The sequence below is a fragment of the Deinococcus sp. NW-56 genome, assembly GCF_002953415.1.
In the GTDB taxonomy this organism is placed as follows: Bacteria; Deinococcota; Deinococci; order Deinococcales; family Deinococcaceae; genus Deinococcus.
On sequence record NZ_CP026516.1, the window covers coordinates 270,725 to 379,625 of the forward strand.

Genomic DNA, 108,901 nt, shown 5'->3' on the forward strand with positions numbered 1-108,901 from the left:
CGAACCGCTCTCCCGTCCGCCGCGCCCCTCAGGCGCCTCACATCTGAAAGAAGCCTGTCAGGTGGCGGGTGCCACCCTGGGGCCTATGCAAGGCAGTGCCAAGCTGGTGCCCGGCCCCCGCGGCACCCGAAGGGGGACATGAATGGAACGGATTGCTCCGCTCGCCAAGATTCTGGCGGAAGCGAACGGCATCGACTGGCAGCATCTCGACGGCAGCGGCGACGGCGGCCTGATCGTCGAGCAGGACATCCTGAATTACCTCACCCGCATCATGAGCGGGGAGGAGGAGCCGCCCGCCACGCCCGTCGACGCCCCCCCGCCCGAGTGGACGGGCACCGAACTGCCCCCCGGCGGCGGCCTGCTCGCTCCCGGCATGCCCAGCATGGACATGCTCAGCAGCGCGGGCGTGGACTCGGACCTCGCCGCGCTCGTGGGCCAGCCCGCACCCGTGCCCTCCATGCCTGCCCCCGAGGCGAGCCTGCCTGAGGTCAGCCTGGAAGACGAGGCGATGGAGTTCGAGCTGGAGGACGAGCCGGAGATCGTGGCCCCCGCGCCCGAGCCTGCCCCTTTCGCGGCGGCGAGCGAGCCCGTGGAGGTGCCCGTCACCCCCACCCTCCCCATGCCGAGCTTCAGCGAACCCGTGCCCAGCGAACCTGTCACCCCGGAACCCGCCGTTCCCGCTGCGGCGGCCGCCGCGACCGGCGGCGTCATGGGCGGTCTGGGCGGCTTGCTCTCGCGCCTGTACCAGAAGCCCGGCCAGGACGCGGCTCCCGCGTCCTCCGCGCAGCCCGAGCCCCAGCCGACGGCCCCCGCCTTCACGCCCGCGCCCGCCTCGCCCTTCTCCGCGCCCGTGGCCGAGCCGACCCCGGTGGTGCCCACCTTCACCCCGGCGCCCCAGCCCGAGCCCACCCCGGAGCCCGAGGTCATTCCCGCCCCCCTGCCGGAAGTGGCCGCTCCCGAGGTGGTCGAGGAGGTGGCCGCCGAGCCCGCCCCCATGCCCGCGGCGCCCGTGCAGCCCGAGCCGACTGAGGTCGAGCCCGTCGCGCAGCCCGCGCCCGCCGAGGTTCAGCCCGAGATTCAGTCCGTGGCCGCTCCCATCCCCGCCGCGCCCGTGCGCGAGGCGGTGTGGTTCGGTCCCTACCTGCGTCGGGACGGCAACGTGGCCCCCACCCTGGAGCTGTGCCGTCAGCTTGCCGGAGCGCTGGGGCAGGATGTGCCGCTCGCGCTGCTGGTCGCCCGTGCCGCGCAGCGCCACGCCGAGACGCTGGAACTGGGCACCGTCGGCGTCTACCGGGTGGGCGGCGAACAGGCCCGCCCCGTGCAGTCGGGCAGCCTGCGCGAGGCCCTCGCCGCGCTTGACGGTGATTTCGCCGGAACGCCCGACCTCCTCGTCACCGACGCCGGGGCGCTGGGGCTCGACGAACTGCACCTGCCGCATGCCCTGACCCTCAGCGTGGGCCGCGTGCAAGGGGGCCGCGCCGCCCTGACCCTCAACGGCCCGGTGGACCCCGCCCAGGGCGCCCGCTTCCTGGCGAGCGTGGCGGCGACCCTCGAAGAGCCGATCATCCTGGTGATCTGATAAGGATTCCGGCCCAGCAGTTATTCAAACTGTTCAACCCGAGCGGACTTGTAAAGCTGCGAACCAGAGCGAGCAGGAACAAAACGGTTACCGGAAAGGAGTTATCGAATCGGTGCTCTCCTGGTTCGGTGACGGATTGGACGGGAACCGTAGGACCCCCGCCCGCCTTCAGGAGAAGGCTTCAGCCCCGGCTGAGGCCTTTTCTGCTTGGCCGCCCAGGGCGGGGGTCCCGGCGGGGTACACTGGGGCACGGTGCCACGCGCCGTGCTTTTTTTGGCCTGAAGCTGGAAAGGAGCAAGTCTGAGCGCGTGGCTGGAGGCGGCAATGCCGGGAATCGCCATCATCGGGGCGCAGTGGGGAGACGAGGGCAAGGGCAAGATCACCGATTTTCTGGCGCCGGGCGCCCGCTACGTGGTGCGCTATCAGGGCGGCGCCAACGCGGGGCACACCGTCACGGCGAAGGGCCAGACCTTCAAGCTGAACCTGCTGCCCAGCGGGGTGCTGCACGAGGGTGTGGTCAGCGTGCTGGGCGACGGGATGGTCATTGACCCCGAGAAGTTCCTCGCCGAGCGCCAGAGCCTGCTCGCGGGCGGCCTCTCGCCCGAGCTGCGGATCAGCGACCGCGCCCACCTCGTGCTGCCGCACCACAAGTACGTGGACGGCCGCAAGGATTTCGTGGGGACCACCGGGCGCGGCATTGGCCCCGCCTACGCGGACCGGGCGCGGCGGGTGGGAGTGCGCTTCGGGGACCTCGCCGACGAGGGCACGCTCCGCGAGCGCATCGCCCGGCTGCTGGAGGCCAAGCCCAACTCCACCCGTGACGCGGGCTGGGCCACCGTGGAGGACGCGCTGGGCTACCTGCTCCCCATCCGCGACGCCCTGCTGCCCTTCGTCCACGACACCGGCTCGGACCTGCGCCGGGCGATCGCGGGCGGCGAGAACGTGCTGTTCGAGGGCGCCCAGGCCACCCTGCTCGACCTGAACTACGGCACCTACCCCTTTGTCACGAGCAGCCACCCCACCGTGGGCGGCATCCTGGTGGGGGCGGGGGTCAACCACCGGGCCATCGGGCAGGTGTACGGGGTTGCCAAGGCCTTCAACACCCGCGTGGGCCACGGCCCCTTTCCCACCGAGGTCTTCGGGGAGATGGAGCGGCGGCTGCGCGGCGACGGCTCGCAGCCCTGGGACGAGTTCGGCACCACGACCGGCCGCGCCCGCCGGGTGGGCTGGCTGGACCTCGAACTGCTGCGCTACGCCGCCGAGGTCAACGGCTTCGACGGCCTCGTGATCAACAAGATGGACATCCTCGCGGGGCTGGAGACGGTCAAGGTCTGCGTGGCCTACGGCCCTGGGGGCCAGCCCGTCTACCGCGAGCTGCCCGGCTGGGCCACCACCGAGGGGGCCACGAGCCGCGACACACTGCCGAAAGAGGCCCAGGCCTACCTCGACCTCATCGAGGAGACGGTGGGCGTGCCCGTCGTGATCTTCTCGTGCGGCCCGGCCCGCGAGCAGACCTACGGGGCCGTGAGCTGGGGCTGAGCGCCCGCCGCTTCTCCTACAGTCCCTCCCCTTCGGCCGGGCCTACACTCGGCGCATTCACTCGCGGCGCTCGCGCGGCGCGGAAGAAGGAGCGTCTCACCTTGACCATTCCACCCACCATCAGCGCCGCCGACGAGCGGCTGGAAGTGCCGGGCCTGCGGGACCTCACCCACGATTGGCTCTCGGCCATCGGCGAAGACCCGGAGCGCGAGGGCCTGCACAAGACCCCCCAGCGCGTCGCCAAAGCCTGGGCCTTCCTGACCGCCGGGTACGGCCGCACCCTGGCCGATGCCGCCGGGGACGCCGTGTTCGCCGCCGAGGGCAGCGAGATGGTGATCGTGAAGGACATCGAGTTCTATTCGATGTGCGAGCACCATATGCTGCCCTTTTACGGCCGGGCGCACGTCGCCTATATCCCCGACGGGCAGATTCTGGGCCTGAGCAAGGTCGCCCGCATCGTGGACCTGTATGCCCGGCGCCTGCAGGTGCAAGAACGCCTGACCACCCAGATCGCCGACGCGCTGGGGGAATTGCTCGCTCCGCGCGGTGTGGCGGTGCTGCTCGAGGGCGTGCACCTGTGCATGGCGATGCGCGGGGTGCAAAAGCAGAACTCCTCCACCACCACGAGCGCCATGCGGGGACTGTTCAAGGACGATGCCCGCACCCGTGCCGAATTCATGAGCGCGGTGCAGACCACCCTGCGGGGCCGCTGACCCCCCCTCTCGGGGGTACAGGGGACTCCAAAAAGAGGAAAATCTTACGTTCTGGCGCTGAAAAAGTGGCATTCGGGCGGGGGCTGGGGCAGAATGGCCCGGCGGGGCAGTGGAAGGCCAGCTTTCGCCGCCCGGCCCTTGCCTGAACCTCCGCCCGAATGCCCGGTGCCTCCCTGTCATGACGTCCCTGCTCCTCAACTTCTGCCTGCTGATCGCCTGCGCTTTTGCGGTCAGCCTGACCTACCGGGACTGGCCGGTGCGGCGCCGGGGCACCGAACACGTGCTGCGGCTGGGTCTGGCAGCAGCGGCGACCTGGCTGCTGGCCGTGTCCAGCATGGAAGTGGGGATCTTCCGGATCGACCTGCGGTACGTGCCGGTGGTGCTCGTTACCCTGAGCTACGGGCCGGGGCTGGGGGCGCTGGTTGCCGCGCCCATGCTGGTGTGGCGGCTGTTGTTCGACGGGGACGCCGGGGTGGCGCCGGCGGTCTGGCTGCATTTCCTGAGCGTGCTGGGGCTGGGGACCCTGCTGCGTCCCTGGGCGGGCAGGCTGCTGGGGGACCTGCGGGCGCGGGACCTGTGGCTGACCCCGCTGCCCTTTTTGGGGGTGGGCTGGGGTCTGCTGCTCTCGCCCGAGGGCCGCGAGCTGTTCTGGAGCGCCTACCCACTGCGGCTGCTGCTGAGCGCGGCGGGCCTGACGGCGGCCCTGTTCATCCTGCAGTCGCGGCTGCGGCTGCTGCGGCTGGCGCACACCCTGCGGACCCAGGCCCACACCGACCCCTTGACCGGACTCCCCAACCGCCGACAGTTCGACCGCGACCTCGCGGCGCTGGGCACCGGGGGGCACCTCGCCCTGCTGGACCTCGACCATTTCAAGGCGGTCAACGACCGTCACGGCCACAGCGGCGGGGACCGGGTGCTGAGGCAGGTGGGGGGACGGCTGCGGGATCCGGGGCCGGGCGGAGTGCGGGCCTACCGGGTGGGCGGCGAGGAGTTCGCCCTGCTGGCGGAGGCCCCGGACCAGGGGCGGCTGCTGGCCTGGGTGGCGGCCCTGCGTGGGGAACTGCGGCAGGGGAACCTGCCCTGGGGGGTGCTGACCCTCTCGGCGGGGCTGGCGACCCGGCGTCCCGCCGAGGCCGAGGGCGAGCTGCTGCGCCGCGCCGACGAGGCGCTCTACCTCGCCAAGACGAACGGCCGCGACCGGCTGGTGGTCTGGACCCCGCACCCGCCCCGGTCGGCCCAGGCGGGCGCCGAGTCCCCCGAGGCCCCGCTGCGGCTCCAGCCGCGCCACTCGGTGTGGCAGGGCCTGCGGACCACGGTGGCGCTGCTCGCGGGGCGCCGCACCCTCAGCGACGACGACTGGGGCCGGATGCTGAGCCTCGCCGTGACTGCCGTGGACGGAGCAGGCTGCGGCACCCTGGACATCCGCGAGGGCCGGGACTTCCGGGTGGTCGCCGTGCACGGCTATGACGCCGCCCTGGTGGGCCTGACCCTGAGCGAGGAGTCGCAGCAGCGCTGGTACGGCGGCTCCCTCGCCGCGTGGCGGGCCGGGGAAGCCCGCGTGGTCAGCGGCGAGGCGCTCGCGCAGGCCTACGCCGGGTCGGACGCCGAACTCGCCTCGCCCGCAGCCCGGCTGCTCAGCGAGGTGGGCCGCCGTCAGGAGGTGCAGGCCAGCCTGTGCCTCCCGGTGGTGCTGGAGGGCGAGGTCGTCGCGCACCTGAACCTCGACGCGCTCGCGCCGCAGGGAGAGTTCGGGCCGCAGGCGGCCGAGGACGCGGGCCTCTTCGTCCAGCAGATCGCCGCGCTGCTGCACCTGCAGGAGCGCTGGAACGAGCTGACCCGGCTGGTCGAGCTGCATTCCTCGCTGGGGGCAGCTCCCGGGGGCACCTCGCTGGAAGACCACCTGACCTGCGCGGCGCAGGACCTCCTGCGGGCCAAGCACGCCCTGCTGCTGCGCCACGACGCCCCCACCGACACCCTGCGCTCGACGGGCGCCGAACGACACGAGCCGCCGCTGGGGCCGGTCGTGCTGGCCCGTGGAGAGGGCCTGGCCTGGGCCGCGCTCGCGGGCCGCCGGGTGCTGCGGGTGCCTGACGTGCAGCAGGATTCGCGGGTCTACCGCCGCGAGCAACTCGGCCGGGGCGCGATGATGTCGGTCCCGCTGCTGAGCAGCCACGACGAGCCGCTGGGTGCCCTGGTCCTGACCCGCGAGTCCGAGCGACCCTTCGGGGAGGCCGACGAACACCTCGCCCTGCTGCTGGGCAGCCTGGCCGCCCGGATGCTGGAGCGCGACGCGCACCTCGGGGACCTGCGGGCCACCCTGGACGCGGCCCTGGAAACCCTGGGGGTAGCGGTCGAGTTGCGCGACTTCGAGACCCAGGGCCACACCGAGCGGGTCACCCACCTCGCCCTGACCTTTGGGGCCGCGCTGGGACTGTCTCCGGAGCGCCTGCTGGGGCTGCGGCAGGGCGCGGCCCTGCACGACATCGGCAAGCTGGGCGTGCCCGACGCGGTGCTGCTCAAGCCCGGCCGCCTGACTCCCGAAGAACGCCTGCTGATCGAGACCCACGCCCCGCGCGGGGCCGAACTCGCGGCCCGCATCCCCTTTCTGCACCCCGAGGCGCACGGGGTGGTCCGCTCGCACCACGAGCGCTGGGACGGCACGGGTTACCCGGATGGTCTGTGCGGTGAAGGCGTGCCGCTGCTCGCCCGCATCTTCGCCCTGTGCGACGTGTACGACGCGTTGACCAGCGACCGCCCCTACCGCGCGGCCCTGCCCCCGGAGGAGGCCCTCGCCATCCTGGAAGCTGGGCGCGGCACCCAGTTCGATCCGGCGCTCACGGACCGCTTCGTGGCCTTGCAACGGGCCGGGCGGTTCGGGCCGCCCTGGACCGCGCCCCTGCACGCCCCCCGCCACGAGGCGCCCCCACCCCCCCGCCTCCCGCAGCGGCCTGCGGCGGGCGAGGACTGAACAAGACAGCGGCGGCCTCCGGCAAAGGGGCCGCCGCGTTCGTCGCAGAAGCTCAGTTCCGGCTCTCGGCTCCCGGCTCTCCGGTCAGCCGCAGGGCGGCGGCGTACAGCATCCGCGCTCCCGTCACCAGGCTGTCCTCGTCAATCGTGAAGCGGGGGTGGTGGTGCGGCCAGCGGCTGTCGGCCTCGTCGCTGCCCGAGCCGACGTTGAAATACGCGCCGGGCGCCTTTTCCAGGTAGGCGCTGAAATCCTCGCCGCCCATCGTGGGCTGGGCGTCCTGGTAGTGCTCGGGGCCGACCGTCTCCAGCGCGATCTCCTTGAGCTGCGCGGCCACCCAGTCGGTGTTGATCAGCGGGCGGTAGCCGAACTCGTACTTGAAGTCGTAATCCGCGCCGTGGGCCGCCGTGATGCCCTTGACGACGCGCTCGATGAGTTGCGGCGCCCGCTGCCGCAGTTCGGGGTCGAAGGTCCGCACCGTGCCCATCAGGGTCGCGGTGTCGGGGATGACGTTGTGGGTGGTGCCGCTCTGGAAGTAGGTGACCGACACGACGAGCGCGTCGAGCGCGGCCACATGGCGGCTCACCACATGCTGGAGGTTGGTCACGACCTGTGCCCCCACCGCGATGGGGTCCACCGTCTGCTCGGGGTGCGCCCCGTGCCCACCCTTGCCCTTGACCGTGATGTGGACGGTGTCAGGCGCGGCCATAAAGGCCCCCGGCTTGACCACGACCAGCCCCGCCGGAAGCTGGGAGTTGAGGTGCAGGCCCGTCACCACGTCCACGCCGTTCATCAGGTCCGTCTCCATAACGAGTTCCTCGGCCCCGCCCGGCCCAATCTCCTCGGCGTGCTGGAAGATCATGCGGACCTCGCCGGGCACCTCCCCCGGATGCTCGGAGAGCAGCCGCGCCACGCCCAGCAGGATCGCCGTGTGGCCGTCGTGTCCGCAGGCGTGCATCGCGCCGGGGCGCTGCGAACGGAACTCGAAGGTGTTCTCCTCCTCGATGGGCAGCGCGTCGATATCGGCCCGGAGCAGCAGCGTGCGCCCCGGCTGGCCGCCTTTCAGCACCGCCAGCACGCTCGTCGCAGTGGGACGGGTCACGGTCAGGCCGGGCATCTGGCGCAACTCGGCCTCGATGTAGTTGGCGGTGTCGTGCTCGTGAAAGCCGACTTCGGGATTCATGTGCAGGTGCCGCCGCCACGCGACGAGTTGATCCCGCAGGCTCATCACCGGGTCCTGGATTGTGGTCATGCCCCAGTCTAGGGCGCTGGGGCGCGGAGCGGTCCCCCCGGTCTGGACGGGCCGGAGGGTGAATGCCCCTGAGCGGCCCCTCAGCAACTTTTGTGCCCCCCATGCCGTAATAGGAGGCATGAAAGCACGCCGCTCCTCCAGCAAACTCGGCAAGCTCATGGTCTACGCGCCCCTGATTCTGCAGGTCGTCTCGGCGATGCGGCGTCAGCGAATGGCGAGCCGGGGCAAGTACACCAAGCTCCGCAAGCGTGACCGCGCCCTCGACTTCATCCTCGGCCAGGCGGAGCGCAAGCTCGGCGGTAAGGCGACCAAGCGGCGCGGCTGGTTCTGAGCCCCACCAGAAGCAAGCGCCCCCGTCGCATGGACTGGGGCGCTTCTTTCTGGTCTGTCACGCCGCCATCTGACGGCACAGCGTCTCGCAGCGGCGGCAGGCTTCGGCGCACACCCGGCAGTGCTCGTGGTGCCCGGCGTGGCGCTCGCATTCCTCGGCGCAGCGGGCGCAGGCTTCGGCGCACATCCGGCAGGCGTCGGGGTGCAGGTCGCTCGCCCGCATCAGCAGCCGGGCCGTCAGGGCGCAGGCGTCGGCGCAGTCGCGGTCACGGCGGATGCACTCGGCCATCATCGTCACGTCCGCCTCGTCCAGGCACGCCTCGGCGCACATCTCGCAGGCCCGCAGGCAGGCGAGGCACGCGTCGAGGCATTCCTGCATCTGTTGCACGTTCAGGGACTGGGTCATGGTGAAGCCCTCCTGCCCCTACCGTACCCGCCCGTCTGAGCAGGACGTGGGAGAAGCCTTCAGGCCGGGCGCAGGGCCTCGGCCAGCCGGGTCAGCACCTCCTCGCCGCGCTCGTAGCCGGGGCGCACGAAGACCATCGCCATGTTGTCCCAGTCCTGCACCGCCGCGATCTCCTGCCCGCCGTCCTCCAGCTTGAGGTGCGGGTAGGCGCCGTACTCCACGAAGCAGCCGAACTCGGCGGCCACGTCCTCCAGCGCCTGCGTGTTCGCCTCGTCCCAGCGAATCAGGTAGGGCAGCAGGAAGGCGGGCTTGCCGCAGCTTCCCCCCAGGCCGACCAGCGGCATCCCCGCCACCTGCGGCACCTCGTCGCGCAGCCGGGCGCGGTCCAGAAAGGCGGCCCGGTCGCGCACCTGCGCCGGGGAGGTCTTGAGACTGGCCACGTAAGGCCCCACGTTCAGCTTCGCCATGAGGAGCAGGCTAGCCGAACGTGGGGCGGAGGAGTGGGTCAGGCCGTGACGGGTTTCAGGTCGGGTGTGCCCTGGGGCGGCGTGGGGGACAGCGGAGGCCGGAAGCCCCTCAGCCTCAGCGCGTTGGTGAGCACGAAGACGCTGCTCAGGCCCATCGCGGCGGCAGCCAGCACGGGCGAGAGGGTCACGCCCCAAGCGGACAGCACGCCCGCCGCCACCGGAATCAGCAGCACGTTGTACGCAAAGGCCCAGAAGAGGTTCACCCGGATATTCCGCAGCGTGGCCCGCGACAGCGCGACCGCGTTGGGCACCCCGCGCAGGTCGCCCGACATCAGGATCACGTCGGCCGTCTCGACCGCCACGTCCGTCCCGGTGCCGATGGCGACGCCCACATCGGCCCGCGCGAGGGCGGGGGCATCGTTGATGCCGTCGCCGACGAAGGCGACAGCGCGGCCTCCGGTTTGCAGTTCCGCCACCGCGTCCGCCTTGCCCTCGGGCAGTACTTCCGCCAGCACGCGGGTCACGCCGACCTCGCGGGCGACGGCCCCCGCGGTGGCGCGGGTGTCCCCGGTGATCATGGCGACCTCGGCTCCCTGCGCCTGCATGGTGCGGATGGCCTCGGCGCTGCCCTCGCGCACCGGGTCGGCCACGCCGATCAGCCCGGCGAGGGTGCCGTCCACCGCGACGAAGACGGGGGTACGGCCCCGCGCGGCCAGCGTTTGCGCCTGCGCTTCCAGGTTGCCCAGCGAGAGGCCCAGCCGCGCCATATACCGCGCCGCGCCGACCTCCACCCGGCGGCCCTCCACGGTGGCCCGCAGGCCGTAGCCGGGGACCGCCTCGAAGTCGCTGGCGGTGGGGACGCTCAGGCCCCGGTCCCGCGCCGCCCGTTCAATCGCCCGCGCCAGCGGATGCTCGGAGGACGTCTCGGCGGCGGCGGTGAGGGCGAGCAGGTCGTTTCCACTGACCACTGACCACTGACCACTCACCACCTCCGTGACCTCCGGCGCTCCCCGCGTCACCGTCCCCGTCTTGTCCACCGCGACCACCCCGGCGCGGCCCAGGCCCTCCAGCGCGGCCCCGGTGCGGAACAGCACGCCCATCTGCGCGGCCTTGCCGCTGCCCACCATGATGGAGACGGGGGTGGCAAGGCCCATCGCGCAGGGGCAGGCGATGATCAGCACGGCGACCGTATGCACCAGCGCGTTCGCCAGCGCTCCTTCCCCCCCGATCAGCATCCAGGCCAGGAAGGTCAGGGCGGCGATCACCAGCACGACCGGGACGAAAATGGCGACCACCTTATCCGCGAGGCCCTGGATGGGCGGGCGGCTTGCCTGCGCCCCCTCCACCAGCCGGATGATGCGCGAGAGGGCGGTGTCGGCGCCCACCCCGGTCGCCCGGAAGGTCAAGGCCCCGTTGCCGTTCACGGTGCCGCCCGTGACCTTTGCGCCGGGCATTTTCTCGACGGGCACGGGTTCGCCGGTCAGCATGGACTCGTCCACGTAGGAGCGGCCGTCCACGACCTCGCCGTCCACCGGCAGCCGCTCGCCCGAGCGCACCAGCACGAGGTCGCCCACCCGCACGTCGTCGGCCGCGACTTCCAGCACCTCGCCGCCCCGCTGCACCCGCGCCGTGTTGGGCTGCAACGCGAGCAAGGTCCGCATTGCCTCGCTGCTTCTGCCCTTGGCGATGGCCTCGAACAGTTTGCCCAGCAGAATCAGGGTGATCACCACCGCCGAGGCCTCGTAGTAGACGTGGGCGCTGCCGGGGGGGAAGAGGCCAGGGGCCAGCGTCACGAGGAGCGAGTATCCGAAGGCGGCGGTCGTGCCCAGCATGACCAGCGTGTTCATGTCGGGCGAGCGGTGCCGCAGCGAGGCCCAGCCCGTGCGGTAGAAGCGCAGGCCGGGGCCGAACTGCACGGGGGCGGCGAGTGCGAGCATGATCCAGTTCAGCGTCCGCTCGCCCACCGCTCCCAGCAACCAGTGGTGCAGCGGCGCGTACAGCATGGGCACCATTGCGATCAGAAAGAGCGGGATGCTGAAGGCCGCCGCGAAGGTCACGTCCCGCCGCAGCGCCGTGATCTCGGCGGCCTTGCGCTCGCGGTCGGCGTCCAGCCGCGACTGGGCCTGGGACGCCTCGTCGGGCACGTCGTACCCCGCCCCGCGCACCGCGTCCCGCAGGGCGGCGGGGGTCGTCGCGGCGGGCAGGTAGGTCACGGTGGCCCGCTCGGTGGCGAGGTTGACCGAGGCGTTCAGCACACCCTCCGCCCTGCCCAGCGCCCGCTCCACCCGGCCCACGCAGGCCGCGCAGGTCATCCCCTCCACCGGGAAGGAGAGTTCGGCGGTGCGGGCCTCGTAGCCGGTGTCCTGCACCTTCTGGATCAGCGCCGCTGGGTTCGTCCGGGCAGGGTCGAACGTCACGGTGGCCCGCTCGGTGGCGAGGTTCACGACCGCCTCCTCCACGCCGTCCACCTTCTTCAGGCCGCGTTCGACTCGCCCCACGCACGCGGCGCAGGTCATCCCGCCGATGTCGAGGTCGAGGGTCTTGGTGTTCATGGGTTAAGCCTATACCCTCCGGGGGGGGATGACAAGCGGTTAGATTCTGCTCGACAGCTACCAAGCCTGAGACGGTGTGCTTTTCGGGCAGACAACGAGCGGCAAATCCTTGACACCCTCCCCCCCTGGGTTTATCCTGGTCCCATGACCACTGAACTGACCATTTCCGGAATGAGCTGCGGGCACTGCGTCAAGGCCGTCGAGACGGCGCTGAAGGGCGTCCCCGGTGTGCAAGGCGTGCAGGTGGACCTGCCCACGGGCAAGGCGACCGTACAGGGCGAGGCCGAGCAGGGGGCTTTGATCGCTGCCGTGAAGGAAGAGGGTTACAACGCCAGCGTCGCGGGCTGAGGCCGTGGTTCCGGCGCCGCAGGGCGAGGGGGAAGGGCTGGGCACCGCCGCCCACTGCCACCCCGAGAACAAGCTCTGCATGCCTGAAGACGCCCGGCGCCGCGCGGCCCGCCGCCTGAGCATCGCGCGGGGGCATCTGGACTCCATCGTGCGGATGCTGGACGAGCCGGACGCGTACTGCGTGGACGTGCTGCGGCAGATCAAGGCGGTGCAGGGAGCGCTTTCCGGCGCGGGCGAGGTCGTCCTGCGCGGCCACCTCGAAGCCCACGTCGCCACCGCCCACGAGCGCGGCGACACGCTGGAGATGGTCGAAGAATTGATGGAGGCGCTGAAGTACCGGTAGCGGCCAGCTTCCAGCCCTCAGCGGTCAGCCCCTCGCGGCTGGCCGTTTCTGCTGTCGCAACCGGCCCGGCAGCGCGTGGAGGTCACGCAGACTGGCGGCGGGGAGAAAGGCGTCCAGCAGTGGAAGGGCCGCCGCCACCGCCCGCTGCACGGGCTGGTAACCGGGGACAGAGGCCAGCGGCGAGAGCCACACCAGCAGGCCCGCTCGGGCACGCAGGTCGCGCAGGGCACGGGTCAGCGTGTCCGGCTCGCCCGTATCCAGCCCGTCGCTGAGAATCAGCACCACCGTGTCGCGGGTCACCCGCCCCCGTTCCTCCCGCGCCAGCCGTAGCAGATTTTCCCCGATGCGGGTGCCGCCGCCCCACGCCCCGCCAAGGTCGGGGAGGGTCAGGGTGGTTCCCGGCACCGCCCGGCGTAGGTGGGGGGTCAGGCGCGTGAGGTCGGTGGAAAAGGCGTAGACCTCCACCCGCCGCGAGCGCAGGTGCAGCGCATGGGCAAAACGCAGCAGCCGCGCGGCGTGTTCGCCCATGCTGCGGCTGCCGTCGAGCACCAGCAGGAAGCGGGGGGCACGCCGGGGCCGCCCCAGCCAGCGTAGCCGGGCCGGATCGCCCGCCGTCCGCGCTGCCGAGCGCAGGGTATGCCGGGCGTCAAGCCGCGTTCCCTGGGGCCGGGGCACCCGCCTTCGCCCGCGTCCGAGTTCCACCGCCCGCACCAGCGCACCCGCTGCCCGCAGCATCCCTGCGAGATCGTCCTCCGGGGTTGTGACGCCTCCCCCCGCGCCCGCGTTCGGACTGCGGCGGGCGTGCAGCAGCGGGGCGGGAGTGTCCGGCTCGCCCTTTGCCTCGCGTTCCGGGTCGGGACGGGTGGGGGTGGGCGCGGCGTCGTCTTCGGCGGTGGCAGCTCGGCCCGCCTTAGTGGGCTTGGGCGGCCCCTCATCTCCCGGCTGGCTCGCCGGAGCCGGGGGTGGAGGCGGCAGCGGGGCCTCCGTCTGGGGCAGCAGGGGCGGGAGGTGCGGCGGTTCGGGGGCCTCGCCCCTCCGGAAGAAGGTGTCGAAGGCCGCGTCGAACACGCGCCCCTCCTCCCGGCTGGCGGTCAGCACGGCCCGCAGGGCGTCGCGCACCTCGCGCCGACGCCCTAGATGGACGACCTCCAACGCCGCAAGCGCCGCCGCCGTCTCACCCGGTCCCAGCCGGAAGCCGTGGGCCGAGCGTAGGTGGGCACACAGGGCCGCCACGCGCGAGGGGAGGTCGGCGGTCACGGCCGAGCGAGCTTCTCCAGCACCGGGCGGGCCAGGAGTTGGTCCTCGCGCAGTTTCAACACGGCGCCCAGGGTCAGCTCCAGCGCCTCCGCATCAAGCCAGTCGCGGTGCAAGGCCACGAGCGCCGCCGCCCAGTCCAGCGTCTCGGCCACGCCGGGGGGCTTGCCCAGCGGCAGCTCGCGCAGGGCATGGACGGCCTTTGTTACCTGTCCCGCCAGCGCCTCGTCGATGCCCGGCAGCCGCGCCCGCACGATCTCCAGCTCCTCGGTGCGGCTGGGATAGTCCACCCACAAGTACAGGCACCGCCGCCGCAGCGCGTCGCTGAGCTCGCGGGCGCGGTTGCTCGTCAGCAGGACGTGGGGGCGGGCGGTCGCCGCCAGGGTGCCCAGTTCCGGCACCGTGACCTGCCACTCGGCGAGGAGTTCGAGTAGGAAGGCTTCAAAGGCGTCGTCTGCCCGGTCCACCTCGTCGATCAGGAGGACCGGGGGGATGGGCTGCCGAATCGCTTCGAGCAACGGCCGCTGCATCAGGAACTCGGGGCCGTAGAGGTCGGCGTCCGTCACGGGCCGCCCCCCTGCCTCCGCCGCCCGCAGGTGCAGCAGTTGGCGGGCATAGTTCCACTCGTAGAGGGCCGATTGCGCGTCCAGGCCCTCGTAACACTGGAGCCGGATCAGGCGGGTGCCCAGCGCCGCTGCGAGGGTCTTGGCCGCCTCCGTCTTGCCGACGCCCGCTGGCCCTTCCAGCAGCAGCGGTTTGCCCAGCGCCACCACCAGCCGCAGGGCCGTCGCCAGCGCGTCGCCCGCCACGTACCCCCGCTCGCGGAAGGCGGCGCGGAGGTCGGGCAGCTCGCGGGGCGCGGTCACGCCAGGGTTCCGGCGCTCGCGCCGACCTGGGCGCTCATGTTCTGGAAGGTCTTCTCGATCAGCTTCTGCGCCTGTGCGTCCAGCACCCGACCCCCCACGGTTGCCACCGGGCCGCGCATGGTCGCGTCGCCGGTCCAGTCCAGCGTGGTCGTGCCGTCCCCGTTGTCGCGGATGTCGGCCCCCGCCGTCAGGTCCACCACGCTGCCCAGGCCGCCGCCCTGCACCTTCACGTTGACGCGGTTGGCGGCCTCATCAGGCAAGACCTCGATCTTGAACTTGAACTTGCCGCGCACCATGCCCACGCCCACCTGCACAGTCGCGTCCATGTGGGTCTGGTCGTGCACCACGACTTCCTGCACGTCGGGCAGGCAGCGGGCCACCCGTTCGGGGTCCTGCACGAAGGCCCAGACCGCCGCCGGGGGCGCTTGCACGTGTTCCTGGCCGCTGTAGCTCAGTTTCATGGGGTCACCTCGGGGAAAGGAGCGGATTTTGGGTTCCCCCATTGTGCCCCAGGGCAGGCAGAATGGGGTCATGCGAAAGGCGGGGTGGCTGGTTGGCGGACTGGTGTTCGCGCTGTGGGGGCTGACCGGACGGGACGTGCCGCTGGCGGCGGACCTGCGCCCGGCCGAGGGGCAGGCGCGGGCGGCGGCGGTAGAGGACGTGGGGCCGGTGGCCGGGGTCAGGCTGGTGCGCGTGGCGCGGCGGGGGGACGACGCCCTGTTCGCGTACCGGATGTGGACGCTGGAGGGGCCGCAGGAGCGCTTCACGCTGGGGACCGTGCGGGAGGGGGGGTTGCAGGTGCAGTTCGGTGGAACGTGGGCGGGGCTGGCGGAGGAGGAGCCGGAGATGTGGCGGGTGGTTCAGGAGGTGGTAGGAGGGGTGTAGGGGCCAGGTGCCTTGATTCGGTTTTCCCCCACCCCCAGCCCCTCCCCCCAGAGGGGGCAGGGGAGCAGCGCTGCGCTGGGCAAAGGTCGTCCCCCCATGTTCCGGCCTTGCTTGCCCCGTCCCCGTGTCCCCCTCCACGCCATCCTTTGCCTAACTGGCGGCCTCGGCGCTGACGCGCCGAACGGCTCGTCTGCCTGGAACTTGAGCCCGCGAGGTGGGGACGTTGAGGACGGCGGACACAGGGAAAAGACGGCTTTTGCCAGAGCAGAGCGGTGTCCACTCCTCCCCCCTTGTGGGGGAGGGCCTTGCGCAGCAAGGGGAGGGGGGTGGCCAGCGCAGCTTGCCCTCCTGCCACACCCCAGCGCTCCCACTCCCCACCGACTACACTCCCCCCATGCCCCCCACTCCCTCCGCGCCGCCCGTCTGGGGCGTTCTCCTCGCCGCCGGACGGGGGAGCCGGATGGGGCGGCCCAAACCGCTGGTGCCCCTGGGTGGGCGTCCCTTGATCGCGCACGCGGCGGCAGCGCTCGCGGCGGGAGGCTATGACGGCTTGCTCGCGGTGGTGCCCCCAGGCGGGGTGGGGGAGGGGGTGCGGGCGGCGCTGGCGGAGTGGCCCTTCGCGGTCGTGGTCAATCCACAGCCGGAGCGGGGGCTGTCGTCCTCCTTCCGGGTGGCGCTGGGGGCGCTCCCGCCGGGGGTGGGGGCGGCAGCCTTCGCGTTGGCGGATATGCCGCTGGTGACGGCAGACACGCACCGGGCGCTCGTCTCGGCGTTTCGGGCGACCGGAGCGCCCCTCGTGCTCACCCGCTATGGGGAGGGTTCGGAGGCCGTCCACGCCCCACCCCACCTCCTGGGCGCCGACCTCTGGCCGGGGGTCCTCGCCCTCCCCGACGCCGACCACGGCCCCCGCGCGGTGCTACGGGCACACGGGGCACACGCGGTGTATGTGGACGTGCCCGCCGATCAACTTCTCGACGTGGACACACCGGAGGCCCTGGCCCAGGCCGAGGCCCGGTTCAGTCCTCCCCCGCGTCCCCCACGCTGAGCAAACGGGCCAGCTCCGGAAACAGCTCGCGCACCCGCTCCTGGGCTTTGTTACGGGCCACTTCCTCCCGCGCGATCAACCGGGCACGTTCGTAGCGAAGCAGGTCAGGGTCGCCGTGCAGCAACTCCAGCACGACCTCGGCGTCCTGAAAGCGGCCCAGGGCTTCGAGGGTGTCGGTCAGGACCGGGGGCACCTCGCCCAGCAGCGCGAGGGTGTAGCGGTAGCGCTTGAGGCGTTTGCGCCAGTCGTGCCACTGCTCGGCGTCGTGGGTGGCGAGCACCGCTTCCCCGGCGGCCAGCAGCCGCTTGCCGTCCTTGCGGATCAGGCGGCGGGCGCGGTCTTTCCAGCCGCGTTTCAGCTTGAAGGCAGGAGGTGGGTCCGGCCACTCGGTCGCCGCCAGCCGCGCGGCGCGGCGTTCGGCCCAGGTGCGGTCGAAGTAGGCGAGGGTGTCGCCCGGCACGTCCAGTTCGGTCAGCGCCTGACGCAGATGGTCCCCGGCCACGTCGTGGTCGCGCAGTGGAGCGGCGGCGCGGCGCAGGTCGCGCCAGGCCCGCTCGGTCTTCCCCCCGGCGTCGGCCACGCGCAGTTCGGCCTGGGCGCGGCGGGTGAGCTTGCGGGCGCGGTGGACGGCCTCGGGGTCCCCGGCCGTCAGGGCGTCCCACAGCGGGCGCAGCCGTCCGGCGGCCTCGCTGCGGCGGCTCACCGGGTCCCCCAGGGGGCGGGCAAACGCAGGCGTCGGTTCATGGGTGACCTCCAGTCCGGGCGGCGAGCCTCACGGGGAGCGCCTCCCCGAAGGTGGGATAGCGGCGGGCGGCGGCGGGGTCGCCCCGGCCTTCCAGCACGGTGACGGGGGGCGGGGCCGCCACGTCCTCCGGCCCCCGCACGGTCAGCAGCGCGACCCGGCCCGTCTCGTAGGCGCCCAGGTCGAGGTAGACGTGCCGCGCCAGCCGGGTGGGCGCCCGCACCGGGGTGTGCCCGTGGACGCTGTAGGTGACTCCCGGCGGCAGCGGAAACGGCCCCTCGAAGGGCCGCAGCCACAGCGCCGCCGACTCGGGGCTGGGGTACTGGCGGTGGGGGACGGGCGGGCTGGCGTGGGCGACGAGCACGCTGGGTTCGGTGGGGACCGCGCGGTGGACCTCCCCGTCCCCGGTCACGTACACCACCCGCGTCAGGGCGTCGAGGTACTCGGCCAGCCCGGTCGGAAAGGTCTCCAGCGTCAGCGCCCCCACCTCGCGGCGCACGCTCTCGCCGCCGTTGCCCATCCACCAGCGAAAGCCCTCCAGCGCCCGGCGGTAGTCGGCGGGGTCCTGCGAGGTCAAGTAGGCGCGGTACCACTGCAAGCCCTCCTGCGCCATGCGCTCGTGGTTGCCCATCAGGAGGGTGGCCCGCCCCGCCCGCGCGAGGTCCAGCAGAGCTTCGGCGCACCCCAGGCTCTCCGGCCCCCGGTCAATCGCGTCCCCCAGGCTCAGGAAATGGACCTGTGGCCCCCACTTGCGCTCCGCGTACTCCAGCGCCCCCTCCAGCAGGTCCAGCCGCCCGTGCAGGTCGGGCAGGATGACGACGGGGCGGGTCATCTCAGCGGTCCCCCGGCTCGTCGGCTCCCGGCTCATCCGCGAAGTCGAGGAGGGTCTGCTTGGAGCGTTCGCGCAACTCACGTGCTCCGGTGGGGTCAGGGGTAAAGGTGAGGTGCCCGGCCTCCCCGCCCACCCGGTACGCCGCGCCGTCGGCCACGCGGGGCAGCCACTCGGCGGGAAGGGCGTAGGTGCGGCCCCGGCTGTCTTCCACCTCGGCGAGGCCCGCGTCCTCGTCGAGCACGTCCACCACCAGCAGGTCGGCCCAGGGTCCAGTCATGGGGCGAGTGTAGAGCAGTTCTCAGGGATTCCGCCGTCGGGAAAAACACTCCCCAAGACTTCATTCGCCGCCTTGCTGCTCGGCCGTCTCTGGCTGCTTGGCCCCGCAGACGGCGCGTTGCAGGCAAAGCGGTCCTGGTGTCCTCTCCATCTTTTGACGGGTGCCCCTCTCACCCCCCGCCGGTAGCCTGAAGCCCATGAAGGCCCCTGACTCGCCCCCCGACCCCGGCCGCCGCCGCTTCCTGCGCGGGCTGTTGGGGGGCACGCTGGCGCTGGGGACCCTGGGGGGCGTGGGCGTGGCGCAGGCCTACGACTTCGGCACTGTGCGAGAGGAAGGCGCGTTGCCGGGGTTGGCCTCGCCGCTGCGGGTGGCCTTTCTGACCGACCTGCACTACGGCCTCTACATCTTCGAGCGGCAGATTCGCGCCTGGGTGGACACGGCGAACGCGGCCCGGCCCGACCTCGTGCTGCTGGGAGGGGACTTCTTGGACGTGCGCTCGGACGTCGACCCCGCCCCGTTGCTGGCCGAACTCGCGCGGCTGCGGGCGCCGCTGGGCGCCCACGCGGTGTGGGGCAACCACGACTACGGCTCCTTCGGGGCCTACGACCGGGGGGTGCTGGGACAGGGCATCCCAGGCTGGGCCGATCGCCGCGAGCAGGTGGCGGCGGCGTTTGCGGCGGCAGGCATCACGGTCCTGCGAAACGAAGGACGGGCCGTGCGCGATGACCTCTGGATCGGCGGCGTGGACGACCTGTGGCGCGGCGAGCCGGACGTGGCGGCGGCCCTGGCCGGAGCGGGGGAGGGGCAGGCCAGCGTGCTCCTCAGCCACAACCCCGACCTGCTGCCCGACCTGCCCCAGCGCGTCGGCCTGGTCCTGTCGGGCCACACCCACGGCGGCCAGATTCGGCTGCCGGTGGTGGGCGCTCCGGTCGTCCCCAGCCGTTACGGTCAGCGGTATGCGATGGGCTGGGTGCAGGGTGCCCACGGCACGCCGGGCTACGTCAGCCGGGGCCTGGGGGTCAGCGGGCTGCCGCTGCGGAACCTCTGCCCGCCGGAAGTCACGCTGCTCACGCTGCGGCCCGAATAAAGGATCACTCCCGGCCCCAGCCCACGACCAGCCTGACGTTCAGCTCCTCCAGCACCGTGTAGGGCGAGGTCCACGAGACGTGCGAGAGCAGGAAGTCCAGCACGGTGAATCCCAGTTCTGGCACGAACAGCACCCACAGCCCGACCGCCAGCGGCCGCAACGGCAGGGTTCGCAGCCGGGGCCACTGCCACCGCGCCAGGGCGGCCAGGACCAGGAAATAGACAGCCCAGTCCAGCAGCAGCGGCCCCAGGAACCAGTGCCACGCCGCGCTGCTGTAGGGATAGTCCATCTGGTGGGCCAGCGGAAACCCGTACTGGGTGAACACCACCTCCGGGCCGTCGTACCCACCCACAAAGACCCGGCGCTCCCAGGCTACTGTCACACCGTGCAACAGCAGCCACGAGAGCGGCAGCAGAACCGTCCAGCCCAGCCGTGCGAACGTCAAGGCATGGCCCCTGACGGCTGTCCGCTCAGGGCAGCGGGAAGCCCCCCATCCAGCCGTGAACCTCCGCCTTCACGTCCTCGCCCTTCAGCGCCCGGTCGATCAGGTCAGCGACCCTGGGCATGTCGGCTTCGGTCATGCCGCGCGTGGTCACCGCAGGCGTGCCGATGCGGATGCCGCCGCCATGCAGGATCTTTTCGGTGTCGTAGGGCAGGGTGGACTTGGAGATGGTGATGTGGTTGGCGTCGAGCCGCTTAGTCGCCTTGGTGCCGTTCAGCCCCTGGGGCCGCAGGTCCAGCAGGAAGAGGTGGTTGTCGGTGCCGCCCGACACGACCCGGTAGCCCCTGTCCACGAAGGCCTGCGCCAGCGCCTGCGCGTTCTTGATGACCTGCGCGGCGTATTCGCGGAACTCGGGCTGCAGCGCCTCGCCGAACGCGACCGCCTTGGCCGCGATCACGTGCTCCAGCGGGCCACCCTGGTAGCCGGGAAAGACGGCCCGGTCGATCTTGGCGCCCAGTTCCGGGTCGTTCGACAGGATGATCCCGCCACGCGGTCCCCGCAGCGTCTTGTGGGTCGTGGAGGCCACCACATGCGCGTGTGGCAGCGGATTGGGGTGCAGCCCCGCCGCGACCAGCCCGGCGATGTGCGCGATGTCCGCGAACAGGATCGCCCCCACCTCGTCGGCCACCGCACGGAAGGCCGCGAAGTCGATGGTGCGGCTGTAGGCGCTGGCCCCCGCGATGATCATCTTGGGCCGGTGCTCGTGGGCGAGGCGGCGCACTTCCTCCATGTCGATGCGCTCGGTCTCGGGGTTCACCTTGTAGCCGACGATCTGGTAGCGCAGCCCCGAGAAGTTCACCGGGTTGCCGTGCGTGAGGTGCCCCCCGTGCGAGAGGTCCATCCCCAGCACCACGTCGCCAGGCTGAATCAGCGCGTTGTACACCGCGAGGTTGGCGCTGCTGCCCGAGTGCGGCTGCACGTTGGCCCACGCCGCGCCGAACAACTCCTTCACCCGCTCGATGGCGAGCAGTTCGACCTGGTCCACGACCTCGCAGCCGCCGTACCAGCGCTTGCCGGGATAGCCTTCGGCGTACTTGTTCGTCAGGACGCTGCCCTGGGCGGCCCGCACCGCCGCCGAGGTGAAGTTCTCGGAGGCGATGAGTTCCAGCCCGTGCCGCTGGCGCTCGGCCTCCTGGTTGATCAGGTCGAAGAGGGCCGGGTCGTGCGCGGCCACGTCGGCGGCGGCCCCCGGCGTGGGGGCGGCGGTTTCGGCGGTGGTCATGCGGGTACGGTAACACCCCCTCCCCTGAGGAACGCGGGCGGTGTCTGTGCAGGGCAGACACGGGTCGGGGTCTTACAGGTCGCCCGCCAGCCAGCGCACCACGTTCTTTCCCAGCGCCGCGTTGCTGAGATTCGGCCAGTTGTTGTAGCTGCCCGTGCTGCCGTCCGAGTAGGTGTTGTCTCCGAAGGTGCTGCTGTCGCCCCACATCGCCACCCGGCCCGCACCCACCGTGTTCACCGCGAGGTAGGTCTTGCCGCCCGTGCCCATCAGCGCGGTGCCCCGCAGCACGTCCACGCTGGTGCCCACGTACACGCCTGCGCTGCCCACGCCGTTCAGGATGGGGTGGGTGGTCAGCGGGGTCGCGGTGTACACCGGGTCGCTGAAGCTGGAGTTGAAGGAGGCCCCCAGCCCGAACAGGCCGTCGCTGTCCAGGCTGGCCTGGTACGCGGCGCTCACGCTGCTCGGCGTGCTGCCGTCCCAGCCGTTGAAGACCTCGGGGCTGTCCCAGCCGTTGTTGTTGCGGTCGCTGACCCGGTGATCGGTGATCAGGAAGACCCCGCCCCCGTTCTGCACGAAAGTCTGGATGGCCGCCCGCTCCGCATCGCTGAAGGGCGCTTGCGGCTCGGGAATGACCAGCACGGACGCCCCCGAGAGCGTGGTCGAGGTGATCGCCGTGCCCGTCACGCTGCTCACCGCATACCCCAGCCCCCGCAGCGCCGCCGCGTAGTCGCTGTAGGCGCCGTCGATGCGCCAGTCGGCGTTTCCGGCGTCTTCCGCCTTCGTCAGGTCGAACAGCACCTTCTTGCCGGTCGTCCCGCCGCCGCTGCCTCCACCGTTCCCCGCGCCGGGGGTAGAGACCTGCACCCGGAAATCCACGCTGTTGGCATTCGTGTCCGAGCCGTCGGGCACCCGTGCCAGGGCGCTGCCCGCCCCGGTCGTGGGTGCGGGGCTGCCCTCGCCCCGGCCCGAGGTCGGCGTGCCGTAGGCCACCGCGTCAATTACGGTCCCCGACTTCAGCAGTCGCAGGCTGCCGCTGCCATTGTTCAGGTCCGCGCCCACGTTCACGACCGAGCGGTTCGGCACGGTGCTGTCCTGCGCGACCACGAAGTAGCCGCTCGCCGGGATGGTCCCCGACAGCGTGATGGTGCGGTACGCGGTGCCCGCCCTATCAAAAGCCGTCAGCGTGTAGCCGCTCAGGCTCTTGCCTGCCGGACCCTTCAGCTCGATGAAGGTGCCCGCGTCGGTACCGGGGGCGTCGTAGTACAGCTCGTTGAGGACGGGCTCGCCCGCCGCTGCTTGTGGCGTGAGGGCCGAGGCCGGGGCGGAAGTGTTCTGTACAGAGCCGCAGGCAAAGAGGCCGAGCGAGAGACTGAGGAGGGCCGCCAGGGAAAGCCGGGAAGTCACGGCGCCCACCATGCCGCGCGAGGTGTGATGGGGCCGGGAGGCGGGCCGCCGCCTTGACCCCCCACCCCCCGCCCGCTACCCTGACCCCATGACGCCCCGCGCCGGTACACCTTCGCCGTTTACCGCTCGCGGGGCCGCGTTCGTCTGAAGCCAGACTGAGTGCGCCGTCCCGCCCCGTTTTTACGGCGGCGGGTTTTTTCTTGCCCACAGGAGACCCCATGAGAGAAGAAGCCTTACAAGCCATTCAAGACGCCCCCGACCTCCCCGCCCTGCAAGCGGTCAAGACCCGCTATGTGGGCAAGAACGGCCTGATCACCAAGGAACTCGGCAGCCTGGGCAAGCTGCCCCCGGAGGAGCGCAAGGCCCGCGGCGCCGAGATCAACGCCCTGCGCCAGTCCATCGAGGCGTCTCTCACGGAGCGGGAAGCCGTGCTCAAGCGCGAGGCGCTGGACGCCCGCCTCGCCTCCGAAGCCATCGACGTGACCCTGCCCGGCCTTCCCCTCCCGGCGGGCGGGCTGCACCCCATCAACCGCGTCTTCGAGGACCTGACGGCCATCTACGAGCGGATGGGGTATGCCGTGATCGAGGGGCCGGAGGTCGAAGACGAGCATCACAACTTCGAGGCGCTCAACGTGCCGTGGTACCACCCCGCCCGCGACCTTCAGGACACCTTCTGGCTGGAGGACGGACGGTTGCTGCGCACCCACACCTCGCCCATGCAGGTGCGCTACATGGTCGAGCACGAGCCGCCCCTGAGGATCGTCGTGCGCGGCAAGGTCTACCGCTACGAGGCCACCGACGCCACCCACGAGGCGATGTTTCACCAGCTCGAGGGCCTCGTCGTGGGCGACGGCATCTCGATGGCCGACCTCAAGGGCACGATTGCCGAGATGGCGCGGGGCCTGTACGGGCCGGGCGCGAAGGTGCGCTTTCAGCCCTCCTATTACCCCTTCGTGGAGCCGGGCGCCGACTTCGCCGTGTGGTGGGAGAACCCGCGCGGCGAGAGCAAGTGGCTGGAGCTCGGCGGCTGCGGCATGGTCCACCCCAGCGTCTTCAAGGCGGTGGACGACCTGCGCGAGGCGGCGGGCAAGGAGCGCGTGTACGAGGGCAAGACCGGTTTCGCCTTTGGGCTGGGGCCGGAGCGCATCGCCATGCTGAAGTACGGGATTCCCGATATCCGCTACTTCTACGCGAATGACCCGCGCGTGCTGGGGCAGTTCCGGGGGGAGCTGGGGTGAGAGCCAGAGCCGTCGGCATCCTCTTCAACCCCCACGGCGAAGTCCTCCTGATGCGCCGCCGCAAGGCAGGCCGCGTCTACGCCACCCTTCCCGGTGGCGGCATTGAGGGGGGCGAGACGCCCGCCGAAGCCTGCGCCCGCGAGATGCTGGAGGAAGTCAACCTCGTCGTGGAACCCCTGCGCGAAGTCCTGACGTTAGAAAACCTCGGCAACCGCGAGCACTACTTCCTGACCCGCCTCCTGTCCGGCGAGATGCGCCTGGGGGACGGTCCCGAAGGCGTGCGCCACAGCGACGAGAACTGGTATTCGCCCGAATGGGTGGGGCTGGAGCGGCTGGACGAGGTGAATCTGGTACCGGAGGGTGTTCGGGGGCTGGTGCGGGAGATGGGGGAGAAGAGGTGAGTGGGGGCGCCCGGCTGATTCACCCCCTCCCAGCCTCCCCCCTCAAGGGGGAGGAGTTAAAGACTCTTCCTCGCTTCCAAGACCTGCTGGATTCGTTCCAGCACGCCCGCCAGATTCGTTCTGACCTCGTTATTCCAGAAGCGCAGCGTTTCGAAACCGTGTGCCGCCATGTCTGCGTCTCGTTCCCGGTCGGTCTCGCTGTTCAGGTGTTGGCTGCCGTCCAGTTCAAGGACGAGGCGGCGCTCGTAGCACACGAAATCGGCCACATAGCGCCCCATCGGTTCCTGCCGCCGAAAGCTGACGCCCAGCGCCTTGCCGCGCAGGTGCCGCCACAGCAGCGCTTCTTCGGGCGTCATGCGCCGCCTCAGCGTCCGCGCCACTTCGGTAGACGGACTCGTCCTTTCTCCCCTGTGCGCCACACCGCAGGCTAACGCCCTCACATCTTTTCTCCCTCCCCCTTCAGGGGGGAGGGCCGGGGAGGGGGTGCCTACGCCCAAGCTTCCCCCTCCCCCCGAGGTCCCCCATGAAACTGCCCTACTCCTGGCTCAAGGAACTTGTCCCCGCCCTCCCGCCCGTCTCCGACCTCGAACCCCTCCTCGCCTCGCTGGGCCTGCCGCTGGAGGGGGTGGAGGAGGTGCCTGCCCCAGCCGAGGGGGTCGTGCTCGCCACCGTCACGCAGGCTGAGCCTCTGCCGGGCACCGCGCTGACCCGACTCGCGCTCGACGTGGGGCCGCACGGGGCGCGGGAAATCGCTTCGGGGGCGCCCAACGCGGTGGGTCTTCCCGCCGGAACGATGGTCGCCCTGGTGACCCCCGGCACCCGCCTGGGCGACGTGGAGTACGGCGTGCGCCCGATGCAGGGCGTGGAGTCGTGGGGCATGGCCGCGAGCGCGAAGGAACTTGGGGTCGGGGAGAGCAGCGCCGGACTGCTGCTGTTCCCGGCTGGCACGGCCGCCCCCGGCACGCCCCTGCATGAACTGTGGGCCGCCGACCAAGTGCTCGACGTGGAGGTCACTCCCAACCGCGCCGACGTATTGAGTGCCCTGGGGCTCGCCCGCGACCTCGCCGCGTACCTGGGGACCGAGCTGGTGGAGCCGGAGGCCGGACCCGCCCCCAGCGGGGAGGGCGAGATTCGCGTCGTCCTCCCCCCGCGTGGGGTGACGCTGGAGCGCGACCCGTCGGGCAAGATTCGGTTCGGCTGCGACCACTTCGCGGCCCGGACGGTGAACGGCGTGCAGAACGGCCCCGCGCCCCTGTGGATGCAGCGCCGCCTGACGCTCGCGGGGATGCGCTCCATCGACCTGATCGTGGACACCAGCAACTACGTGATGCTGGAACTCGGCCAGCCCACCGCCCTCTACGACCGCCGCGACGTGCAGGGCGGCCAGATCATCGTCTCCTTCGGGCTGCGGCAGGGCGAGACCGTGCGCGACCTGCTGGGGGGCGAGCACACCGTCGGCCCCGAAGACCTCCTGATCCGCGACGGGCGCGAGGTGGGCATTCCCAGCGTGGCGGAGGCCTTTGCCACGGCGGGCCAGCCGAAAGCGGGTCAGGGCGTCCTGGGCATCGCGGGCATCATGGGCGGCGACCACGGGCACGTGCGGGCGGACACGGCGGACGTGGTCATCGAGTCCGCGCACTTTGACCCCGTGCTGCTGCGCCGCACGAGCACCCGCCTGGGCCTCAAGACCGACGCCGTCTACCGCTACGAGCGCGGGGTAGACCCCCTGCTCGCGCCCCGCGCCGCCGACCGGGTGGCGGGATTGCTCGCGGCGTGCGGGGGCGGTCAGGTCCACCCCGGCGCGACCGTGGTGGGGGAACCCGAACTCCCGGCCCCCATTGAGGCGACGGGCGAGCAGATTCGCGCCCTGCTGGGCATGGACATCCCGACCGGGGAGATGGAGGCCATCCTGACCCGCCTGGGCTGCCGCGTTACGCGCGACGGCGACCGTCTGACCGTTACCCCTCCCTCGTGGCGGGTGGACATGGCCCTGTGGCAGGACCTCGCGGAGGAGGTGGCGCGGCTGCACGGCTACGCGGGGCTGCCCGAGACGCTCCCCACCCTGCGCGTCCACGAGAGCAACCTCGGGGCGGGCGACGAGAGTGCGGGCCGGACAGAGTTGCGTCGTACCCTCGCTGGGCTGGGCTTTCAGGAGGTCGTGACCTACACCTTCACCAGCGACGAGGAGGCCGGGAAGGCCCGCAGCGAGCGCCCCGGCGTGCGGCTGCGTAACCCCCTGACCGCCGACCGCACCGGGATGCGGACCGCCCTCTACCCCAGCCTGCTGCGGGCGGCGGGGATGCACCCCAAGGGCGAGCGCGTGCTCCTGTTCGAGATCGGGCGCGTCTTCCCGGCGTCGGGCGAGACGGAGCGCCTGGGCCTGCTGATGCGCGGCCCGCTCGCCCCGGCGACCCACCAGCCCGGCGTGGCGGGGTCGTTCGCGGCGTTCAAGGGGCTGGTGGAAGCCTTCGCCGCCGGACAGGGTGCAGCGCTGGAGGTGCGGCAGGTGCGCGGCGAGGCGGTGCCGTCCGCCCTGCACCCCGGTATCGCGGGTGAAGTCGTGTGGAACGGCCAAAGCGTGGGCTGGCTGGGCGCCCTACATCCGGAAGTCGCGCAGGAGTTCGGGCTGAAGGGAGACACCTTCGTGCTGGAGGTGGCCCTGCCGCTGCCGGGCCGGGCCTGGGGTTTCCGCGATCCCAGCCGCGCCCCCGCCGCGTGGCGCGACCTCGCCGTGATCGCCCCGCGCGAGGTGAGCTACGGCGAGGTGGCGGCCCTGCTGCGCGGAGAGGCGGGCGAGTTGCTGGAGAGCGTGCAGCCCTTCGACGTGTACGAGGGCGAGCAGGTGGGCGAGGGCAACCGCAGCGTGGCCGTGCGCCTCGTCTTCCGGGGCGAGCGGACCCTCACCGACGCCGAGGTGGACCCCGTGATGGACCGCCTGATGGACGCGGTGCGGGCGCAGGGCTGGAGCATCCGCGAGAAGTAAGCCGGGACTATAAGGGGGCTGGGGCGAGAGGCTCCAGCCCCTCCTCTTTACGCCCGCCGCCGCCGGAACACCGCGCCCGCCCCCATCTCCGCCGTCATTCGGACCAGGGCGAGCAGCGGGGCCTCCTCCGCGTTCACTTCCTCCCCACGGGCCAGCCGCCGCATCGCGTCTTCGTACCAGGCGATTTCCATATAGCCGCTGTGGTCCAGCGGGCGAATGCCCGTCTTCAGAGGCCGGACTCCGCTGCTCGCATCCTCGCCGCGCAGTACCCGTGCGCTGAAGGTATGGTCGAGCACCAGCGGGCGGCCCAGGCCCACCATGTCGGCGGCCCCGTCCTCCAGCGCCTGCCGGATGGTGGCGGCGTCGCGGAAGCCCCCGGTCACGCAGACCGGCACGCCCGCCACCGCCCGCGCCCGGCGCGAGAAGTCGGCGAAGAAGCCGCCGCGCTCGCCCCGGCCGAGCATCATCATCGGTTTCTCGTAGGTGCCGCCCGACAGCTCGATCAGGTCGCAGCCCCGCGCCCCCAGCGCCCGCACCACCGCCAGGCTCTCCTCCTCCGAGAAACCGCCCCGCACGAAGTCGGAGGAATTGAGCTTGACGCCCACCGGAAAGCGCGGCCCCACCGCCTCTCTGACCGCGTCGTAGGTCTCCAGCAGGAAGCGCATCCGGTTCTCCAGGCTCCCGCCGTATTCGTCGGTGCGGACGTTGTGCCGGGGCGAGAGGAACTGCGAGAACAGGTAGCCGTGCGCCGCGTGAAGCTGCACGCCGCCGAAGCCCGCCCGCTGTGCGAGCAGTGCGGAGCGGGCAAAACGGGCCGTCAGTCCGTGAATCTCGGGGACGGTCAGCTCGCGCGGTGTGGCGAAGGCGCGGGCCATTCCGCCCTCAAAGGGCAGGGCGCTGGGGGCCACCGTGCCGCCCGCGTTCAGGCCTCGCGGGGCCTGCTTGCCGGGGTGGTTGAGCTGCATCCACAGCGCGGCCCCGTCCCGCGACCCCTGCACCGCCCAGCGGTGAAAGTCGGCGAGGTGCCGCTCGTCTTCCAGCACCACGTTGCCGGGTTCCCCCAGGGCGCGGGCGTCCACCATCACGTTTCCGGTGAGCAGCAGGCCGGTGCCGCCCCGCGCCCACCGCGCGTACAGGGCGGGCAGTTCGGGCCGGGGCGCGTGGTCGCGGGTGCCCAGCGCCTCGCTCATGGCGCCTTTGAGCAGCCGGTTATTCACCGTCACGCCGCAGGGCAGGGTCAGGGGATCGGTCACCGCAGTCATGGCACGAGGCTAGCGCGGCCCCGCCACGTCTCCACCGCCCGCCGGGTGTAGAGGCCCAGCAGGTCGGCCCCGTCCACCTCGCCAGCCGCCCACCACCGTGCCCCCGTGATCTCGCCTTCCGGCAGGGTGAGTTTCCCCGTGACGCCCTGTGCCCGGTACAGTACGCCCACGCTGTCCCAGGGGCCGGAGGCGTCCTCGTAGCGGAACTCCGGCCCTTGCAGGAGCGCGGTGGGCGTCAGCCGCTCGGCCCACAGGCCCGTTTCCTCATGCAGTTCCCGGCGGGCACAGGCCTCGAAGCTCTCGCCAGGGTGCAGTTTGCCGCCCGGCAGCACCCACTGCCCGGTGCGGGCGTGCCGGAGTAGGAGGAGGCGTCCCTGATTGTCATCGACCAGCACGCTCGCGCCGGGGGCGAAGAGGGGGCGGGGGCCGACCGCCGCCCGCAACCGCGCCAGGTGGTCGTCGTGGGATGGGGTTGCCGGAAAGGGGAGAAGCGGCAGAGCAGGCAGGCCCGCCCGGAGACGCAAAACATTCATATTGACGCGGTTGATGTTGCTGCTCAGCGGCGGCAGGTCATTCAGTCCGAACCAGCGCAGTTCCAGCGTCTCGCCGCTGTCGTCCGGTGCGGCGTGCGCGAGGGCCGCCGCAGGCAGGCTGCCGTGCGTCCGCATTCCGACCAGATAAATCTCGTGGCCGTTGGGGTAACGGTGATAGAACTCCGGGCCGCTCACCAGCCCTTCTGCCAGCGGCAGGGGCGCGAGGTCCGGGCAACTCAGCCCCGTTTCCTCCAGCAGCTCCCGGTGCGCGGCCTCCAGAAAGCTCTCGCCGGGTTCCAGTCCGCCGCCGACCACGCCCCACAGCCCGTCGTCTCCCCGGCGTTGCAGCAGGATGCGGCCCGTTTCGTCCTGAATCAGCACGCTCACGCCGACCGAGATCAGCGGCGCACTTCCCCACACGGCGCGCAATTCTCCCAGGTAGGACATGCCCCGCACCCTAGCGCTCCCCGCCGCGTAGCGTGGGCGCATGTCCGACGCCCGCGACCCTTTTCCAGATAGGCCCACTCCCGACTGGCCCACTCCCGACTGGCACTACGAGACGACCGCCGTGCAGAGCGCCATCCCGCGCGGACTGGGCGAGACGGTCGGGATTCCCATTCACCAGGCGGCCGCTTTCCAGTTCGCCACGCTGGAAGAAGCGCAGGGCGAGTTCGCCCAGGGCACCGGCCTGAGCTACGCCCGGCTCCAGAATCCCACCGTGCGGGCGCTGGAGGAGCGGATCACGGCGCTGGAGGGGGGCGCCGCGACCGTCGCCCTCGCCAGCGGGCAGGCGGCGACCCTCACCGCCATCCTGAGCGTGTGCCGCGCCGGGGACCATGTGGTGTCCACCGCCAGCCTGTTCGGCGGCACGGCGGGCCTGCTGAACAACGTGCTGCCGCTGATGGGCATTTCGGCCACCCTGACCGCGAACACGCCGGAGGCCATCGCGGCGGCGATGGGGCCGGGCACCCGGCTGGTCTGGGCCGAGACCATCGGCAACCCCGCCGGGGACGTGCCGGACCTCGCGGCGCTGGCGGAGATCGCGCACGGGCAGGGGGCGCTGCTGGGCGTGGACAACACCTGGGGCGGCGTGGGGTTGCTGTGCCGTCCGCTGGAGCACGGCGCCGATCTCGTGACCCACTCGCTGACCAAATGGGCGGGCGGGCACGGCAGCGTGATGGGCGGCAGCGTGACCGTGGGCACCCGCCACGACCTGACCCGTCACCCGATCTACGCGGAGGGCGGCGAGGCCAGCTTGCTGAACACGCGGGGTCAGGCCGCCCTGGGGTGGCGTGCCCGCTGGTTGGGAGCCCACCAGCTCGGGATGACCCTTTCGCCCCACAGCGCCTTTCTGATCGCGCAGGGCTTGGAGACCCTCTCGCTGCGGCTGCGGCACGAGTCGAGCACGGCGCTCGCGCTGGCCGGGTGGCTTCAGGAGCGCCCGCAGGTCGGCCGCGTGAGTTACCCCGGTCTGCCCGGCAGCCCGCACCACACGCTGGCCCGGCGGTATCTGCGCGGCGGCTTCGGCGCCGTGCTGACCTTTGAGGTGCCCGACCCCGCCGCCTTCCTCGCGCGGCTGCGGGTGATCCGCATCGCGCCCAACCTGGGGGACACCCGCACCCTGATCGTCCACCCCTGGACGACCACCCACAGCCGCCTCCCCGAGGCCGCCCGCACCGCCGCCGGGGTCACGCCGCGCACCCTGCGCCTCAGCGTGGGCCTGGAGGCGCTGGAGGACTTGCAGGCCGACCTGGCCGGGGCACTGGGTTAGAGCAGTTGCCAACCAGAGGGCGGCTTCTCGGCCGAGCAGAGCGAGTGACCGCCGTGGGCAGCGGCCGACGTGGAGCCCAGCGGTGTGCTTGTGCTTTCCTCCCCAGGGCAGAACGGAACACCGCTGTCACAACCAGGGCTTTTTCCCCACCACGTACTCCCGGTAAAAGTCCTCGTCCGACTTGGTGAGGTACAGGATGCCCTCAATCAGCCCCAGCAACCCCACCGCCCCGCTGATCAACCCGGCGATGGGCAGGGTCACCACCACGCCGACGATGAACAGCAGCAGCCCCAGCAGCAGCGCCACGATCCACACGCCGATATTGACTCCCAGCATGATCAGCCCCGGCGTGGTGATTCCCAAGTACAGCTTGTGGACCCCGAAGGCTCCCAGCACGATGCCCAGCAGTCCGGCGATCAACCGCCGGGTGGCGATGTCGCCCGGAACCGGGCCGGAAGTGTGCGGCGCGGGCGACCCCATCGCCCAGGGGTCGGGCTGACGCGGGGCAGGGGCGTGCGTGACCGGCTCGCTGGAGAGAGGCGGCGTGGACGGCATGGAGGGGGTCCTGGCCGTCCCGCCCGTCGCCCGCGCGATCCAGTCGTCGGCCGAGTCGAGCAGAGTGGGCCGCGCGGAGTCGTGGGCCGGGGGCGTCAGGGGCTGGGCCTGCGGGCGCGGCGCCCCCGGCCTGTGCTCCGGGATTCGCAGGTCGTCGGGGCCGGAGAGTGGGGTGGGCACGGGCTCCACGCTCGCCACCGTCACCTGCGGAGCTGGGTCGGGCGCGGCAGGTGACGGCATGGGCGGGGCGCTCAGCACCTCGTCCACCCAGGAGGGCACCTCCCGGCGCGGGGATTGCGGGTCGTCCGGGCGGAGGGCGGGGTCGCGGTCGTCTCGCGTCATGCCCCCAGTACGCCATCCGGGGGGCCGGGGTTGCGTCCCCCAAACGGTGCAGGGTCAGCCCTGGCCCCGTGTGCTACATCTGCCCCATGACCCCCACTGCCCCGACCCTGCGCGATCAGGCGACCCAGCAGGCCGAACTGCTGGAGCGCTGGCTGGCCGACCTCTCCGCGCTCACGCTGAACGCCCCGCCCGAGCGGGTCGCGGTCGTGTGCGTGGACCTGATCGAGGGTTTTACCCGTCAGGGACCCCTCGCCAGCCCCCGGGTGGCGGCGATCATTCCGCGCGTGACCGGGCTGATCCGCTCGCTGCTGGACGCCGGAGTCCCGGCCGGAAATGTCGTGCTGGTGCAGGACTCGCATCCCGGAGATGCCCGCGAGTTCGCCGCCTACCCGCCGCACTGCGTCGTGGGTACCCCCCAGGCCGAGGCGGTGGCCGAGTTGCAGGCGTTCCCCGAGTTCGGCCGCTTCCGGCACTTCCAGAAGAACAGCATCGCCAGCCACACCAGCCCCGAGTTCCGGGCGTGGCTGGAGGAGCGGGGCGCCGAGTTCGACGCCGTGATCGCCGTGGGCGACGTGACCGACCTGTGCCTGTACACGCTCGCCCTGCACCTCGTGACGGACGGAATGGCGCGTCAGCTGGGCCGCACCGTCGTCGTGCCCGAACCCTGCGCCCAGACCTGGGACGCGCCCGGTCACCCCGGCGACCTCTACCACGCCCTCTTTCTGCACCAACTGGAGCGCAACGGGGTGCGGGTCGTCAGCGGGGTCCGGCTGGGCTGAGCGCCTGTTCGAGGAGGGCATGGGTGTCCTCGAAATAGGCTTCGGGGTGGGCGAGGGCGTCGCGTGGAGAGGTCCACTCCTTGGCCCCAGTCGCTCCAGTCCACTCGAACCCGAACACGTGCGCGATCACCCGGCCCCGTGGGCTGCGGCCCGGCGCGTCGTACACGGTGGCCGGGGTAGGGGAGAGGGTCAGCGCCGGGTCGTCCGGGGTGACCCCCAGCGCCCCCGCCGCTGCCCGCCGCGCCGCCGCCGCGAGCGTCTCGCTCGGCAGAACCTCCGACCCCGGCAGGGCCAGCAGGCCGCGTCCGGGCCGCTCGTCCCGCCGCGTGAGCAGCACGCGCCCCGCCGGGTCCCGCACGGCCGCGAGCGCCTCCACCCGCAGGGGCGGCCACGTCCCGGCCTCCGCCTGCGCCGCCCGCAGCCACGCGGCGTCGGCCTCCAGCTCCGCGAACTCGGGGGTCCCCCGGAATGCCTCCAGCCAGGCGTGGACGGCGGGGGGGACCATCCCGGCCACCGATTCCAGCTCGCCCGCGAAGTAGGCCCGGCGCACGTCGGTCGCGCTCAGCGGGCTGACGACAGCGGTGGGCAGGAAGGGCCAGTCCGGAAAGGAACGCAGGTAGTAGCTGCTGTCGTCCTTGAGGTGGCCGATCAGCGCCACGTCGCCGTCCTCTCCGGTATGGGCCGCGACCCCAGCCCGCACCGCTGCCAGCCAGCGGTCCTCGTCGTAGGGGTGGTCGGGCACGGCGGCGAAGCGCACCCGCGCAGGGTCCACGCCCGCCTCCCGCAGCATCGCGCCGATCACCTCCTGCCGCTCCCCGGCCGTCCAGGGGTTCTTGAGGGTGCGCGGCGCGTGGGCGCTGCCGATCACCACGACCAGCGTCCCGACGTTCTCCAGCGCCTCCACCATCACCCGCAGGTGGGCGGTGTGGGGGGGCTGAAAGCGGCCGATATAGACGCCGAAGCGGTGGGACGGGGCAGGCGCGGTCATGCCCTCACGTTGGCAGACCCGGCATATGAGAAGCGTGAGGAGTCCCCGCAGGCATGGGGCGACAGGTGCGCCGGACCTGTTACATGATTCCCTTATATTGGACCCATGCGCGCCGACGCGCCCCTTCCCCTGCGCTCCGGTCTGCTGACGGACGTGGGGCGCCAGCGCCGTACCAACCAGGACGCCGCGCTGGCGCTCGACCTTCCGCGTGGGGGGCTGTATGCCGTTGCGGACGGCATGGGCGGGCACGCGGCGGGGGAGCTGGCGGCCAACCTCGCCCTCGACAGCCTCAGCCAGCATTACCTGGAGGGTCGGGGAACGCCGCCCGAGCGCCTCGCGGGGGCGGTGCAGGCGGCCAACCTCGCGGTGCTGCGGCACGCGGTGGGCGAGTACGCGGGCATGGGGACCACCCTGCTCGCGCTCCTCGTGGACCGGGGGGCCGCCCTGATCGCCCACGTGGGCGACTCGCGGGCCTACCTGCTGCGGGACGGCGAACTGCACCGCCTCACCGAGGACCACTCCTGGGTGGCCGAGCAGGTGCGGCTGGGCCACCTCTCGGAGGAAGAAGCCCGGCACCACCAGTGGCGCAGCGTGGTGAGCAACGCGCTGGGCGGCGAGGAACGGGTGCGGTTGGAGCTGTTCGGGCTGCCCCTGCACGCCGGGGACCGCCTGCTGCTGTGCAGCGACGGCCTCAGCGGGGTGGTGGCCGAATCCTCGTTGCTGGAGTTGCTGCTGCCCGCCCAGCCTCCCGAGCGGGTGGCCCGCACCCTGATCGACGCGGCCAACGACGGGGGCGGCCCCGACAACATCACGGCGGTGGTGGTGGACGTCCTGCGCACGGGCGGCCTGCCCCGCTATCCCCTCCCCGAGCGCCAGGAGGGCGGCCCCCTGTACGTGGACGCCCTGCTGAGCGCCCAGCGCGGCAGCAGTCCGCTGACCTACCTGCTGCTGATCCTGGTGTATTTCACCCTGCTCGGCGTTCTCCTGATTCCCGAGCAGCGCCCGCTGATCGCCCTGCTCGGCGCCCTGCTGCTGGGGGGGGTGGCTTACGCCCAGCGCCGTGCCCGCGTGCGGCCCTCGCGGCGTCCGGCCCTCTCGGCGGCGTCGTTGCGCGCCCGCGTTCACCCCCGCCCCGAGTCGCGCGAACCCGCAGGCTGAGGGCCAGGGGAGGTCAGCCCAGGCGGGCCGGTACAGTAGACCCATGAAAGACATCGTGGAGACGGCCGCCGCCCCCGCCGCCATCGGCCCCTACAGCCAGGCGACCACCTTCGGCAACCTCGTGATCACCAGCGGGCAGATTCCGCTGACGCCGGACGGCACGCTCGTCGAGGGCGGCATCGAGGCCCAGACCCGGCAGGTGCTCGACAACCTCGTGGCCGTGCTCACGGCCGCCGGGACCGACCTCGGGCGGGTGGTCAAGACCACCGTCTTCCTGGCCGACATGAACGAGTTCGCGGCCATGAACGCCGTCTACGCCGAGTATTTCCAGGCCCCCTACCCCGCCCGCAGCACCGTGCAGGTTGCCCGTCTGCCCCGCGACGTGCGGGTGGAGATCGAGGTGATCGCCGAGCGGCACTGAGGGGAGCCGGAGCGGGCGGGAAGGGGAGACGGCGGTGGACCGTTCCCTTCCCGCTCTCCTTTCGTGACGCCTCTCTCGACGCCCCCGGCCCGGGCGTGACATCCTGCGGGACGTGGTTGTCCTGCCTGTCCGCTTCGAACGCAGCCCACGCCTGCACGCCATGCTCAGCGAGGCGCCGCACGCGGTGGGCACGCGCGTCGTGGTGCAGGGCAAACGTGGCCCGGAGGTCGCCACCGTGCGCGGCGAGGCCGGGACCCCCGACCCCCAGGCCCGCTACGGCAGCGTGCTGCGGGCCGCGACTCCAGAGGACCTCGTTCGCTGGGACGAGCTGCACCGCCAGGGCGAGGACCTCAAGTGGTTGCTGCGGGCACGCGCCCGCGAGCGCGGCCTCCCGGTCAAGATCGTGGCGGTCGAGTTCACCCTCGACGAGAGCCTCGTGACGGTGAGCTACAGCGCCGAGGACCGGATCGAACTCGGCGGCCTGATCGGGGACCTGCGGGGGCACACCCGCGCCCGCGTGAATTTCGCGGCGGTCGGGCCGCGCGAGCAGGCCCAGATGATCGGCACGCTGGGAGCCTGCGGCCGGGGCAACTGCTCCAGCACCCACCTGCAGGAGTTCGCGCCCGTCAGCATCCGCATGGCGCGGGACCAGCAACTGCCCCTCAACCCGGAAAAGCTCTCGGGGCCGTGCGGACGCCTGCTGTGCTGCCTGCAGTTCGAGCACGGGATGTACCTCGACCTGTTGCGTGACCTGCCGCGCAAGAACGCCCGCGTGTGCCACACCGAGAGCGGTGCGTGCGGCAAGGTCACCAAGCTGCACCCGCTCGCGGGGACGGTGGACGTGCACACCGATCAGGGCCTGCTCGCCGGGGTGCCCGCCCAGGCCCTCACCCGCGTGACCGACCCCGCCGGGGGCAAGGGCCGCCGACCCGAGGTGGACGCGGCCGACGCTTGACCCCCCCGGGCTTCCCCAAAGCCTCTTGCCGCGCCTCTCATCTGCCCGCGCCGCCCGGCCCGGCAAACTGCCAGGTATGCGACACCTGATTTTCCCGACCGTGGCCCAGGCCGACGCTTTCGTGCAGGACCTGCTGAGCCAGGGCGTGATTCAGCCCGAGATGGGCCAGACGTCCTTCCAGCGCCGCTCCTCCATGGGCAGCATGGACACCACGACCACCCAGACCAGCGCGGCGACCGCCACGACCACCGAGTACGTGGACGGCGGCGGTGACGGCGCCGACATGGCGGGCGGCGCCCTGAAGGGCACGGCCCTCGGTGCCGTGGCGGGCGTGGCCGCGGGCGCCGTGGTCGCCGCGACGGGGGGCCTCGCCGCCGTGCCTGTGCTGCTGGGGATGGGGGCGCTGGGGTCGGGCCTCGGCGCGGCCGCTGGCACCGCCGACGCCGCCGTTCACGGTGACGGGATGGAAACCCGTGTCGCCCGCAACTACGACGACCGCTACGACTTCGAGGACACCCACTACGACGAGATGCACAGCACCGTCGAGGCTGGGGGCCGCGCCATCGCCATCGAGGACAGCGTGCCCATGGACGTGGTGGAAGCGGCGATGGCCCGCCACGGCGGCCGCTTCGTGAACCGCTGAGCCAAGTCAGTACAAGTCAGTAGAGGCCGGGAACTCCTGCGGGGGCTCCCGGTTTTCTTTGGCAAGGGAACGGCGCTCACGCTGCGGAACTCACGGCTCGGGGCTGACGCGCACCGGGGTGAGCCAGTCGGCCCGCACCTCCGTTCTCTGTGCATACAGCAGGTGGGGTTCACCCTTCAGTCTCAGGTTGAGCGGCGCCGCCAGCGTGTTCTCGGCGATCCGCGCTTCTGCCCGGCGAAGGCGCCAGGGATCATGGTGGACCTGGCCCCGGTAGAGGCGCCCGCGCCGGTCCGCGCTGTACAGCGCGAGGCGGTGGGTCAGCCAGTCTTCCAGGGTGCCTCCAGCCGCCTGAAACACCGGGCCGACCGGCCGAAAAGCCGCCGCGAAGTGGCCCTCCGGCGCGCGGCGATGGGTTCTCATGCTGGCGTAGCGCGTGATCTCACCGCGCCGGTCTACCCACATCCGGGCGTCAAAATACGGGAGGTGAAAGAGGCGGCGTGCCAGCCGCACTGCGAGCGGCTGGGCCGCGTCCAGCGAATAGAACCACACGCCGGGCACCCCCTGCGCCGTCACGTAGGTGCGCAGATTCAACTCGGGAAAGGCGCTGACCCGCGGCATGTCCGGGCTGAAGCGGGGAGCCACTCCGGCCATCCGGAAGGGCACGATCCCCACCCAGGCCTGGCCCTGCCAGAGGTCGAGCTGGAGGCCCGGCGGAAGGCTGGGGGCCAGGGCCTCCGGGGGGACCGGCCAGTGCAGGAAACACAGGTCCAGCCAGGTCATCCGCAGGACCCAGCGACGCTGTGCTGGAGGACGGGCAGCGGGGGAAACCATGCCGCTATTTATGCACGCCGCTCCCGCTCCGCGCAGGGGGACAGCCGGGCGCCCCAGGCGTACCCCATCGGCGCGTCTCCAGTCCCGAAAGGGCCAGGCAGACCACAAGAAAAACTCCCCCACGCGGAGGGAGTTCTATGCTGGTCGAGGCGGCGAGATTTGAACTCACGACCCCTACCACCCCAAGGTAGTGCGCTACCAGGCTGCGCTACGCCTCGACGGCCAGCCACAGAACTATAGACGCCGTGCCGGGGATCGTCAAGCGGGCGGGGGCGGGCGCTATCCTGCCCGGCGTGACACAACTTTCCTTTGACGAGAAGCTGCGCAATTACGCGCGGCTGGCGGTGCGGGTGGGTCTGGGCGTGCGGGAAGGCCAGCGGGTGCTGGTGCAGGCCCCGGTGGACACCGCCCCGCTGGCCCGGCTGCTGGTGCGCGAGGCCTACGCGGCGGGCGCGTCCTTTGCGGACGTGCGCTGGGACGACGACGACGTGCAACTTGCCCGCTTCTCGCTGGCGCCGGAGGGCAGCTTCGAGCAGATCAGCCGCTGGCGCGTGGACGCCGAGCTGGAAACCGCCGAGGCAGGTGGCGCGGTGATCGCCATTCGCGCGACCAACCCCGGCCTGCTGGCGAACGTGGACCCCAGCCGCGTCACCACGCACCAGCGCACGCTGGCCGCCTACCGCAAGCCCTACTCGCTTCAGGTCATGACCAACCGCCTGAACTGGAACCTGATCTCGGCGCCAGTCCCCGAGTGGGCCGAGCTGATGTTCCCCGGCGTGTCCCGCGAGGAAGCCGTGCAAAAGCAGTGGGACGCGATCTTCGCCGCCACCCGCGCCGACCAGCCCGACGCGCTGGAGCAGTGGGAAGCCCACCTCTCCGATCTCCAGCGCCGCCGCGAACTGCTGACCGAGCGGCAGTACCACGCCCTGCACTTCCGGGGCGGCGAGACCGACCTCACCGTGGGGCTGGCCGAGAACCACGTGTGGGGCGGCGGCGCGGCGCAGACGCCTGCGGGCATCACCTTCACCGCGAACATCCCCACCGAGGAAGTCTGGACCGCCCCCCACCGCGAGCGGGTGGACGGCGTGGTCGTGAGCACCAAGCCGCTCTCGTACAACGGCGTGCTGATCGACGGCATCCGCATCCGCTTCGAGGGCGGGCGGGTGGTGGAGGCGACCGCCGCGAGCGGGCAGGACACCCTGCGCCAGATGATCGAGACCGACGAGGGCAGCCACCGCCTCGGCGAAGTCGCGCTGGTGCCGCACTCCAGCCCGATCAGCCGCTCGGGGCTGTTCTTCTACAACACCCTCTACGACGAGAACGCGGCCTCGCACATCGCCATCGGCAGCGCCTACCGCTTCAACGTCAGGGGCGGCGTGGAGATGACCACCGAGGAGTTCGCGGCGAAGGGCGGTAACGACTCCCTCACCCACGTGGACTGGATGATCGGCTCGGGAGAGATCGACGTGGACGGCGTCACGAAGGACGGCGCCCGCGAGGCGGTCATGCGGGCGGGCGAGTTCGTGATCTGAACCCTGAGTTCAAACAGGGAAGGTGGGCGACGTTCCGCACGTCGCCCACCTTCCCTTGTTCCCGTGTGGACGGGCTAGCCGTCCCGATGGGCCAGCCACAGCACCAGCGCCTCCGCCGTCGCCGGGTTCGTCGCCAGCGGCACGTCATGCACGTCGCACAGGCGCAGCAGGGCGGACACGTCGGGTTCGTGCGGTTGGGCGGTCAGGGGATCGCGGAAGAAGAAGACGGCGAGCACGCGGTCCTCCGCGATTCGCGCCCCGATCTGCTGGTCGCCGCCCTTGGGACCGGACAGGACGCGTTCGACCGCCAGCCCGGTCTTGCTCGCCAGGATGCCCCCGGTCGTGCCCGTGGCGACGAGGGGAAAACGCCCCAGCACGTCGCGGTGAGACAGGGCGAACAGGGCGAGTTCGAGTTTCTGGCGGTCGTGCGCGATCAGGGCCACCTCGCGCCGCCCGCCAGTCTGGGGCGCCGTCACAGGCCCTCCAGCCGGGCGGCCAGCGCCGCGCCGATCACGCCCGCGTCGGTGCCGAGCTGGGCGCGGCGCAGGGTGACGGGGGCGAAGGGGCCTGCGTACTCGTCGGCGGCGGCCTGAATCCCGGCGAAGAAGAAGTCGCCCACCTTCGCCACCCCGCCCCCGATCACGAAGACCTCCGGGTCGAGGAACTTCTGAAGGTCGGCCAGCGCGACGCCGATGTGCCGCAGCGCCTGCGCGACGACCCGCCCCGCCGCCGGGTGCCCGCTCTGGGCGAGGGCAAAGGCCTCGGCGGTAGACACCTCGCGGTTCAGCGCGTAGCTCGCGTCGCGGGCGATGGCGGTGCCGCTCGCGACGGCTTCCAGCGCCCCGTCCAACCCTGCGCCGCTGACCGGGCCGCCCGGCATCACGGTGACGTGCCCGAGTTCCCCCGCGATCCCGTGGTGCCCGCGCCACACCCGGCCCCCCAGCACGATGCCCGAGCCGATGCCGGTGCTGACCGTCACGTACACGCTGCTGGCCGTGCCCCGCGCCGCCCCGAGGTGCGCCTCGGCGAGCGCGGCAGCCTTGGCGTCGTTTTCCAGCACCACCCGCACCCCCAACCGGTCTTCCAGCCCCTGCACCAGCGGCACGTCGGTAAAGCCGTAGATGTTGGGCGCGAACTTGACGCGGGTGCGGCCCTCGGCGAGGGGACCGGGCACGCCTACCCCGACACGGGTGGCCTGCGGATACTGGGCTTGCAGCGCCCGCACCTGCGCGGCGACCGCGTCCAGCACGGCCTCCCAGCCGGTTTCCGGGGTGGGCTGGACATGGCGGCCATGCAACTCGTCGCCGATCAGGACGCCCGTGGCGATCTTGGTGCCACCGACATCCACGCCGATGGAGGGAGGGAAGAGGGGGGAATCGGGAGTGGTCAAGGGAGAGTCCTCCTGGGGAACTGAGGAAACGGGAGCGCTTCCAGCGGTGGGAAGAGGGGAGGTCAGTCCTCCGCCTGCAGCAGGGCGAGGGCCTCCTCAAGCTGCACCTCGGGCACGTAGAGGCCCACGTCGCCCATATAACCGCCGGTCTCGATCTCGATCACCGGGGTCGCCATCGCCCACTGGAAGGGGGTGCGGATCACGGTAACCACGCCGCCCTCGGCCAGGGTGCGCCGCCAGCCTTCGGCGAGCAACCGGGGGAGGGTGTCGAGCCGTACCCAGAGGTCGCCCTGATAGCGCACCCGGTCCTCGTAGTGGGGGCGGCTCATCGGGCGAGCAGGCCGGAGAGGCTCTGGCGCAGCGCTTCTGGCAGCGGTTCAGGGCGCAGGCCGTCCCCCACCCGGACCTGCACCGTGCGGGCGTAGGCGCAGGGCTGGCCGTCGGCGCAGAGGCGGGAAACCACCGTCCAGCTCGTGCCGCCGATGCGCTCGACCAGGGACTCCACCGTGACCTCCTGGCCCCAGCGCACCTCGTGGCGGTAGTCGAGTTCCAGCCGGACGATCACCGAGCGGTCGTCGCGGTCGGGCACGCCGAGGTCGCGCATGAGGAGCACCCGCGACGTTTCGAGGTACTGCACGTACACGGCGTTGTTGAGGTGTCCCATCGCGTCGATGTCGCCGTAGCGCATCTGGATGCCCGCCCGGTGCGCCCTGGCCCAGTCGAGGGACGCCAGGGCCTCCCAGGGGGCCGGGGGGCGCGGACGGGGGGTGGTGTCGGTGCTTGCGCCGCTCATGGGCGCATTAGAACATCTGGCCGCAAGTTCGGGCGCCTCCCCCTTGCCTCCCGCGTGCCCGACGCTATCTTCTGAACCATGTCTGTTCCGGAACCGCTCCCTCCCCGCGAACGGCGGGGCTGGCGGTCCCGGTGGCGTCAGCTTCAGCGGCTGCCCCTGGCCCTGGTGTTTGCCAGCGTGCTTGCGGCGCTGGGCATCGTGCAACTGAGTTTTCAACTCGGCAACCTGGTCTACCGCACCGTGACCTGGAGTGCCGAGACGCAGGAGACCCGCCAGCGTATCCGTGCCCTGGAGCGCGACGTGCGCGTGCTGCGCGAGGCCGAGGCCGCCGCCCTGGACCCGGCCTATCTGGAGGTCTTGGCCCGCTGCCAGGGCTTCGTGGGCGAAACCGAGGACCTCGTGGTGGCCGAGAACGCCCCCGACGAGCCGGGCGAGGTCTGCGACACGCTGCGCCTGCCCTAGCCGCCCTCCCACCCGCGCTGTAAGAAAGGCCCAAGGTCCGCTCGGGAGCCGGGGGGCGTATCCTGCGGGCACTATGTCACTCGTCGTGCTGGTCACCCTCCCGCCGGAGCGGGCGCCCGAACTGGCCCGAACCCTCGTGGCCGAGCGGTTGGCGGGGTGCGTCAACGTGATGCCGGGCGTGCAGAGCGTCTACCGCTGGGAGGGCGAGGTCGCCGAGGACCGCGAAACCCTGCTGCTGATCAAGACGACCGGCGAACGCTATCCCGAACTCGAAGTTCGCATCCGCGCCATGCACCCCTACGAGGTGCCCGAGATCGTGGCCCTGCCCTGGGATCGCGCCCTGCCCGAATTTCAGACCTGGTTGCTGGACGCGACCTCGGCGGGCGGGCGCTAGGGCACGTCAGGGCCGGGTGCTCGGCGCCGCGGCAAGCGCTTCCACCGTCTTCAGCGCTGCGTCCACTGTTTCCCGAATCAGCGCGGGGTCGGCGAGCACGTCGCCGGGCTGGTGGTAGTTGGCATCCAGCCCCCGGTGGAAAAAGAGAGTGGGCACCCCCGCCCCCGCGAAGGGGACATGGTCGCTGCCGCCCGTGTCCCCCACCCGGCCCACGGCGCCCGCCGACCGCCGCACGGCCTCCACCAGCCCCTCCTCGCCGCTGACGGTCAGGGGCGTGACGTTGACGCCCACCATGTCGAAGTTAAACATGGCCCGCAGGTTCCGCACGACTTCCGGATTCGCCTTGACGTAGGCGCGTGAGCCGTGCAGCCCATCTTCCTCGCCGTCGAACAGGACGAAGGCGCTGCGGTTCGCCAGCGGCGTCCCGGCCACCCGTCCCGCGAGGTCCAGCACCGCCAGCGTGCCCGAGAGGTTGTCGTTCGCGCCCGGTGCCCCCGGCACCGAGTCCATGTGCCCGCCAAAGAGGAAGTCGGGCCGAGTGACGCCCGATTTGAACGCCACCACATTCACCCCGGTCACGTCCCCCTCGCGCACCCGGACGCGCAGGGTGGCCCGCTCGCCCGCCCGCAGGCCCGCACCCGCCTCGCGCGTGACGGTCAGCACCGGCAGGGCGACCCGCTCCCCCAGGGTGCCGCGCACCTCGCCGGGCTGGTTGTTGACGACGATCAGCCCCAGCGCTCCCGCCGCCAGCGCATTGCGGGCCTTCTGCGCGAAAGGGAGCGTGCCCCGGTCCACGACGGCGATTCGGCCCCGCACATTCGCCGCCGCGAACTCCTCGGGCGTGCCCACGCCGGAGACGCGGGCGACCGGGGCCGTCACCTCCCCGCCCACCGACCCCTGAAGCGCGAGGCCCGCCAGCGTGCGCCCGCCCACCTCGACCCCCGAGCCGAGGTCGTCGAAGCGGGGGTAAGTGAAGGTCTCGCGCCGGACTTCGTAGCCCAGCGCCCGGAGCTGCCCCTCCAGATAGCTGCGGGCCTGGGCATTGGCCTCACTGCCTGTCACGCGCGGGCCGAACTTGAGAACGGCGGCGAGGTGGGTCTCCACACTCGCCCCGGCAGCGGACGGCAGCAGCAGCGCTCCCAGCAGGGCCACGCGGTGAATTGTCGGCATGCCTCAGCAGAGCACGGGGCGGGGTGGGGATAGGTCACCAGAGGCACAGTGGGTCAGGGGGCCATCCCCACAGCAAAACCCCCCGCGCGGGGCGGGGGAGGTTTCTTGGCGGGCCTTGTAGGACTTGAACCCACGACCTACGGTTTTGGAGACCGCCGCTCTACCAACTGAGCTAAAGACCCGTGCCTTCCGCGCCGCCGGGCGCGTGAGCCTGGGCAGGATAGCAGAGGCCCGCGCGGGCCTGCAAGGGCCGGGAGCTAGAGCACCCCACCCCCCAGGAAGAGTCGCAGGGCCGCTAGCGCGATCACGACCACGTTCAGGGTAGTCGCGCCCCGGTCACGGGCCAGCACCCCGAGAATCAGGCCCAGCACGGCGGGGGGCAGCACCACCAGCCAGTTGAGCCAGCCGAAGAGGGGCAGCAGGCCCAGCAGAAGGCCCAGCGCCGCCAGGATGCCCAGAATCAGCGAAAAGGTTCTCATGGCTCAGGGTACGCGGTGGGCGCGTTGCGGGTTGCCCCCGAGGTGTCCCCGTGCCCCAGACGGCCCCTGGTGGCCGGGTGTAGGCTGCCCCGCGTGAAAAGAACTTCCGGTGAGTCGAAGACGAACCCGAGCGAAGCGAGCAGAAGAAGAGACGGGGGTGCGGCGATGGACAGGCATCCGGTGCCCTCCCGGATGCCTGGGAATCAGAGCAGCCCCGTATGACTCCCGCCCCGGCCCCCCCCCTGCCGGAGGGTGCCCCGGCCCGCGCTCCCCTGGTGCTCGCGGCGCTGGAGGCCCTCTACCCGGACGCCCGCACCGAACTTGAGTTCCGCAACCCCTTCGAACTCCTCGTCGCCACGGTGCTCTCGGCCCAGGCGACCGACGTGAGTGTGAATGCCGCGACCCCGGCCCTCTTCGCCCGCTACCCGGACGCCTTCGCCCTGAGCCAGGCCACCCCGGAGGAGATCGAGCCATACATCCGCTCCATCGGCCTGTACCGGAATAAAGCCAGGAACCTCGCCGCCCTCGCCCGGCTGCTTGTGGAGCGGCATGGGGGGGAGGTGCCCAACGATTTTGACGCGGTCGTCGCTCTTCCCGGCGCGGGCCGCAAGACGGCCAATGTCGTGCTGAGCAATGCCTACGGCTATCCGGCCATCGCGGTGGACACCCACGTGGGCCGCCTCGCCCGGCGGCTGGGGCTGAGCGTGCAGACCAATCCCGACAAGGTGGAGGCCGACCTGGGGCGCCTCTTTCCGCGTGACCGCTGGGTGTTCCTGCACCACGCGCTGATCCTGCACGGGCGGCGGGTGTGTCTGGCCCGCAGGCCGCTGTGCCCGGAGTGCGTGATGGCGGGGTTTTGCCCGAAGGTGGGCGTGGAGCAGACCGGGGTGCACGAATGACCTGGAAGTTCTCCCGTCAGGTCTGGCTCTACCTCGCTTCCGCCTTCACCTTCGGGCTGGCGCAGGCGTTCGCGGCCCTCTTCCTGAACTTCTACCTGCGGGCGCTGGGGCTGGGGGCCGAGTGGCAGGGGCTGGTCAACGCGCTGCCCGCGCTGACGCTGGCGTCCCTCAGCCTCCCGGCGGTGGCGCTCGCGCGGCGCATCTCCAACGCGCGGACAATTCAGCTCGGAAGCATCTTCAGCGTGGCCGGGGCGCTCATTCTCGCCACGGCGGGAGGGCCGCTGGGGGCGATCGCGGGGGCGCTCGTGCAGGGGGCGGGCGGCGCGATGCTGATGGTCGCCGGGTCGCCCTTCATGGCGAACAACAGCGACGAGAAATCGCGGGTGACCCTTTTCAGTGTCCAGAGTGCGCTGATGACCGGGGCGGGGTTCCTGGGCAACCTCTTCGGTGGGCGGGTGCCGGAGGTGTACGCGGCGGCTACCGCGACCGAGCCGGATGGGCTGGGGGCGCTGCGGGCGGCGCTGCTGGTGTCGGCGGGCTTTCAGCTCGCGGGACTCTTTCCGGTCCTGTTCCTGCGGCCCAGCGGCAAGAAGGCCCCGGAGGGCCGCTCCTTCGCCATCCGCGACAAGCTCACGATGGGGCGGCTGGTCGCGCCCAACGTGCTGGTGGGGCTGGGGGCGGGGGCGACCATTCCCTTCCTGAACGTCTATATCGAGGGCAAGTTCGAGGTGGACTATGCCAGCCTGGGCAACCTGTTCGCGTGGACCAGCCTGGCGACGGCCGCCACCGTGCTGCTGCAACCCTTGCTGGTGCGGCGGCTGGGGCAGCTCACGGCGGTGCTGGTGGTGCAAGCGGCCAGCCTGCCCTTCCTGGCAGTCCTGGGCTACGCGCCGCAACTCTGGATGGTCGCCGTCGCCCTCTTTACCCGTGGGGCGCTGATGAACGCCGCCGGACCCGTCTACTCGGCCTACGCGATGACGGCCCTGCCCGACGAGGACCGCCCGATGTATTCCGCCGTCAACCTGATCGCCTGGGACCTGGGCTGGGCGGTGAGCAGCATCCTGAGTGGGGTGGTGCGGGGGGCGCTGCCCTTCGGCGTGGCCTTTAACCTGCTGTTCGCCTGGACGCTGCTGATGTACGCGTCCAGCGTGCTGGCGATCTACCTGGGCCTCTACCGCCCGGCGCGGCGGGGCGGGCACCCGGCGGCGCGGTCGGCACCGGCAGGGGTAGACTGACCGGGATGAGCGATACCGGAAGTCTGCAAAGCCTGCTGCGCGTACAGGAACTTGACCTCGAACTCGACCGCCTGCGGGGCGAGGAGGCCAGCATTCCGGACGCCCTGCGCGAGGCCCGGCAGGAGCAGGAGCGCCTGAACAACGCCCTGGAGGACACCGAGATCACCCTGGAAGGCGTCGAGAAGCAGCTCCGCGCCCTCGAGCAGGACCTCGCCGGAACCCGCGAGCAGGCGGCCCGCGCCCGCGAGGAGCAGGAGAAAAACGCCTTCGACGCCCGCGCCCAGTCGCAGTACGGCAGCCGCATTCAGATGCTCGAAGAGCGGGCCGAGGAGATGGCCGAAGACCTCGCGCCCTTGCGTGAGCGCCAGCGCGAGCTGACCGAAAAGGCGGCGGCCCTGCGCGGCGAGCACCGCGCCCTGCGCCCCACCCTCGAAGCGCTGGAGAAGGAGGACGAGGCCCGCGTGCAGGGCCTGCGCGACCAGGGCGAGGGCGCCCGCCAGGAACGCGCCGGACTGGTCGGCGCCCTCGACTCGCGCACCGTCAAGGAATACGACCTGATTCGCAAGGCCAAAAAGGGCCTGGGCCTCGTCGAGATTCGCGGGGGCCGCTGCACGGGCTGCAACGTGATGCTCCCCGTCAATGTGCAGCAGAAGGCCGCGCAGGGCAAGCTGCCCCCGGTCAAGTGCCCCTCCTGCGGGCGCTTTCTGGTGCGCACGGGCTGAATCTCCGGCGGTTGATACGGCCCCTGACCTCACCCGGTCTGGGGCTGCATCTTGTACCCCATTCGGGGTGTAAGTACAAGGCGTTGTATGAGGCGGAGCCGAATGGTAGAGTCAGGCACCGTAGAGGAACCCCCCGCAGCGGGTCCCCGCCCGTCCGTTTCCGCACCGCCCCCGCCGGGTGGTGAGGGTTTTTGTTGCCGCCTCGCCTCAAGGAGCCGCCATGACCACCACGCCCGACCCTGCCCTGCGCCACTTCGACGACAACGCCCAGCACATCGCCAAGCGGCAGTACCTCCAGCCCGGCGACGGCGATATCGCGGGGATGTTCCGCCGCATCGCGACCTGGGTGGCGGGCGCGGAAGCCGGGGAGGTGCGGGAGCACTGGGCGCAGCGGTACTACGACCTGATGGCCGAGAAGAAGTTCTGCCCCGGCGGACGCGTGCTGGCGGGGGCCGGGACGCAGCACGGCAACGTGCTGAACTGCCTTCAGGCAGACACGCTGGTCGAAACCCGCGAGGGGCAGCGGCGTATTGCGGACCTCAGCGGACCCGCCGAGGTGTTGTCGCAAGGTGGGGTGTACCGTACGGCGGTCTTCCGCAGCTACGGGCGGCAGGAACTCTACCGGGTGCTGTTCGAGAACGGTGAAACGGTCGAGGCGACTGCGGGGCACGAGTGGCCGGTGGGCAAACGCAGCCAGTCCGGCCGTTACCGCAAGGTGACGACCCTGGACCTGCCCGGTCAGTGGGTCCCCGTCCTGCCCACCGGCCGCCGCCCGGTGCGGGACGACGATTTCGAGGCCGGGGTGCGCCACGGCGTTACCTACGGGGACGGATCGAAAAATACCAACGGGCATACTCACCACGTTCAACTTTTCGGGGCCAAGCGCCAACTTGCCCAGCACTTTGGGGAGTTCCGGGTTCACGATGCCGTGTACGCGGGCCGCGAGGTCACGGTCGCGCAGGGGATGCGCGGCGACCTCAAGGCCCTGCCCGACGAACTGAGCAGCGACGCGTACTGGTACGGCTTCTTTTGCGGCCTGCTCGCCACCGACGGGGGGGTAGACGACCGGGGGTCGGCGGCCATCTATCAGTCGGATGCAGATGAACTGGCCCGACTCTCCCGGCAACTCGTCCGCTTCGGAGTCAAGGCGGCCAGCCTGCGTCTCTTCCGCCACGCGGACGGTGGCTACGGCGGGAAACCCAGCTACGCCCTGCGCCTGCTTAAGCAGACCCTGCGCCCCGAAGATTTCCTGCGGGAAGACCAGCGCGAACGTTTCGAGCGCTCCTCGCTGGGTCAGGCCGCGCCCCGCAACGCCAGCCTGCGAGTCGTGGGCATCGAACCCACCGGCCGCACCGAGGAAGTCTTCTGCTGCGAAGAGCCGCAGACGCGAACCTTCGTCATTCAGGGTGGCCTGCTGACGGGGAACTGCTTCGTGCAGGGCGCGACCGAGCATGCCCCCGAGAGCTTTGACGGCGTGATGGAAGTCGCCCGCAAGCTCGCGCTGGTCACCAAGGTGGGCGGCGGCAACGGCGTGAACCTCGACGTGTACGCGCCGCGCTCGGCGCAGAGCCGCCCCGACGCGGGTGTACGCGGGTGGGTCTACATGGCGGCGACCCATCCCGACGTGACCGACTTCGTGGAAGGGCTGATGCGCCCGCCCACCCAGCCCGACGGGGACAAGGCCCCGGTCGCGGTCCGCAACTGGACGCGGGTGGTCTACGGCGAGGCGGTCCCCACCGACCTCGTGGCGCTGGCCCGGCAGAACGGGGTGCAGATCGTGCGGGCGCTGCCGGAGGGCGTGCAAGCTGTCGCGGACGACATGGGCGGCATCATCGACGCGGCGCGGGCGGTCGCGGAGACGGCGCGGGTGGGCGTCGAGCCGCGCATCGACCTCTCGCCCATGCGCCCGGAAGGGGCTCCCATCCGGGGGTCCGGCGGCACCAGCTCCGGCCCGGTGTCCTTCCTGCTGGAAATTTTCGACAACTTCCTGGAATGGGCCAACCGGGGCGGCGAGACGAGCGGGCCGGTGAACACGCTGCGCTTTGTCTACTCGCCGGTGCTGCGGGTGGTGAGGCAGGGCGGCACGAGGCGCGGCGCGGGCATGGCGACCATCGCCATCGAGCATCCCGACGTGCTGGACTTCCTGACCGCCAAGGACCTCGACCGCGAGGCGGCGGAAGGCGACATCTCCACCTTCAACATCTCCATCCTGATCACCGAGAAGTTCTGGCAGGCGCTGGAGCGCGACGCCCTGTGGCATGTGGACGTGCAGGAGGTGCCCGGCAAGTATTACCTCGCCCCCCAGGACGGGCTGTACGACGGCCGCCTGCCCGCGCTGCCCGACCGCGCCGAGGACGGTGCGCGGGGCGTGCCCCTCTACCGCACTGCCCCCCAGGGCCGCTACAACCCCGCCGACAAGCGCCCCGGTGTCCCGGCGAAGTGGCTGTGGGACCAGATCGCCGAGCATGCCTGGAGCACGGGCGAGCCGGGCCTGATCTTCGTGGACCGGGTGAACGAGCACTCGGCGCTGAAGAACCTGGGCAAGCGGTACGAGATTCGGAGCACGAATCCTTGCGTGACGGGAGACACGCTGGTCGCGGTGGCGGATGGGCGGGGGGCGATCAGCTTCCGGGAATTGACGGAGGCCGGGCTGGATGTGCCGGTCTACGCCAAGGACGACCGGGGCAACGTGGCCGTGCGCTGGATGCGAAACCCGCGCGTGACGGGCTACGCCCAACCCATCTATGAGGTTGCCTTCGACGACGGACTGAAGGTCCGGGTCACGGGCAACCACAAGTTCAACCTGACGGACGGGACCTTCCGCGAGGCGCTGGAGTTGCAGCCGGGCGATTCGGTGGCCTCCATGACGCGCTTCCATGCCAAGTTCGACGAAGTGCTGCCGCACATGACGAAAACCCGCAGTCAGGATTACGTGTGGCTCACCAGCGGGAAGGGGCAGCCCAGGGGTGAACACCGCCTGATCGCCGCTTTCTCCCTTGGCCGAGCTCTCAAGACAGGCGAGGTCGTGCATCACCGCGACTACGACGCGCAGAATAACCGTCCCAGCAATTTGGAAGTGATGACCGTGGAGGCGCACGACGACCTGCACCGTGCCGACATGCTGGGCGACAACAACCCGATGCGCGAGCGGTGGTGGGGCCAGCTCACGGACGCTGAAAAGGACGCCTACCGCAGCCGTATGAGCGCCTCCACCTCGGGTGAGCGCAATGGCCGTCACTCCGGTCTGTCCCATGCCGAGCTGGAAGAGGCGGCACGCGAACTGGCTCACACGCTGGGCCGGGGCTTCACCAACCGCGAGTGGCAGACCCATGCCAGGGAGCGCGGCCTCCCCCAGAGCTTCTCGGAGCATCGGGAGACGGAACTGGGAAGCGTGAATGCTCTCTCCGAGCGGATCGCCACTGAACTCGGCCTGCCCCCCCTGCCGCGTGGCGTGGGCCAGTCTCGACAGGCTGTTCATAATTTCGACCTGTACCAGTCCGCTCTGGCCTCCGGTTACGTGGCCGTGCGGCACGAGGGCAACTTCTATCCCATCGTCACCCGCGCCTGCGAGGACTGCGGCACCCACTACGAGCAGCCCTGGAGTCGCCGCGAGGTGAGCTACTGCCGTCCCTGCGGCCTGAAGCGGGCTTCTGCCGCAGGCCGCGAGGGAGCACGGGCCGCGACGCGGCGCATCAGCGAGCACACCAGCGAGCGTCAGGTGCGGGCTTTCAACGACCTCAAATTCCGTCTGGGCCGCCGTCCTCTTAAAGCGGAGTGGGAAGCCCACTGCCGTGAGGCGGGCGTTCCTGTCCGGCTGCATCCCGGCGGCCTGCCGACCTACGCGGCCCTCACCGAGCGGGCCAGCATGGCGAACCACCGCGTCGTTTCGGTCGAGTATGTCGGCGTCGAGGATGTCTACAACGGCACGGTGGACGAGTTCCACAATTACTACATCGGGCACCACTCGATGTCTGCTGATGGCGAAAAGCCTCGCTTTAGTTATGTAAATACCAGACAATGTGGTGAGATCCCACTCACAATTGGGGAACCGTGTGATTTGGGCGCGATCAACCTCGCGGCCTACGTGAAGGGCAGCGCCTTTGATTACCCGACCTTCCGCGCCGATGTACGGACCTGCGTGCGCTTCCTCGACGACGTGCTGGACGTGAATGTCTTCGCGCTGGAGGACAACCGGGTCGCCTCGCAGGACCTGCGGCGCCTGGGCCTGGGCGTGATGGGCCTCGCGGACGCGCTGATCAAGCTGGGGCTGCGCTACGACTCGGAAGCCGGGCGGCAGGCCATCCACGACATCATGACCGCCCTGCGCGAGGAAGCCGTGGCCGAGAGCGAGCGGCTGGGCAAGGAGCGCGGCCACTACCCCGTCTACACCCGCAGCCCCCGCAAGATTCCCCACGCGGCGCGGCGCAACGTGGCGGTGTTGACCGTTGCACCAACGGGCACGACCTCCATGTTGATGGGCGTCTCCAGCGGCATTGAGCCGGTCTTCTCGCCCTTCATCTGGCGCAAGATCGGCAGCGAGTACCGGGCGCTGCTGCACCCCCTCTTCATGGAGCTGCTGAACCAGTACCCGCCCGCCAGCAACATGGAGGCGGACGGAGGCGGCTGGAACTGGGACCGCGTGACCGAGGCCGTCTCGGAAAACCACGGCTCGGTGGTGGGGCTGGCGTTTATCCCCGAGGCGCTGCAACAGGTCTTCGTGTGTGCCCACGACATCAGCCCGGTGGACCACGTGCGGATGCAGGGTACCGTGCAGCGGGCCTTTGACGAGGGCGGGCAGCATGCGGCCAACAGCCTCTCCAAGACGATCAACCTGCCCAACTCGGCCACCGTCGCCGACGTGCAGACCGCCTACGCCGAGGCGTATAAGACGGGCTGCAAGGGCATCACCGTGTACCGCGACGGCTCGCGGCAGTTCCAGGTGCTGTCCACCAGCAAGAAGAAGGAGAAGAAGGTGGAGGAGACCGTGACCGCCGAAGCCGTGGCCGAGGTGATGGGGGAGAGTCCCCAGCCCGCCCCGGTGGCCGCTCAGCCCGAAGCCGCCTCCGTGTCTGCGGCGCCCGCTGCCGCTGCCCTGACCCCCCGGCCCGCCGCTGCCGCTCCGGCTCCCGTCTACGAGCGTCCCACCCGTCTGAGCGGGATCACCGACATGGTCAAACTCACCGATCCCACCAGCGGGCACCGCCGCTCCTTCCTCGTCACGGTCAACCACCTCAACGGCAAGCCCGTGGAGGTCATGGTGATCTCGGGCCGCGCGGGGGACGAGGCGAACGCCGACAGTGAGGCGCTGGGCCGCGTCGTCTCCATCGCCCTGCAACACGGCGTGCCCGCGCAGGCGATCATCAAGACGCTGCGGGGCATCAACGGCGGGCTGTACGGCTCCTACAACGGCCGCCTCGTGGGGTCCAAGGCCGACCTGATCGCCGTCGCGCTCGACACCTTCGCCAAGGACATGGACGCCGCCAGCCTGCCGCCCCTCGCCGGGGGCAGCGTGGACGCGCCCGCCGCCGCGCCTGCGGCTCCCAGTGGCGTCAGCGTGGAAGGCATGGGCCGCGAGCGCTGCCCGGTGTGCGAGGAGAAGGCCGTGATCCGGGAAGAAGGGTGCCTGAAGTGCCAGGCGTGCGGCTACAGCAAGTGCGGGTGAACTGAATCCAAGCGAGAGGAGAGACGGGCACGCAATGGCCCGACTCTCCTCTTTGCTCCATCACAACCCCGGAATCGGCACTGCCACCGGGCGGATCGGCTGCCCCTGGCGCTCGGCGGTGTTCAGCAGGGTATTCACCTGACGGTTGAGTCCCTGAATGCCCGCCTCGTTGAAGCGGCCTCGCTTCAGGTCGTTGCCGACGGCGGTCAGCGACTTGTTAAAGCCCGGCAGCAGCGAGCCGATGCGCCGCAGGAAGGGGTCTTGCGTGTTGCGTGTCATTTTGACCGCCGTGTTGACCTGATAGGCGGCGAAGGCTAAGGCCACGCCCGCCTTGACGATGTTGGCCCGCTGGCCGGGGGCACCCGTCTGGAACTTGTACTCGCGGTAGGGCCGCCAGACCCAGGTGTTGAAGGCGTAGTAGGCCGCGCCGAGGTGAAAGACGAACTTGGCCTTTTCCCAGGCGGTGGCCTCGGCCTGCTGGGCGGGACCGGCCACGAGGAGGGCGCTGGCGAGGACGAGGGCGGAACGTTGGGCACGCATGGGGGGAGTCTGGCGGGGGCACGGCGCGGCAGGATGAAGCCGGGATTCACGCACCCTGGACCTGCGGCGGGGCACCATGCCGCCATGACCCAGCCCGCCCCCCTGACCCCCGAGGGCCTCGCCCGGTTGCGGCACCAACTGACCCAGGAAACGGAGCGGCTGGAGGAAGCCCGCCGCGTCGTGCGCGAGCAGATGGAAGCCAACGATCAGGAAAACCAGGGCCTGCCCGAAGCCCAGCAGCGGCTCCTGGCGGTGCAGGCTCGCGTGGACGAGCTGAAAGACCTGATCGCGCGGGCGGTGGTGATCGGGCCAGGGGCCGGGGAGGAAGGCGGCATTCGCCTCGGCTCAGTGGTCACGCTGCTGGAACTGGATGCAGGCCGCCGTCTGACCCTTCAACTCGTCAGCCCGCCCGAAGCGTCCGCCGTGCCCGGCGAGCGCCCCCGCGTCAGCAGTGAGAGTCCAGTGGGCCGTGCCCTGCTGGGTCGTCAGGTGGGGGACGAGGTCACGGTGAACCTCGGCCGCCGCACCGTGCGCTACCGGGTGGAGGAGGTGGGGGACTGAAGGTGGCTCAGCGGCTCATCTTCAGGATGCGCCCGCTGCCGTACTCGGCCACGTACAGCTCGCCCGCCTCGTCCTCCCCGAAGGTGGAGGGATTGTCCACGCGCCCCAGCGTGGTTTTCGTCCAGCGGTTCCCGGTGGTCCGGGCCGCCCACACGGTGCCGCTTCCAAAGTCCCCGAAGACGTACTGGCCCTTCAGCGTGGGAATAGCACTGCCCCGGTAGACGTACCCGCCCGTGATGCTCTGGCCCTCATTGCGCCCGTAGACCAGCACAGGCTCGGTCAGCCCCTGGGTGCGGCAGCCCGTGGACGGCTCAAAGCAGCGGTTGCCCTCGCGCACCTTCCACCCATAGTTCTCGCCGCCCCTGCTGCTGCGGGGCTGGCGGTTAAGCTCCTCCAGCGCGTTCTGCCCTACGTCCGCAATGATCAGGTCGCCGCCCTGCCGATCGAAGGAGAAGCGCCAGGGGTTCCGCAGTCCATACGCCCAGATGTACGGATTGACCCCGCTGCGGTTCACGAAGGGGTTTCCGGCGGCGGGCCGGGCCGCGTCCCCGCTCACGTCGAAGCGCAGAATCTTGCCCAGCGGCGTGCTCAGCTTCTGGCCGTTGTTCTGGGGATCGCCGCCCGAGCCGCCGTCGCCCAGCCCCAGGTACAGGAAGCCGTCTGGCCCGAAGGCGAGCTGCCCGCCGTTGTGGTTGGCGTAGGGCTGCTCGGCGGTAAAGAGGGTCCGCGCACTCTGCGGGTCACCGCGGCTGAAGTCGGTGGTCGCCGTGTACCGCGCCAGCACCGTGTCCCCGTTGCGGTCGGTGTAGTGGACGTAGAAGCGGCGGTTCTGCTTGTACCGGGGGTCGAAGGCCAGCCCCAGCAGCCCCCGCTCGCCCCCCGCACGGGTCAGCCCGCTCACGTCGAGAAAGGGTTGCGCCTGGAGCTGCCCGTTGCGAAGCACCCGCACCTGTCCCCCCTGAAGGGTCACGTACAGCCGCCCCGACCCGTCCCCCGCGTGGGTGATGGTCGTGACCTGCGGCAGCCCGCTGGCGAATGGAACGAAGCGCACCTGCGGCGCTTGGGCCGTGGCGCACGAGGCGAGCAGGGCCGCGCCGAGGATCAGCGCCGCGCGAACGGTGGGGTGCGACATGGGTCAGTGTGCCGGGCGAGCGTGCCCTCAGTCTGTAAGCAGAAGAAGAGGGGACGGTACCCGCAGGCCCGCCCCCTCTGCATATGGAGAGTTGGAAGCTGACCGCTTCCCTCAGAACCCGCTGACGTTCAGCCGCCCGCCCGTGAAGGCCTTGCCATTCAGGCTGGGAGTGGCGATCACGCTGCCCAGGAGGGCCTGGCGAATCTGCGCGGCGGTCGCGCCGGGGTGGGTGCTGGCGTACAGGGCCGCGCCGCCCGTGACGTGCGGGGTCGCCATGGAGGTGCCGTTGTAGCTCGCGTAGCTGTTGTAGGGCACGCTGCTGCTGATCGCCACGCCGGGAGCGCCGAGGTCCACCTGCGTCTTCCCGTACTGGCTGAACGAGGCCAGCGCCCCTGCCTTGTCAATGGCAGCCACCGCGATGACCGCGTCGTAGCCCGCGTCCTTGGTCGTGTCGTAGTTGCTGGGGTAGGAGGCGGTCGCGTCGTTGTCGGTGCCCGAGTTGCCCGCCGCCGCGATAAAGAGGATGTTCGCCTTCGCCCCGCGCACGATGGCCTCGTACAGCGCCTGGCTGTAGCCGCCGCCGCCCCAGGAGTTGTTCGTCGCCACGATGTTCAGCCCGTGCCGGGTCTTGAGGTCGGTGAAGTAGTCCACCGCCTTGATCGCGTCGGCGCTGCTGCCGCCCCGGCGCCCCAGGAACTTGCCGCTGATCATGGTGACGTTGTGGTTCACGCCCACCACGCCGCCGTCGCTCGCCGTGCCGCCGATGGTCCCGGCGACGTGGGTGCCGTGGGCATCCAGGCTGCCGCGCGTGCCGCCGTCGTACACGGTGTTGTCCGCGTTGGCGAAGTCCCAGCCGCGCGAGTCGTCGATGTACCCGTTGCCGTCGTTGTCGCGCCCGTCCACCGGGTCAAAGGGGTTGAGCCACGCGTTGCCCCGCAGGTCGGGGTGGTCGAACTGGTAGCCCTCGTCGATGATGCCCACGTACACGCTGTCGCTGCCCACGCTGCCGCGTGCCCAGGCCTCGGCCGCCTGCGACCCGTACCCGTTGGCGGGCGTGCTGGCGTCCCCGTACATGCCCCAGAGGGTGCCGTTCGTGAACTGCGCGTCGTTGGTGGTCGCCTGATGCTGGTAGATCCAGTTCGGCTCCGCGAAGCGCACCGCCCCGCTCGCCTGAAGCTGCGCGACCTTGCCGGGCACGCTCTGGCCGTCGGTCACGCGGGTGCGCAGCAGCGCCGCCCCGTCCACCACTGCGAGCTGCTCGAGCGACTGCACGCCCAGCCGGGCCTCCAGCGCGGTCAGGCCCTGTGCTCCCAGCCCGCCCGCAAGCTGCACGATCACCTCACCGGGCACGTACTCGCCCGCTGCCGTCACCGGAGCCGGGGTCTGTGGGGCCGAGGCTTCGGGCGTGGGCGCCGTGGCACTGGGGGTGCTTCCGCAGGAGGCGAGCAGGATGCCGAGGGTGAGCAGGCCGAACAGGGGGGTACGCGTCATGGAGCCTCCGGGGCAGGTGGGGGAGGGCGAGGGGCCGGGTTGTGGAATGCCCGGCAGTGTAGAGGCCCACCTGTGCGCGAGGCGTGATGGGGCCTGCCCCAAGCGAATACCCCCGGCGGTCGGGCCGGGGGCGTGGGGGCAGGGGCGCTCAGTCGTCGTCGTTCTCGTCGTCGCTGTCGCCGTCCTGCTGGGAGACGCTGGCCCCGTCTCCATCGGTGTTCTCGTCCTCGCCGCCGGGCGCACACGCCGCGAGGCTGAAGACGAGCAGGCCGCCGAGCAGCAGTCGCAGAAAGAGGCTCATGCCCCCAGCGTACGGAGCGGGGAGGCGCCGCAGGTGTGAGGTTCTTGGGGCTACGCTGGGGCATGACGCCCACTCTCAAAGCCCTGCCCCCCACCCTGGAGAAGTACCGCGCCCCCGGCCCCGAGCGGCTGAAGCTCTACGCGGCCCTGTTCGTGATGTTGGTGCTGAGCGCCGTGCTGGGGCGCCGCCGTCCCGGTGACCTGGGGACCATGGACACCCTGCGCCGAAGCCCCTTTGCCCGCGTGATGTTCATGGACATCGGCGTCCTGAGCACCCTGGGGGCGCTGTACCTCGTGCTGAACGGCAGGGCGGCGGTGCGGGTGCCCGCCGCCGTCGCCTCGCTCTTTGTCGGCAGTTTCGCCCTGCTGCCCGCCCTGGCCTGGGAGGACTGGCAGGCGATGGAGGGGGGCGAGGCAGCCCAGGACCGCTGATACGGTTGCCGCCTACTCCGTTGTCCAATCGGGACAGCGCTGGCCGTGTGGCCCGTGACCGCTCGGCACCTGCGCTGACCGGCCACAGAAAGTGGACCGGAGGCTCGCCCCGGTCCACTCTTTTCTGCCCTTACGCCTCGGCTTCCTCGCCCTTCTTGCCCTTCTTGTACGGCCCCTTTTCCTTCCACTTCAGGCGCACCGGAATCCCGGCGAGTTGCAGGTCCTCGCGGATGCGGTTTTGCAGGAAGCCCTCGTAGGCGCGGGTCACGAAGTCGGCGCGGTTGCAGAAGATGGCGAAGGTGGGGGGTGCGGTTTCCACCTGCGTCATGAAGTACATCTTGAGCTTCTTGCCGCCGAAGTTGGGCACCGCCTGCCGCATCTGCCAGACCTCCAGCCAGCGGTTGAGTTCGGCCGTCGGGATGCGGCTTTGCCACTTCTCATAGAGCTTCATGGCCTCGGCGAGCATGTCGTGGATGCCGTAGTCGTTGATCGCGGAGGTGTACACGCGCGGCGCGTAGGAGATGTGGTGGAGCTTCTGATTCAGCTCCTTCTCGGTGCGCTTCAGCTCCTCGTCGGGCACGAGGTCCCACTTGTTCACGACCACGATCACGGGCTTGCCGCTGTCGTAGGCGAGGTTGGCGAGCTTGAGTTCGTGGTCGCCGAGGTCGGTCGCGTTCACGACCAGCCAGATCAGGTCGCTGCGCTCAATCGCGGCCTGCGAGCGCTGAATCGCGTAGTCCTCGATAGCGGTGTCGGGCTTCTTGCGGATGCCCGCCGTATCCACCAGCACGAAGCGCTGTCCGCCGTAGTCCCACTCCACGTCCAGCGAGTCGCGGGTGGTGCCCGGCTGATCGGCCACGATGGCCCGGTCGGTGTGCGTGATCGCGTTCAGCAGGCTGGACTTGCCCACGTTGGGCCGCCCGATCAGCGAGATGCGGATGGGCGCGATTTCCGGCACGTCCTCGTCGTCGGCGGGGAGGTGCGTCATCACGCGGTCCATCAGGTCGTCGAGGCCACGGGCGTGCTCCGCGCTGATGGCGACCGGATCGCCGAAGCCCAGGCCCCACAGTTCGGCAAGGTAGACCTCGTGCTTGGGGCTGTCGATCTTGTTGGCGACCACGATCACGGGCTTACCGAGCCGCCGCAGCCACTCCGCGACCTCGTAGTCGGCGGCCGAGAGGCCCTCGCGTGGGTCAAGGACGAAGATGACGGCCTGGGCACCTTCCATGGCCCATTCCGCCTTCTCGCGGATGGCCTGTTCCCACTCGTCCCCGCTCCACAGCCCGCCTGTGTCAATCAGCGTGATGCGGTGGTTGTGGTAGAGCATCAGCCCTTCCTTGGCGTCGCGGGTCACGCCGGGAAAGTCCGCGACGACGGCTTCACGCCGCCCGATCAGGCGGTTGAACAGGCTGGATTTGCCGACGTTGGGTCGGCCCACGATGGCGACTTTATGCATGTGGACGCTCCTTTCGGTGTCGCACGCTCCCAGGCGTCAGAGGGAGGGTGCGCCGTGCCCGCCGCCCGCGCTGGGGCGAACAGGGCCATAGGTGAAAAAGTGTAGCAGGGGGAGGTGAGGGGCGGATGGCGCGGGACCCTTCTGCTCCCGCAGTTCAACCCCTCCGCCCCTGCGGGGCACCTCCCCTTGAAAGGGAGGCTGTCGCGGGCATCGTCCCTCCAGTTTCGTGCGCTTTGGAGGCTCCCTTTGAGGGGAGCTGGCCGCGAAGCGGACTGAGGGGTTGAACGCTCAAGCACAAGCCAAAATCCCCTCCCACACGGCCTCCGCCCGCACCCCCCGGTTTCCCTTGACGAATCCTGCATACCGCGCTATCTTATTTGCATCACCGCCCGAAGAGGCGGCTTTTTTGTTGCCTGCTCAGTCCGACCCCACCGCGTCCCGCTCCGGGTACACCGCGTCCTCCCCGGTATATTGCCCGGCCTGGAGCCGCCACAGCTCGGCGTACTCGCCGCCCTGTGCGAGCAGCTCGGCGTGGGTGCCGTCCTCAATCAACCTCCCCGCCTTCATCACCAGGATGCGGTCGGCCATCAGCACGCTGCCGAGGCGGTGGGTGATCAGCAGGGTGGTGCGGCCCCGCGCGAGGGCGGCGAAGGCGGCAAAGACCTCGCTCTCGCTGCGGGGGTCCAGCGCCGCCGTCGGCTCATCGAGGATCAGCACGCGGGCGTCCCGGTACAGAGCGCGGGCGGTCGCCAGCTTCTGCCACTGGCCGCCCGAGAGGTCCACCCCACCGAACGCCTGCCCGATGCGGGTGTTCAGGCCGTCCGGGAGCCGGGGCAGGATGCCGCTCAGCCCGCTCGCGTCGGCCGTCAGCGTCAGTTTCTCCCCGTCCTCGGGCCGCCCCAGCAGCACGTTGTCGCGCACCGTCCACTCGAAGCGGGCGAAGTCCTGAAAGACCGCCGCGACCTGCGAGCGCCACGCGGTGAGGTCCACGCCCCGCAGGTCCACCTCCTCGCCTGGGGCGCCCAGCAGCACCCGGCCCGAGGTGGGGTCGTAGAAGCGCAGCAGCAGCTTGACCAGCGTGGTCTTGCCCGCCCCGTTCTCGCCCACGATGGCGACGACCTGCCCTTCGGGGATATGCAGGGTGACGTGTTCCAGCACGGGCGGAAGGTCGCGGTAGCCGAAGGTCACATCGTCCAGCCGCAGGTCCAGCCGGGCGGGGAGGGGTCGGGGCTGAGGGGGCGGGGCCACGCCGGGTTTGGCGTCCAGAAAGGCGTAATACTTCTGGAACCACCGGAGGTGCTCGGTCCCCATCCCGAGGTACTCGGTCACGCTGCCCAGGCTGTCGCGCACCCCGGCGAGCGCCCCAATTACCAACACGACCGTACCCGCCGTGAGTTGCCCCGCCCCCGCCTGCGCCACCGCGTAGGCGAAGAGTCCCGCCGTGATCGCCAGCGCGAGCACCTGCGCGGGGAGAAGTCCCAGCACCTGCTTGTTGCGCATCCCGCGCATCACCCGCTGGTAGGCGAGCGCCCCGTCCACGTAGCGCCCGGTCAGGTAGGGCATCAGGTCGTAGAGGCGCACCTCCTTGGCGTACTCGTGCCGCAGGGCGACGCGCTGGTCGTAGGCGAGTTCGCGGGCCTCCTGGGTGCGTTGAATGGCAAGGCTCCAGCCCATCTCGCGCAGGCGAATCTGGGTGCGGGCCAGCGGAATCATCCCGACCACGACGACGAGCGGCACCCACCACCCCACCGTGAGCAGCGCCCCCGCCACGCCCATCACGCCCACGACCGCTTGCAGCAGCCCCAGCAACGTCGCCGTGAGGTTCAGCGGCCGGAAGCGGGCGCCCGTCTGGAGGGTCTCCACGTCGTCGTGAAAGCGGGGGTCTTCCACCACGTCCAAGCCGGGCAGCGCCTGCATCTTGCGCATGAGTTGCGTGACCGTCTGCACCGTGAAGTGGTCGGTGGCGTACCCCTGCAACACGGCCCGCCCCACCGCCGTGAGCTGCCCGACCAGCGCCGTAGCTGCCCACGCCACGGCGAGCAGGGTGAGGTTGGCTTCGCCCCCACCCGCCACCGCCGTGATGCCGTCCACCGTCCACTTGCTCAGAAAGACGGTGGCGGCGGGCAGCAGCCCCTGGAGCACCACCATCAGCGCCATCAGCGACACGATCAGCGGCGCACTCCGCACCAGCGAGGGCACCGCCCGGCGAAGCACGGTCAGCAGTTCGGAGGTGGGGATGGGTCCGGTCGCCGGGGGTTTTCGCACCCGCCGAGTGTAGGCAGCCCCGACGGGGGAAACCGTGGCCGGATGGACTCGTTCCCGAGCGTGGGCCGTGCCACAATAGAGGCACAAAGGAAGGCGCCGCCCCGTGGAAGTGGGGCGGCGCTCCTGCTGTGAACCTCAGTTCAGGGTCTTGATGTACGCGTGCAGGTCCACGATCTGCGCGTCGCTGATCTGCTGCTCGGAGTAGCGGGGCATGGTGGGCGCGAGTTCGCGCTCGGGGGTCTTGCCCTCGCGCAGGGTGGTGGTGAACTGCGCCAGCGTCCAGCTCTTGGGGCCGTCGGCCGTGACCAGGCTGGGGCCGAAACCGCCCTGCCCGTTCGCGCCGTGGCAGCCCGCGCAGTTGCTGGCAAAGATGGTCTGCCCGGCTCCCACGTCGCCCGCCGAGTCGGTCTGCTCGCCGGTGATCGCTTCCTCGGCGGTGTTGCCCTCGCCGGTGTTCTGGGCCGTGGAGGACCCGATCTCGCCCGTGGCGCGGGCCTCGTCGGACTCGGCGGTGCCCAATGGCGCGACGGTGGCCCCGGCCCCGGTCTGGTCGGTGGTGGAGACAGCGTCGGTATTGGCCTCGTTGGTGCTCGTCTCCCCGGCGGCGGTGTCGGCCTCGGCCTGCGCCCCCTGCTCGGTGCTCGTCACGCTTTCCTCGGCCTCGTCGCCGCTGTTCGTTCCCATCCCAGCGCTCTCGCCGTCCTGCCCCTCGGCGGCCGCCCCTTCACCTTCGCCGGTGCTGCCTGCGCTGTTCGCCTGACCCTCGCCCGTGCCCTCGGACGACGCCACGTCCTCGGACTCGGAGCCGGTCGCGTCCGCGCTCGTCTGGTTCTCACCCTGCGCGATGATGGTGCCTTCTGGCCCCGCTTCGGCCTCGCCCTGTGCCTGTCCCAGCCGGGGAGCCACGATCAGGAGCGCCACCCCCAAGATCAGGCCGAGCGTCACGCCCAGCACCCAGGACAGGACGTCGCCTGCCACCCATCTCTGCCGCCTCGTTCGCTTCATGCCCTCCAGAATACGCCGGGGCCAGCGGGACGTTGTGCTCCGGGGACTGCAATCGGGCGGGGTTAAAGCAGGGGTTCAGGCGCCGCGTCCCGCCCGTCTTCCGGCGGCCACCACTGCCACCGGGCGAGGTCGCAGCGGCCCGAGGCGTCAAACGTCACGCCCTCGGCCTCCAGCAGCCGCTCCTGCACGTCCCCGAAGCCGAGCTTGTGGGTGCTGACCTTGCCCTGAGCATTGATGACCCGCTGCCAGGGAAGGTCGGTCTCACCGCTCTGTGCCCTTCCCGCAAGGCTGCCCAGCACGAAGCCCGCGAGCCGGGCGCCGCCGGGGCCAGGCCGTCCGGCGAGAAGGGCGAGCTGGCCGTAGGTCATCACGCGGCCGGGGGGGATACGGGCGACAAGGGCGAGGACCTGTTCGCGGAACGTGGCGTCGGGGGAGGGTGGCATGAGGACAGGGTACGGCGGGGGAGGGTGGGCCGGGAATCTTGATTCGGCTTGCCCCTCCCCCCAACCCCCTCTGCTCCGCAGCTCTGCGAGTCCCCAGAGGGAAGGGGGCGCGGCGCTGGGCAAAGGTCGTCCCTCCATCGCCGGGCGTTGCTCAACTCGCCCCCGTGTCTCCCTCCACGCCATCCTCCGTTCAACGCAAGGCCTCGGCGCTCCCGCGCCGAACGGCTCGTCTGCCTGGAACTTGGGCTTGCGAGGTGGGGACGTTGAGCTCGGCTGACACAGAAAAAACGGCTCTCGCAGCAGCAGAATTCGCCCCCTCTCCCCTTGCGGGTGACTCGTAGAGCCGCGAAGCGGAGGGGCGCTGCGAAGCAACGGGGTGAGGGGGCCACGGGGCAACCGCCCCCCTTCACCAACCCTCACCCGATCAGCATTCCCGCCAGCGTGCCGCTCAGCAGGTTCGCCAGCGTACCCGCCGCGACCGCCCGTAGCCCAAGCTGGGCGATGTCACCGCGCCGACTCGGGGCGAGGCTGCCCAGGCCCCCCCGCAGGATGGCGAGGCTGGAGAGGTTGGCAAAGCCGCACAGGGCGAAGGTGATGATGGCTTCGACCTTGGGAGAGAAGGCCCCTTCCTTGAGGGCGTCTGCGAACTCCACGAAGGCCACGAACTCGTTCGTCACGAGCTTCTGCCCGATAAAGCTGCCCGCCGTGGCTGCCTCGCCCCAGGGCACGCCCATCACGAAGGCGAGGGGCGCGAAGAGGTAGCCCAGCAGGAGCTGCACGCTGAGGTCGGGAAAGCCGAACACGCCACCCAGGGCGCCCAGCAGGGTATTCAGTAGCGCGATCAGGCCAATAAAGGCGATCAGCATTGCGCCCACGTTCAGCGCGAGCCCTAGCCCCGCCGAAGCCCCCCGCGCTGCCGCGTCAATGGCGTTGACCGGACGGCCTTCGGGGTCTTCAGGCACCTCGCCCTTGTAGTTCTGGGGGGTGTCCTTTTCCGGCAGCATCAGTTTCGCCATCAGCAGGCCAGCGGGGGCGGCCATGAAGGAGGCGGCGATCAGGTAGTCGAGCCGCACCCCCAGCAGTGAATAACCCACCAGCACGCTGCCCGCCACGCTGGCGAGGCCACCCACCATGACCGCGAACAGCTCCGAGCGGGTCATGCGCTCGATATAGGGCCGCACCACCAGCGGCGCCTCGGTCTGCCCCACGAAGATGTTCGCCGTGGCCGACAGGCTCTCGCCCCGGCTGGTGCCCAGCAGCTTGCTCAGACCCCCGCCCAGCACCCGCACAACCGCCTGCATCACGCCGATGTGGTAGAGCACCGCAATCAGTGCACTGAAAAACACGATCACCGGCAGTACCCCGAAGGCGAAGATGAACCCCGCCCCCTCCAGCGTTCCGTTGGTGAGGTTGCCGAAGACGAAGTTGATGCCCTCCTGCGCGTTGCCCACGACCGCCTGCACGCCCGCGGAGACCGCGTCCAGCCCCTGCCGTCCCAACGGCCAGCGCAGGACGATCAGCGCAAAGGCGATCTGGAGGGCCAGCGCCCCCAGCACGGTGCGCCAGTTCACCCGGCGGCGGTCGGTGCTCAGCAGCAGCGCCAGCCCCAGCAGCACGGCCATTCCGCCCAGTCCCCAGAGAATGTCGGTCATGGGGCCAGCGTAGGGGGCGGCGGTGAGGCAGGCGTTGTCCGGGGTGCGGGGCGTCCCTTCATGCCCGCTTCAGGGCTGCGCGGCCAGTCCCGACGGCTCTCCCGGCCGTGGCCCGAAGCTTAGCGGCGCGTGCCCCGGCTCGGCGAGCGCCGCGAACTCGGCCAATCCCAGGCGGTCGGGCGCCTCAAGGTGATACCGGAAGTTCCACAGGTAGTGCTGCACCACCCGCTCCGGCAGCCCCAGCTTGAGGGCGTGCCGCGCCGACACCTCCGCGAGGTGCCCCAGCCCGTACCGCCGCGCCTCGCGCATGGCCTGGAGGAGGGCGGGGGGCGGCGGATTCTCCTTGCGGTAGGCCCACACCGCGAAGACGAAGGGATGCCCGGTGAGCGCGAACCACTCCTGCGCGAGGTCGGTTACGGTCACGCCCCGCGCCGTATTCGGCAGCGCGGTCATGCTGCGCTCGGGCGTGAGCGGCCCGGCCACCCCGTACCACTCCCGCAGGGCGCTATCCCCGATGCGGAGCACCCCGTCGTACCCGGAGGCCAGCAGTTCCTCGGCTTCGCCCTCCGCCCGCTCCAGGGCAGGCGAGAGGCCGCGCTCGCGCAGCAGCACTTCCAGCAGCGCCACGCTCATGGCACTTTGCGCGGTCAGGGCGATGCGCCGCACGTGCTCCAGCGGCCGGGTGTGAAAGAGGTTGACCGAGTACACCGCGCCCAGCACCGCCACGCTGAAGTCGGGCAGGGCTTCGAGCCGGTCGGCATTCCGAATGAACTCCACCGCGCTGATGTTGGCGATATCCACCCGGCCCGAGAGCAGCGCCGCGTTCATCTCGGTGGGCACGCCAGTGATCGCCGTGACGCCCGGCGGCAGCCTCAGCGGATCGAGGATGGGGGCCACGTTGGTGTAGTGAATCCAGCCCGCGCGGTAGGTCATTGACCTGCTCCTGAAATCACCACGTCGGCTGCGCTGCGGGGGTTGTGGTGCCGGTGATACCAGTCTTCTGCCGCCTCCCAACGCTGCACCCACGCTAAGTCATCCCAGCTTCGCTCGCTCAACCGAACCCTGCGCAATTCTTCCGGAAGATCCACGTACACTTTCAGGTCGTACAGGTGGCGTAACTCAGGATGGAGCGTGTAGACGCCTTCCACGATGAGCCAACCTTCAGCACAAAGACTGACCTGACGGGGTGGGTCATCTGTCCAGGAATAGGGGAGAAATGAAGTGCTGCTCCCATTTCTCAGGGTCGCCAGCTCTGCCCGCAACCTTTGCCACTCGAAATACTGCTCGTAGCCCTGCTCAGGCGTGAGCGCAGCCCGCTGATCCTCGGGCATGATCCTGTAGAAGTCGTCGCCGTGGAGAACCTGAGCACCCAACGACCGGGCGAGACGGTGCGTCAGCGTCGTCTTCCCGCTGCCGCTTCGGCCCTCCAGTGCCACGACAAAGATGTCTTGATGCCAGGGCGCCCCCTGAAGGTGATGCACGAGGGCCTCGAAGCACATTGTCTCCACTTTCTTCACGGCACCACCTGCACGCCCACCGCCCGCCACTCGCCCGCCCGCCGGGCATACAACCGAAAAAAGCTCTGCACGCGCCCGCCGTTCGCATACAGCGTCCCGCGCGTGAAGGCCGTGTCGCCGTGAACCCGCGCTGCGTGGCGCTCGAACATCAGCGTGGCAGGCGGGTTGCGGCGCATGCCCTCCAGCAGTTCGGCCTTGAACACCGCGCGTCCATCGGGGAAAAAACCCACCCAGTCGTCAGCCAGCACCGACGCCATCGCGGCCGGATCGCGGCGGTGGTAGGCGGCGTTCCAGGCGTCGTCCAGCTTCAGCACGGCGTCGAGGTCCCCTGTCTCTGGACCGCTCACCTAGTCGGCGGCTTCCAGCCCGGCGCGGGGGAAGGTCTGAAGCTCGTGGTAATACGCGTCGCGCAGCACGGGCAGGCGTCCGGCATCCTGAATCATCTTCACCATGCCCGCCTGCGAGAGCGCCATCGGGGAGGTCGCGCCCGCCGCGTGCGCGATGTGCTCCTCCTGAATGGTGCCGTCGATGTCGGAGACGCCCCAGTCGAGCGAAACTTGCGTCAGCTCCGAGCCGATCATCACCCAGTAGCCCTTGATGTGCGGGAAGTTGTCGAGGTAGATGCGGGCCACCGCGAGGTTGCGCAGGTCGTCCAGCCCGGTCGTGAAGTCCGTCTTGCCCAGGTTCTGCGCCAGTGTGTTGCCCAGCGGCTGGAAGGCCAGTGGGATGAAAGCGTGGAAACCGCCCGTCTCGTCCTGCAACTCCCGCAGGCGGTGCATGTGGTCCAGCCGCTCCTCCAGCGTCTCGATGTGGCCGTAGAGCATGGTCGCGTTCGTCCGCATTCCCAGCGAATGCGCTTCCCGGTGAATCTGGAGCCACCTCTCGGCCTTCACCTTGTTCTTGGCGACCTGACGCCGCACCCGGTCGGCGAAAATCTCCGCCCGGCCCCCCGGCATCGCCGCGAGGGCCGCCGCCTGAAGCTCGCGCAGCACCTCCAGCGTGGGCTTCTTGCTGATCTTCGACAGGTGCTCGATCTCGGCGGCCGTGAACGCCTTGACCTGAAGGTCGGGGAAGTTCTGGCGGAGCTGCCGCACCATCTCGGGGTAGTAGTCCCACTTGTGGTTCGGGTGGTGCCCGCTGCTCATATGCAGTTCGGTGATGCCGGGGAGGTAACGGCGGCGAACCTGCTCGGCCACCTCCTCCGGGGAGTAGTCCCAGGCCCGCTCCTCGCCCTTGCGGGCGGCGAAGGCGCAGAAGGTGCAGCCCACGTAGCAGATGTTGGTGAACTCCAGCCGCATGGAATGCACGAAATAGACCTTGTCGCCGTGCAGCCGCTCCTTGTGCAGGTTCGCCAGCCGCATCAGCGCGTTGAGGTCACGGGTGTGGTAGAGCCGCAGCCCCTCGTCGAAGCTCAGGCGCTCGCCCGCTTCTACCTTTTCCACGATGGGGGCGAGGCTCTGGTCGCGCAGCCACTTCATGAGTAGAGTTTACGCCGGGGTGGGCGAGGGAAGTGTCCCTGGGACGGGAATCAGCGGGAGCGGCGGGCGGGGGCGGCGCCGAAACCGGGATAAAAGTCTGCGAGTTGGCGATAGAGGTCGCTCCCCTCGCCGTCCGCGTCCAGCAGGTACAGGCGTAGGGTGTTCGGCTCGTCCGGCTCGTGCTGGTGCAGGCGCACCCAGCCTGCTTCCAGCCGGGCCACGTACTCGGCCAGAAAATCCTCCAGCGAGTCGGCCAGCACGGTTTTGACCCGCACGTCGCGCCCGAAGGTGATGACCTGCCCCAGCGTTCCCGTCGGGCGAGGGTCAAGGTCAACGCCCACCGAGTTGCCGCCGCCGTCCGTCAGGAAGGGCAGCCAGCCGGAATTGATGTATTGCGCCCGCACCGCCCCGACCGGGCGGGAGCTGTGGCCCGCCGTCTCCTGAAACTCGGCCTCCAACCCGCGCCAGGCGTCCCACTCCATCTGCAGCATGACCGGGGACAGGAAGGTCAGGCCCAGCACGTGCCCCCAGTCGGCGTGCGTGGCGTAGAGGGTACGGAGCGCAGACGGCAGCTTGCGGCCCAGGACCCGCTCGGTTACGGCCAGTTCCGCGTCCGTCGCGCCAGGCGTCAGGGCGGCGTGCATCGCCGGGGCATGTGCAGCCAGCCACGCCTCCAGCCGGGCGAGGGTCGCGGGGAGGTCGGCGCTCATGCGGCCATGCTACCCCAGCAAGAAGGGCAGAGGCTCACCCGGCTCTCTGCCCTCTGCTCCCGGCCCTCTGCGACGTCAGCCCCCGCCCACCGCCAGCCCTGCCACCCGCACGGCGGGAGCGCTGACCCCGTACATGGTGTCTTCGAGTTCGCTGCCCACAGCCTCGATGCCCGCGAGCAGGTCGAGGATGTTGCCCGCCACCGTGAAGACCTCCAGTGGGTGCGCGACCTCGCCGCCCTCCAGCCAGAAGCCCTCGGCCTGGAGGGAAAAGTCCCCGGTGATGGGGTTCGCACCCGCGTGCCCGCCCGCCACGCCGGTCAGGCGCACCCCGGTCAGGCCGGAGGCAAGGGCCGCCGCGTCTGCCCCGCCGGGCGACAGGATCAGGTTGCTGGGGGCCACGCCCACGGTGCCCTGCAAGCCCTGCCGCGCCGCGTGCCCGGTGCTCTGCGCTCCCGCGCGGGCGGCAGTCTGCGCGTTGTGCAGGAAGGCGGTCAGCCGCCCGGCCTCGATCAAGGTGAGGGGCGCACTCGGGCAGCCCTCCGCGTCGAAGGCCCGCGAGTTCAGGCCGCGCGGTAGGGTGGCGTCGTCCACCAGCGTGACGAGGGGCGAGGCGACCTGTTCGCCCAGGCGCCCAGCGAGCGGACTCTTGCCTTCCTCCACCATCTTGCCGCTGAACATGCCGGAATACAGCATCAGCAACTGCGCGAGGCAGTCCCCGGTGATCAGGGCCGGAAAGGTGCCGCTGGGAGCAGGCTGGGCGCCCAGCAGCTCGGTCGCCTTCTCCACCGCCGAGATCGCCGTGCGGGTGGGGTCGAGTTCGGTGAACTCGCGGGTAAACTGCCAGTCGCGGCCCATCTTGTTCTGGCCATTCTCGCTGACGAGCGGCGCGATCATGTGCATGGCGTAGAGCTGACGGTCCTCGCGCGTAAGCCCCTCGGTGTTGGCGACCGTGCCGTACACGTCCCCGTCCTGATAGCCGCCGTAGGGCACGCTGGTCATGCGGGGATCGGCCTCCCGCGCCGCGCGTTCCAGGTCCAGCGCCACGCCCACCTTCTGCTCCACCGTGACCCCGCTGAGGCCCTCGCCGTACAGGTCGAGCGCGGGGGGCGGCGGCCAGTTCTGGAGGCCCGCGCCCGGCTCCGGGGCGACGAGTTCGGCGTTCTCGATCGCCATATCGAGCGCCCGGTCCAGCGCGGGCCGCGACAGGTTCTCGCTGAACGAGTGCCCCCACGCGCCGCGCACCACCGCCCGCAGCGCGACCCCCTGCCGCGCCGAGAGCTTGAACTCGCTCACGTCGCCGTCAAAGGCCCGGATGCTCGTCGCGTTCGTGCGCTGCCCGTAGACCTCCAGCGTCACGCCGCGCTCGCGGGCACGCTCCAGCAGGTAGGCGCGGGCGTCGGGCAGAGAGAGTTGCTGTTCGCCCGTTGCGGTCATGCGCGGCCTCCCACCGTGATCTCCGAGATCAGGATGTGCGGCTGCCCCACGTCGGTGGGCAGCGAGCCGGAGATGCTGCCGCACATGCCCTGCCCCAGCGCGAGGTCGCCCGCCACGCCCACGATGTTGCGGAGGTCCTGCGCCCCGTTCCCGACGAGAGACGCGCCCTTGAGCGGCTCCGCGATCTCGCCGTCCCGGATCATGTACGCCTCGTTCACCGCGAAGTTGTAGTCCCCGGTGCCGGGGGTCACGCTGCCGCCCCCCATCCGCCGGGCGTAGATGCCGTGCGAGACCTGCCGGATCAGGCTCTCGGGCGTCTCCTGACCGTTGTCGATAAAGGTCGAGCGCATGCGGCTGGCCGGGGCGAATGTGTAGTTCTGCCGCCGCCCGCTGCCCGTGCGGGCGTAGCCGGTCTTCATGCTCCCCACCCGGTCCACCATGAAGGACTTCAGGACGCCGTTCTCGATCAGGACCGTGCGCTCGCCCTTCATGCCCTCGTCGTCCACGGTGACCATGCCCCACGAGCCGGGGATGGTGCCGTCGTCGATGGCGGACACCGACTCGTGGGCGATCTTCTCGCCCAGCTTGTCCGCGAAGACGCTGGCATTTTTCTCCACCGCCGTCGTCTCCAGGATGTGCCCGCAGGCCTCATGGAAGATCACGCCGCCGAACTCGTTGCCGATCACCACGGGCAGCTTTCCGGCCGGGGCGTACCCGGCCCGCAGCATGGCGTTGGCGATGCGGGCGGCCTCGGCACCGATGGATTCGGGGGCCACCTCGTCGAAGAATTCCAGGCCCTGTCCGGCGCCGGGGCCGTAGAACCCGGTCTGACGCAGGGTGCCGTCCTGGGCGATGGCGGTCACGCTCAGGCGGGACCAGACGCGCTCGTCTTCAGCCCACAGCCCCTCCGAGTTGGCGACGAGGACGCGCTGCACCCGGTCGAGGTAGTTCACGTCCACCGTCTTTACGTCGCCCACACCCGCCGCGCCGCCGTGTGCCCGGCGCATCAGCGCGAGCTTGTCGCGGCCCGCCGCCTGGAGGGGATGCTGCCGCGCGACGTACAGCGGCTGGGCGTCCACCCGCCGGAAGTCCATGCCGCCCGCGCCTGAGCGGTCCGTCTCGCCCGCCGCGCCGCGTGCCCGCGCCACCTGGTCCGCGAGGTCGCGCAGGCCCGCCGGGGTCACGTCGTTGGTGTAGGCGTACACCACCCGCGTGCCGTACAGCAGCCGCAGCCCGGCGCCGAACAGGTTGCCGCCGCCCGCGTCCTTCACCTCCCCCTGGTGCAGGCGCAGGTTGGTGTTCACGCTGTCTTCCACAAAGAGTTCCGAGAAGTCCGCCCCACCCGCGCGGGCGAGGGTCAGCACTTCGGCGACAAGGGCCTGATCGAGCATGGAGTCTCCTGGGGCCGTCCGCGTGGGGAGGGCCGGTATGGGGGGATTGGGGTTGCGCCCCCACTATGCCGCGCCCGGCGTTGAGGAGACGGAGGGTTAGGCCATTTCTGCTAGCCGCGCCCGCACCCCTGGCCACTCCGCCCGCACCACCGAATACATCACCGTGTCACGCATCGTCCCGTCCGGCCGCCGCATATGCGACCGCAGCACGCCCTCGCGCACAGCCCCAAGCCGCTCAATAGCCCGCTGGGAGCGGACATTGAGAATGTCGGTCTTGAGCTGCACGCGCTCCATCCCCATCTGCTCGAAGGCGTGCGCGAGCAGCAGCCGTTTCATCCGGCGGTTGACGCCCGTGCCGTGCCAGCGGGGGTGCAGCCAGGTCCAGCCGATCTCCAGACCTGCGTGCGCGGCGCGGATGTCCCCGTAGCGGGTGCTGCCCGCCACTTCGTCGCCCACCTCCACCACGAAGGGCAGGGCGTCGGGGGCCTCCAGCGCCGCCGTGTAATAGGCCGTGCTGGACGGCGGCGACCCCATCAGCCGCAGTTCCCCCGCGCAAGACTCGGCCAGGGCACACAGGCTGGGAATGTCCCCTCCCGTCAGGGGCCGCAAGGTCAGGTCGCCGTCTCGCAGCGTCACGTCGTGGTGCATGGGGGCAGTGTGACAGGGGAGAGGCCCGCCCGGACCGAGTGCGCTCTGGGCAGAAGTGGCCCGCCGCGCTACGCTGGGGGCGTGAACGACGGGCCGGAACGCTGGACGGTGGACGCCATTGAGGACAGTCCACGGGGACGCCTCGCGCGGGTGGAACGGGCGGATGGCCTGACCTTCGACGTGCCCCTGCACGCGCTGCCCGAGGGCGTGCGCGAGGGCGACCTGCTGGCGGTGGTGGAAGGGCCGGACGGCGTGACCCTGCACCTGTTGTCCGACGAGACCGCCGCCCGCCGCCGCGCCGCCCAGCGCCGTCTCGACGCCCGGAACGCCGAGGGTGGGGAAGAGGAGATCAGCCTGTGAGCGCCCGACCGACTCCGAAGGCCAAAGCGCCTGCTTCCCGCAAGCCTGCGGCCAAGGCCAAGAAAGCCCCCGCCCGCAAGTCCGCTCCAAAAGGCGCGAAAGGCAAACGCCGGGGCGGGCCGGGACCGTCCGACCTGCTGGGGCTGTTCGTGCTGCTGCTCACGGCGGGACTGGCCGCTTGCGCGGGCAAGGAAGTGCTGAGGGGCGGCAGCGGGGACCAGAAGACCGACCCCCAGGCCCCTACCGGGCAGATGGTGATTCGCTTCCTCGACGTGGGGCAGGGGGACGCGGTGCTGGTCCGCAGTCCCGAGGGCAAGACCATGCTCTATGACGGGGGCCGCAGCGCCGAGCGGATGCGGACGCACCTGGACACCTATGGGGTGGACGAGATTGACCTGATGGTCGCCAGCCACGCCGACGCCGACCACATCGCGGGCCTGGTTCCGGCGGCGCAGCGGGCCAAGCCGACCCTCTTTATCAACAACGGATTGGCCGGAACCACCCAGACCTGGGAACGGCTGGTGAACGCACTGGAGGAGGCCGGGACCACCTTCCAGAAGGCCAACAAGCAGGTGGTCAACCTGGGCAGCGTGAAGGTCCGGGTGATCGCCCCGCCCCCCGGCATGGGTGACGACCAGAACGAGAACAGCGTGGGCGTGCGGATCGAGTTCGGGGACTTCCGCGCCCTCCTCACCGGCGACAGCGAGAAACCCGAGACCGAGGCGTGGCTGGAACAGGACCGCCCCGAGATCAGGGGTCCCTTCCAGGTGTACAAGAGCATTCACCACGGCGCCGCCAACGGCGACCACGCCGCCTGGCTCGCCACGGTTAGACCGGAGAACGTGGTCATCGGCGTGGGCGAGAACAACTACGGGCACCCCACGGGGACGGCCCTGAGCCTTTACCGCGAGACCGGCGCCCGCGTCTACCGCACCGACCGTCAGGGCACGGTGACCTTCACGGCAAACGCGGACGGCACCTACACGGCGACGACCGACCGTTGATTTAGCCTGCGGTTTCCTCGTCTAGCACGGTCAGCCGCACGCCCACCGACTCCCCCAGGGCGCGGCAGTAGGGGCACAGCGCCTTCGCCTCCTGCACCATCCGCTCGGCCTGCTCGCGGTCCAGACCCGGCAGCAGGATGCGCAGTTCCACGTCAAGGTGGTAGCTGGGGTCCGCGTCGTCCTCGCGGCGCAGGCCGACCACCCCGGTCACCTGCGAGGTCCCGAAGGTGATCCCGTCGCGCCGGGCGATCATGCCGATGGCACTCTGAAAGGACGCGGCGTAGGCGGCGGCGAACAGTTGCTCGGGGTTGGTGCCCACGCCGCCGTCGCCGCCGAGTTCCTGTGGCACGCTGAACTTCACGCCGAGGTGATGGTCGGGCGTCTCGATGTACCCATTGCGCCCGCCGTGCGCGGTCGCCTCGCTGCGCGTCAGGACTTTGCCGCCTGGTTGCTCGCCTTGCTGGGTCATGCCGCCCACGCTAGGCGGCGGGCACCCGCGCGGACGGTAGGCAGGCTGACCGTGTGAAGGGACGGTGGGGAAGGCCCGCCCCGATGCCCTACACTTCGTCCCGATGTCAGGCCCCTCCTCTCCCCGCAGCCTGCCGCAGCCGGGGCACCTCTACGACGTGGCCGTGATCGGCGCGGGCCTCGCGGGCACCGAACTCGCGTGGTGGCTGGCCCGCGCCGGGCAGGACGTGCTCCTCGTCACCCAGGCCCTCGACCACCTCGGCAACCTGTATGGCCCGACCACCCACGGCGCGGACTTCCCGCCCGGCAGCCTGTTCGCCGGTGTCGCCGCCCACATGGCCCCCGACACCGACGGCTGGACCTTCCACCGCCTCCTCAAGGCCGAGGTGGAGGCCACTCCCGGCATTCATCTCCTGCAAAGCACCGTCACCGGGCTGGAGGAGGAAGGCGGACGGCTCACCCTCGCTACCTGGGAAGGCCCCGCCCTGCACGCCCGCCGGGGGGTGCTCGCGGTCGGCGCCTTTCTGAAGGGCCGCCTCTTGATCGGCGACACGATGGAGGAGGCCGGGCGTCTTTCCGAGGTCGCTTACGACTTCCTGGCCGATGACCTCGCCCGCTCGGGCGTGTGGATGATCGGCAGCGAGCAGGAGGCCGCCGGGGTGGACGGGGCGCCGCCCTACACGGTGCGCTTCCTGACCCCCGCGCCGGGCGAGCTGGAGGGGTTCCGCGTGACCCGCTTTGACCACCTCTATGCCCTGGGCCGCTGCACGCCGGGCGAGCACACCTACCGCAGCGTGCTGGAGGACGCCGCCCGCCTCGCTGGGGAACTGCTGGGGGAGGGCGAGGCATGATCTATAACTTCTCGGACTTTCATTTCCCCGACCGCCCCGCCCGGCTGTACCCGGACACGCCGGAGCGCCCCTGGATTCTGGAGGTCGGCTTCGGGGATGGCCGCTTCTGGCCGCACTTCGCCGCGAGCTTCCCCGAGGCCCCCAATTACCTCGGCGTGGAAATCAGCGGCACGTCGCTGCTCAAGGCCGAGCGGCGGCTGCGGGCGGCGGGGCTGTCCAATGCCGTGCTGACCCGCCTGCCCGCCACCCCCCTGATCCGCGAGGTGGTGCCGCCGGGAGCGCTGGACGCCATCGTGGTGAACTTTCCTGACCCCTGGCCCAAGGCGGGCCACGAGGAGCACCGCCTGCTGCGGGCACCCTTCTTTCGGCTGGCCGCGAGCCGCCTGAAACCCGGCGGGGCCGTGCTGTTCACCACCGACCACGAGGAATATTTCGAGTTCGCCTGCCGAGAGGCCGAGGCGAGCGGCGTGATGGCCGTTCACCTCACCGAGCCTCCGCCCCCCGCCGCGCTGGAAACCAAATACGCCCGCAAGTGGCGCGACCTCGGCTTGGACCCCCGGCACGCCCGCTTCGTGCCGACGGCTTCAGCCTCCACCCTGGCGGACGAGTTCCCCGTCACCGCCGCCCGCTTTCCCGACTCCGAGGATGCCCCTGCCGTGCCCCACGCGATCCTGACCCTGCCCGCCGACTTCGCCCCCACCGCATTCGCCAAGCACACCGCCCGTGGCGGCGTTACCCGCGAGAACCCGGACGGCTGGACCGTCGTGCTGCTCGACCTTTACGCCAGCCTCGGCAAGGACGGCTGGGTGGCCCTCGCGCACGTCGTGGAGGGCGAACTGACCCAGGAGGTGCTCGTCGGCATCACCGCACGGGAGGACGGCTCGCACCTCATCCGGCTCTCGCGCTTCGGTGGCCCGGTGGTCACGCCTGGCGTGAAGGCGGCGGTGGGCGTGCTGACGGGCTGGCTGGAGGGGCAGGGGGCGCGGGTCACGCACCGGGGGTACTAATCCACCCCGCCGTCTCCTCTTCCTCCACCGCTGCCCGGTAGGCCGCCTGCATCGCCCGCATGCCGGGGGCCAGCGCCAGCGCGAGGGGCAGTGGCCCGCGCATCGTCATCTGGCCGGAGAGGACGGCAGCGGCGGGGTTCAGTTGCCCCAGCCACAGCGCGTGGGCCGTCTGGGCACTCAGGCCGAAGGTGAGGTCGCTCGTCTCCCCCCGCGCCGCCTCGCCCGTGGTCACCACCGCCCGCACTCCGCCCCGACCACTGACCCGGACCGTCACGTCGGGGTCGGTGATCTGGAAGGTGATGGCCGCCCGCCGCCCCACCAGCGCGTCGGCGTCGGGGTCGTGGTGGACGGCCCCCAGCACCCGCAGCAGGCGGGCTTCCAGCCGGGCGGCGGGACTCTCGGGGAGGGTCATGCCCCAGCAGACGCCGCTGCGCCGGGCGCCGGTGTAGTGGGTCCCACACTCGCCTGAAGCGGGGCTTCACCTCTGGGCGCGCCTGCATGAACGCTTACAGCTTGCCCTGCCCCAGCAGGGTGAGATGGCCGGGCACCATCACAAGGAGGTAGGGAAATGAACGAGCAGCTTCAGCAGACCCTGCAAGCCCTTCAGGGTGGCGTGACTGGCCTGGATGCCGGAAGCGCCATCCGCAACATCTCGGCCTGGGAGCAGACCCTGGGCGGCGCGGCGGGAGCCAGTGGCCTGACCAGCCAGCTCGCCAGCCTGCGCTCCATGCTGGAAAGCGGTGACACGGACGGCGCGGCGGCCCTGCTGCCCTCGCTCGCCGACGCCACCGAGCAGGCCGCGCAGATGGCCCCCGCCGCCGATCAGGACGGCCTGCGCCAGCTCGCCTCCATGCTGCGCCCCTGAGACCCCACTCCTCGCAGCGGCTCAGGCCTTCCGGGTCTGGGCCGCGTCCATTGGTCCCTTCCTCCGCCCCAGGGTAGGCTCGGACGCGCCGTGTCCCTGCCCCCTGCCCCGCACTTCACCCACGAACCCCTCTCCGTGATTCTGCCCGCCCTCCGCGTGGCCCTGGCCGAAGCGGGCGAGGTCACGTTCACCGTTCCCGACCCTGACCTGGGGCTGGGTCTCTACGCGGGCGAGGCGACCCCGCACGGCCTGCACCGCCCCTGGCAGACGTGGACCGACCTCGCGGACCTGCTGGGCGCCCACCTGCTTACCCCACAGCGGGTGGGGGAGGGCCGCGTGCGGCTGCGGCTGCGGGCCTGGGCCGCCGCGCCCGAGCCGGACGCCGGGGGCTACGGCGAGGGCGGCGACTGGGCGCGGGTGGACAAGCTCGAAGACCCGGTGTTCCTCTTCACGCTGGTGGAGGCGCTGCGCCGGGTCAGTCCCCCGGCAGGCGGACGGGTGCTCGCGCTGGGGGTGAACCGGGGCCGGGAACTCGACGCCCTGAAGTTGGCCTTTCCTGGCCGAAGGCTGGAGGCCGTCGGAGTGGACGTGGACGCTTCTGCACTCACAGCGGCGCGGGGGCGGCACCCTGGCGGCACCTTCTTGGAACTCGACGTGACCACCCTGCCCCGACCGGAGTTGGGCCGCTTCGACCTCGTCCTCGCGCTGAGCCTGCTGCAGAGTCCCGGTATCCGGCAGGACGCGCTGCTCGCGGCCCTGCGGCGGCATCACCTCACGCCCGCGGGGGGACTCGTGCTGGGCTATCCCAACGCCCGCTACCGCGACGGCTTGCTGAGCTACGGCGCGAGGCTGCGTAACTTCGCCCGTCCCGACCTCAGCCTGCTCGCCGCCGACGTGACAGAAGCCCGCCGGGGACTCCAGAAGGCGGGCTTCAAGGTGTTCGTGACGGGCAAATACGAGGTGCTCGTCACGGCGATTCCGGCGGGGGCGCGGACGCCGACCGGGTTGGAGCTGTAACCCGGCTCAGCGGCGGCGGCTGCCCACCGCCAGCAGCGCCCCGAACAGGGCGAGGTTCTTCAGGAACTGGTTTTGCTGCTGCTGGCGCTCGCGGCCATCGCGGTCCCAGAAGGGGTGGCCGATCACGGTGGTCGGCACCAGGCTGATCGCCAGCGCCGCGCTCGCCGTGCGGGGGGCGATCCCCAGCGCGAGCAGGGTCCCGGCGCCCACCATCACGGCGCTGTTGGCCTTGACCGCGAGTTCGGGCTGGGGGATTTCCGCGCCGCGCGTGGCCCGCACGATGGGTTCGGGGTTCTGGAGGTGGTCCAGTCCGTTCTTGATGAAGATGCTGGCGAGCAGCGCCCGCCCGATGGCTCCCGTCACGCTCATGTGGCCTCCTTAGCTTGAGACGACAGTATAGGGGCGCGCCCCCGCCGGAGTGGCCCCCGCCTACAGTTGCCGCCCCAGGTCCCGCAGCAATCCGCCCACCGCTTCTACCCCCACCGTCAGCAGCTGCACGTACTCGTCGGGGGAGATGGGGCCTTCCTCGGCCCCGCCCTGCGCCTCGATGACCAGTCCGGCCTCGGTGGCGACCACGTTCAGGTCGGCCCGCGCGACCTTGTCCTCGGCGTAGTCGAGGTCCACCCGCACCTCGTCGCCCACCAGCCCCACGCTGGCGGCCCCCACGGCATGCACCAGCGGCCACTCGGTCAGCGTGCCGGAGTGGATCAGGCGGTCGCACAGGTCGTGCAGCGCGGCGTACCCGGCCAGCACGCTGGCGACGCGGGTGCCGCCGTCGGCCACCAGCACGTCGCAGTCCACGTAGAGGGTCTGGTTGCGGAAGTGCCGCAGGTCAATGGAGGCCCGCAGCGCCCGCCCCAGCAGCCGCTGAATCTCGTGGCGGCGGCCGTTTTGCAGGTTGCGCTCGCGGGCCTGGCGGTCGGTGGTGGCGCGGGGCAGCATGGCGTACTCGGCGGTCAGCCAGCCTTCCTTCTTGCCGCGCATGTGGGGCGCGGGTTTGTCCTCGATGCTGACGGTCGCCAGGATCTCGGTGCGCCCGAGTTTCAGGTGGGCGCTGCCGGGCGCGTGGGGGTTGATGGCCCGCTCCAGCACGAGGGGCCGGGGGGTCAGGAGGTCGCGGCCCTCGCGCACGGGGAGCCGGGAGGAGGGGGAAGAGGTCAAGTCGTCACCTGCTGCACCGTGACATTGTGCCCGTCTTCGCCCGTGAGAAGAGCGATGACGGGCCGGGAGACTTCCGGGTCCCCGGTCACGAGGTAGGTCACGTGCCTGTCCCCCGTCCCCTCCCGCAGCCTCCGCGACGCCGAGAGGACGTTGCGGGCGTGCCGCGCCACCGCTGCCCCCGAATCCACCAGCGTGAAGGTATCCCCGAACTCGGCCCGGATGCTGGGCGCCAGAAAGGGATAGTGGGTGCAGCCCAGCACCAGTTGATCGGCCCCGGCCTCGGCCAGGGGGGTCAGCACTTCACGCAGCACGGCCCGCGCCTGCTCACCCCCCGCCTGTCCCGCCTCCACCAGCGGCACGAGTTCGGCGCTCACGGCGGTCAGGACCCGCACCCCGGCCGGGTGCGCGAAACGTTCGATCACGTCCTTGAGGAGCGTGCCGCGCAGGGTCCCCGGCGTGGCGAGCACGCCCACCACCCCGGTGCGCGTCGCGGCCACGGCGGGCTTGACGGCGGGCACGAGGCCGATCACGGGGAAGTCCGGTCCGAACCGCTCCCGCAGGTGCGTCAGGCTGAACGCCGAGGCCGTGTTGCAGGCCACGACGACGCCCCCCGCCCCCCGCGCGTGCAGCGCCGTGACCGCTCGGTCGGTGAGATCACGAATCTCCTCGTCGGGCCGCCCCCCGATGGGCACATGCGCCGTGTCCGCGAGATACAGGAAGTCCTGCCCCGGCATCACCCGGCGCAGTTCCGAGAGCACGCTCAGACCCCCCACGCCGGAGTCGAACACGCCCAGGGGAGCCTCGGAAGGAGTCGGCGGCGGGGTCATCGGGGGGGATGATAGCGGGGTCGGGGAGTCAGAGGCGGCACTGGGGCGGAGGGCCGCTGGGTGTGCGCCAGACGGCCGCCGGAAAAGTGAATCTCTTCAAGCGGGCATTCAACGTGCCGGGGCGGGTGTCCCCGAACTCCACGGTGACGGGCCAGCGCCATTCCCGGTAGTCGAAGAAGTCATCGGGATCGTCGCCTTGTGGGGGCTGGGCCAGCAACCCAATGTGCCAAGCCGCGAGGCAGTCGGGGTCGTAACGGGTTCCCTGCGTCAGCTCGTCATAGTCGCTGGGGAGAACGGTCCGTAACCCGGTCGGGTTGAGGACGGAGACCCCTGACTACCCTTCAAAACGCGGCATGAGAGTCGCGAGGGTGTGCCAAGACGACCGAGAGGGATGCAGCAGCAGATCTTGAAGATGGTCGAGGCCAAGCCGGAACACGGACACCGCACGGTGTCCGTGTTTCTTGATCCGTACGCCTTTCTCGGTTACCAGCAGCTCCCCAGTTACACAGGCCCAGATAAACGCCACACCGACCACCGTCAGCAGGGTGGAGACCCGTTCAGCACGGGTTAGCCCGGTGTCTTCCAGATTGAAGCCCCTCGTTTTGAGCGCGGAGTGCAAGTTTTCTGCCTGCCAACGCTGGGCATACCGTCGGAGATTCGGTCCCACGTGCCCCCGATAAGCGAGGTACAGCGTCTCCCCGGCCGCGTTCTTCGTCGCGGCCACCCGGAGTGACACACCGTAGATCAGGGTCTGGCGTCGCCAGACCCTGACTTCGCCCACTTGGAGCTTGTTGAACACAGCCCACACGGGCAGACGGTGTTGGCCGATGGTGGCGCGTGCAGGCAAGCGAATACAGGGAGCGATGCTGTGCTGATCGAGGAAACGAAACCAGTGCTGGCCGATGAATTCTCGGTCTGCCAGCAGGCACCGGACCTGCCGATCCGGGCAAAACGTCAGGAAGCGCAACACGAGTGATTCCCGAGTACGGGAATCACTCGCCCCACCATGTGGGAGCAATGCCCACATGAGGGGCAGACTGAACCCGTTCCACACAGCAGAAAGCAGCAGGATGTTCACGTCCTGCTGGCCGAGTCGCCAGTTGGTCCGGTCGAGGATCAGATCGACGGGACCGTCCGGCAGGAAGGACAGCGCAAATCTGGGAAACAAACCCTCGGGGAAAGGAAATTGGACGAAGCGACAGAGTCGCTGGTAGCGAGCTGTGAGCGTACCTGGCAACGGAACATGGGTCTTGAGGGTGTAGAGGACGACCGTGCGAGCCTGAATGACCGCCAGGACCAAGGCGGTGAAGACCATCAAGCGGCGGGCATCAAGGGGGAAGGCAGACCGCAGAACGGTCTGCAAGGTATCGTGAGGGGGTCGGCTCTTGGGTGCTTTCATCGCAGAAACACCGTATAGGAGCCGACTTTCTGCTGCCTGTCATCCGTTTTGAAGAGTAGTCAGCGGAGACCCGCAATGCCCGGTCGTCCTCAATCACGCCGAACGCGGCGAAGTCGGGACGCCCTCCCAGGCTGTCCCTGAGATACCCGGTCATTATCTCCTGAGCGGTAGGCGTGAACTCGTCCACTACCTGCGGCACGAACCACCCCAGTGATCCCGAAACGAGTGCCACCAGCCCCAGCGAACTCCAATATCTGCGCCGCGAGATCATCCGTGCAGCATGGCAGGCGTTGGCCTGGCGGGTGGACGAAAAAGAGGCCCCCACGTGGAGGCCTCCTGAATCCCTCAGAGCTTCAGTCCATCGCTCCCCGGAACGTCTCGGCCAGCGCCCGGATGCCGCGCTCGATCTGCTCGGGAGTGGCGCTGGAGTAGCTCAGGCGCATGGTGTTGGCCCCGCCGCCCAGCGCGAAGAAGGGGCGGCCCGGCACGTAAGCCACGCCGCGCTCCAGGGCACGCGGGAAGAGTTCGGTGGTGTCCAGCGCCTCCGGCAGCGTGACCCACAGGAACATGCCGCCTTCGGGTTCGGTGAACTCCACGCCCGCCGGGAAGTGCTCCCGGAGGCGGCTCACCATGTCCTGCGCCCGCTCGCCGTAGGCCTGCTTCACGATCTCGATCTGGCGCGGCAGCACCTCCTGCACCAGCTCGGTGATGATCATCTGGTTGAAGATCGGCGTGTGCAGGTCGGCGCCCTGCTTGGCCTGCACCAGCTTCTCAATGATGAGGTGCGGCCCCTGCACCCAGGCGTCGCGCAGGCCGGGCACCAGCGTCTTGGAGAAGGAACCGGAGTACAGGACGTGGTTGCGCTCGGGATCGCCGCCCGCGTATTCCATGCCGAGGGTAAACAGGCTGGGCAGCGCCTCGCCCCGGAAGCGCAGCTTGCCGTAGGGGTCGTCTTCCAGCACCAGCACGCCGTACTGCCCGGTCAGCTCGACCAATCGGCGGCGGCGCTCCAGGCTCAGGGTGCGCCCGGTGGGGTTCTGGAAGTTGGGAATCGCGTACAGCAGCTTGACCCGGTGGGCCTTCAGCACGTCTTCCAGCGCGTCCACGTCGATCCCGTGCTCATCGGTGGGCAGCTCCACGTAGCGGGGACCGTAGGGCTGGAAGGATTGCAGGGCGCCCAGGTAGGTCGGCGCCTCGACGAGCACCACGTCCCCCTCGTCAATCAGAATCTTGCCGAGCAGGTCCAGGCCCTGCTGGCTCCCGGTCACGATCTGCACGTGTCCCGGTGTCAGGCCGGGGGTCTGGGCCGCGATCCACTCGCGCAGGGGGAGGTGGCCTTCCGTTGTTCCGTACTGCACGGCGGCGGGGCCGTAGCGGTCGAGGACCGTGTTGGCCGCGGCCCGGATCGCGTCCAGCGGAAACAACTCGGGGGCGGGCAGGCCCCCCGCGAACGAGATGATCTCGGGGCGCTGCGTGAGCTTGAGCAGTTCGCGAATGGCGCTGACGCTCATGCGCCCGGCACGGGCCGAAAGCAGGGGCGCGAAATCCACGTCGGGCCGCGTGGGGAGGGTGGGGGTCATGGGTCCATCCTACCCCCGCCCGCCCCGCCGCCCCGAGAGCCGGGGCACGGTGTCCGGGGACGCTGGACCCAGCCGGGTTAGGATGTCAGGGCACATTCCGGCCTGCACCGTCACCAGCTCAGGCCGATCAAGGAGGACTCATGCTCGTCACCGGTAGCGACATTCTGGTTCCCGCCCGCGCGGGGCGCTACGGCGTTCCCTCGTTCAACACCAACAACATGGAGATTACCCAGGCGATCATCCACACCGCCGAGCGGCTGCGCTCGCCCGTGATGGTCCAGATGTCCGAAGGCGCCATCAAGTACGGCGGCCAGGACCTCGCCAACATCGTCATCGACCTCGCAGGGCGGGCGACCGTCCCCGTCGCGCTGCACCTTGACCACGGCTCGTCCTACGAGTCGGCCCTCAGGGCGATCAAGATGGGCTTCACCTCCGTCATGATCGACGCCTCGCACCACGGGTTCGAGGACAACGTCCGGGAGACCCGCCGCGTCGTGGAGGCCGCGCACGCGATGGGCATCTCGGTCGAGTCCGAACTCGGGCGCCTGGGCGGCATCGAGGAGCACATCGTCGTGGACGAGAAGGACGCCTTCCTCACCGACCCCGAGGAAGCCGTGCAGTTCATCGAGCAGACGGGCACCGATTACCTCGCCATCGCCATCGGCACCTCGCACGGGGCGTACAAGGGCAAGGGCCGTCCCTACATCGACCACGCCCGCATCGAGAAGATCGCCTCGCTGACGACCATCCCGCTCGTCGCGCACGGCTCCTCCGGCGTTCCGGCCGAGATCGTCCAGCGTTTCCGCGACTCGGGCGGCGAGATCGGGGACGCGGCGGGCATCGCCGACGAGGACCTCCAGCGGGCCACGGGGCACGGCATCGCCAAGGTCAACGTGGACACCGACCTGCGCCTCGCGAGCACCGTCGCCATTCGCGAGGTGCTGCAGAAGCACCCCAAGGAGTTCGACCCCCGCAAGATTTTCGGCCCCGCCCGCGACCTGATGGGCCAGATCGTGGAGCACAAGCTGCGGGTGCTGGGGAGCGTGGGCAAGGCCTGACCGGCTGCTCGCCGACATGACCGGTTCCTGACGCGGGGATGATGCCCCGGACGCGCAGGGTAGCGGGCAATTCTCACCCTGGGCGCGTATGCTCCGCCGTGGCATGCGCGCCCTTCGCCTTTCCCTGATGATGCTGCTGCTGGGCAGCGTGACCCTGGCTCCCGTCGAGGTTCAGGCCGCGCCCGTCGGTGTGGCGCTGCCCAGCGGCTGGCTGCCCCGGCTGGTGGCCCTGCTGCCGCAGCCGGGGCAGAGCGCCCAGATCATGAACTGGCAGGCCAGCCGACTGATCGTGACCCTGCCGGTCCGGGTCGTGGAGATGGGCGGCGACCGCGAGGCGCTGCGGGTAATCATGAGCAAGTTCTCGCGCGGCGAGAAGCCCGACTACGATCCCCGGCTGGGCATCAGCCGCGCCGAGTTCGAGAGTTACCTGCTGTTCGAGCCGTCGCTGGCCTCGGTCGGCAAGCGGGTCAAGCTCCCCGCGACCCGCGAGGGCAACCGACTGCGCTTCGGGGACGTGGCGGGCCTTGACGGGGTGCTGCGCGGGCTGGAGATCGACCTGCTGACGGGCGAGCTGCGCGCGCCCGAGGGATTTTCCGGCAAACCGCAGGCGTTCGTGGCGGGCAACGCGCAGGAGCGGGCGCTCGACGTGCAGAGCGGCTTTGAATGGAATCTACGCGGCAACGACCCCTACACCCAGAACGGGGTCAACCTGAACGTGCAGTTGCTGGCGCTGAGGGGGGGGCAGACCGTCCTGAGCGTCCGCCGCTTCAGCATGATGCGCGGCGCCATCAGCGACGGCCGGGTCATCGTGCAGTACGTCCGTTGAGCGGAGGACCCGCAGGCAGACTCCCTCCCCCGGGCGACTGACCCGACCCTGACTCCGCCTCAAGACGTCCTCACCTGCGCTTCAGGGGACGTCCTGGGGGGGCCGCTAGGCTGCCGGGTATGACCAAGACCAAGGCCACCTTGCTGCTCGGCGCGGCCCTGACGCTGGGCAGCGCCAGCCTCGCCGAGGCGGGAACGCTCTCGCCCACGCTGCTTCAGCGGGCGCAGCGCGGCGACCAGACGCCCACGGGCGTGATCGTCCGCTTCAAGTTCAGCAACACCGACCGGGGCCGGGCACTGTTCAAGAGTTCGCGTCAGCAGCTGCAGGCGCGGCTCGCGCAGCTTGGCGCCGCCGCCGGGTTTATCAACCAGGCCGTGAACTCGGGCCGGGTCACCCAGCTCTGGCTCGACCAGAGCATCTTCCTGCCGCTGACCCCGGTGCAGGCGCGGGCGCTCGCGGCGCTGCCCTTCGTGGACGCCGTCTTCGAGAACTTCAAGGTGCAGATTCCCCGTGCGGTGGCCCTCAGCCAGTCCTCGGCACCCACCGGCACCCCGTGGCACCTCCAGAGCATCGGGGCGCCCCAGGCGTGGGCTTCGGGCTTCCGGGGCCAGAACATCCGGGTGGGGCACCTGGACAGCGGCATCGACCCCAACCACCCCGAGTACGCGGGCCGCATCGCCGCCTTCGCCGAGTTCAACGCGGAGGGCGACCGCATCGGCAACACTCCGCGCGATACCACCAACCACGGCACCCACACCGCCGGATTGATTGCGGGCAAGACGGTGGGCGTGGCACCTGAGGCCCGGCTGATCAGTGCGCTGGTGCTCCCCAACAACGAGGGCACCTTCGCGCAGGTCATCGCGGGGATGCAGTACGTCCTCGACCCCGACAACAATGCCGACACCAACGACGGCGCCCAGGTCGTGAACATGAGCCTGGGGATTCCCGGCACCTACGACGAGTTCATCGTGCCGGTGCAGAACATGCTCAAGGCGGGCGTGGCCCCGGTGTTCGCGATCGGGAACTTCGGCCCGACCTCGGCCAGCACGGGCAGCCCCGGCAACCTCCCCGACGCCATCGGGGTGGGCGCGGTGGACCAGAACGGGCAGGTCGCGTCCTTCAGCAGCCGGGGTCCGGTCGCGTGGCAGGGGCAGATCAACGGCGTCTTCGTGAAGCCCGACATCGCCGCTCCCGGCGTGGCGATCACGAGTTCTTTCCCGAACGGCCAGTACGGGGCCTTGAGCGGCAGCTCTCAGGCCAGCCCCATCGCGGCGGGCGCGGTCGCCCTGATGCTCTCGGCCAAGCCGGGCACGGGTGTGGACGCGATCAAGAATGCGCTGTATACCTCCGCCAGCAACGCGGGGAGCAAGAACAACAACGTCGGCTACGGGTTGATCAGCGTGCCCGGATCGCTGGGCAAGCTCGGCGTGACGGCGGGCCAGCCCACTCCGGCTCCCGCCCCAGCGCCGACGCCCACTCCAGCCCCGACCCCTGCACCCACCCCGGCGCCGACTCCTGCACCCGCCCCCACGCCCGCTCCGACTCCGGCGCCCACGCCCGCACCTGCGCCCACCCCGGCCCCGACTCCCGCTCCGGCCAACCCCACGGGTCCGGCGGGCTTCGAGCTGTGCGCCGTGGAAGGCAGCTTCTGCGACTTCAAGGGCCAACGCGAGGCGGCCTTCGGCACCGCCGGGCGCTACCTGACAGGTATCGGCACCGACGGCTTCAACTGCACGGTGGCCGAGTGGGGCAGTGACCCCGCTCCCGGCGTGCGCAAGGGCTGCTTCATCAAGCCGGTGGCGGCCCAGCCCGCTCCTGCGCCTGCCCCCGCGCCGACTCCGGCTCCCACGCCCACGCCGCCCGCCAGTGGCACCAAGCCACGCGTGCTGCTGGTCGACGACGACATGGGCCAGGGTGCCGACGTGACGGCCGCGCTGCGCGACGCGATCCGGGCCAACGCGGCTGCGGGCGGCGCCTTTGTGTGGAACACCCAGACCCAGGGCGCGGTGCCCCTCTCCGAGATGCAGCGGGTGGACGTCGTAATCTGGGCGACGGGCGAGCAGTACCAGAACACCCTCACCGCGCAGGACCAGAACACCCTGCGCCAATACCTCGCGGGTGGGGGCCGCCTGCTCGTGACCGGGCAGGACATCGGCTATGACATCGGCGGCAGCGCCTTTTACACGGGGACCCTCAAGACCCGCTTCGTGGCGGACAGCTCGGGCACCCCGAAGCTGGTGACGCGCGGCGCGTTCGGCAACACCGCCTTTACCCTCAACGCGGCGGGCAGCGCGGGCAACCAGTACTACCCCGACGTGATCGCAGACCTCAGCGGCTCGCAGGTCGTCGCCTCCTGGGGCAGCGCGAACGCCACGGCGGGCACCATCACCGCCCAGAGCATCCGGGTGGACCCCAACACGGCCCGCGCCGGGCAGAAGGTGCAGGACCCGCGTGGTCTGGTCGAGCGCCTCGCCACGAACATCATCGGCGGCATTCTGGGGAGCATCTTCGGAACCCCGGCCCAACCGCAGGCCCAGGCCCAGACCCCCGCGCCGCGCGTGTCGGCCCAGAACGCGGGTGAGAACGCCGGGGCCATCGTTGCCAACGATGCGGGCGCCTACCGCACCGTCAACATGGGCTTTGGGCTGGAGGGCCTGACCCCCCAGAGCCGCGCCCTGCTGATGAAGACGAGCTTCGACTGGCTGATGCGCTGAGCCGGGAGTCGGGGACAGGGGAGAGGGCCACGCGCCTTCTCCCCTGTCTTCTTGTGTTCTTCTCTTAGCGCCTTTAGCTCCCTCCCACCGGACCCTGCCCTTTCACGGCGTAAGGTCCCCCCATGCCGACCCTTCGAGAGATCATGACCCCCAACCCCGTGACCGTGGACCCCCAGGCCACCCTCAAGGAAGTCGCCACCCTGATGCTCGAACAGGACATCGGGGCCGTGCTGGTGATGGACGGGGACCGCCCCAGCGGCATCATCACCGACCGCGACATCGTGATTCGGGCCGTCGCCTACGGCCATGATTACGGCACCGCCGTGACCGACTACACTACCGGCAGCGTCTTCACGATGGAAGCCGATGCTGACGTTCAGGAGGCCGCCCGCGAGATGGCCGACCGCCAGCTTCGCCGCCTGCCCGTCACGGACGGGGGCAAGATCGTGGGGATGGTCAGCCTGGGGGACCTCGCCGTCCGTGCGGGCGGGAGTGCCGACGAGACCGCCCTGCAAGGGGTCAGCCAGCCCAGCGTCGATCCCCAGTAACAGCGAACAGCCAACGGAAAAGGGCCGCCTCTTCACCGGGCGGCCCTGTTCGCTGGACGGTTCACGACCGCAGGTCGCGCAGCTTGCGGTACAGCTCCCGTTCCTCGTCGGTGAGGTCGCGGGGCACGGTCAGGTTCAGCCGGGCGTAGAGGTCGCCCCGCGTCCCGTCCCGCCTCGGCCAGCCCTGCCCGCGCAGGCGCATGCGGCGGCCTCCGCTGCTGCCGGACGGGACGGTAAGGGTCACGTTGCCGCCCAGGGTGGGCACGGTCACCGCCCCCCCCAGCGCCGCGACGGGCGTGGGGACGTCCACCGTGGTGATCAGGTCGTCGCCCTCCAGGTCGAAGCGGGCGTCTTCCAGCACCCGGATGGTGAGCAGCACGTCGCCGCCTCCCGGCGCCTGACCGGCCAGCCGCAGCCGGGAGCCATCGCGCGTTCCGGCGGGCACCCGCAGGGCGAGGCGTTTGCCGTCCACGTTGATGACCTCGTCGGACCCAGCGAAGGCTTCCTGCAGGGTGACCTGCAACTCGCCCTCCACGTTCTGCACGAATCTCCGCCCCTGGGTGCCGCCGATGCCGCCGAGCAGGTCGTCGAGGTTGACCTGTCCGCCGCCCGGAAAGCCTCCCGCGCCCCCCTGAAAGCCGCCGCCCCGCCGTCCTCCCATGCCGAAGAGGCCCTGGAAGAAGTCGCTGAACTGCGAGGGGTCGAAGCCCGCGAAGTCGCCGCCCTGGAAGTTTCCGGCGTCGCCGTAGCCCGGCGGCACCTGCCCGGTGTGGCCGAACTGGTCGTAGAGCTTGCGCTTTTCCGGATCAGAGAGGACCGCGTAGGCTTCCCCGATCTCCTTGAAGCGGTCGGCGGCCTTCTCGTCCCCCTGGTTCTTGTCGGGGTGGTACTGCTTGGCGAGCTTGCGGTACGCGCTTTTGATGTCCGCGTCTGAGGCGCCGCGCGTGACGCCGAGGACGTTGTAGTAATCCTTGTATGCCATAGGGAGCCTCCAGCGTTCAGCGGCCAGCCGCCAGCGGGAACGGAGTTGTCACGGGCTGGCGGCTGACCACGGGGTGCTCACTGCTTCTTGCCCACCACCACCCGCGCGGGCCGCACCGAGCGGTCGCCCATGCGGAACCCGAGCTGGTAGACCTGCACGATCACGTCGTCCTCGTCGGCGGGCACGACTTGAATCGCCTCGTGCCAGCGGGGGTCGAAGACCTCGCCCTCGCGCCCGGTGACTTCCAGGCCCAGCCCGCTGAAGACCAGCAGCACCTTGTTCTGCACGGCCTGCATGCCGGGAATCAGCTTGGCGGGGTCGCCCGTGCCCATGCTCAGCGCCCGGTCGAGGTCGTCGTAGACGGGCATCAGGGCCTCGGCGGCCTTCGCCACCCCCTGCCCCTGGGCGGCGTCCACGTCCTCCTGGGTGCGGCGGCGGTAGCTCTCGAAGTCGGCGGCGAGGCGCCCCAGCCGATTCTTCAGCTCGGCGTTTTCCTTCTCCAGCTCGTCGGCCCGTTCGAGCTTGCCCATCATCTCCTGCACCTGGGCGAACATCCCCTCGTCCATGCCGGGGAAGCCCGCCGCGTCAAGGTCCTCTTTGAGGTTGTCCGTCTCGGCGGTCGGGAGGTCCGTGTCGATTTCGGTGCCGGTGTCGGCGTCCACGGTCTTCTTCTGGTTCTCTGTGTTCTGGTCGTCCTGGGTCATGGGGGTCCCCCGTCTGCGAAACATGGTGTGAAGATAGGGGAGAGGGGCCAATTAGCCGTCCTCTCCCCTGGGTGTGTGGTCTTGCGCGGAGTGGACGCTGGGCTCAGTCGGCGGGCTTGAAGTCCGCGTCGATCACGTCGTCGTCCTGCTTCTGGGCCTGGCCCTGGGCGGCGCCGTCCTGACCCTGTCCGCCCGACTGCGCGGCGGTCATAAAGGTGCGGAGTTCATCTTCGAGCCGCTTCTGGGCGCTCTCGATGCGGCTGTCGTCGTCCGAGCGCACGGCGTCCTCGGCCTCGTCGGCGGCGGCCTTCAGGCGGTCCTTGGCATCCTGGGCGGCCCCGGCGTTCTCGTCGAGTTGCGTCAGGGCCTGCACCCGCAGCGAGTCGAGGTTGTTGCGCTTCTCGACCTTCTCGCGGCGCTGGCGGTCGGCCTCGGCGTTCTGCTCGGCCTCGCGCACCATGCGCTCCACGTCGCCCTTGTCGAGGGTGGTGGTGTTCTCGATACGGATGGACGCTTCCTTGCCGCTGGTCTTCTCCTTGGCGGTCACGTGCAAGATGCCGTTCGCGTCGATGTCGAAGGTCACCTCGATCTGCGGGCGGCCAGCGGGCATGGGCGGAATGCCTTCGAGCTTGAAGCGGCCGAGGCTCTTGTTGTCGGCGGCCATCGGGCGCTCGCCCTGCAGCACGTTGATCTCCACGCCGGGCTGGTTGTTCTCGGCGGTGGTGTAGATCTCGGTCTTCTTGGCCGGGACCGTGGTGTTGCGGGTGATCATCGGGGCGATCATGCCGCCCTTGACCTCCACGCCTAGGGTCAGCGGGGTCACGTCCACCAGCACGATGTCACCGAGGCTGGAGTCGCCCTGGATGATGCCCGCCTGCACCGCCGCGCCCAGCGCCACGGCCTCGTCGGGGTTGACCGACTCGTTGGGCGTCTTGCCGATGATGTCCTGCACGATGCGCTTGACAGCGGGGATACGCGTCGAACCACCGACCAGAATCACTTCGTCGATCTGCGAGGCGTTCAGCTTGGCGTCCGCGAGGGCCTGCTCGACCGGGTGCCGCACGCGGCGCAGCAGGTCGGCAGTCAGCTCCTCGAACTTGGCCCGCGTCAGGCTGCGCTCCAGGTGCAGCGGGGTGCGCGTCTCGGGGTCGAAGGTGATGAAGGGGAGGCTGATGGTGGTCTCGGAGGCGTTGCTCAGCTCAATCTTGGCCTTTTCGGCGGCCTCGATCAGGCGCTGGAGGGCCTGGGGGTCCTTGCGCAGGTCGAAGTTGTGCTCTTTCTGGAACTCGCCCGCCAGCCAGCCCACGAGGCGCTGGTCGAAGTCCGCGCCGCCGAGGTGCGTGTCGCCGGAGGTGGATTTCACCTCGAAGACGCCGTCGCCGAGTTCGAGGATGGTCACGTCGAAGGTGCCGCCCCCGAGGTCGAACACGAGCACCGTCTCGTTGCCCTTGCGCTCCAGCCCGTAGGCGAGCGCGGCGGCGGTCGGCTCGTTGATCACGCGCAGCACGTTCAGGCCCGCGATCTCGCCCGCCTGCTTGGTCGCTTCACGCTGCGAGTTGTCGAAGTACGCGGGCACGGTGATGACCACGTCGCGGATCTTCTCGCCCAGCTTGGCGGACGCGTCGTTGACAAGCTTGCGCAGGACTTCCGCGCTGACCTGCTCGGGGGCGAGGTCCTGGCCGTTCACCTCGATACGCACCGACCCGCCGGGGCCTTCCTTGACCACGAAGGGAGCGCGGCCCGCTTCCTCGCGGATCTCGTCCCAGCGGCGGCCGATAAAGCGCTTGACCTCGAACAGGGTGGCCTGGGGGTTCAGCGCGGCCTGACGGCGGGCGATCTGCCCGACGAGGCGCTCGTCGCCCTTGTACGCCACGACCGAGGGGGTGGTGCGGGCGCCTTCGGCGTTCACGATGACTTCGGGGCGCCCGCCTTCCATCACGGCGATCACAGAGTTGGTGGTACCGAGGTCGATTCCGACAGCTTTGGGCATGGTGACTCCTTGGGAAAGAGAAGTGAGGGGTGCAGACGTAAGATTCTGCTGCCCAGTGGACAGCAGTTCTGAACTGCGAACAGCATAAGGCTACAGTTTGGAGCTGTCAATAGACTTGAGTGCATGGCGCTCAACCTCGGGGACGGGATGGTCCGCCGCACATCGCTAGTTCTCTTCCAGAGTTTCCCGACCCCATCGGCCTACACTGGGGCATGACATGGGGCCGGGGGCAGGGGGCACGCGGGTGAAACGCGGCGCCTGGGGCTGGGCACTGGCGGCGGCGGTGGGGGCGCTGCTGCTCCTGATTATCGTGCTGAGTCCCCGCAGCCGCCCGGACGAACTCGGGCTGGACGACCTTGCGGCGGCGCTGCGGGCCGGCGAGGTCCAGACGCTCACCGTGCAGATTCAGAACAACACCGCCCTGCTGACGGGTCGGCTGGACGATGGGGAGTCGTTCCAGACCCGCACCCTGGCCGCCGATCCCCTGATCGCGCTGCCCCGGCTGGAGGCGGCGGGCGTGGAAGTCACCTATGCCGCGCCGCCCCGCCTGAGCGTGATCACGCTGGTGAGCGGCCTGCTGACGGGTCTGCTGATCGTGGCGCTGCTCGTCCTGCTTTTCCGCCGACCCGGAGGCGGGGACAACGCGGCGGGGAACTTCGGGAAGTCGAAGGCAGCGGTGATCAGTGAGGGGCAGATCAAGCTCACCTTCGCCGATGTCGCGGGCTGTGACGAGGCCAAGAGTGACCTGCAGGAAGTCGTCGACTTCCTGCGCCACCCCGAGCGCTACCACCAGCTCGGTGCCCGCATCCCCCACGGGGTGTTGCTGGTCGGTCCTCCCGGCTCCGGCAAGACCCTGCTCGCCAAGGCGGTCGCGGGCGAAGCCCGCGTCCCCTACTTCTCCATCTCCGGCTCCGACTTCGTCGAGATGTTCGTTGGCGTCGGCGCCGCCCGCGTCCGTGACCTCTTCGAACAGGCCCGCAAGTCCGCCCCCTGCATCGTCTTCATCGATGAGATCGATGCCGTGGGTCGCAAGCGTGGGGTCAACCTCCAGGGCGGCAACGACGAGCGGGAACAGACGTTGAATCAACTGCTCGTGGAGATGGACGGCTTCGCCTCGGGGCAGGAGGTCATCATCCTCGCCGCCACCAACCGCCCGGATGTGCTGGACGCGGCGCTGCTGCGTCCAGGACGGTTTGACCGTCAGGTGGTCGTGGACGCCCCCGACGTGCGGGGGCGGGAGATGATTCTGCGCATCCATGCCCGCAAGAAGCCGCTGGACCCCAGTGTGGATCTCGGCGTGATTGCCAGAAGGACGGCGGGGATGGTGGGCGCAGATCTGGAGAACTTGCTGAACGAAGCGGCACTAGGGGCGGCACGGGCGGGCCGGTCGAAGATCGTGATGCGGGACGTGGAGGAGGCCAGGGACCGGGTGCTGATGGGACCGGAACGAAGAAGCCTGGTGGTGCGGGAAGCCGACCGTCGGGTCACCGCCTACCACGAGGTCGGTCATGCCCTTGCCGCTCAGCTCCTGCCCCACGCGGACAAGGCCCACAAGCTGACCATCGTCCCGCGTGGGCGGTCGCTGGGGTCGGCGCTCTACACGCCGGAGGACCGGATGCACCACACCCGCGCCGCGCTGCTCGACCGCCTCTGCGTGGCGCTCGCCGGGCACGCCGCCGAGGAGGTCGCCACCGGGGAGGTCACCACGGGTGCGGCGAGTGACTTTCAGCAGGCCACCGGCCTCGCCCGCCGCATGGTCACCGAATGGGGCATGTCGGAAGTCGGGCAGCTCGCGCTGGCGCAGGAGAGCGGCGGCTTCCTGGGCTACGGCCCGCAACAGGGCGTCTACAGCGACCACACCGCCGAGCGCATCGACGCGGAGGTGGCCCGTATCCTGAACGGCCAGTACGAGCGGGCCGTGGGGCTGCTGCGCGAGCACCTGCATGTGCTGCACCGCCTGACCGACGAACTGATCGTGCGCGAGTCGCTGAGCGGGGAAGAACTCGTCACCATCCTGCAGGGCGGGTCGCTCTCGACCCCGGCCTTCCCGGAGGATGACGGTGAAGCGCCCGCCGCCTCGCCCGGTCTGACCCCCAATCCGGCCTGAAGTTTCGCCCCTAGTTTGCCCCTGGCCCGGTTCTCTAGGCTGGGGGCATGACGTTGCGACGCTCCCCCCGGTCCCTGGCGCTGCTGGCCGCCGCCCTCCTGACGGCGGCCTCCGCCCAGGCCACCCCCCGGTTCCGCCCACCCCCGCGCTGCCCGCCACCCCCGCCGTCACCGGTCAGCCTGTGCAGGCGCGGGTCACCGAGGGGGTGCTCGTGGGCCGCGAGGGGGACGGCGTGCGCGTGTGGCAGGGCATTCCGTTCGCCGCGCCCCCCGTGGGGGACCGCCGCTGGAGGGCGCCGCAGCCTCCCGCCCTGTGGGTGGGCGAGCGCGACGCCTCGCGCCCCGGCAACGCCTGCCTGCAACCCGCCCGGGCGGACGGTGGCGGGGGTGGGGTGCGCGGGTCGGAGGACTGCATGTACCTCAACGTGACGGCCCCGGCGAACGCCCGGAATGCCCCGGTGATGGTCTGGGTGCACGGCGGCTCCTTCCGCTCGGGCGCGGGCAGCGACTACGACGCGCGGGTGCTGGCCCGAGAGCAGGGCGTGGTCGTGGTCACGGTGAACTACCGCCTGGGGGCGCTGGGCTTTCTCGCCGCGCCGGAGCTGCTGGAGGGGCGCACGGTGGGCAATTACGGCCTGCTCGACCAGCAGGCGGCCCTGCGCTGGGTGCGGGCAAACGCGGCCTCGTTCGGGGGCGACCCGCGCAACGTGACTCTCTTCGGGGAGTCGGCGGGCGGCATGAGTGTGTGCGCCCAGCTCGCCTCGCCGGGCGCGGCGGGCCTCTTTGACAAGGCCATCCTCCAGAGCGGCCCCTGCACCCCCGAGATCAACACCGTGCCCGTGACCCAGGCGCTGAAGACCGGGGCCGCCTACGCCCGCGCCCTGGGCTGCCCGGAGGGGGACGCCGCCTGCCTGCGCCGGGTGCCCGCCGAGCGGCTGCTGACGACCCAGGTTCCCGGCACGCGGGCGCCCGGCACCGTCGCCCTGCCCCCCGTCTACGGCGACGGCACCGTACCCGTGGGTCCCGCCGAGGCCTTCCGCCGGGGCGAGGTTCACCGCGTTCCCCTGATCGTGGGGAGCAATCAGGACGAGGGGACCCTCTTCGTGGCGCCGCTGGGGGCGCAGCGGGACCTGCCGCGCTGGCAGTACGTCGTCCTCGTCGCGCTGCTGGAACGCTGGAACGCGCCGCGCGTGCTCGCCAACTACGCCACCCGCGACTACGAGACGGTGGGGCTGGCCGCCGCCGCCATCGCCGGAGACGGCCTGTTCGCCTGCCCGGTGAACGACCTGTCGCGTGACCTGGCCCGCGTGACGCCCGTGTACGCCTACGAGTTCCGCGACCGCACGGCCCCCATCAACCTGCCCGCCACCGCCACAGTGCCGCGCTACGGGGCCTACCACGCCGCCGAGATCATCAGCGTGTTCGGCACCCCGCTGCCCGGCCTCGCCAGCCCCGCGCAGTTCACCCCCGCACAGGCCGACCTCGCCCGCACCATCCGCGCCTACTGGGGCAACTTCGCCCGCACGGGGAATCCCAACGGTGTAGGCGTGCCGGGGTGGACCCGCCTTGACCCCGCCCGGGGCAACGTGTTGAGCCTCGCCCCTGGCGTGATCGGCGAACGCCTCGACTTCCGCCAGGAACACCGCTGCGAGGTCTGGAGCCATTGAGGTGAGGGCCGCTCCAGTCGTGTTCCTGCTGCTCGCCGCGGCCCTACTGGGGTTCACCTGGGTGCTGCGGCGGGACCCCCTCGACCTGGCGGTGCTGGGGGCGGGCCTCGCGGCGCTGGTGCTGGTCCTGCGCCTGACCCTGCGGGGCGACGAACGCGGGCGACTGGCCCTGCGGGTCCTGGTCGCGCTGCTGGGGGGCGTGGCGATCTTCGGCGTGCGCGAGCCAGCCGGGGCGCTGCTGTTCGCCGCCGTCTTTTTCGGCAGCCAGATGCTGATGCAGTGGCTGGTGCGCTGAAGGTAAACGTCAACGGAACGGGCCGCCCTCCTCGGTGGGAAAAGGCAGCCCGTTTAACTTCGCGTCAGGTCTGGTTCGCCGTTCCGGGCACCGCGCAGGCGTCGCCCTCGCAGCCCTCGGCGGGGGCGTCCTGCGCCAGCAGGGTGAGGGGCGCGGGGTGGGTTTCGGCCCACACCTGCTCCAGCGCCGAACGCAGCACGTCGGGGGACTGGGCGCCGCTCACGCCGTACTTGCCCCCCAGCACGAAGAAGGGCACGCCGTTAATCCCCAGGGCACGGGCCTGCGCCTCGTCCTGGCGTACGGCGGAGGCGTGCTCGCCGGAGGCCAGGGCCGCCCGCACCTCATCCGCGTCCAGACCCACTTCTGCCGCCAGACGCACCAGCACCTCCGGGTCGCCCAGGAACTCGCCCTCGGTGAAGTAGGCCCGCAGCAGGCGCTCCTTCATGGCGTCTCCCTGACCCCTCTCGGCGGCTAGGTGAATCACCTGATGGGCCTGAAAGGTGTTGGTGGGCTGGAGGTCCCCGAAGTGGTAGTCCAGCCCCTCCTCCGCCGCCGTCTGAGTCATGGCGTCGAGCATCTGCTGGGCCTGCGCCTCGCTGCGGCCGTACTTGCCCGCCAGAATCGCACGCATGGACTGACCGGGCCGCGCGGCCACCGCAGGGTCCAGTTCAAAGGAGTGCCACACGACCTCGACCTGATCGCGCTGGGGGAAGTTCGCGAGGGCCGCCTCGAAGCGCCGCTTGCCGACGTAGCACCACGGGCAGGCGATGTCCGACCAGATGTCCACCCGCAGCTTGTCCGGAGAGGAGGGAGTGAAAGCTGTCATGGCTCCATTCTGCCCTGCTTTAAAAAACAAAGCAATGGGGTGGGGCACGTTTGGCGTCTGGGTCGGAAGAAGGCTCCTATTCCTGCGGGGCGGCTCTCCCTACACTCAGCCCATGACCACCGACCCGGCCCGGCCCCCCTTCGTCAAGCCCAGCGACGAGGAATTGCGTCAGCGGCTCACGCCCATGCAGTACCGGGTGACCCAGCAGGAGGGCACCGAGCGGGCCTTTACCGGCGAGTACTGGGACCACGAGGAACCCGGCCTCTACGTGGACGTGGTGTCGGGCGAGCCGCTCTTTTCCAGCCTCGACAAGTACGACGCGGGCTGCGGCTGGCCTTCCTTCACCCGCCCGCTGCCGGGCACGTCCCTGGCCGAGAACACCGACTACAAGATCGGCTACGCCCGCACCGAGGTCCGCTCGCAGGCGGCCGACTCGCACCTCGGCCACGTCTTTCCGGACGGCCCGCAGGAGGAGGGCGGCCTGCGCTACTGCATCAACTCGGCGGCGCTGCGTTTCGTGCCCGTGGCCGAGCTGGAAGCACAGGGCTACGGCGAGTACCTGAGCCTGTTCCAGAAGTAAGGTGAACAGGGGAGAGGGCCGCATAAACGATTTCCACGCGGCCCTCCGTCGCTGTCCTGTTCAGCTCTCGGTGGCGCCCGACCGTGCTCCGCCGTCCGCAGCCCCGGAGGAGTCGGCCCCCGTCTCGGCGCTGCCCGATGTGCCCGTGCTGCCCGCACCGCCCGCGCTGGTCTTGCCCGTCTCACGCTCGTGCTCCTGGCGCTGAGCGTAGGCGTCCTGCATCCGCTCGGCCTCGTTGCCCTTCCGGTCGTCGGTCATGGGGCCAGGGTAGGCAGCCGGGGCGAGCGCCGGGTGTGGGGCCTCCCAATCGGCCTTGAGGGTGATGAACGCCTGCGAGGGGAATGAAAGGATCAATTTCGCCCTAAGCTGCCCGGCGAGGAACTTGCGTTTTTTCTCATCGGGAGTGCTAGGCTACGCGGGAACCAACTGTAGAGCAGGTTTTGTTTCGGCCCTTCGTTCACCGCAGGACCGCACCATTGGGGGTATACCTATGAAGAACCTTGGACGTCTGAGCTTGCTGACCGCCACGCTGCTGCTGAGCCTGGGCACTGCCCTGGCCCAGACCCAGACCCCGCCCGCAACGCCCCCCGCCACCGAGGAAGCGCCCGCTCCCGTCGTGTCGCAGGAAGCTGCCCTGACGATCGGCGACGCCACGGTCACCATTCCTGGCCTTCAGGACGCCACGCTGGTCAAGACCTTCTCGACCGTGCTGGGCGGCGGCGCCATCTACCGCGGCTCCGTGACGGGGTCCATCGACCAGATCGTGCAGGCCTTCACCACCGCCGGGTTCACGGCGGCGGACGGCGCTGCGGCTGCCGAAGGCGCTGCGGCCGAGGGCGAAGCCGCCACGACCACCACCGAGACGGCCACCACCACGACGACCGAAACCACGACCACCACCGAAACGGCGACGACTGAGACGGCCACGACGGAAACCACCGAGACCGCCACCACGGACACGGCGGCCAGCGGGGGCACCCCCACCGGCCTGACCGGTCTGCCCGAGGGCGAAAGCCGCATCTTCACGCAGGGCGGCCAGACCTACGAACTGCGCGTCTATGAGCGCGGCGGCTTCACGGTCATCGTGTGGTCGCGCATCGGCACGGCGAGCACGGCGCCCGCTGGCAGCTAAACCCGAACGGGGAGAGGGGCGGACACCCAAGCGGTGTCCGCCCCTTCTCTCTGGCTGCCGGGTCAGGCGCCAACCGGCTTTCCCTGTTGCCACTCCTGCAAGCTCCGCACCCCCAACTCCCGCCCCTTCGCCGCCCCTATCGCCCTGGCCGTCCACTCAGCGCCTTCGCGGGTGCTGACGATGGGCTTGCCGCGTTCCAGGGCGGTGCGGAGGAGCGGCGAGGCGGTCACGTCGATGAGGAGGTCGGGCAGTGTGCCCCCTTCCTGCTCGCGGATGACCCGCAGCCCCGCGCCCTCCAGCGTGGCGGCCACCCCGTCCAGGCCGTCCCCGAGGAGGAGCGCCGTACCCTCCCTGGGCAGGTTGCTCTTGGCCCCCAGCTCCGCGCGGTAGAAGGCGAGATACGGGTCCGTGTCGATGCCCATGCTCTCGCCCGTGCTCTTCATCTCCGGGCCGAGGACGGGCAGCACCCCCCCAAACTTCAGGAAGGGCAGGTGGACCTCCTTGACCGAGTACATGGGGGGCGTGGGCGTCTCGGTGAAGCCGATCTGCGCCAGCGTCTGCCCCACGGCGATCCGCGCGGCACTCTTGGCGAGCGGGTGGTTCACGGCCTTGGAGACGAAGGGCACGGTGCGGCTGGCCCGCGGGTTGGCCTCCAGAATGTACGCCACGCCGTCCTTCACCGCCCACTGCACGTTCATCAGGCCCCGCACGCCCAGCTCCAGGGCGAGGCGTTCCGTGTCGGCCTTCACGCGCGCCATCAGTTCGGGGGAGAGGTTCACCGGGGGCAGCACGCACGCGGAGTCGCCCGAGTGGACCCCGGCGGCCTCGACGTGCTCCATGACGCCCGCCACGACCGCCCGCTCCCCGTCGCAGAGGGTGTCCACGTCGAGCTCCAGGGCGCCCTCCAGAAACTGGTCGAGCAGGATGGACGGCTGCCCCTCGACGGCGGCGTACACCTCGTCCAGGTAGGTCGTCAGCTCCTCCATGCTCCGCACCGTCCGCATCGCGCGGCCCCCCAGCACGTAGGAGGGCCGGGCCATCAGCGGGAAGCCGAGTTCGGCGGCCAGCGAGAGCGCCTGCGCGGGCGTCTCGGCCACCTTGCCCTTCGGCTGCGGCAGCCCCAGCCGCTCGCACAGGGCGTTGAAGGAGGCGCGGTCCTCCGCCTCGTGGATCGTCGCCGGGGGGGTGCCGATGATCGGGGCGCCCGCGTCCGCCAGCCGCCGCGCCAGCTTGAGGGGCGTCTGTCCGCCGAGCTGCACGATCACGCCCACGGGCTTCTCGTGCTCGACGATGTTCATCACGTCCTCGAAGGTCAGCGGCTCGAAGTACAGGCGGTCGGCGGTGTCGTAGTCGGTGCTGACCGTCTCCGGGTTGGAGTTGACCATGATCGTCTCATAGCCCGCCTCCTGAAGCGCCCAGACGGCGTGGACGGTCGCGTAATCGAACTCCACCCCCTGCCCGATGCGGTTGGGGCCGCTGCCCAGGATGACCACCTTCGGCTTGTCGGTCGGCGTCACCTCGTCCTCCCACTCGTAGGTCGAGTAGTGGTAGGGCGTGTACGCCTCGAACTCGGCGGCGCAGGTGTCCACCGTCTTGTAGACCGGGGTGGCTTTGGCCGCCTTGCGGAGTTCGCGCACCTCCAGTTCGCTCAGCCCCACGAGTTCGCCCAGCCGCGCGTCGGAAAAGCCCAGCCGCTTGACCTCGCGCCAGATTTCGTACTTCCAGTTCTGGAGAGGGCCGAGGTCGAGGATTTCCTTCTCGGCGTCCACGATCTCCTGCAATTGCCCCAGGAACCAGCGGTCAATCTTCGTCGCGTCGTGGAGGGCTGACACACCCTCGCCCCGCCGCAGCAGTTCTAGGACGGCCTCAATACGCCTTGGGTTGCCGTACAGCAGGCCGCGCAACTCGTCGTCGGACATGATCGCAAACGTGCCGCGCACGTCCGCTTCGATGCTCCGCAGCGCCTTCTGCACGCTCTCCTTAAAGGTGCGACCGATCGCCATCACTTCGCCCACGCTCCGCATCTGGGTGCCCAGCGCGTCGGGGGTGCCGGGGAACTTCTCGAAGGCGAAGCGCGGAATCTTGGTGACCACGTAGTCGATGCTGGGCTCGAACGAGGCGGGCGTGGAGCGGGTGATGTCGTTCGGCAGCTCGTCGAGGTGGTAGCCCACCGCGAGCAGGGCGGCGATCTTGGCGATGGGAAAGCCGGTCGCCTTGCTCGCCAGCGCCGAGGAGCGGCTGACGCGCGGGTTCATCTCGATCACGATGACGCGCCCGTTGTCGGGATTCACTGCAAACTGGATGTTGGAGCCGCCCGTGTCTACCCCGATCTCGCGGATGATGGCGAGCGACTGGTCCCGCAGCCGCTGGTACTCCACGTCGCTGAGGGTCTGCGCCGGGGCCACCGTGATGGAGTCCCCGGTGTGCACGCCCATCGGGTCGAAGTTCTCGATGGAGGTGATGATGACCACCGTGTCGGCGTGGTCGCGCATGACCTCCAGCTCGTACTCCTTCCAGCCCAGGATGGACTCCTCGAGCAGGACCGAATGCACCGGCGAGTCGCGCAGGCCGCCCTCGGTGATCTTCAGGAAGTCCTCGTAGGTGTGCGCGATGCCGCCGCCCGTGCCGCCCAGCGTGAAGGAGGGCCGGATGACGATGGGAAGGCCGATCTCCTTCTGGTACTCCACGGCCTCTTCCATCGAATGCACCATCTTCCCGCGCGCCGTCTCCACGCCGATCTTCTTCATGGCGGCCTGAAACGCCTCGCGGTCCTCGCCCTTGTGGATGGCCTCGGCGTTCGCGCCGATGAGTTCCACACCGAACTCGGCGAGGGTGCCGTTGGCGTTCAGTTCCATCGCCAGGTTCAGGGCCGTCTGCCCGCCCAGGGTGGGGAGCAGGGCGTCGGGGCGCTCTTTCTCGATCACCTTGCGCACGAACTCCGGGGTCAGCGGCTCGAGGTATGTGGCGTCCGCGAGGTCGGGGTCGGTCATGATCGTCGCCGGGTTGCTGTTGACCAGCACGACGCGGTACCCCTCCTTTTTCAGCGCCTTGAGGGCCTGCGTGCCCGAATAGTCGAACTCGGCCGCCTGCCCGATCTGAATGGGGCCGCTGCCGAGGATAAGGATCGTCTGGAGGTCGGTACGCTTGGGCATTCCGAGTCCTGAGTATGGCACGGATAAGAGGTGAACGTAACTGCAAGGTTATGCAGCTCTATTGATGAAGCAGGCTGGCGACCAACCCCGCCGCAATCGCCCACATCACCACCCCGATCAGCACGTCGAGCACCCGCCACGCCCGCGCCGAGCGCATCAAAGGGGCGAGGCGGCCCGCGAGCAAGGCCAAGGCGAAGAACCACAGCCACGAGGCCGTCACCGTGCCTCCCAGAAACGCCACCCGTGCCCGGTCGTCCAACCCCGCGCTTGCTCCGCCGATAAGTACCACCGTGTCGAGCAGCGCGTGCGGGTTGAGCAAGCTGAAGGCGGCGGCGGTGGCGATCACGGCACGCGGAGTTCTCTCGCCTGTCCCGCTCGTCTCCAGCGAGCCGGGCGACCGCGCCGCCTGGAAGGACCGCCCCCCGTACCACAGCAGGAAGGCCGCGCCTGCCAGCGTCCCGATCAGCGTCAGGGCCAAGTTCCGCGCCAGCAGGGCGCCCACGCCCAGCACGCCGAAGCTGATCAGCAGGGTGTCGCACAGCGAGCAGGCCAGCGCAGCGAGCAGCGCGTGGCGCCGGATCAGTCCCTGCCGCAGCACGAAGGCATTTTGTGGCCCGATGGCGACGATCAGCGAGAGGCCCAGGCTCAGGCCGCGCAGGAAAGGAGGCACAGGGGAGAGGATAGCCCCGGCGCCTTCCTAAAGATTTTGCGGGGTGTGCCGCGCGGGGCCGGACTCCTAAGCTGGCGGTATGAAGAAGACGATGCTTGGACTCCTGGCGCTGGGCGCCGTCTCGACGGCCGCTGCCGATTCCATCGGCGGGCATATCGGCACCACGACGGGCCTGCACTACCAGAGCGACCTGACTGCCAACTCGGCGGTGCGCTATGGCCTGAACCTCAGCACGACTGGGCTGTTCGCGGGGGCCTTCCGCGTGGGCGGCGAGGTGGCGTACCTCCAGAACATCAGCGGGCAGAACTTCGGTGGCCTGACGCCCTATTACGGCTTCGGCCTGGGGGCAGGCGCAGCGGTCGGGTCCGTCGTCGGCGTCTCGGCGTACCCGCATGTCCTGGGCGGCCTGCGCTACACCGTCGCCCAACCCATCAGCGTGTTCGTGGAAGGGAATGTCGGCCCCACCATCGGCGTGACGACCGCCGGGTCGGGCTTCGGCTTCGGCGCGGGCGTGCGCCTGGGCCTGGACTACCGCCTGCGCTGAGTCTCGCCTAGCTCCCAGCCCCGGCCCCTGCGGCCGGGGCTTTTCGTGGCGGCCCTTGCGTGCTGCCGCCGTGGCTGCTACCCTCCTGAATAGCTATACGCTCCTTGCGTATATCCATACACCGTATGTCCACCCTGACCCTCCGACGCTGACCGCCCGGCCTTCCTTTCTGGACAGGCCGGGGGCTCACGCGCCGGGGTTTCGTGTGGCCTTGCCCCGCACAGGAGAGAATCAACCCATGACCCAAGCCGACCGACCCAAGATTGTCCTCGCCTACTCGGGCGGGCTGGATACCTCCATCATCCTGAAGTGGCTGCAAACCGAGCGCGGCTACGACGTGGTGGCTTTTACTGCCGACCTCGGGCAGGGGGACGAGGTCGAAGAAGCACGGGTCAAGGCGCTGAACACGGGCGCCGTGGCCGCCTACGCCCTCGACCTGCGCGAGGAGTTCGTGCGCGACTACGTGTTCCCGATGTTCCGCTCCTCGGCGCTGTATGAGGGTTACTACCTGCTGGGCACCTCGATTGCCCGGCCCCTGATCGCCAAGAAGATGGTCGAGATCGCCGGGCAGGAGGGCGCGGTCGCCGTCTCGCACGGGGCGACGGGCAAGGGCAACGATCAGGTGCGCTTCGAGATGACGGCCTACGCGCTCAAGCCCGACATCGTGACGGTGGCTCCCTGGCGCGACTGGGACTTCCAGGGCCGCGCCGACCTCGAAGCCTTCGCCCGCGAGCACGGCATCCCGGTGCCCACCACCCAGAAGGACCCCTGGAGCATGGACGCCAACCTGCTGCACATCTCCTTCGAGGGCGGGATTCTGGAAGACCCCTGGAACGAGCCGCCCGCGCACATGTTCAAGCTCACCGTCAGCCCGGAAGACGCGCCTGACCAGCCCGAATACGTGGAGGTCGAGTTCGAGAATGGGGACGCGGTGGCGATTGGCGGCGAGCGCCTCAGCCCCGCCGCCCTGCTGCAGAAGGCCAACGAACTCGGTGGAAAGCATGGGGTGGGCCGCATTGACCTCGTGGAAAACCGCTTCGTGGGCATGAAGTCGCGCGGCGTGTACGAGACGCCCGGCGGCACCCTGCTCTACCACGCCCGCCGCGCGGTGGAGAGCCTGACCCTCGACCGCGAGGTGCTGCACCAGCGCGACGCCCTGAGTCCCAAGTACGCCGAACTCGTCTACAACGGCTTCTGGTTCGCCCCCGAGCGCGAGGCCCTCCAGGTCTACATCGACCACGTGGCCCGGAGCGTGACGGGCACCGCCCGCCTGAAGCTGTACAAGGGCAACTGCACCGTGGTGGGCCGCAAGGCTCCTCGGAGCCTGTACGACAAGGACCTCGTGTCCTTTGAGGCGGGCGGCGACTACAACCAGCACGACGCGGGGGCCTTTATCAAGCTCAATGCCCTGCGGATGCGGGTGCAGGCGCGGGTCGAGGCGAAGGCCGGGCAGAAGGAAGTCGAGCGGGTCTGAGATGACGCCCGCCGTTAAGCCTCAACGTGTTTCGGCTCTGGTGAAGTGGCAGGGACGTTCCAGCCACCACGTCTGCTTTGAGTGTCGCAAGCAGTTTCAGAAACCTGTGATGGTGGGCGGGCAGCGTTTGATGTCAGGCAAGACCGTGGCGGTGTACGGCTCCTTTGATGTGCCTGGAGCTTACCCCTGCCCCCAGTGCGGCCAGATCATGACCCCTATGGGCAAGAATTTTCGCGCCCCGGCTCAAACTGACACAGAAGGCTGGGAAATCGCACGGCGACTGGCGGCAGCAGGCTTCCGTCATGGTCACACGACGGGGAACCAGTATCCAACGCGTTTGAAGGATGTTACGGCTTTTCTGGAAGAGAACGTGCCGCGTACTGCGGGCGAAGAGGTGCTGCGAAAGTGGGGGAGGAGATGACACACACGCTACGCCGCGCCACCCCCGCCGACGCCCCTGCCGTCGCCCGGCAGCGGGCGCAGATGTTCGTGGACATGGGGACCCTGACCCCAGAAGCTGCTGCGCAGGAGGTGCCCCTCTGGACCGACTGGCTGCGCGGGGCGCTCGCGTCCGGCGAGTACGTGGGCGTGCTGGCCGAGTGGGAGGGGACGGTGGTGGGCGGCGCGGGGCTGATGGTCTTTCCCAAGATGCCCACCCTGGACGACCCCGCGACCCGGAAAGGCCATATCCTCAACGTCTCCGTGGACCCTGCCCACCGTCGCCGGGGACTGGCCGAGTCGCTGATGGAGGCCATGCTGGAGGAGGTCCGGGAGCGGGCGCTGCGGCAGATCACCCTCAATGCCGCGCCGATGGGCCGCCGGATCTACGAGCGGCTGGGCTTCGTGGAGTCCACCCACCCCGAGCTGCGCCTGATCCTGGAGCCGCCCGCATGATCCGCCCCGCGACCCCCACCGACGCTGCCGCTTTCCACGCGGTGATGATGGCCGCCGGGATGGACCCGCGCTCCAGTTGGAGCCGCACCCGGCCGGAGGACGTGGCCTGGAGCCTGGGCCAGGGCGGGGGCTTCCTCGCCTGGGAGGGGGAACGGGCGGTGGGCTGCGTGGGCTGGCGCCCCGATGGAACGGAAACCTTGACCCTCAACAAGCTGGCGACCCTCCCGGACGTGCGGGGGCAGGGCCTCGGCGCCGCGCTGGTGCGGGCGGTGGAGGAGGTCGCGGCGCGGGACGGCTACGCCCGCGTGTTGCTGGCCGTCAGCCAGTACAACCTCGAAGTCGTCCCCTTCTATGAGCGCCTGGGCTACCGGGTGGATGAGGAGGCCGTGTACGCGCACGCGAACCCGGCGAGTCCGCCGCCGCTGGTGCTGGTGAAGGAGGTCCGGTGATCAGTCTCACCCTGCTGATCGGCCTGCCCGTCCTGACCCTGCTGGGGTTGCTCGGCTTCCTGCTGAAATGGCCGTCCCCGTCCCTGTGGCGCGGTGTCTTTATCGTCGGGGCTGTGTTGACGGTGGTGTATCTGCTCTGGGCAATCTTCCGCGTCCTGACCCTCCCCTAATCTCTCCCGCCCGCAAGGACGATTCATGACTCAATCTCAACAGGAATCCAAACTCTGGGGCGGCCGCTTCGCCGAAGCCACCGACGGCCTCGTCGAGCTGTTCAACGCCTCCGTGCCTTTCGACCAGCGCCTCGCCGAACAGGACATTCGCGGCTCGCTCGCCCATGTGGCGATGCTGGGGCAGGTGGGCATCCTGACGGCGGAAGAAGTCGCGCAGATTCAGGACGGCTTGCAGGGCATCCTGAATGACATCCGCGCTGGGGCCTTCGAGTGGCGCCTCGACCGAGAGGACGTTCACATGAACGTCGAGGCCGCCCTGCGTGACCGCATCGGCCCGGTGGCGGGGAAGCTGCATACGGCCCGCAGCCGCAACGATCAGGTGGCGGTCGACTTCCGTCTGTTTACCAAGGAGGCGGCGCTTGACCTTGCGGACAAAACGCGGGCGCTGCGGGCCGTGATGGTGGCGGAGGCCGAGCGGCACCTCACCTCAAGCGGGGGAGAGGCCGTCATCCTGCCCGGCTACACGCACCTTCAGGTCGCACAGCCCATCCTTCTTTCGCACTGGTTTATGGCCTACGCCGCCATGCTGGAGCGCGATGAGGGCCGCTTCCGCGACGCCGCCGAGCGGATGGACGAGTCGCCGCTGGGGTCTTCCGCTCTCGCCGGGACGCCCTGGCCCATCGACCGCCACGCCACGGCGGGGGCGCTGGGGTTCGCCCGGCCCACCGCCAACTCCCTGGATGGGGTGGGCAGCCGGGATTTCGCGCTGGAGTTCCTGTCGGCGGCGGCAATTCTGGGGGCGCACCTCTCGCGCCTCAGCGAAGAGTTGATCCTCTATTCCACCTTCGAGTTCGGCTTCCTGACGCTGCCGGACTCGCATACCACGGGCAGCTCCATCATGCCCCAGAAGAAAAACCCCGATGTGGCCGAACTCGCGCGGGGCAAGGCGGGGCGGCTGTTCGGGAACCTGATGGGCCTGCTGACGGTCGTGAAGGGCACGCCGCTGGCCTACAACAAGGACCTTCAGGAGGACAAGGAGGGCGTGTTCGACTCCTACGACACCCTCTCCATCGTGCTGCGGCTCTACGCCGACATGCTGCCGAAGTCCGTCTGGCACGCGGATGTGACGAAGGCGGCGGCGGCACGGGGCTTTTCCACCGCCACCGACCTCGCGGATTTCCTGGCCCGGGAGGGCGTGCCCTTCCGCGAGGCGCATGAGGTCGTCGGCGGCCTCGTCTGGCTGGCCTCGCGCTCGGGCCGCCAGCTGTGGCAGCTGGAGGATGGGGAATTGCGGGCGGCCCATCCCCTCCTCAGCGCGGACGTGGCCCGCTCGCTGACGGTCGAGGAGAGCGTGAAATCCCGCCAGAGCTTCGGCGGCACCGCGCCGGACCGGGTGCGCGAGGCAGTCGCGGCGGCGAAGGCGGCCCTCCCGTGAAGGTCACGGTGACTCTGGACGGCACCCTGTTGAGCAAGCGCGAGGCGGAGTGGCAGCAGCACCTCGCCCAGCCGGAGGAAAACCCCCTCCTTCCCAACGCCGCAGGCCGCCTGACCGGGGAAGGCTGGACGGTTCAGAACGAGCTATGCGTCTACAGCCAGCTTCAGCCGCAGTACGCCGAGGGGCTGCCCCATTCCGGCATCATCGTCACCAAGCGCCCCTGCCAGACCGTCTTCGACCTCACGCCCGAGGAAGCCGCCGCCACCCACGCCCTGCTGGCCGAGGTCAAGGCGCACCTCGACGCCACCGTCCGGCCAGACGGCTACACGGTGGGCTGGAACGTCCTCCCCGCCGGGGGGCAGCACATTCCGCACGTTCACCTGCATGTCATTCCCCGCTGGAGTACGGACGCCAGCGCGGGGGCGGGCCTGCGGTACTTCCTCAAGGAAGCTGCCCGCGCTGCACAAGCCGCCGAATCCGTCTGATCTCCCTTTCCCGCCCCCAGAGGAGGCCCTCCCCATGACCTACATCCCCGCGCCCCTCGACACGGTGCACGTCAAGCTGCGGCAGGCCACGCCCGCCGACTTCTCCACCATCACCGACCTGCTCACCCGCTGTGACCTGCATACCTCCAGCGTGACGCCGGAGGGCAGCACCTACTGGATCGCCGACCTCAACGGGGTGCCGGGCGGCTGCATCGGCCTGGAGCACGGCGAGGGCGCGTCCCTGATCCGCTCCACCGCCGTCCTCCCGGAAGCCCGCTCGCAGGGGCTGGGGCGGGCACTCGTGGCGTCGGCGCTGACCTATGCCAGCCTGCGGGGGGACCGGACGGTGTACCTGTTCTCGCAGGAGGCGGGGGACTACTGGCGGCGCTTCGGCTTCGTGCCGGTGTCCGCCGACGAGATTGCCGCCGCGCTGCCGGACACGCCGCAGGTGCAAAGCGGCCTGCTTAGGGGCTGGATCGAGCGCGAGCAGGCCTGGAAGCGCGTGCTGGGCGGGGGAGGGGGGGCGTGAGGGTCCTGGGCTCGCGCGGCGCGGGCGTGCGCTATGCTGCCCCCACGCACAATCCAGCCGCGCCGGACGCCCGCTGGGTCGTCCGGCCGGACATCCCCTCCGGAGGACCCACCCATGACCGAGCAGAGCGTTCAGATTCGTCTCGCGCAGCCCCAGGACAAGGACACCGTCTGCCGCATCTTTCACGATGCCGGACTGGATACCGAGGAAGCCCTCGCGCCCGGCACCACCTACTGGGTGATGGAACGCGGCGGCCAACCCATCGGGGCCATCGGCCTGGAGCATGGCGAGGGAGCCTCCCTGCTGCGCGGCGCAGCCATCCTGCCTTCGGCGCAGGGGCAGGGGCTGGGGCGGCGGCTGGTGATGAGCGCCGTGGAGTACGCCAGGGCGCGGGGCGACCGGGCCATCTACCTGTTCAGCAAGGGCGGCGACTGGCACAGCTTCGGCTTCACCCAGGTGCCCCTCGCGGTCGTGATGGGCGACGTGCCCGACACCCCGCAGGTCCGTGCCTACCGCGCCCGCAGCGAGCGCCCCGGTGGCACGACCTGGATGCGGGCGCTGGACGTGGGGGTCGGGCAGGCGTAGGGCAGATCGTCGATCGTGGAATGTGGAACGTAGGGGGGAGCGCAACTTCCACGTTCCACGTTCCACCCTCCACGTTCCGGGAGGTCACCCCATGACCTTCCTCAGCCTCGACTCCATCGCCGTTCCCGACATTCACCCGCAGGCGCCGCTGGTCACCCGCAAGGCGCGGCTGGGCGACATTGAGGCTATTCACGAACTGATCGGCTACTGGGCCGCGCGGGGGCAGATGCTCGTGCGCTCCCGGTTGCTGCTCGCCGAGACCATCCGCGACTTTCACCTCGTGTTGGCCGAACCGCACGAGGGAAAGCCGGGCGGTCTGGCGGGCGTGTGCGGCCTGCACCTCCTCGCGCCGGACCTCGCGGAGGTGCGCGGCCTCGCCATCCACCCCCACATGCAGGGGCGGGGGCTGGGCAAGCAGCTCGTCGAAGCCTGTGAGCGCGAGGCCCGCGAGATTGACCTTCCGGCCCTCTTTGCGTGGACCTACCAGCAGGCCTTTTTCGAGAAGTGCGGCTTCGTGCGGATCGACAAGACCCACCTGCACCCCAAGGTGTGGTCGGAGTGCCAGCGGTGCGCCTTCTTTGAGAACTGCAACGAGATCGCGATGCTGCGGGCGCTGGCGTGAGGCCGTCCGGTCGGGTCGGCACGGTTGGTCCCAGGTACGCCTGATAAGCTCTGTGGCTGAAAGCGGGCGGCGTCCGACCTCCTGCTTCCGCCATAAAACGCGTCCCGTGAGGCGCGAATGGAGGTCCCTATGATTCGCAAGGAACGCGCGATTCTGGCGCTGGAAGACGGCACGGTGTACCGGGGCTACGCCTTCGGGCACCGGGGCGAGACGGTGGGCGAGGTCGTGTTCAACACCTCTATGACCGGATACCAGGAGATCATGACCGATCCCTCGTACAACGGGCAGATCGTGACCATCACCTACCCCCACGTCGGCAACTACGGCGTGGCGATCTACGACATGGAGAGCAACAAGCCCTACGTGCGGGGCTTCATTTCCCGCGAGTTTTCCGGCGAATATTCCAACCACCGGGCGCAGCAGTCGCTCGAAGCGTTCATGCAGCAGTACGGCGTCGTGTCCATCCAGGGGATCGACACGCGGGCGCTGGTTAGGCGGCTGCGGTCGGGCGGCGTGGTCAAGGGCGTGATCGCCCACCGCTCGTACACCCACCCCGAGGACCCCTACGGCGAGTTCACCCCCGCCGAGGAGCAGGTCTACGTGCAAAGGGCGCGGGACCATCAGGACATCGACGGGCACGACATGACCAAGGAAGTCACGACCGCCCTGCCCTACGCCTTTCCTACCCTGCGCCACGGCAAGCGCGTCGTGCTGATGGATTTCGGAATTAAGCACACCATCATCGAGCGGCTGGCCGAGGTCGGGATCGAGCCCATCGTGGTGCCCGCGCACACCACCCCCGCGCAGATCATGGCGCTGCAACCGCACGGCCTGTTCCTCTCCAACGGCCCCGGCGACCCCGCGCCGCTGGAGTACGCGCACAAGACGGCCTGGGAGCTGATGGGCCTGCTGCCCACCTTCGGCATCTGCCTGGGGCACCAGATTCTGGGCCTCGCGGCGGGCGGCCGGACCTTCAAGATGAAGTTTGGGCACCGGGGCGGCAACCAGCCCGTCAAGAACCTGCTCACCGGCAACGTGGAGATCACCTCCCAGAACCACGGCTACGCGGTGGACATCGAGTCCATTCCCGACGGGGCCTTTGTCGCCACGCACGTCAACCTGAACGACGGCACGCTGGAGGGCATGGCGCACAGCCGCTATCCCGTCTTCTCGGTGCAGTACCACCCCGAAGCCTCGCCGGGGCCGCACGACAGCCGCTACCTTTTCGACCGCTTTATCGAGGAGATCGACGCCTTCGACGG

The 108,901-nt window shown here is 70.2% G+C and carries 111 protein-coding genes and 2 tRNA genes (1 of these 113 only partly in view); 55 read left to right on the forward strand and 58 right to left on the reverse strand.

What is annotated here, in order from left to right:
• Positions 1-142 precede the first annotated feature (142 nt).
• From C3K08_RS01450 to C3K08_RS01465, 4 genes are all read left to right on the forward strand, one after another.
• Entirely contained in the window at positions 143-1,579 is a 1,437-nt protein-coding gene (locus C3K08_RS01450; protein ID WP_104989722.1) for an E3 binding domain-containing protein, read from the forward strand.
• Positions 1,580-1,903: 324 nt separating this feature from the next.
• The gene (locus C3K08_RS01455; RefSeq protein ID WP_104989723.1) at positions 1,904-3,118 is read left to right on the forward strand and encodes an adenylosuccinate synthase; all 1,215 of its coding nucleotides are present in this window, start codon (positions 1,904-1,906) and stop codon (positions 3,116-3,118) included.
• Between the two features lie 101 nt (positions 3,119-3,219).
• The gene (gene folE / locus C3K08_RS01460; RefSeq protein WP_104989724.1) at positions 3,220-3,831 is read left to right on the forward strand and encodes a GTP cyclohydrolase I FolE; all 612 of its coding nucleotides are present in this window, start codon (positions 3,220-3,222) and stop codon (positions 3,829-3,831) included.
• A 178-nt stretch (positions 3,832-4,009) separates the two neighbouring features.
• Positions 4,010-6,799: an HD domain-containing phosphohydrolase gene (locus C3K08_RS01465; protein ID WP_104989725.1), complete on the forward strand. Its 2,790-nt coding sequence runs from the start codon at positions 4,010-4,012 to the stop codon at positions 6,797-6,799.
• A 52-nt stretch (positions 6,800-6,851) separates the two neighbouring features.
• On the opposite strand, the gene C3K08_RS01470 is transcribed toward C3K08_RS01465, so the two are convergent.
• Positions 6,852-8,048, reverse strand: coding sequence for an amidohydrolase (locus C3K08_RS01470; protein ID WP_104989726.1), 1,197 nt, complete (start codon positions 8,046-8,048; stop codon positions 6,852-6,854).
• A gap of 118 nt (positions 8,049-8,166) precedes the next feature.
• Between C3K08_RS01470 and C3K08_RS01475 the strand changes: the two genes are divergently transcribed.
• Positions 8,167-8,379 (forward strand): hypothetical protein, encoded by a 213-nt coding sequence (locus C3K08_RS01475; protein ID WP_104989727.1) that lies wholly within the window; start codon positions 8,167-8,169, stop codon positions 8,377-8,379.
• Positions 8,380-8,436: 57 nt separating this feature from the next.
• Here C3K08_RS01475 and C3K08_RS01480 read toward each other — a convergent pair whose 3' ends face one another.
• Genes C3K08_RS01480 through C3K08_RS01490 form a run of 3 tightly spaced genes read right to left on the reverse strand, consistent with a single transcriptional unit; the run spans position 8,437 to position 11,803 of the window.
• On the reverse strand, positions 8,437-8,784 hold the full coding sequence (locus C3K08_RS01480) for a four-helix bundle copper-binding protein (protein ID WP_104989728.1): 348 nt from the start codon (positions 8,782-8,784) through the stop codon (positions 8,437-8,439).
• A 59-nt stretch (positions 8,785-8,843) separates the two neighbouring features.
• On the reverse strand, positions 8,844-9,251 hold the full coding sequence (locus C3K08_RS01485) for a hypothetical protein (RefSeq protein ID WP_104989729.1): 408 nt from the start codon (positions 9,249-9,251) through the stop codon (positions 8,844-8,846).
• Between the two features lie 38 nt (positions 9,252-9,289).
• Positions 9,290-11,803 (reverse strand): heavy metal translocating P-type ATPase, encoded by a 2,514-nt coding sequence (locus C3K08_RS01490; RefSeq protein ID WP_104989730.1) that lies wholly within the window; start codon positions 11,801-11,803, stop codon positions 9,290-9,292.
• Between the two features lie 144 nt (positions 11,804-11,947).
• Here C3K08_RS01490 and C3K08_RS01495 point away from each other — a divergent pair, with 144 nt between their 5' ends.
• Both C3K08_RS01495 and C3K08_RS01500 read left to right on the forward strand, forming a co-directional pair.
• Positions 11,948-12,151, forward strand: a complete 204-nt coding sequence (locus tag C3K08_RS01495; protein WP_104989731.1) for a heavy-metal-associated domain-containing protein — start codon at positions 11,948-11,950, stop codon at positions 12,149-12,151.
• Positions 12,152-12,230: 79 nt separating this feature from the next.
• Positions 12,231-12,494 (forward strand): metal-sensitive transcriptional regulator, encoded by a 264-nt coding sequence (locus C3K08_RS01500; protein ID WP_104991853.1) that lies wholly within the window; start codon positions 12,231-12,233, stop codon positions 12,492-12,494.
• Between the two features lie 24 nt (positions 12,495-12,518).
• Here C3K08_RS01500 and C3K08_RS01505 read toward each other — a convergent pair whose 3' ends face one another.
• From C3K08_RS01505 to C3K08_RS01515, 3 genes are read right to left on the reverse strand one after another with little or no spacing between them, the layout of a single operon-like run.
• Positions 12,519-13,751: a VWA domain-containing protein gene (locus C3K08_RS01505; RefSeq protein ID WP_104989732.1), complete on the reverse strand. Its 1,233-nt coding sequence runs from the start codon at positions 13,749-13,751 to the stop codon at positions 12,519-12,521.
• The gene (locus C3K08_RS01510) at positions 13,748-14,614 is read right to left on the reverse strand and encodes a MoxR family ATPase (protein WP_104989733.1); all 867 of its coding nucleotides are present in this window, start codon (positions 14,612-14,614) and stop codon (positions 13,748-13,750) included. The genes C3K08_RS01505 and C3K08_RS01510 overlap by 4 nt, the downstream gene beginning before the upstream one ends.
• Positions 14,611-15,075 carry a carbon monoxide dehydrogenase subunit G gene (locus C3K08_RS01515; RefSeq protein WP_104989734.1) on the reverse strand — a complete coding sequence of 155 codons (465 nt, stop codon included), beginning with the start codon at positions 15,073-15,075 and terminating at the stop codon, positions 14,611-14,613. The genes C3K08_RS01510 and C3K08_RS01515 overlap by 4 nt, the downstream gene beginning before the upstream one ends.
• Positions 15,076-15,145: 70 nt before the next feature.
• Here C3K08_RS01515 and C3K08_RS01520 point away from each other — a divergent pair, with 70 nt between their 5' ends.
• Both C3K08_RS01520 and C3K08_RS01525 read left to right on the forward strand, forming a co-directional pair.
• The gene (locus tag C3K08_RS01520) at positions 15,146-15,499 is read left to right on the forward strand and encodes a hypothetical protein (RefSeq protein WP_104989735.1); all 354 of its coding nucleotides are present in this window, start codon (positions 15,146-15,148) and stop codon (positions 15,497-15,499) included.
• A gap of 394 nt (positions 15,500-15,893) precedes the next feature.
• Positions 15,894-16,544 (forward strand): NTP transferase domain-containing protein, encoded by a 651-nt coding sequence (locus tag C3K08_RS01525; RefSeq protein WP_104989736.1) that lies wholly within the window; start codon positions 15,894-15,896, stop codon positions 16,542-16,544.
• Here C3K08_RS01525 and C3K08_RS01530 read toward each other — a convergent pair.
• The 3 genes from C3K08_RS01530 to C3K08_RS01540 are packed head-to-tail and all read right to left on the reverse strand — an operon-like array spanning position 16,516 to position 18,395.
• Positions 16,516-17,247 (reverse strand): CHAD domain-containing protein, encoded by a 732-nt coding sequence (locus C3K08_RS01530; protein ID WP_104989737.1) that lies wholly within the window; start codon positions 17,245-17,247, stop codon positions 16,516-16,518. The genes C3K08_RS01525 and C3K08_RS01530 overlap by 29 nt on opposite strands.
• Before the next feature lie 37 nt (positions 17,248-17,284).
• Positions 17,285-18,118 (reverse strand): metallophosphoesterase, encoded by an 834-nt coding sequence (locus tag C3K08_RS01535; protein WP_104991854.1) that lies wholly within the window; start codon positions 18,116-18,118, stop codon positions 17,285-17,287.
• Between the two features lies 1 nt (position 18,119).
• Positions 18,120-18,395, reverse strand: a complete 276-nt coding sequence (locus C3K08_RS01540) for a hypothetical protein (RefSeq protein WP_104989738.1) — start codon at positions 18,393-18,395, stop codon at positions 18,120-18,122.
• A gap of 196 nt (positions 18,396-18,591) precedes the next feature.
• Between C3K08_RS01540 and C3K08_RS01545 the strand changes: the two genes are divergently transcribed.
• Complete coding sequence (locus C3K08_RS01545) at positions 18,592-19,482, forward strand: metallophosphoesterase (RefSeq protein WP_104989739.1); 891 nt, start codon at positions 18,592-18,594, stop codon at positions 19,480-19,482.
• Positions 19,483-19,486: 4 nt separating this feature from the next.
• Here the strand turns inward: C3K08_RS01545 and C3K08_RS01550 are convergent, their stop codons facing one another.
• From C3K08_RS01550 to C3K08_RS01560, 3 genes are all read right to left on the reverse strand, one after another.
• Positions 19,487-19,927 (reverse strand): hypothetical protein, encoded by a 441-nt coding sequence (locus tag C3K08_RS01550; protein WP_104989740.1) that lies wholly within the window; start codon positions 19,925-19,927, stop codon positions 19,487-19,489.
• 25 nt (positions 19,928-19,952) lie between these two features.
• A complete protein-coding gene (glyA, locus tag C3K08_RS01555) occupies positions 19,953-21,206 on the reverse strand; it encodes a serine hydroxymethyltransferase (RefSeq protein WP_234009115.1) in 1,254 nt (417 codons plus the stop codon).
• A gap of 72 nt (positions 21,207-21,278) precedes the next feature.
• Positions 21,279-22,610, reverse strand: a complete 1,332-nt coding sequence (locus C3K08_RS01560; protein WP_234009116.1) for a lamin tail domain-containing protein — start codon at positions 22,608-22,610, stop codon at positions 21,279-21,281.
• A gap of 218 nt (positions 22,611-22,828) precedes the next feature.
• Here C3K08_RS01560 and pheS point away from each other — a divergent pair, with 218 nt between their 5' ends.
• Positions 22,829-23,848 (forward strand): phenylalanine--tRNA ligase subunit alpha, encoded by a 1,020-nt coding sequence (pheS, locus tag C3K08_RS01565; RefSeq protein WP_104989742.1) that lies wholly within the window; start codon positions 22,829-22,831, stop codon positions 23,846-23,848.
• Positions 23,845-24,249, forward strand: coding sequence for an NUDIX domain-containing protein (locus C3K08_RS01570; protein WP_104989743.1), 405 nt, complete (start codon positions 23,845-23,847; stop codon positions 24,247-24,249). Before pheS ends, C3K08_RS01570 begins: the two co-directional genes overlap by 4 nt.
• 56 nt (positions 24,250-24,305) lie before the next feature.
• Here the strand turns inward: C3K08_RS01570 and C3K08_RS01575 are convergent, their stop codons facing one another.
• A complete protein-coding gene (locus tag C3K08_RS01575) occupies positions 24,306-24,605 on the reverse strand; it encodes an endonuclease domain-containing protein (protein ID WP_104989744.1) in 300 nt (99 codons plus the stop codon).
• A gap of 167 nt (positions 24,606-24,772) precedes the next feature.
• Here C3K08_RS01575 and C3K08_RS01580 point away from each other — a divergent pair, with 167 nt between their 5' ends.
• The gene (locus C3K08_RS01580; RefSeq protein ID WP_104989745.1) at positions 24,773-27,232 is read left to right on the forward strand and encodes a phenylalanine--tRNA ligase subunit beta; all 2,460 of its coding nucleotides are present in this window, start codon (positions 24,773-24,775) and stop codon (positions 27,230-27,232) included.
• A gap of 47 nt (positions 27,233-27,279) precedes the next feature.
• On the opposite strand, the gene C3K08_RS01585 is transcribed toward C3K08_RS01580, so the two are convergent.
• Complete coding sequence (locus C3K08_RS01585; protein WP_104989746.1) at positions 27,280-28,494, reverse strand: NADH:flavin oxidoreductase/NADH oxidase family protein; 1,215 nt, start codon at positions 28,492-28,494, stop codon at positions 27,280-27,282.
• Positions 28,491-29,474 (reverse strand): NUDIX domain-containing protein, encoded by a 984-nt coding sequence (locus tag C3K08_RS01590; RefSeq protein ID WP_104989747.1) that lies wholly within the window; start codon positions 29,472-29,474, stop codon positions 28,491-28,493. Before C3K08_RS01590 ends, C3K08_RS01585 begins: the two co-directional genes overlap by 4 nt.
• A gap of 40 nt (positions 29,475-29,514) precedes the next feature.
• On the opposite strand from C3K08_RS01590, the gene C3K08_RS01595 reads away from it, so the two are divergent.
• The gene (locus C3K08_RS01595) at positions 29,515-30,798 is read left to right on the forward strand and encodes a PLP-dependent transferase (protein ID WP_104989748.1); all 1,284 of its coding nucleotides are present in this window, start codon (positions 29,515-29,517) and stop codon (positions 30,796-30,798) included.
• A gap of 126 nt (positions 30,799-30,924) precedes the next feature.
• Here the strand turns inward: C3K08_RS01595 and C3K08_RS01600 are convergent, their stop codons facing one another.
• Positions 30,925-31,695, reverse strand: coding sequence for a TM2 domain-containing protein (locus tag C3K08_RS01600; RefSeq protein ID WP_104989749.1), 771 nt, complete (start codon positions 31,693-31,695; stop codon positions 30,925-30,927).
• Between the two features lie 86 nt (positions 31,696-31,781).
• Between C3K08_RS01600 and C3K08_RS01605 the strand changes: the two genes are divergently transcribed.
• A complete protein-coding gene (locus tag C3K08_RS01605; protein ID WP_104989750.1) occupies positions 31,782-32,474 on the forward strand; it encodes a cysteine hydrolase family protein in 693 nt (230 codons plus the stop codon).
• On the opposite strand, the gene C3K08_RS01610 is transcribed toward C3K08_RS01605, so the two are convergent.
• A complete protein-coding gene (locus C3K08_RS01610; RefSeq protein ID WP_104989751.1) occupies positions 32,452-33,462 on the reverse strand; it encodes an NUDIX domain-containing protein in 1,011 nt (336 codons plus the stop codon). The two genes, C3K08_RS01605 and C3K08_RS01610, sit on opposite strands and share 23 nt — an antisense overlap.
• 105 nt (positions 33,463-33,567) lie before the next feature.
• On the opposite strand from C3K08_RS01610, the gene C3K08_RS01615 reads away from it, so the two are divergent.
• The 4 genes from C3K08_RS01615 to C3K08_RS01630 all read left to right on the forward strand — a co-directional run bounded on the left by C3K08_RS01615 (position 33,568) and on the right by C3K08_RS01630 (position 36,639).
• Positions 33,568-34,620, forward strand: coding sequence for a PP2C family serine/threonine-protein phosphatase (locus C3K08_RS01615; protein ID WP_104989752.1), 1,053 nt, complete (start codon positions 33,568-33,570; stop codon positions 34,618-34,620).
• Between the two features lie 43 nt (positions 34,621-34,663).
• Positions 34,664-35,041 (forward strand): RidA family protein, encoded by a 378-nt coding sequence (locus tag C3K08_RS01620; protein ID WP_104989753.1) that lies wholly within the window; start codon positions 34,664-34,666, stop codon positions 35,039-35,041.
• A 160-nt stretch (positions 35,042-35,201) separates the two neighbouring features.
• Positions 35,202-35,996, forward strand: a complete 795-nt coding sequence (locus C3K08_RS01625; protein ID WP_199777018.1) for a stage 0 sporulation family protein — start codon at positions 35,202-35,204, stop codon at positions 35,994-35,996.
• A 76-nt stretch (positions 35,997-36,072) separates the two neighbouring features.
• A complete protein-coding gene (locus tag C3K08_RS01630; protein WP_104989755.1) occupies positions 36,073-36,639 on the forward strand; it encodes a hypothetical protein in 567 nt (188 codons plus the stop codon).
• 90 nt (positions 36,640-36,729) lie between these two features.
• Here C3K08_RS01630 and C3K08_RS01635 read toward each other — a convergent pair whose 3' ends face one another.
• Positions 36,730-37,419 carry a YqjF family protein gene (locus C3K08_RS01635; RefSeq protein WP_104989756.1) on the reverse strand — a complete coding sequence of 230 codons (690 nt, stop codon included), beginning with the start codon at positions 37,417-37,419 and terminating at the stop codon, positions 36,730-36,732.
• Between the two features lie 192 nt (positions 37,420-37,611).
• A tRNA-Pro gene (locus C3K08_RS01640) sits at positions 37,612-37,688 on the reverse strand.
• A gap of 63 nt (positions 37,689-37,751) precedes the next feature.
• Here C3K08_RS01640 and C3K08_RS01645 point away from each other — a divergent pair.
• Positions 37,752-39,002: an aminopeptidase gene (locus C3K08_RS01645; RefSeq protein WP_104991856.1), complete on the forward strand. Its 1,251-nt coding sequence runs from the start codon at positions 37,752-37,754 to the stop codon at positions 39,000-39,002.
• A 74-nt stretch (positions 39,003-39,076) separates the two neighbouring features.
• On the opposite strand, the gene mgsA is transcribed toward C3K08_RS01645, so the two are convergent.
• The 4 genes from mgsA to C3K08_RS01665 all read right to left on the reverse strand — a co-directional run bounded on the left by mgsA (position 39,077) and on the right by C3K08_RS01665 (position 41,185).
• On the reverse strand, positions 39,077-39,478 hold the full coding sequence (gene mgsA, locus C3K08_RS01650) for a methylglyoxal synthase (protein ID WP_104989757.1): 402 nt from the start codon (positions 39,476-39,478) through the stop codon (positions 39,077-39,079).
• A complete protein-coding gene (locus tag C3K08_RS01655; RefSeq protein WP_104989758.1) occupies positions 39,475-40,392 on the reverse strand; it encodes an ROK family protein in 918 nt (305 codons plus the stop codon). Before C3K08_RS01655 ends, mgsA begins: the two co-directional genes overlap by 4 nt.
• Positions 40,393-40,454: 62 nt before the next feature.
• Positions 40,455-40,721: a hypothetical protein gene (locus tag C3K08_RS01660; protein ID WP_104989759.1), complete on the reverse strand. Its 267-nt coding sequence runs from the start codon at positions 40,719-40,721 to the stop codon at positions 40,455-40,457.
• Positions 40,718-41,185, reverse strand: coding sequence for a thioesterase family protein (locus C3K08_RS01665; protein WP_104989760.1), 468 nt, complete (start codon positions 41,183-41,185; stop codon positions 40,718-40,720). The genes C3K08_RS01660 and C3K08_RS01665 overlap by 4 nt, the downstream gene beginning before the upstream one ends.
• Positions 41,186-41,263: 78 nt before the next feature.
• Here C3K08_RS01665 and C3K08_RS01670 point away from each other — a divergent pair, with 78 nt between their 5' ends.
• Positions 41,264-41,647 carry a cell division protein FtsB gene (locus C3K08_RS01670; protein WP_104989761.1) on the forward strand — a complete coding sequence of 128 codons (384 nt, stop codon included), beginning with the start codon at positions 41,264-41,266 and terminating at the stop codon, positions 41,645-41,647.
• Between the two features lie 73 nt (positions 41,648-41,720).
• The gene (cutA, locus tag C3K08_RS01675; protein WP_104989762.1) at positions 41,721-42,041 is read left to right on the forward strand and encodes a divalent-cation tolerance protein CutA; all 321 of its coding nucleotides are present in this window, start codon (positions 41,721-41,723) and stop codon (positions 42,039-42,041) included.
• Between the two features lie 6 nt (positions 42,042-42,047).
• Here the strand turns inward: cutA and C3K08_RS01680 are convergent, their stop codons facing one another.
• The 3 genes from C3K08_RS01680 to C3K08_RS01690 all read right to left on the reverse strand — a co-directional run bounded on the left by C3K08_RS01680 (position 42,048) and on the right by C3K08_RS01690 (position 43,690).
• Positions 42,048-43,211 (reverse strand): M28 family peptidase, encoded by a 1,164-nt coding sequence (locus C3K08_RS01680; RefSeq protein ID WP_104989763.1) that lies wholly within the window; start codon positions 43,209-43,211, stop codon positions 42,048-42,050.
• A 106-nt stretch (positions 43,212-43,317) separates the two neighbouring features.
• A tRNA-Trp gene (locus tag C3K08_RS01685) sits at positions 43,318-43,393 on the reverse strand.
• A gap of 75 nt (positions 43,394-43,468) precedes the next feature.
• The gene (locus tag C3K08_RS01690) at positions 43,469-43,690 is read right to left on the reverse strand and encodes a hypothetical protein (RefSeq protein WP_104989764.1); all 222 of its coding nucleotides are present in this window, start codon (positions 43,688-43,690) and stop codon (positions 43,469-43,471) included.
• Between the two features lie 218 nt (positions 43,691-43,908).
• Here C3K08_RS01690 and nth point away from each other — a divergent pair, with 218 nt between their 5' ends.
• From nth to C3K08_RS01715, 4 genes are all read left to right on the forward strand, one after another.
• Positions 43,909-44,589 carry an endonuclease III gene (nth, locus tag C3K08_RS01695; protein WP_104989765.1) on the forward strand — a complete coding sequence of 227 codons (681 nt, stop codon included), beginning with the start codon at positions 43,909-43,911 and terminating at the stop codon, positions 44,587-44,589.
• Complete coding sequence (locus tag C3K08_RS01700) at positions 44,586-45,824, forward strand: MFS transporter (RefSeq protein ID WP_104989766.1); 1,239 nt, start codon at positions 44,586-44,588, stop codon at positions 45,822-45,824. Before nth ends, C3K08_RS01700 begins: the two co-directional genes overlap by 4 nt.
• A 5-nt stretch (positions 45,825-45,829) precedes the next feature.
• Positions 45,830-46,546, forward strand: a complete 717-nt coding sequence (locus tag C3K08_RS01705) for a zinc ribbon domain-containing protein (RefSeq protein ID WP_104989767.1) — start codon at positions 45,830-45,832, stop codon at positions 46,544-46,546.
• 220 nt (positions 46,547-46,766) lie between these two features.
• Positions 46,767-52,208 (forward strand): ribonucleotide reductase N-terminal alpha domain-containing protein, encoded by a 5,442-nt coding sequence (locus C3K08_RS01715; protein ID WP_199776964.1) that lies wholly within the window; start codon positions 46,767-46,769, stop codon positions 52,206-52,208.
• Between the two features lie 60 nt (positions 52,209-52,268).
• On the opposite strand, the gene C3K08_RS01720 is transcribed toward C3K08_RS01715, so the two are convergent.
• Positions 52,269-52,748 (reverse strand): hypothetical protein, encoded by a 480-nt coding sequence (locus C3K08_RS01720; RefSeq protein ID WP_104989768.1) that lies wholly within the window; start codon positions 52,746-52,748, stop codon positions 52,269-52,271.
• 84 nt (positions 52,749-52,832) lie between these two features.
• On the opposite strand from C3K08_RS01720, the gene C3K08_RS01725 reads away from it, so the two are divergent.
• A complete protein-coding gene (locus C3K08_RS01725; protein ID WP_104989769.1) occupies positions 52,833-53,309 on the forward strand; it encodes a GreA/GreB family elongation factor in 477 nt (158 codons plus the stop codon).
• 7 nt (positions 53,310-53,316) lie between these two features.
• On the opposite strand, the gene C3K08_RS01730 is transcribed toward C3K08_RS01725, so the two are convergent.
• From C3K08_RS01730 to C3K08_RS17775, 3 genes are all read right to left on the reverse strand, one after another.
• Positions 53,317-54,441 (reverse strand): sorbosone dehydrogenase family protein, encoded by a 1,125-nt coding sequence (locus tag C3K08_RS01730; protein WP_104989770.1) that lies wholly within the window; start codon positions 54,439-54,441, stop codon positions 53,317-53,319.
• 111 nt (positions 54,442-54,552) lie between these two features.
• A complete protein-coding gene (locus C3K08_RS01735; protein WP_104989771.1) occupies positions 54,553-55,932 on the reverse strand; it encodes a S8 family peptidase in 1,380 nt (459 codons plus the stop codon).
• Positions 55,933-56,080: 148 nt separating this feature from the next.
• On the reverse strand, positions 56,081-56,233 hold the full coding sequence (locus tag C3K08_RS17775; RefSeq protein ID WP_158679808.1) for a hypothetical protein: 153 nt from the start codon (positions 56,231-56,233) through the stop codon (positions 56,081-56,083).
• A 62-nt stretch (positions 56,234-56,295) separates the two neighbouring features.
• Between C3K08_RS17775 and C3K08_RS01740 the strand changes: the two genes are divergently transcribed.
• Positions 56,296-56,664 (forward strand): hypothetical protein, encoded by a 369-nt coding sequence (locus tag C3K08_RS01740; protein WP_104989772.1) that lies wholly within the window; start codon positions 56,296-56,298, stop codon positions 56,662-56,664.
• 130 nt (positions 56,665-56,794) lie between these two features.
• On the opposite strand, the gene der is transcribed toward C3K08_RS01740, so the two are convergent.
• From der to C3K08_RS01805, 13 genes are all read right to left on the reverse strand, one after another.
• Positions 56,795-58,120 (reverse strand): ribosome biogenesis GTPase Der, encoded by a 1,326-nt coding sequence (der, locus tag C3K08_RS01745; protein WP_104989773.1) that lies wholly within the window; start codon positions 58,118-58,120, stop codon positions 56,795-56,797.
• Positions 58,121-58,537: 417 nt separating this feature from the next.
• Positions 58,538-60,385, reverse strand: coding sequence for an ABC transporter ATP-binding protein (locus C3K08_RS01750; protein WP_234009117.1), 1,848 nt, complete (start codon positions 60,383-60,385; stop codon positions 58,538-58,540).
• 135 nt (positions 60,386-60,520) lie between these two features.
• Entirely contained in the window at positions 60,521-61,390 is an 870-nt protein-coding gene (locus tag C3K08_RS01755) for a cytochrome c (protein ID WP_104989774.1), read from the reverse strand.
• A gap of 62 nt (positions 61,391-61,452) precedes the next feature.
• On the reverse strand, positions 61,453-61,833 hold the full coding sequence (locus C3K08_RS01760) for an MGMT family protein (RefSeq protein ID WP_104989775.1): 381 nt from the start codon (positions 61,831-61,833) through the stop codon (positions 61,453-61,455).
• Between the two features lie 416 nt (positions 61,834-62,249).
• A complete protein-coding gene (locus C3K08_RS01765) occupies positions 62,250-63,485 on the reverse strand; it encodes a NupC/NupG family nucleoside CNT transporter (RefSeq protein ID WP_104989776.1) in 1,236 nt (411 codons plus the stop codon).
• A 69-nt stretch (positions 63,486-63,554) separates the two neighbouring features.
• Positions 63,555-64,418: a menaquinone biosynthesis protein gene (locus C3K08_RS01770; RefSeq protein ID WP_104989777.1), complete on the reverse strand. Its 864-nt coding sequence runs from the start codon at positions 64,416-64,418 to the stop codon at positions 63,555-63,557.
• A complete protein-coding gene (locus C3K08_RS01775; RefSeq protein ID WP_158679809.1) occupies positions 64,415-65,002 on the reverse strand; it encodes a uridine kinase in 588 nt (195 codons plus the stop codon). Before C3K08_RS01775 ends, C3K08_RS01770 begins: the two co-directional genes overlap by 4 nt.
• Positions 64,999-65,349 carry a nuclear transport factor 2 family protein gene (locus C3K08_RS01780; RefSeq protein WP_234009118.1) on the reverse strand — a complete coding sequence of 117 codons (351 nt, stop codon included), beginning with the start codon at positions 65,347-65,349 and terminating at the stop codon, positions 64,999-65,001. Before C3K08_RS01780 ends, C3K08_RS01775 begins: the two co-directional genes overlap by 4 nt.
• A complete protein-coding gene (gene mqnE / locus C3K08_RS01785; RefSeq protein ID WP_104989779.1) occupies positions 65,350-66,480 on the reverse strand; it encodes an aminofutalosine synthase MqnE in 1,131 nt (376 codons plus the stop codon).
• A 50-nt stretch (positions 66,481-66,530) separates the two neighbouring features.
• Positions 66,531-67,190, reverse strand: a complete 660-nt coding sequence (locus C3K08_RS01790; RefSeq protein ID WP_104989780.1) for an SMI1/KNR4 family protein — start codon at positions 67,188-67,190, stop codon at positions 66,531-66,533.
• 75 nt (positions 67,191-67,265) lie between these two features.
• Positions 67,266-68,624: a TldD/PmbA family protein gene (locus tag C3K08_RS01795; protein WP_104989781.1), complete on the reverse strand. Its 1,359-nt coding sequence runs from the start codon at positions 68,622-68,624 to the stop codon at positions 67,266-67,268.
• Positions 68,621-70,015 carry a TldD/PmbA family protein gene (locus C3K08_RS01800; protein ID WP_104989782.1) on the reverse strand — a complete coding sequence of 465 codons (1,395 nt, stop codon included), beginning with the start codon at positions 70,013-70,015 and terminating at the stop codon, positions 68,621-68,623. Before C3K08_RS01800 ends, C3K08_RS01795 begins: the two co-directional genes overlap by 4 nt.
• Before the next feature lie 96 nt (positions 70,016-70,111).
• Entirely contained in the window at positions 70,112-70,663 is a 552-nt protein-coding gene (locus tag C3K08_RS01805) for a GNAT family N-acetyltransferase (RefSeq protein ID WP_104989783.1), read from the reverse strand.
• An 81-nt stretch (positions 70,664-70,744) separates the two neighbouring features.
• On the opposite strand from C3K08_RS01805, the gene C3K08_RS01810 reads away from it, so the two are divergent.
• Both C3K08_RS01810 and C3K08_RS01815 read left to right on the forward strand, forming a co-directional pair.
• Positions 70,745-71,023 carry a DUF3006 family protein gene (locus C3K08_RS01810; RefSeq protein ID WP_234009119.1) on the forward strand — a complete coding sequence of 93 codons (279 nt, stop codon included), beginning with the start codon at positions 70,745-70,747 and terminating at the stop codon, positions 71,021-71,023.
• Complete coding sequence (locus tag C3K08_RS01815; protein ID WP_104989784.1) at positions 71,020-72,027, forward strand: ComEC/Rec2 family competence protein; 1,008 nt, start codon at positions 71,020-71,022, stop codon at positions 72,025-72,027. The genes C3K08_RS01810 and C3K08_RS01815 overlap by 4 nt, the downstream gene beginning before the upstream one ends.
• A 1-nt stretch (position 72,028) precedes the next feature.
• Here the strand turns inward: C3K08_RS01815 and C3K08_RS01820 are convergent, their stop codons facing one another.
• Positions 72,029-72,496, reverse strand: a complete 468-nt coding sequence (locus C3K08_RS01820; RefSeq protein ID WP_104989785.1) for an Ohr family peroxiredoxin — start codon at positions 72,494-72,496, stop codon at positions 72,029-72,031.
• A 103-nt stretch (positions 72,497-72,599) separates the two neighbouring features.
• Here C3K08_RS01820 and C3K08_RS01825 point away from each other — a divergent pair, with 103 nt between their 5' ends.
• Together C3K08_RS01825 and C3K08_RS01830 are read left to right on the forward strand one after the other, a co-directional pair.
• Positions 72,600-73,346: an FAD-dependent oxidoreductase gene (locus tag C3K08_RS01825; protein ID WP_104989786.1), complete on the forward strand. Its 747-nt coding sequence runs from the start codon at positions 72,600-72,602 to the stop codon at positions 73,344-73,346.
• Positions 73,343-74,353 carry a tRNA (guanosine(46)-N(7))-methyltransferase TrmB gene (locus tag C3K08_RS01830; RefSeq protein WP_104989787.1) on the forward strand — a complete coding sequence of 337 codons (1,011 nt, stop codon included), beginning with the start codon at positions 73,343-73,345 and terminating at the stop codon, positions 74,351-74,353. The genes C3K08_RS01825 and C3K08_RS01830 overlap by 4 nt, the downstream gene beginning before the upstream one ends.
• Here the strand turns inward: C3K08_RS01830 and C3K08_RS01835 are convergent.
• A complete protein-coding gene (locus tag C3K08_RS01835; protein ID WP_104989788.1) occupies positions 74,334-74,765 on the reverse strand; it encodes an SCP2 sterol-binding domain-containing protein in 432 nt (143 codons plus the stop codon). The genes C3K08_RS01830 and C3K08_RS01835 overlap by 20 nt on opposite strands.
• Before the next feature lie 156 nt (positions 74,766-74,921).
• Between C3K08_RS01835 and C3K08_RS01840 the strand changes: the two genes are divergently transcribed.
• On the forward strand, positions 74,922-75,218 hold the full coding sequence (locus C3K08_RS01840; protein ID WP_104989789.1) for a hypothetical protein: 297 nt from the start codon (positions 74,922-74,924) through the stop codon (positions 75,216-75,218).
• Positions 75,219-75,314: 96 nt separating this feature from the next.
• Positions 75,315-76,235: a class I SAM-dependent methyltransferase gene (locus C3K08_RS01845; RefSeq protein WP_104991861.1), complete on the forward strand. Its 921-nt coding sequence runs from the start codon at positions 75,315-75,317 to the stop codon at positions 76,233-76,235.
• A gap of 6 nt (positions 76,236-76,241) precedes the next feature.
• On the opposite strand, the gene C3K08_RS01850 is transcribed toward C3K08_RS01845, so the two are convergent.
• The 5 genes from C3K08_RS01850 to C3K08_RS01870 form a co-directional block, all read right to left on the reverse strand.
• Complete coding sequence (locus tag C3K08_RS01850) at positions 76,242-76,604, reverse strand: DoxX family protein (protein WP_104989790.1); 363 nt, start codon at positions 76,602-76,604, stop codon at positions 76,242-76,244.
• A 60-nt stretch (positions 76,605-76,664) separates the two neighbouring features.
• Entirely contained in the window at positions 76,665-77,396 is a 732-nt protein-coding gene (rph, locus tag C3K08_RS01855) for a ribonuclease PH (RefSeq protein ID WP_104989791.1), read from the reverse strand.
• The gene (gene murI, locus C3K08_RS01860; RefSeq protein ID WP_104989792.1) at positions 77,393-78,223 is read right to left on the reverse strand and encodes a glutamate racemase; all 831 of its coding nucleotides are present in this window, start codon (positions 78,221-78,223) and stop codon (positions 77,393-77,395) included. Before murI ends, rph begins: the two co-directional genes overlap by 4 nt.
• Positions 78,224-78,557: 334 nt before the next feature.
• Positions 78,558-79,622 (reverse strand): IS4 family transposase, encoded by a 1,065-nt coding sequence (locus tag C3K08_RS01865; RefSeq protein ID WP_104989793.1) that lies wholly within the window; start codon positions 79,620-79,622, stop codon positions 78,558-78,560.
• Positions 79,623-79,975: 353 nt separating this feature from the next.
• Positions 79,976-81,202 carry a PLP-dependent aminotransferase family protein gene (locus C3K08_RS01870; RefSeq protein ID WP_104989794.1) on the reverse strand — a complete coding sequence of 409 codons (1,227 nt, stop codon included), beginning with the start codon at positions 81,200-81,202 and terminating at the stop codon, positions 79,976-79,978.
• A gap of 140 nt (positions 81,203-81,342) precedes the next feature.
• Here C3K08_RS01870 and fba point away from each other — a divergent pair, with 140 nt between their 5' ends.
• The 4 genes from fba to C3K08_RS01890 all read left to right on the forward strand — a co-directional run bounded on the left by fba (position 81,343) and on the right by C3K08_RS01890 (position 86,348).
• Positions 81,343-82,260: a class II fructose-1,6-bisphosphate aldolase gene (gene fba / locus C3K08_RS01875; RefSeq protein WP_104989795.1), complete on the forward strand. Its 918-nt coding sequence runs from the start codon at positions 81,343-81,345 to the stop codon at positions 82,258-82,260.
• 103 nt (positions 82,261-82,363) lie between these two features.
• Entirely contained in the window at positions 82,364-83,086 is a 723-nt protein-coding gene (locus C3K08_RS01880) for a hypothetical protein (RefSeq protein WP_234009121.1), read from the forward strand.
• Between the two features lie 119 nt (positions 83,087-83,205).
• Entirely contained in the window at positions 83,206-85,800 is a 2,595-nt protein-coding gene (locus C3K08_RS01885) for a S8 family serine peptidase (RefSeq protein ID WP_104989797.1), read from the forward strand.
• Positions 85,801-85,922: 122 nt separating this feature from the next.
• Entirely contained in the window at positions 85,923-86,348 is a 426-nt protein-coding gene (locus C3K08_RS01890) for a CBS domain-containing protein (protein WP_104989798.1), read from the forward strand.
• A gap of 61 nt (positions 86,349-86,409) precedes the next feature.
• Here C3K08_RS01890 and C3K08_RS01895 read toward each other — a convergent pair whose 3' ends face one another.
• The 3 genes from C3K08_RS01895 to dnaK form a co-directional block, all read right to left on the reverse strand.
• Positions 86,410-87,330, reverse strand: a complete 921-nt coding sequence (locus C3K08_RS01895; protein ID WP_104989799.1) for a DnaJ C-terminal domain-containing protein — start codon at positions 87,328-87,330, stop codon at positions 86,410-86,412.
• A 77-nt stretch (positions 87,331-87,407) separates the two neighbouring features.
• Positions 87,408-88,034 carry a nucleotide exchange factor GrpE gene (locus tag C3K08_RS01900; protein ID WP_104989800.1) on the reverse strand — a complete coding sequence of 209 codons (627 nt, stop codon included), beginning with the start codon at positions 88,032-88,034 and terminating at the stop codon, positions 87,408-87,410.
• Positions 88,035-88,137: 103 nt separating this feature from the next.
• Positions 88,138-90,024: a molecular chaperone DnaK gene (gene dnaK, locus C3K08_RS01905; protein WP_104989801.1), complete on the reverse strand. Its 1,887-nt coding sequence runs from the start codon at positions 90,022-90,024 to the stop codon at positions 88,138-88,140.
• A gap of 244 nt (positions 90,025-90,268) precedes the next feature.
• Here dnaK and ftsH point away from each other — a divergent pair, with 244 nt between their 5' ends.
• From ftsH to C3K08_RS01920, 3 genes are all read left to right on the forward strand, one after another.
• On the forward strand, positions 90,269-92,131 hold the full coding sequence (ftsH, locus tag C3K08_RS01910) for an ATP-dependent zinc metalloprotease FtsH (protein ID WP_234009122.1): 1,863 nt from the start codon (positions 90,269-90,271) through the stop codon (positions 92,129-92,131).
• 181 nt (positions 92,132-92,312) lie between these two features.
• The gene (locus C3K08_RS01915; protein WP_234009123.1) at positions 92,313-93,797 is read left to right on the forward strand and encodes a carboxylesterase/lipase family protein; all 1,485 of its coding nucleotides are present in this window, start codon (positions 92,313-92,315) and stop codon (positions 93,795-93,797) included.
• 1 nt (position 93,798) lies between these two features.
• Complete coding sequence (locus C3K08_RS01920) at positions 93,799-94,092, forward strand: hypothetical protein (protein WP_158679810.1); 294 nt, start codon at positions 93,799-93,801, stop codon at positions 94,090-94,092.
• A gap of 64 nt (positions 94,093-94,156) precedes the next feature.
• On the opposite strand, the gene C3K08_RS01925 is transcribed toward C3K08_RS01920, so the two are convergent.
• A complete protein-coding gene (locus tag C3K08_RS01925; RefSeq protein WP_104989804.1) occupies positions 94,157-94,918 on the reverse strand; it encodes a DsbA family oxidoreductase in 762 nt (253 codons plus the stop codon).
• Positions 94,919-95,030: 112 nt separating this feature from the next.
• On the opposite strand from C3K08_RS01925, the gene msrB reads away from it, so the two are divergent.
• Positions 95,031-95,498, forward strand: coding sequence for a peptide-methionine (R)-S-oxide reductase MsrB (gene msrB / locus C3K08_RS01930; RefSeq protein WP_104989805.1), 468 nt, complete (start codon positions 95,031-95,033; stop codon positions 95,496-95,498).
• Between the two features lie 60 nt (positions 95,499-95,558).
• Here the strand turns inward: msrB and C3K08_RS01935 are convergent, their stop codons facing one another.
• The gene (locus C3K08_RS01935; protein WP_104989806.1) at positions 95,559-95,756 is read right to left on the reverse strand and encodes a hypothetical protein; all 198 of its coding nucleotides are present in this window, start codon (positions 95,754-95,756) and stop codon (positions 95,559-95,561) included.
• Positions 95,757-95,988: 232 nt separating this feature from the next.
• On the opposite strand from C3K08_RS01935, the gene C3K08_RS01940 reads away from it, so the two are divergent.
• Entirely contained in the window at positions 95,989-96,630 is a 642-nt protein-coding gene (locus tag C3K08_RS01940; protein WP_104989807.1) for a hypothetical protein, read from the forward strand.
• A gap of 62 nt (positions 96,631-96,692) precedes the next feature.
• Here the strand turns inward: C3K08_RS01940 and carB are convergent, their stop codons facing one another.
• Both carB and C3K08_RS01950 read right to left on the reverse strand, forming a co-directional pair.
• Positions 96,693-99,782 (reverse strand): carbamoyl-phosphate synthase large subunit, encoded by a 3,090-nt coding sequence (gene carB, locus C3K08_RS01945; RefSeq protein WP_104989808.1) that lies wholly within the window; start codon positions 99,780-99,782, stop codon positions 96,693-96,695.
• Between the two features lie 58 nt (positions 99,783-99,840).
• Positions 99,841-100,452, reverse strand: a complete 612-nt coding sequence (locus tag C3K08_RS01950; RefSeq protein WP_104989809.1) for a LysE/ArgO family amino acid transporter — start codon at positions 100,450-100,452, stop codon at positions 99,841-99,843.
• Between the two features lie 79 nt (positions 100,453-100,531).
• Between C3K08_RS01950 and C3K08_RS01955 the strand changes: the two genes are divergently transcribed.
• The 12 genes from C3K08_RS01955 to carA form a co-directional block, all read left to right on the forward strand.
• Complete coding sequence (locus C3K08_RS01955) at positions 100,532-100,996, forward strand: hypothetical protein (RefSeq protein ID WP_104989810.1); 465 nt, start codon at positions 100,532-100,534, stop codon at positions 100,994-100,996.
• Between the two features lie 238 nt (positions 100,997-101,234).
• Positions 101,235-102,470 (forward strand): argininosuccinate synthase, encoded by a 1,236-nt coding sequence (locus C3K08_RS01960; protein WP_104989811.1) that lies wholly within the window; start codon positions 101,235-101,237, stop codon positions 102,468-102,470.
• Position 102,471: 1 nt separating this feature from the next.
• Complete coding sequence (locus C3K08_RS17780) at positions 102,472-102,891, forward strand: hypothetical protein (RefSeq protein ID WP_158679811.1); 420 nt, start codon at positions 102,472-102,474, stop codon at positions 102,889-102,891.
• On the forward strand, positions 102,888-103,364 hold the full coding sequence (locus C3K08_RS01965) for a GNAT family N-acetyltransferase (RefSeq protein WP_104989812.1): 477 nt from the start codon (positions 102,888-102,890) through the stop codon (positions 103,362-103,364). The genes C3K08_RS17780 and C3K08_RS01965 overlap by 4 nt, the downstream gene beginning before the upstream one ends.
• Positions 103,361-103,813 carry a GNAT family N-acetyltransferase gene (locus tag C3K08_RS01970; RefSeq protein ID WP_104989813.1) on the forward strand — a complete coding sequence of 151 codons (453 nt, stop codon included), beginning with the start codon at positions 103,361-103,363 and terminating at the stop codon, positions 103,811-103,813. Before C3K08_RS01965 ends, C3K08_RS01970 begins: the two co-directional genes overlap by 4 nt.
• Positions 103,810-103,983: a hypothetical protein gene (locus C3K08_RS17785; protein WP_158679812.1), complete on the forward strand. Its 174-nt coding sequence runs from the start codon at positions 103,810-103,812 to the stop codon at positions 103,981-103,983. The genes C3K08_RS01970 and C3K08_RS17785 overlap by 4 nt, the downstream gene beginning before the upstream one ends.
• A 25-nt stretch (positions 103,984-104,008) precedes the next feature.
• Complete coding sequence (gene argH / locus C3K08_RS01975) at positions 104,009-105,418, forward strand: argininosuccinate lyase (RefSeq protein ID WP_104989814.1); 1,410 nt, start codon at positions 104,009-104,011, stop codon at positions 105,416-105,418.
• Positions 105,415-105,903, forward strand: a complete 489-nt coding sequence (locus C3K08_RS01980) for an HIT family protein (RefSeq protein ID WP_104989815.1) — start codon at positions 105,415-105,417, stop codon at positions 105,901-105,903. Before argH ends, C3K08_RS01980 begins: the two co-directional genes overlap by 4 nt.
• A 34-nt stretch (positions 105,904-105,937) precedes the next feature.
• Positions 105,938-106,432 (forward strand): GNAT family N-acetyltransferase, encoded by a 495-nt coding sequence (locus C3K08_RS01985; RefSeq protein ID WP_104989816.1) that lies wholly within the window; start codon positions 105,938-105,940, stop codon positions 106,430-106,432.
• Between the two features lie 114 nt (positions 106,433-106,546).
• Positions 106,547-107,017, forward strand: a complete 471-nt coding sequence (locus C3K08_RS01990; protein WP_104989817.1) for a GNAT family N-acetyltransferase — start codon at positions 106,547-106,549, stop codon at positions 107,015-107,017.
• Between the two features lie 91 nt (positions 107,018-107,108).
• Positions 107,109-107,639 carry an N-acetyltransferase gene (locus C3K08_RS01995; RefSeq protein ID WP_104989818.1) on the forward strand — a complete coding sequence of 177 codons (531 nt, stop codon included), beginning with the start codon at positions 107,109-107,111 and terminating at the stop codon, positions 107,637-107,639.
• A 129-nt stretch (positions 107,640-107,768) separates the two neighbouring features.
• Positions 107,769-108,901 carry the 5' portion of a glutamine-hydrolyzing carbamoyl-phosphate synthase small subunit gene (gene carA, locus C3K08_RS02000; RefSeq protein WP_104989819.1) on the forward strand. It continues 52 nt past the right edge of the window, so 1,133 of the gene's 1,185 nt are visible here — the first part of the coding sequence; the start codon lies at positions 107,769-107,771; the stop codon falls past the right edge of the window.

What these genes read in the sequence shown, in the direction of transcription:
- C3K08_RS01450 (WP_104989722.1), top strand. Translation starts at nt 143, where the DNA reads ATGGAACGGATTGCTCCGCTCGCCAAGATTCTGGCGGAAGCGAACGGC.
- C3K08_RS01455 (WP_104989723.1), top strand. Translation starts at nt 1,904, where the DNA reads ATGCCGGGAATCGCCATCATCGGGGCGCAGTGGGGAGACGAGGGCAAG.
- C3K08_RS01465 (WP_104989725.1), top strand. Translation starts at nt 4,010, where the DNA reads ATGACGTCCCTGCTCCTCAACTTCTGCCTGCTGATCGCCTGCGCTTTT.
- C3K08_RS01470 (WP_104989726.1), bottom strand. Translation starts at nt 8,048, where the DNA reads ATGACCACAATCCAGGACCCGGTGATGAGCCTGCGGGATCAACTCGTC.
- C3K08_RS01475 (WP_104989727.1), top strand. Translation starts at nt 8,167, where the DNA reads ATGAAAGCACGCCGCTCCTCCAGCAAACTCGGCAAGCTCATGGTCTAC.
- C3K08_RS01480 (WP_104989728.1), bottom strand. Translation starts at nt 8,784, where the DNA reads ATGACCCAGTCCCTGAACGTGCAACAGATGCAGGAATGCCTCGACGCG.
- C3K08_RS01485 (WP_104989729.1), bottom strand. Translation starts at nt 9,251, where the DNA reads ATGGCGAAGCTGAACGTGGGGCCTTACGTGGCCAGTCTCAAGACCTCC.
- C3K08_RS01490 (WP_104989730.1), bottom strand. Translation starts at nt 11,803, where the DNA reads ATGAACACCAAGACCCTCGACCTCGACATCGGCGGGATGACCTGCGCC.
- C3K08_RS01495 (WP_104989731.1), top strand. Translation starts at nt 11,948, where the DNA reads ATGACCACTGAACTGACCATTTCCGGAATGAGCTGCGGGCACTGCGTC.
- C3K08_RS01500 (WP_104991853.1), top strand. Translation starts at nt 12,231, where the DNA reads ATGCCTGAAGACGCCCGGCGCCGCGCGGCCCGCCGCCTGAGCATCGCG.
- C3K08_RS01515 (WP_104989734.1), bottom strand. Translation starts at nt 15,075, where the DNA reads ATGAAACTGAGCTACAGCGGCCAGGAACACGTGCAAGCGCCCCCGGCG.
- C3K08_RS01520 (WP_104989735.1), top strand. Translation starts at nt 15,146, where the DNA reads ATGCGAAAGGCGGGGTGGCTGGTTGGCGGACTGGTGTTCGCGCTGTGG.
- C3K08_RS01525 (WP_104989736.1), top strand. Translation starts at nt 15,894, where the DNA reads ATGCCCCCCACTCCCTCCGCGCCGCCCGTCTGGGGCGTTCTCCTCGCC.
- C3K08_RS01535 (WP_104991854.1), bottom strand. Translation starts at nt 18,118, where the DNA reads ATGACCCGCCCCGTCGTCATCCTGCCCGACCTGCACGGGCGGCTGGAC.
- C3K08_RS01540 (WP_104989738.1), bottom strand. Translation starts at nt 18,395, where the DNA reads ATGACTGGACCCTGGGCCGACCTGCTGGTGGTGGACGTGCTCGACGAG.
- C3K08_RS01545 (WP_104989739.1), top strand. Translation starts at nt 18,592, where the DNA reads ATGAAGGCCCCTGACTCGCCCCCCGACCCCGGCCGCCGCCGCTTCCTG.
- glyA (WP_234009115.1), bottom strand. Translation starts at nt 21,206, where the DNA reads ATGACCACCGCCGAAACCGCCGCCCCCACGCCGGGGGCCGCCGCCGAC.
- pheS (WP_104989742.1), top strand. Translation starts at nt 22,829, where the DNA reads ATGAGAGAAGAAGCCTTACAAGCCATTCAAGACGCCCCCGACCTCCCC.
- C3K08_RS01575 (WP_104989744.1), bottom strand. Translation starts at nt 24,605, where the DNA reads ATGACGCCCGAAGAAGCGCTGCTGTGGCGGCACCTGCGCGGCAAGGCG.
- C3K08_RS01580 (WP_104989745.1), top strand. Translation starts at nt 24,773, where the DNA reads ATGAAACTGCCCTACTCCTGGCTCAAGGAACTTGTCCCCGCCCTCCCG.
- C3K08_RS01585 (WP_104989746.1), bottom strand. Translation starts at nt 28,494, where the DNA reads ATGACTGCGGTGACCGATCCCCTGACCCTGCCCTGCGGCGTGACGGTG.
- C3K08_RS01590 (WP_104989747.1), bottom strand. Translation starts at nt 29,474, where the DNA reads ATGTCCTACCTGGGAGAATTGCGCGCCGTGTGGGGAAGTGCGCCGCTG.
- C3K08_RS01595 (WP_104989748.1), top strand. Translation starts at nt 29,515, where the DNA reads ATGTCCGACGCCCGCGACCCTTTTCCAGATAGGCCCACTCCCGACTGG.
- C3K08_RS01600 (WP_104989749.1), bottom strand. Translation starts at nt 31,695, where the DNA reads ATGACGCGAGACGACCGCGACCCCGCCCTCCGCCCGGACGACCCGCAA.
- C3K08_RS01605 (WP_104989750.1), top strand. Translation starts at nt 31,782, where the DNA reads ATGACCCCCACTGCCCCGACCCTGCGCGATCAGGCGACCCAGCAGGCC.
- C3K08_RS01610 (WP_104989751.1), bottom strand. Translation starts at nt 33,462, where the DNA reads ATGACCGCGCCTGCCCCGTCCCACCGCTTCGGCGTCTATATCGGCCGC.
- C3K08_RS01615 (WP_104989752.1), top strand. Translation starts at nt 33,568, where the DNA reads ATGCGCGCCGACGCGCCCCTTCCCCTGCGCTCCGGTCTGCTGACGGAC.
- C3K08_RS01620 (WP_104989753.1), top strand. Translation starts at nt 34,664, where the DNA reads ATGAAAGACATCGTGGAGACGGCCGCCGCCCCCGCCGCCATCGGCCCC.
- C3K08_RS01625 (WP_199777018.1), top strand. Translation starts at nt 35,202, where the DNA reads ATGCTCAGCGAGGCGCCGCACGCGGTGGGCACGCGCGTCGTGGTGCAG.
- C3K08_RS01630 (WP_104989755.1), top strand. Translation starts at nt 36,073, where the DNA reads ATGCGACACCTGATTTTCCCGACCGTGGCCCAGGCCGACGCTTTCGTG.
- C3K08_RS01635 (WP_104989756.1), bottom strand. Translation starts at nt 37,419, where the DNA reads ATGACCTGGCTGGACCTGTGTTTCCTGCACTGGCCGGTCCCCCCGGAG.
- C3K08_RS01660 (WP_104989759.1), bottom strand. Translation starts at nt 40,721, where the DNA reads ATGAGCCGCCCCCACTACGAGGACCGGGTGCGCTATCAGGGCGACCTC.
- C3K08_RS01665 (WP_104989760.1), bottom strand. Translation starts at nt 41,185, where the DNA reads ATGAGCGGCGCAAGCACCGACACCACCCCCCGTCCGCGCCCCCCGGCC.
- C3K08_RS01670 (WP_104989761.1), top strand. Translation starts at nt 41,264, where the DNA reads ATGTCTGTTCCGGAACCGCTCCCTCCCCGCGAACGGCGGGGCTGGCGG.
- cutA (WP_104989762.1), top strand. Translation starts at nt 41,721, where the DNA reads ATGTCACTCGTCGTGCTGGTCACCCTCCCGCCGGAGCGGGCGCCCGAA.
- C3K08_RS01680 (WP_104989763.1), bottom strand. Translation starts at nt 43,211, where the DNA reads ATGCCGACAATTCACCGCGTGGCCCTGCTGGGAGCGCTGCTGCTGCCG.
- C3K08_RS01690 (WP_104989764.1), bottom strand. Translation starts at nt 43,690, where the DNA reads ATGAGAACCTTTTCGCTGATTCTGGGCATCCTGGCGGCGCTGGGCCTT.
- nth (WP_104989765.1), top strand. Translation starts at nt 43,909, where the DNA reads ATGACTCCCGCCCCGGCCCCCCCCCTGCCGGAGGGTGCCCCGGCCCGC.
- C3K08_RS01700 (WP_104989766.1), top strand. Translation starts at nt 44,586, where the DNA reads ATGACCTGGAAGTTCTCCCGTCAGGTCTGGCTCTACCTCGCTTCCGCC.
- C3K08_RS01705 (WP_104989767.1), top strand. Translation starts at nt 45,830, where the DNA reads ATGAGCGATACCGGAAGTCTGCAAAGCCTGCTGCGCGTACAGGAACTT.
- C3K08_RS01715 (WP_199776964.1), top strand. Translation starts at nt 46,767, where the DNA reads ATGACCACCACGCCCGACCCTGCCCTGCGCCACTTCGACGACAACGCC.
- C3K08_RS01720 (WP_104989768.1), bottom strand. Translation starts at nt 52,748, where the DNA reads ATGCGTGCCCAACGTTCCGCCCTCGTCCTCGCCAGCGCCCTCCTCGTG.
- C3K08_RS01725 (WP_104989769.1), top strand. Translation starts at nt 52,833, where the DNA reads ATGACCCAGCCCGCCCCCCTGACCCCCGAGGGCCTCGCCCGGTTGCGG.
- C3K08_RS01730 (WP_104989770.1), bottom strand. Translation starts at nt 54,441, where the DNA reads ATGTCGCACCCCACCGTTCGCGCGGCGCTGATCCTCGGCGCGGCCCTG.
- C3K08_RS01735 (WP_104989771.1), bottom strand. Translation starts at nt 55,932, where the DNA reads ATGACGCGTACCCCCCTGTTCGGCCTGCTCACCCTCGGCATCCTGCTC.
- C3K08_RS17775 (WP_158679808.1), bottom strand. Translation starts at nt 56,233, where the DNA reads ATGAGCCTCTTTCTGCGACTGCTGCTCGGCGGCCTGCTCGTCTTCAGC.
- C3K08_RS01740 (WP_104989772.1), top strand. Translation starts at nt 56,296, where the DNA reads ATGACGCCCACTCTCAAAGCCCTGCCCCCCACCCTGGAGAAGTACCGC.
- der (WP_104989773.1), bottom strand. Translation starts at nt 58,120, where the DNA reads ATGCATAAAGTCGCCATCGTGGGCCGACCCAACGTCGGCAAATCCAGC.
- C3K08_RS01755 (WP_104989774.1), bottom strand. Translation starts at nt 61,390, where the DNA reads ATGAAGCGAACGAGGCGGCAGAGATGGGTGGCAGGCGACGTCCTGTCC.
- C3K08_RS01760 (WP_104989775.1), bottom strand. Translation starts at nt 61,833, where the DNA reads ATGCCACCCTCCCCCGACGCCACGTTCCGCGAACAGGTCCTCGCCCTT.
- C3K08_RS01765 (WP_104989776.1), bottom strand. Translation starts at nt 63,485, where the DNA reads ATGACCGACATTCTCTGGGGACTGGGCGGAATGGCCGTGCTGCTGGGG.
- C3K08_RS01770 (WP_104989777.1), bottom strand. Translation starts at nt 64,418, where the DNA reads ATGACCTACCGCGCGGGCTGGATTCACTACACCAACGTGGCCCCCATC.
- mqnE (WP_104989779.1), bottom strand. Translation starts at nt 66,480, where the DNA reads ATGAAGTGGCTGCGCGACCAGAGCCTCGCCCCCATCGTGGAAAAGGTA.
- C3K08_RS01790 (WP_104989780.1), bottom strand. Translation starts at nt 67,190, where the DNA reads ATGAGCGCCGACCTCCCCGCGACCCTCGCCCGGCTGGAGGCGTGGCTG.
- C3K08_RS01795 (WP_104989781.1), bottom strand. Translation starts at nt 68,624, where the DNA reads ATGACCGCAACGGGCGAACAGCAACTCTCTCTGCCCGACGCCCGCGCC.
- C3K08_RS01800 (WP_104989782.1), bottom strand. Translation starts at nt 70,015, where the DNA reads ATGCTCGATCAGGCCCTTGTCGCCGAAGTGCTGACCCTCGCCCGCGCG.
- C3K08_RS01805 (WP_104989783.1), bottom strand. Translation starts at nt 70,663, where the DNA reads ATGCACCACGACGTGACGCTGCGAGACGGCGACCTGACCTTGCGGCCC.
- C3K08_RS01820 (WP_104989785.1), bottom strand. Translation starts at nt 72,496, where the DNA reads ATGACCCAGCAAGGCGAGCAACCAGGCGGCAAAGTCCTGACGCGCAGC.
- C3K08_RS01825 (WP_104989786.1), top strand. Translation starts at nt 72,600, where the DNA reads ATGTCAGGCCCCTCCTCTCCCCGCAGCCTGCCGCAGCCGGGGCACCTC.
- C3K08_RS01830 (WP_104989787.1), top strand. Translation starts at nt 73,343, where the DNA reads ATGATCTATAACTTCTCGGACTTTCATTTCCCCGACCGCCCCGCCCGG.
- C3K08_RS01835 (WP_104989788.1), bottom strand. Translation starts at nt 74,765, where the DNA reads ATGACCCTCCCCGAGAGTCCCGCCGCCCGGCTGGAAGCCCGCCTGCTG.
- C3K08_RS01840 (WP_104989789.1), top strand. Translation starts at nt 74,922, where the DNA reads ATGAACGAGCAGCTTCAGCAGACCCTGCAAGCCCTTCAGGGTGGCGTG.
- C3K08_RS01850 (WP_104989790.1), bottom strand. Translation starts at nt 76,604, where the DNA reads ATGAGCGTGACGGGAGCCATCGGGCGGGCGCTGCTCGCCAGCATCTTC.
- murI (WP_104989792.1), bottom strand. Translation starts at nt 78,223, where the DNA reads ATGACCCCGCCGCCGACTCCTTCCGAGGCTCCCCTGGGCGTGTTCGAC.
- C3K08_RS01865 (WP_104989793.1), bottom strand. Translation starts at nt 79,622, where the DNA reads ATGAAAGCACCCAAGAGCCGACCCCCTCACGATACCTTGCAGACCGTT.
- C3K08_RS01870 (WP_104989794.1), bottom strand. Translation starts at nt 81,202, where the DNA reads ATGACCCCCACCCTCCCCACGCGGCCCGACGTGGATTTCGCGCCCCTG.
- fba (WP_104989795.1), top strand. Translation starts at nt 81,343, where the DNA reads ATGCTCGTCACCGGTAGCGACATTCTGGTTCCCGCCCGCGCGGGGCGC.
- C3K08_RS01880 (WP_234009121.1), top strand. Translation starts at nt 82,364, where the DNA reads ATGCGCGCCCTTCGCCTTTCCCTGATGATGCTGCTGCTGGGCAGCGTG.
- C3K08_RS01885 (WP_104989797.1), top strand. Translation starts at nt 83,206, where the DNA reads ATGACCAAGACCAAGGCCACCTTGCTGCTCGGCGCGGCCCTGACGCTG.
- C3K08_RS01890 (WP_104989798.1), top strand. Translation starts at nt 85,923, where the DNA reads ATGCCGACCCTTCGAGAGATCATGACCCCCAACCCCGTGACCGTGGAC.
- C3K08_RS01895 (WP_104989799.1), bottom strand. Translation starts at nt 87,330, where the DNA reads ATGGCATACAAGGATTACTACAACGTCCTCGGCGTCACGCGCGGCGCC.
- C3K08_RS01900 (WP_104989800.1), bottom strand. Translation starts at nt 88,034, where the DNA reads ATGACCCAGGACGACCAGAACACAGAGAACCAGAAGAAGACCGTGGAC.
- dnaK (WP_104989801.1), bottom strand. Translation starts at nt 90,024, where the DNA reads ATGCCCAAAGCTGTCGGAATCGACCTCGGTACCACCAACTCTGTGATC.
- C3K08_RS01925 (WP_104989804.1), bottom strand. Translation starts at nt 94,918, where the DNA reads ATGACAGCTTTCACTCCCTCCTCTCCGGACAAGCTGCGGGTGGACATC.
- msrB (WP_104989805.1), top strand. Translation starts at nt 95,031, where the DNA reads ATGACCACCGACCCGGCCCGGCCCCCCTTCGTCAAGCCCAGCGACGAG.
- C3K08_RS01935 (WP_104989806.1), bottom strand. Translation starts at nt 95,756, where the DNA reads ATGACCGACGACCGGAAGGGCAACGAGGCCGAGCGGATGCAGGACGCC.
- C3K08_RS01940 (WP_104989807.1), top strand. Translation starts at nt 95,989, where the DNA reads ATGAAGAACCTTGGACGTCTGAGCTTGCTGACCGCCACGCTGCTGCTG.
- carB (WP_104989808.1), bottom strand. Translation starts at nt 99,782, where the DNA reads ATGCCCAAGCGTACCGACCTCCAGACGATCCTTATCCTCGGCAGCGGC.
- C3K08_RS01955 (WP_104989810.1), top strand. Translation starts at nt 100,532, where the DNA reads ATGAAGAAGACGATGCTTGGACTCCTGGCGCTGGGCGCCGTCTCGACG.
- C3K08_RS01960 (WP_104989811.1), top strand. Translation starts at nt 101,235, where the DNA reads ATGACCCAAGCCGACCGACCCAAGATTGTCCTCGCCTACTCGGGCGGG.
- C3K08_RS17780 (WP_158679811.1), top strand. Translation starts at nt 102,472, where the DNA reads ATGACGCCCGCCGTTAAGCCTCAACGTGTTTCGGCTCTGGTGAAGTGG.
- C3K08_RS01965 (WP_104989812.1), top strand. Translation starts at nt 102,888, where the DNA reads ATGACACACACGCTACGCCGCGCCACCCCCGCCGACGCCCCTGCCGTC.
- C3K08_RS01970 (WP_104989813.1), top strand. Translation starts at nt 103,361, where the DNA reads ATGATCCGCCCCGCGACCCCCACCGACGCTGCCGCTTTCCACGCGGTG.
- argH (WP_104989814.1), top strand. Translation starts at nt 104,009, where the DNA reads ATGACTCAATCTCAACAGGAATCCAAACTCTGGGGCGGCCGCTTCGCC.
- C3K08_RS01985 (WP_104989816.1), top strand. Translation starts at nt 105,938, where the DNA reads ATGACCTACATCCCCGCGCCCCTCGACACGGTGCACGTCAAGCTGCGG.
- C3K08_RS01990 (WP_104989817.1), top strand. Translation starts at nt 106,547, where the DNA reads ATGACCGAGCAGAGCGTTCAGATTCGTCTCGCGCAGCCCCAGGACAAG.
- C3K08_RS01995 (WP_104989818.1), top strand. Translation starts at nt 107,109, where the DNA reads ATGACCTTCCTCAGCCTCGACTCCATCGCCGTTCCCGACATTCACCCG.